The organism is Brevundimonas bacteroides DSM 4726, from assembly GCF_000701445.1.
Taxonomy (GTDB): domain Bacteria; phylum Pseudomonadota; class Alphaproteobacteria; order Caulobacterales; family Caulobacteraceae; genus Brevundimonas; species Brevundimonas bacteroides.
Genome location: NZ_JNIX01000010.1, coordinates 1 through 113,134, shown reverse-complemented (window position 1 = coordinate 113,134; position 113,134 = coordinate 1). Strand labels below are relative to the sequence as shown.

Genomic DNA, 113,134 nt, shown 5'->3' with positions numbered 1-113,134 from the left:
GCTCGCCCGTCACCCGCCAGGCCTCGATCAGGCCGAGCGCCGTCTGGCCCGTGTGCCAGTGCGGCTCGTACTCGACCCACTCTCCCGCCAGCAGATCATAGTCCGCGCGCCCCTTGCCGGTCTCGTCGATCAGGACGCGGGCGGCGTGGGCGCCGACGTCGCGGATCGCCGCCTCGATCTCGGCCAGGCGGGCCGATGTGGCCGACGCTGGGACCGGTAACAGCAAGAGGACGAGGGCTGCGAGCGTGGCGCGGATCACAGGTAGGCCCCCCGCTGCCACGGCACGAACTCGGCGTCGCCGATGCCGAGCGCCTCGGACGCCGACGGCTCTCCGGACGCCAGCGACAGCAGCCGGTCGAAGATGCGCTCGCCGACCGCGTCCAGGCTCTCGCCGTCCAGCACCGCGGACGCGTCGACGTCGACGTCCTCGGACATCCAGCCCGCCAGCCGCGCGTTCGACGCGATCTTCAGGCAGGGCGCGGGCTTGGATCCGAACACAGACCCCCGGCCAGTGGTAAAGGCGATCAGATTGGCCCCCGAGGCGATCTGGCCCGTTGCCGAACAAGGGTCGTATCCGGGGCTGTCCATGAAGGTCAGGCCGGGCTTTCGGAGAGGCTGGCCATAGCCGATGACGTCCTCCAGTGGTGCCGTTCCGGCCTTGGCGACGGCGCCCAGCGACTTCTCCAGAATGGTCGTCAGCCCGCCCTTGAGGTTGCCGGGCGAGGGGTTGTTGTTGAGCTCCATGCGGTTGACCTCGGCATGCTCGCGCCACCAGTTCAGACGGTCCATCAGGCGCTCTGCCGTCTCCGGGTCGGCGCGCCGCAGCAGCAGATGTTCAGCTCCCCAGATTTCCGGGGTCTCGGACAGCATGGCCGAGCCGCCATGCGCGATCAGCCGGTCCACCGCACGGCCCAGCGCCGGATTGGCGGTGACGCCGGACCAGCCGTCCGAGCCTCCGCACTGCAGTCCGACCACCAGACCCGACGCGGGGGCGGGCTCGCGTCGAGCCCTGGCCGCGAGCGCGATCAGCTCCTTGACGATCGCTCGTCCCGCCTCGATGGCCTTCAGGGTTCCGCCTGCCTCCTGGATCGACAGGGTGCGCAGCGCGGGGCCGGGTGACAGCCCCTCGTTGGCCAGCCAGGCCGGAATTTGATTGGCCTCGCAGCCCAGGCCGACGATCAGAACGCCAGCGACGTTGGGATGGCGCGCATAGCCCGCCAGCGTCCGTTGCAGCAGCCGGACGTCTTCGCCGTCCGAGGCCCCGCCGCAGCCCCCGGCGTGGGTGTAGGCCACCACATTGTCGACACCCTCAGGCAGGACGTCGGTCGGGAAGGCGTCGGCTACGCGGCGCGCGACAGTGGCCGAGCAGTTGACGCTGGTCAGGACGGCGATTGTGTTGCGCGTACCCCAGCGGCCGTCCACGCGGCGATAGCCGGACCAGGTGGCGGGCTGGGATGGGGCGGGAAGGGGGTGACGGTCGGCACCGATTTCGGCGGCGCGGTCGGCCTCGGTCATGGCCAGATTGTGGGTGTGGACCCACTCGCCGGGCGCGATGTCGGCAGAGGCCTCGCCGATGACTTGGCCATAGCGACGGATGGACAACCCCTTGGCGACGGCCCGGACGGCGACCTTGTGTCCTGCGGCGACGGCGGTGCCCATCGCCAAGCCGTCGACGAGGGTTCCCGCTGCGAAGTCGGTCAGGACCACAGCCACGTCGTCGTCACGATGCAGACGCAGCAGGCTCATGAGAGGCTTCCGACGAACGAGGCTGCGGCGCGGGCCCCGCTCTGAGACAGGCGGACATAGGCAGCGATCACCGGCACGGTGAACCGCGGGTCCGTGGCCAGTCGCCTCGGAAAGACCGCCTCCAAGGACAGCAGGGCGGCGGCGCGCTCCAGTGGATCGGGCGTGTGGGCGACCAGGCGAGCCGTCTCCGCCGCCAGGGGATCATCGACCACATGGGCCGCTCCGGTCTCGTCCACGCCGTCCTGCCAGCGCATCCAGGCGGCGACGGCCAGGGCCAGGGCCGCGATCGGTAGGCCGCGATCCAGCCGGGTCACCGCGCCCGCCAGCAGCCGCTGCGGCAGCTTCTGGGATCCGTCCATTGCGATCTGATGGGTGCGGTGCTCGAGGGCCGCGTTGGCGAAGCGCGCCTTGAGCGCGCGGCGATAGACGGACAGGTCCAGCCCCGCCGGCGGGTCGAGGGTCGCCGCCGCCTCGTCCCAAAGCCGCTCGACGAAAACAGAGAACACCGGATCAGCCGCGACCTGATGCACGAATCCCAGACCGGCCAGACCACCCAGATAGGCCATGGCCGAATGGGCCCCGTTCAGGAGCCGCAACTTGGCGTCCTCATACGGACCGACAGCCGAGGTAATCTGGACGCCCAGGCCCTCGAAATCTGGGCGAGGACCAGCAAAGCGATCCTCGATCACCCACTGGGTAAAAGGCTCGGTCTTGATCACGCCGTGATCGTCGACGCCGAGCCGCGCCGCGAGCTCGCGACGATCCTGTGGCGTCGTGGCGGGGACGATGCGGTCGATCATGGTCTGGGGAAAGGCGCACGTCCCCTCGATCCAGTCGGCCAGGTCCGGATCGTGACGGCGGGCGACGGCCAGGACGGCGTCCCGCACCCGCGCCCCGTTGTGCGGAAGGTTATCGCAGCTGATGACCGTCAGGGGGCCAAGCCCGCGCGCGCGACGCTGGGCGAGACCGGCCGCCAGGAACCCCGGTGCCGTGCGCGGGGCCGCCAGCGAGGAGAGGTCGGCGGCCACCTCCGGATCGCTCTCGATCAGGGCACCGGAGGCCGGGTCCAGTCGATACCCCTTCTCCGTGACGGTCAGGGTGACGAGGTGCGTCTCAGGGGCGGCCAGGGCCGCGACCACGGCGGACGGACGCTCCGGCGCGACCAGGACCTGGCGGACGGCACCGACGATGCGGGTCTCGAGGCGCTCCCCGTCGCGCACCACCAAGCTGTAGAGTCCCCCCTGTGGTACCAGCTGGTCGCGCACCCCTGGCGACCGCAGTGACGCGCCCAGAACGCCCCAACGCGGGTCTCCGGCCGCGAGGGCGCGATCAAAGACATCGGCCTGATGCGCGCGGTGGAAGGCACCAATGCCGAGATGAACGACGCCGGTTCGGATCGTGGTGCGGTCATAGGCGGGCCGCGTCACCTCTGCGGGCAGCCGGTCCAGCGTCTCAGGCGACAGGCGGATCATCCGGCCAGCCCCGGCAGGGTCAGGGTGAGGGCCGGTACGAAGGTGATGGCCATGAGGGCGACGAAGAGCGCGAGGTAAAAGGGCCAGATGGTCCGGACCGCCTCCTCGACCTTGATCTTGCCGACCGCGCAGCCGACGAACAGCACCGATCCCACGGGCGGCGTGACCAGGCCGATGCCGAGGTTCAGCATCAGCATGATCCCGAACTGGACCGGGTCCATGCCGGTGGCCATGGCGACGGGCAGGAATATCGGGCTGGTGATGACGATCAGGGGCGCCATGTCCATGAAGGTGCCCAGAACCAGCAGGATCAGGTTGATCAGCAAGAGGATCAGGATCGGATTTTCGGTCAGGGTCTGAAGCAAGGTCGCCAGCTGCTCGGGAGCCTCCAGCAGGGCCAGCAGCCAGCCGAAGGCGGCGGCCGAGCCGATGATCAGCATGACCATGGCTGTGGTCTTCACCGCGTTCTGGGCCGCCGTAGCGAATCCCCGGAAGCCCAGGGTGCGATATACGATCAGGGCGATGACGAGGGTGTAGATCACCGCCACGGCCGAGCTCTCAGTCGGGGTGAAGACCCCGCCCAGCACGCCGCCGAAGATGATGACGGCGGTCAGCAGGCCGGGAATGGCTGCGGCGAAGGCGCGGGCAAAGGCGGGCCAGCCCGGGAACTCGCCCTTGGGATACCCGCGCCTAAGCGCCACGAACCATGCGACGAGCGCTAGCAGAACGCCGGTCACGATGCCGGGCACGACCCCCGCCAGGAACAGGTCCGCGACCGAAACCGACACACCCGCGGCTGCCGCATAGATGATCATGTTGTGCGACGGCGGAATCAGGATGCCGAGGATGGCCGAAGTCGAGGTTACGTTGACCGCGTAGTCCGCGTCGTAGCCCTTGGACTTCATCATCGGGATTAGCGTCGACCCCAGCGCCGACACCGAGGCCACGGCGGAGCCGGATACGCCGCCGAACATCATGGAAGCCCCGACGTCGACGACGCCCAGGCCGCCGCGCATCCGACCCATGGCGGCGTCGGCGACCCGCACCAGACGCTCGGCGATGCCGGCCTGCTGCATAAGGTCGCCGGCGAAGACGAAGAACGGAATGGCCATCAGGGCGAAGACATTGACGCCCGTCGCGATCCTCTGGAATGCCACGACCGGGGCGATGTCCATGAAGATGAAGGTTGCCAGCGACGACAGGCCGAGCGCAAAGGCCACCGGCACGCCGAGGATGAGCAACAGGGCGAGCAGCCCGAGGAGAAGGATCAGCTCCACAGCGGCTCCACTTTCCGGCCGCGGGCCTCGGTGATCAGGTGCTCGGCCGCGAACAGGACGCTGAGCCACCCGGCGATGGGCAGGGGCAGATAGGCTGCCCCGCGCGGCACGCCCAGCGTCGGGATGTCGAAGGCCCAGGTGCGGGCCACCAGCTCTCCGCCCCAGACCCCCATAGCCGCGCCGAAGCCTGCGATGCACAGCAGCGCCACGATCCGGCTGACCCGTCGCAGCGCCTTAGGCATGGCATCGGTCGCGGCGGTCATGCCCAGGTGGAACTGCTCGCGCACGCCCACAGCAGCCGCCAGGAGCACGAACCATACCATGAGCAGCAGGGCTGCCTGCTCTCCCCAGGCGGGCGCGTCGCTGAGCACATAGCGGGCGAAAACCGACCAGCCGATGATGCCGGTCATGACGATCAGGCCCAGGGCGGCAAAGGCGAGCGTGCCGCGGCTGATCCAGCGGGAGACGAAGGCGAGACCGGCCAGCATCATGCCATGCCCTGGATCTGCTCGACCAGAGTGCGCTGGGTGTCGGAGGTAACGAAGCGGTCCCAGACCGGCCGCATCGCCGCCTCGAAGGCCGAGCGGTCCAGGTCGTCGACAATCTGGACGCCCGCCTCGACCACGACCTGTCGTGCTGTCTGCTCTCGCGTCTCCCACAGGTCGCGCATGAAGGGCACGCTCTCGGTCGCGGCGGCGCGAATGATGTCGCGATCGATCGAGGTCAGTTTGGCCCAGGTCCGCCCCGACGCGACCAGAACCTCGGGTGCCATGACGTGCCGCGTCAGGCTGTAGTAGCGGGCGACCTCGAAATGGCGGCTGTCCTGAAAGGAGGGCCAGTTGTTCTCGGCGCCGTCCACGACGCCCTGAACCAGCCCCTGGAACACCTCGCCATAGGACATGGGGATGGGGCTGGCCCCCAGCGCCTGGACCAGGGCCACATAGAGGTCCGAGGTCTGGACCCTCAGCTTGAGGCCCCGCATGTCCGCCGGCGTCCGGATTGGGCCGCGGGTGTTGTAGAAGCTGCGCTCGCCGGAATCGTAGAAGGCGAGGCCGATCAGACCGTGGCGCTCCAGCGCTCCGAGGATCGTCCGGCCCGGGGCTCCGTCCAGCGACCGGCGCATGTGATCCGTCGACTGGAACAGGAAAGGCAGGGACGGCACGAGCGTCATGGGTTCGATCGGATTAAGCGGCGCCAGATTGACCCGATTGATGTCCAGCCCGCCGAAGACGGTGATCTCCAGCGTGTCCTTTTCCTCGCCCAGCTGGCCCCCGGCGTAGTTGCGTAGCCGCAGCCGCCCGTCGGTGCGCTCAGAGATCAAACGCCCGAAGTGATCGACCGCCGCGACGGTCGGATAGCCCACCGGATGGGTGTCCGCGACGCGCAGAGGCCGCTCTCCGATCTCCTGCACACACCCGACCGCGGGGACGGACAGGGCGGCAGCGATCAGGGCGCGGCGGGTGGCGGTCACAGTCGGTAGGCCGCCTTCACCAGGTCGTAGGTCAGGGCGCGGGCGACCTCATGCGCTTCGTCTTCCTCAAGGCGATGTTCGACGACCAGCCTGGCCAGAAATCCCGCGTCCATGCGCCGGGCGACGTCGTGACGTGCCGGGATCGACAGGAAGGCGCGGGTGTCGTCGTTGAAGCCGACGGTGTTGTAGAAGCCCGCCGTCTCCGTCGCTTGCTCCCGGAACCGCCGCATGCCCTCGGGCGCGTCGTGGAACCACCAGGGCGGGCCGAGCCTGAGCGCCGGATAGTGGCCCGCCAGCGGGGCCAGTTCGCGGCTGTAGGACGTCTCGTCCAGCGTGAAGAGGATGATGGTCAGGCCGGGCTCTGACCCCACGGCGTCCAGCAACGGCTTCAGGGCCGACACGTAGTCGGTGCGGGTCGGAATATCGGCACCCTTGTCCCGCCCGAAGCGGGCGAACACCGTGCCGTTGTGATTGCGGAAGCTGCCCGGGTGGATCTGCATGACCAGCCCGTCGTCCAGGCTCATCCGCGCCATTTCGGTCAGCATCTGGCCCCGGAACAGCTCGGCGTCGGCGGCCGAGACGGGGCTGGTGGCGACGCGCTCGTACAGGGCGGCCGCCTCGGCTTGCGGCAGGTCGGCGGTGAAGGCGGTCGGATGGCCGTGGTCGGTCGAGGTCGCGCCGTGCGCGGCGAAGAAGGCGCGACGCTTGCGGTGCGCGGCCAGATAGCCCTGCCAGCTGCCGACGTCCTCGCCGGTCAGGGCGCCGAAGCGAACGAGGTTGTCATGGAAGCCCTCGAAGTCCGGGTCCATCACCGGGTCCGGGCGGTAGGCGGTGACGACCTTGCCCGTCCAGCCGCTGTCGCGGATCGCACGGTGATGCCCGAGGTCGTCCAGCGGCCCCTCGGTCGTGGCGATGACCTCTATGCCGTAGTGTTCGAACAGGGCGCGCGGCCGGAAGGCCTCGGTCTTCAGAGCCGCGTCGATGACGTCGTAATAGTGGTCCGCCGTCTCGGCCGATAGTCGCACACCCAGGCCGAAGACCTCGGCATGGACCCAGTCGTGCCAGATGCGCGACGGCGTGCCCCGGAACAGGTGGTACCGCTCGGCGAAGCGGCGCCAGATCGCGCGCGGATCGGTCTCGACCGGCCCGCCGTCGGCGCGGGGGACCCCCAGATCTTCCAGCGGCACGCCCTGACTGTAGAGCATCCGAAAGACGTAATGGTCGGGCGTGATCAGCAGCTCGGCGGGGTTCTTCCACGGCTCGTTCAGCGCGAACCAGGAGGGATCGGTGTGGCCGTGCGGACTGACGATCGGCAGGTGCTTGATCTCGGCGTAGAGGCGACGCGCCACCGCGCGGGTATCGGGATCGGCCGGGAACAGTCGGTCGGGGTGCAGGGTAAGCGGCTGAGGCATCAGTGGGTCGTCGCCGCGTAGCGCTGGCGCTGTTCGGCGATGCGGGCGCGCGCCTCTTCCATCGCCTCGGTCTCGGTGGCCTCCAGCAGGGACTCGATCACCCGGGTCAGGTGGTCGCGCATGGCGGCGCGGGCGGCGGCCGGATCGCGCATGTTCAGCGCCTCGACGATGGCGGCGTGCTCATTGATGCGCGGTTTCACCCCGGCTGCGCGGACCTTCTGCGACAGGAACTGGTGCTGGGGCGAGCGGCTGCGCGCGTCCCACAGGCCACGCACGGCCTGGATCATGGCGCTGTTCTGAGTCGCCTCGACGATGACCATGTGAAAGCGTCGGTCGGCGTCTTCGCTCATGACCACGTCGCGGGCGTTCTCATCCTCCATCTCGTCGACCAGGGCGCGTAGCTGGGCGATGGTCTCGGAGGTCATGCGAAGCGCCGCCATCGCGCAGGCCTCGCCCTCGACGGCGCGCCGCGCTTCCAGCAGTTCAAACGGCCCGATGTCGGTCTCTCCGGCCTTGCCGCCGGTTGGTCGTTTGGCGCGGACGTAGACGCCGGAGCCCATCTTGACCTCGACCAGGCCGTCGAGTTCCAGCGCGATCACGGCCTCGCGCACCGTGGGACGCGACACGCCGAAGGTCTGTGCCAGATCGCGTTCGGAGGGCAGGCGCTCGCCGACCTTGGGCTCGCCGGCCGCGATGCGCGCCGCCAGGGCTTCGGCGACCTGTTCGTAAAGCCTTTTGCTCTCTGACTTGGCGGACATGACCACCCTTCTATCTGGCCTGACCAATCTGGACAATCCAAAATCAGCCACCTAGGTTGTCCGAAGTTCTAGCACAGGATTTTCGCATGCCCGCCGCCGATGGAGACGCCCGCAACCTGGGGGCCGACAGGTCCGGTCGGGTCGGTGTTGCATCGCCCCTGGTCATCACCGCGGCCCGGGTCCTTGTGACCTCGCCTGGCCGCAACTTCGTTACCCTGAAAATCGAGACGGATCAGGGGGTCTATGGCATCGGCGACGCCACCCTGAACGGGCGCGAGTTGGCGGTCGTCGCCTATCTGAACGAGCATGTCTGTCCTCTGCTGATCGGGCGGGATGCGCGCCGGATCGAGGATACCTGGCAGCTATTGTATCGGGGCTCCTACTGGCGGCGGGGGCCGGTGACGATGCGGGCCATCGCGGCCGTAGACGTCGCCCTGTGGGACATCAAGGGCAAGGCCCTGGGCGCGCCGCTGCACGAATTGTTGGGCGGCAAGTCGCGCGACCGGGTCATGGTCTATGGCCACGCCAACGGGGCCGACATCGAGGAAACGGTGGATGCCGTCGGCCGCTACATCGACCTGGGTTATCAGGCTATCCGCGCCCAGGCCGGGGTCCCCGGCCTGACCAACGCTTATGGTGTTGGACGCGGCGAGATGCACTACGAGCCGGCCGACGCCTCCCTGCCGACCGAGACGGTGTGGGACACGCGGCGCTACCTGACCCATGTGCCTAAGCTGTTCGAGCGGCTGCGCCACTCTTACGGGCCCGAGCCGCGCCTGCTCCACGACGGCCATCACCGGATGACGCCGCAGGAGGCCGCGCGGCTGGGCAAGTCGCTAGAGCCCTACGACCTGTTCTGGCTGGAGGACGCCACTCCGGCCGAGAACCAGGAGGCGTTCCGCCTGATCCGGCAGCACACGACGACACCTCTGGCTGTCGGTGAGGTATTCAACACGATCTGGGACTGCAAGGACCTGATCCAGGAGCAGCTGATCGACTACATCCGCGCCACCATTGTCGGGGCGGGCGGCCTGACCCATCTGCGCCGGATCGCGGACTTCGCGGGCGTCTGGGGCGTGCGGACGGGGTGTCATGGAGCGACCGACCTGTCTCCGGTTACCATGGGCACGGCGCTGCATTTCGACGCCTGGGTGCCCAACTTCGGCATTCAGGAATATATGCGCCACACTGAAGCGACCGAAGCGGTCTTCCCGCACGACTATCGCTTCGAGGCCGGCTTCCTGATCCCCGGCGACCGGCCCGGCCACGGCGTCGATATCGACGAGGATCTGGCGGCCAAATACCCTTACGAGCCGCGCCAGTTGCCCATTGCGCGCCTGACCGACGGCTCCATGTGGAACTGGTAGGGTGATCCGGCCGCAACGGAACTCCTTTCGCGATTTCATCGACCTGAGCGGCATCTGGCGCATCCGGTTCGATCCGGACGATGTCGGCGAGGCCGAGGGTTGGTGCGCCGGATCGATCCCCGCCGACACCCATCCGATCGCCGTGCCGGGCTCCTGGAATGAGCAGCTCGCCGAGGCGGGGTTCATGGACTACCTGGGCGCGGCCTGGCTCCAGACCGACGTCTTCGTGCCGCCGTCGTTCGAGGGGCGGCGCATCCGGCTGAGGTGCGACAGCGCTGATTTCGCCGCGCGTGTGTTCGTCGACGGCGAGTTCGCGGGCGAAAGCGGTCCCGCCTTCCTGCCGTTCGAGGTCGAGAGCGAACGGCTGGTCGCCTGCCGGACGGTCCGGATCGTCGCCCGCGTCGACAACCGGCTGGCGCTGGAAGGACCGACCCCCGGCGTCGGCATGGAGCAGTATGTCGCCGAGGGGCGGCTGCGTGACGAGTACCGCCCGGCCGTGCGGTTCGACTTCTTTCCCTATGGCGGGCTGAATCGTCCGGTCTGGCTGACGGCGACGCCGGTCGGCGGCATTGAGGCGGTCAAGCTGCGGGCCTCGGCCGACGGCAGGCTGACCGCCACCGTCGAGGCCCCGGCCGGATCGCACATCCGCATCTCCGTCGCGGGACAGGAGGCCGAGGGCTTCGCGGGCGAGCCGGTGATCCTGCGTGTCCCCGACGTCCGCCCCTGGTCGCCCGCCGACCCGGCCCTCTACGACGTCGCCGTCGAGCGGCTGGATGCGCTGGGCGTCGTCGCCGATCGGGTCGAGCTTCGCACCGGCTTCCGCGACGTCGAGGTGTGTGGCCATGAGCTGCTTCTGAACGGCCAACCCGTCACCCTGAAGGGCTTTGGCAAACACGAGGATGGGCCTATCCGCGGGCGCGGGCTCGACCTGCCTCAACTGGTCAAGGACTTCGGCCTGCTCGACTGGATTGGGGCGAATTCGGTCCGCACCTCCCACTATCCCTACAGCGAGGCGTTCCTCGATTTCGCCGACGCGCGGGGCGTGCTGGTCATCGACGAGGTCTTCTCGGTAAACCTCGACTTCCGCCGGGTAACGGACGCCACGCTGGTCCAGCATCAGGCAGCGGTCCGGGCTTTGATCGATCGGGACGGCCACCGCCCCAGCGTTATCGCCTGGTCGCTCGCCAATGAGCCGGGCTATCTCAACGAGCCGGAGTACCGTAGCCGGTCCGGCCCCTACTGGAAGGTCCTGTTCGAAGACGCCCGCGCGCTCGACCCGACCCGGCCCCTCACCCACGCCAATGTCGGCTATGCCGGGCTGGACGACCCGGCCTTCGACCAGGCCGACGTCGTCTCGATCAACCGCTACTTCGGCTGGTACCAGGCTCCGGGCCAGATCGAGCGGGCCGTCGAACTGCTGCGCGCCGACCTTGACGCCGTCACCCGGCACGGCAAGCCGGTGTTTGTGGCCGAGTTCGGTGCCGACGCGCTGGCCGGCCAGCATTCGACCTCGCCCCAGCTGTTCACCGAGGAATACCAGGCTGACCTGATCACCGCCTTCTGGGCCGAGCTGGAGCGCCATCCCGCCTGCATCGGCGGCCATGTCTGGAACTTCGCCGACTTCCGAACGGCCCAACATTTCCGCCGCGTCGTGTTGAACCTGAAGGGCGTCTTTACCCGCGACCGTCAGCCCAAACGCGCGGCCTTCGTCCTGCGCGATCTCTGGAAGGGCCGGCCGTGACCGTCGCGCCCCTGCCACTTCGCCGTAAGCTCGGCTGGGCTGTCGGCGACTTCGGCTTCAATCTGTACTGGCAGACGCTGAACCTTCTGCTCATGCCGTTCTACACGGACGTGCTGGGTCTGGACGCGCGGCTGGCCGGCACCGTCTTCCTGGTCGCCAGCCTGTGGGACGGGTTCGCCGATTCCGTCATCGGGGCCATCGCCGACCGGACACGCACGCGATGGGGGAGCTATCGGCCCTATCTGGTGTTCGCCAGCCCGGCGGTGGCCGTCGCCTTCGCCTTCTGCTTCCTCGTCCCATCCGGCGGTCTGTTCGCCGAACAGTCGGGTCTGTTCCTCTATGCCCTGCTCAGCCAGGTGCTGATGCGCACCGCCTATTCGGTGGTGTCGATCCCCTATTCGTCGCTTTCGGCGCGAATCTCGGGCGACGCCGACGAGCGTGCTAGCCTGGCGGGCTGGCGCATGTTCTTCGCCTTCTCGGGCGGGGCGGCGGTGACCTATCTGATGCCGACGCTGGTGGCCCGCGCGGGCGGAGAGGGCAATCCCTTCGCCTATGTCGCCGCCGCAGGCACGGTGGGGCTGTTGTCCCTGCCGATCTTCTGGCTGTGCTTCGCCGAGACCCGCGAACCGCCGCGCGAGGTCGAGTCCAACCCTAAAGGCTTTTCCCTGTCAGGCGCGGCCGACGACGCGCGAACCGTGGGACGGATGCTGGTGCTGAACGGGCCGCTGATGCGGGTCTTCGCCTGCATCATCGTCTCGTCGCTCGCTTTCACCATGACGAACAAGGCCCTGACCTATTACGTCAATCACACGCTGGAGAGGCCCGATCTGAAGGCCGTGCTGGTGCCGCTGGCCCTGGTCGCGCAGCTGGCCTTCAGCCCCTTTTGGGCCTGGGTGGCGCGCAGGCGGTCCAAGCGCGACGCCTGGCTGTTCGCCAACCTGTGGAGCGCGGCCGCATACGCCGCCTTCTGGCTGATCCCGTCACGCGATCCGGTGATCGCGGCCGGCCTGCTGACCGCCGTCTCGGCCGCCAACGTCGGCTATCAGGTCCTGTTCTGGGCCATGCTGCCCGACACGGTCGAGTACAACGCCTATGTTACCGGCCAGCGCCACGACGCCAAGGTGTTTGGCCTGGCCAGCTTCGCCAAGCAGTTGGCGCTGGGAGTCAACGGCTTTCTGTTCGGCTGGCTGCTGTTCGCCATCGGCTATGTTGACGGCACCGAGGTAACGCCCGCCACCGCCGACGGCATCAAGGCCATCATGACGGTGGTGCCTCTGATCGGTGTCGCGGTCTCGGCCTTGGTCATGTGGGGCTATCGTCTGGACCAGGCCGAGCACGCTCGGGTGAGCGCGGCGGCGGAACAGCGGCTGGAGCCAGGGTTCGAACAGACATAGCCGTTGGTTCCAAACTCGGCTTGGACAGTCTCCAGGATCGTCGGATGACCGTTGCCGAATTCCCCGCTCAGCGAGGCGCGCTGAAATCCCCGTCGGCGGTCAGGCCTGTGCTGCCACGCGCGACCAGCACAGGCCGCCGATCCGCCTCCGTAGCGCCCATGATGGTGACGTCTCGCACCGCCGCGCCGACCGTGTTCCCCAGCACAATGTGACCGACTTCGCCTGAAAAGTCCGCCGCGCCCGTCCGCTGCGCCTGCAGCCGGTTGCCCCTCGGCTTCCCGGCGGTGGCCGCCAGATCGACCGCGTCCGCCACTGTCATGCGGATGTTCGACAGGGTGACGCCCGTGACCGGCGCGGCCTCCTGCCCGCCGATCAGGATGTTGCCGCGGGTGCGGATGTCCAGGCCGTCGAAGGTGATGTTGTGAATCGTCCCGAACGCCCCGTCGCCGAACCGCGTGTCGATGTCGACATAGATCGGATACTCGCGTCGATGTCGCCCGCCGGTCTCGATGATCATGTCGGTGAAGCGGGCATTCTCATAAGTTCCGCCGTCCTGCATGAACAGGGCGACGCCGTAGCGACTACCGGTCACCACCACGTTGGACACGGTCACATCGCGTGTGACGGTCTCCGACCCCGTGCCGAACTTGAACGCCGCGTCGTCCGACGTGATGCGACAGTTGGTGACGGTCACCCGCTCCACGTTTCGCTCATGCGCCTTCAGCACGATGGCGTCGTCGCCGGTCGAGATCTGGCAGTTCGAGATCCGCACATCGGCCGAGTCGCGGATCTGGATGCCGTCGGAGTTGGGCGACAGCATCGGCGCGTTCACCGTCACACCGTCCACGACGACGTTGTCGCAGTTGTTGAAACGGATGTTGTACTTGGCCGGATCGATCACGGTGACATCGCGCATCCGCACATTGCGGCAGTCCGCGAAGCCGACGGCGAAGTCGGGCCGATTGACCAGATCGCTCCAGAAGGCCGCGCCGGTCCCATCGATCACGCCAGTGCCGGACAGTGTGACGTTTTCCACGCCCACGGCCGAGAGCACGCCTCGGTTGGTGTCGCCCTCCGTACGCTCCAGCTCCGCTCCGCCCAGGCCCAGCAAGGGGGTGTAGTCGGACAAGTCGCTCGACCCCTTCAACACCGCCCCGCCATTCAAGTGGAAGGTGATGTTGGACGCCAGCTGGACGCCGCCAGTCAGGAATACGCCTCGCGGCAGGATCACCGTGCCGCCGGACGGCGCGCAGGCGGCGATGGCGGCGGCGATGCCCGCGTCGTCGAGCGTCTCGTCGTCCGCGACCGCGCCATAGGCCGTCACGTCGCAGATCGCGGGCCGCGCCTCCTGGGCCTCGACCGATCCGGCGGCCAGCATCAGGGCGACGGCGCAGACGCCGCCGGACAACAGGGTGAGATGCATCACATTCGCTCCGCGGAAGGCCACAGGTCAGGGTCGAAGGTCACGCCGAAACCCTGACCCTCGGGCAGGTGGATGACGCCGTTGCGGGGCACCAGCCGGGGCGCATGGGCGAAATCCAGGTCGCGGCCCTCGCCGCGATATTCCTGGAGCCCATGGAGGTTCGGCGCATAGGCGGCGAAGTGCAGCAGTTCGACCGTCTCCGAACCGCTGCGCGGATAGTGAGGGGCGACGCCGATCCCGGCGGCGGCCGCCATACGCTGCACCTCCAGCGTCCGCACCATACCGCCGTTGTACATGAAGTCTGGCTGAAGCACGTCTAGCGCCTGGTTCTCGATCAGCCAGCGCCAGCGTTCCATCGAGTTGTCCTGCTCGCCACCGGCGATGGGGATGGTGGTGCGCTCGACGACTTGGCGCGTCATCTCCACGTCCTCGAAGGGGCAGGGCTCTTCCAGTATGGCCACGCCTTGGTCTTCCAGCATTCGGCAAAGTTCGATCGCGGCCGGGGCGTCATAGCTGCCGTTGGCGTCGGCATAGATGGTGAAGTCGTCGCCGAAGGCCTGTCGCACGGCTCGCACCACGCCCTCCGATCGACCTGGGCTGGCGTCTTCGTTGCGGCTCATGCGACCGCCGACCTTGATCTTGACGCCACGTGCACCGGTGGTCTCGACCTCTTCGGCCAGCCAGGCGACCTCTTCTTCGGGCGTGGTGTTTCGACGGAGCGAAGATATGTAGATCGGGATCTCCGTCCTCTGCACTGGCCCCATGAAGTCGACGCAGCGCACGCCCGCCGTCTTTCCCATCATGTCCCAGATCGCAAGTTCCAGATGGCCGACGGCGGTCCAGAAGGGCAGGGAGGCGAACTTGTATTCGCGGGTGTAGAGTTCGCGGATCAGCCGCTCGATGTCGCGCATGTCCTGGCCCAGCAGGCGCGGCTTGACCACCAGGTGGAACAGGCTGGAGACCTCGGCCATGCGGCTGTTGGCCTTGACCACGCCCTCGACGCCGTCTTCGGACACGACACGCACGAACTCGTGGCGGCCGTCGACCTTCAGCATTTCGGCCGACCGCAGGACGACCGGTCGGTCCAGCCAGCGACGGAAGTCGACCTGATCGGCAGGGTAGTCGGGGAAGGCCAGCAGGCCGTCCGGTCGGCGGACGGCGACCTGGGCACCGGCCGATCCGGCGAGCGCCGTGGCTCCCAGCCCGGCCATCATCGCGCGTCGATCCAGTCTCATTGTGGCAGGATCCTTGTGGCGGTGGACCAGATCGACGGGTCGTAATCGATGCCGAAACCCGGCGCGTCCGACACCGGCAGCATCCCTCCGCGCGGTGCCATCTGGGGCGAATGGGCGAAGTCGAGCGTGTCGGGGCGCGACCGATATTCCTGAAAGCCGTACAGGTTGGGCGCGACCGCGCAGAGGTGTAGCAGGGGCGCGGTGTCGGCGTTGTTCCGGGGGAAATGCGGATTGTAGAGCAGGCCCGCCGCCTCGCTCATCTGCTGCACGGCCACGCAGCGCATCATGCCGCCGTTGTACATCGGGTCGGGCTGCAGCACGTCATAGGCCCGGTTGTCACAGTACCAGGCCCACTTCTCGAAGGCGCAGTCGTTCTCACCGCCCGCGATCAGCAGGTCGGTGCGTTCGGTGACCTGCTTGACCATCTCGAACGCCTCGAAGGGGCAGGGCTCCTCGAACATGGCCACGCCATAGCTCTGTAGCATCCGGCACATCTCCAGCGCCGTCGGGGCGTCGTAGGCACCGTTGGCGTCCGCATAGATCGTCATGCCGTCGCCGAACGCCTCGCGCGCGGCCCGGACCATCGCCTCGGACCGGCCCTCGTACATGTCGGTGTTGCGCCCCATGCGGCGGCCGACCTTGATCTTGATGGCCTGACACCCGGTCTCTTCAACGCGGCGGCGCAGGTGATCGACCTCTTCCTCGGGCCGGGTTCCGCGTTGGTTGGACGACAGATAGACCGCGATCTCGTTCCTGAGCTTGGGGCCCATAAGGGCGTGGCACGGCTTGCCGACCGTCTTGCCGATCAGGTCCCAAACGGCGACCTCCGCCTGACCCATGGCGCTCCACCACGGCACCGAGGCATACTCATAGTCGTCCCGATAGCCTCGCTCGAGAATGCGATAGAGGTCGCGCATGTCCTCGCCGATGAACTTGGGCATGACGAAAAGGCGAAAAAAATCGAGCGTCTCCTCCGCCTTGGTCGAGGCGCGGACGACGCCCTCGACCCCGTCGGCCGAGACCGCGCGGACCAGAAGGGTGCCCTCCTGCGGCGTCCGCCACAACTCAAGGGCGCGAAGGGTGATCGGTTCAGCCGCGACTTCGCCGAGATCGATCGGCGGCCGGGGATCGGCGGGAAAACGGAGGAGCCCCTCGGCGTCAGGGCGGGGCGGGTGAACGCTGCGCGCGGCGGCCGGTCCGGCCGCGCCGAACAGGCCCAGCGCGCCGGCCATCAGAGCGTTTCGACGGCTGGTGATCATCAGCATACTCCCTCAGAAACCCTAAACCGGTCTGACCAATCTGCGCAACCCGCTATGGCCGGTCAGGCGTACGGGGATAATTGGTCAGGACGATTTTGACATCCGGACAGTCCGCATGTAACGGTGTTGTCAAGCCGATCCAGAAGCGGCGTCAACGTCAATGGGAGGACGGCCATGCGCCGAGGGGTCTCAGCACTCGCAATCATCACCGCCGTGTCTGGCTTGGCCGGAGGAGCATGGGCCCAGGAGGCTGCCCAGCAAGTCGAGGACATCATCGTCACCGGACAGCGCGGGGCCATCGCCTCGGCTCGCGCCGACGAACGGCGCGCCGACAATCTGACCAATGTGGTCTCGGCCGACTCGGTCGGACAGTTCGGCGACCAGAACACCGCCGAAGCCCTGCAGCGCCTGCCGGGCGTCAACATCGAGCGCAACGAGGGCGAGGGCCGCACGGTTTCGATCCGGGGCCTCCCATCGTCCTTCACCCAGGTGACGGTCAACGGCGTGCGCGTCGGCACCTCCGAAGCCGGCTCCAGCACGGTGGCGCTGGATGTGATCCCGTCCGACCTGCTGGGCCGGATCGTGGTGTCCAAGACCTACACGCCCGATATGGATGGCGACACCATCGGCGGCGCGGTCGAGTTGCAGAGCCAGTCCGCCTTCGATCAGCCCGGCGACTTCTACACCTTCCGAGCCGAGGGCAACTATCAGGAGTACGCCGACGAGTGGGGCCCAGAGGTCGCCGGCAGCGTTGCGCGGCGCCTGATGGACGGCGACCTGGGTCTGGCCATTGCGGGCAATTATTCCAACCGTTTCATCAACGGCACGGACCTGCGCAACGAGCAGGGCCTTCGTCTGATCAATCGCGGCGGCACGGATTTCCTCTACCCTGACGAGCTGAACCAGCGTTTCGAGATCGGCGAGCGCGAACGCTTCGGCGGCACCTTCAATCTGGAATACCGGCCGCGTGACGGCATGGAGCTGTATCTGCGCGGTCAGTTCACCCAGCTGAACGACGACGACACCCGTGTGCAGCAACTCTGGCAGACGGAACGGTCGACGGGCAACGAGGTGCTGACGATCACCGACAGCTCCGGCAGCTTCAATGATGTTCGCAACCGCTATCAGGTCTTCTTCCAGCCGACCGAGGACCGGCTGTTCTCGATTTCCGGTGGGGGTGAGCACCGTTTCGAGAACGACTGGGAGCTCGACTATCAGATCGACCTCTCCCGCTCACGCTGGTCCCAGGAAGACGGCCTGCGTCCCCGTTTCGAGATCGACGACATCCGGGCGGTCGCCACCTACGGCCGCGAAGACCTGACCGTGGACATCGAACGGGAGTCGGGCACGCGCCCCGATCCGACGAACCCGGCCGCCTACACCTTCGTCAACCTGCTCTTCATCGAGGAAGAACGCACCGACGAGATCACCTCGGGCCGGTTCAACATCCGTGCGCCATTCGCGGCCTTCGGCGAAGACGGCTATCTGCAGTTCGGGGCCAAGTTCCGCTCCCGCGACAAGGAGGCCGACAAGTCAGAGTTCAACGGTGATCCGCGCACGGCGGGTGTGACAGGCAGCTACGCCACCCTGCCGACGTTCACGCCGGACTCCAACTTCAGGAACGACTTCGGCCCGTTCGTCGAACTCAACACCCTGCGCGACCTGGCCGTGCGTGCCCGTGACGCCCTGCTGCTGAACCCGCGTTTTCAGCGTCAGGACAATACGGTCGCCTCCGACTATCGTCTCGGCGAGGATGTGACGGCCGCCTACGTCATGGGCAACTGGAGCCTGTCGCCCAGCCTGACCCTGATTGGCGGCGTCCGCGTTGAGCAGACCGAGTTCTCGAGCCAGGGCTTCTTCTTCGAGAGCGACGACAACGGCCTGAACGCCGCAGGCCAACCGCTGACGGCGGTCAATCTCGGGACCTACGAGAAGGACTACACCGACTGGCTGCCCAGCGCCCTGATCCGGTGGGAGCCGCGTGACGACATGGTGGTGCGTGCATCCTATGGCCGCGGTCTCAAGCGGCCGGATTTTGAGGACGCCCGCAACAGCCAGGCCATCCGCTTCGATCCGACCAATGCGGCCAACACCCGGCGGCTGGAGGCGGGCAATCCGTTCCTGGACGCCCTGATCGCCGACCAGTTCGACGCCTCTGTGGCCTTCTACCCGTCCAGTCAGGCCGTGTTCCAGGTCGCGGTGTTCCACAAGGAGATCAGCGACTTCTTTCTGGAACTGACCACCCGCGACATCACCCAGACGCCAATCGTGCTGCCGACCGGCACCTCGACCAACTTTGCGGGCATCGAGACCGTCATCAATGGCGGTGACGCGACCGTCACCGGGGTCGAGTTTTCCTATTCCCAGTCCTTCGTGCAGCTTCCGGGCGTTCTCTCGGGACTGTTCGTCGAGGGCAACCTGACGCTGGCCGATAGCGAGGCCGAGACCAGCGTTCGCCCCGGCGAGACCTTCGCCTTCCCCGGCCAGGCCGATATCACGGCCAACCTGTCGCTGGGCTGGGAGAACGACATCTTCTCCATGCGCGTGGCCGGGAACCACCGCGGCGAAGTGCTCCAGGGCATCGGCGACAGCGTGATCGAGGACCGCTACCGAGCCCCCTTCACACAGATCGACATCAATCTGCGCTGGAACGTCACCGAACAAGTCCAGCTCTATGTCGACGGCGTGAACCTGACGGGCGAGAAGGATACGCGCTATTATGTCGGCGGTCGTCAGAGCCTGTTCGAGCGCGTGCAGGATTTCGGCTCCACCTATCAGGTGGGGGTGCGCGCGACCTTCTGACCATCCGGCACGGGAGGCCTTCAGCCCGGCCTCCCGACCTCTCCTGAGCCGGAGTGACTGGGAGGCGGCGGTTGGACGATCCTGAAGGTTTCCTGCGGTCGTTGTTTTCAGCGGCCATCGCCGCCGCCTCCGATTTTTCCATGATCCCCGGCTTGATCCCCAGAACCGAGGGGCGGATTCGCGTGTTGGCGGCGGGCAAGGCGGCGGCCAGCATGGCGTCCGCGATCGAAGACGCGCCTCCCTGGTGGCTGAAACCGGGTCAGATGGATGGTCTCGTCGTCACGCCGCCGGGTCACGATCTGCCGCTTTCGACTTTCCAGTCCCTCATCGCCGCCCATCCCGTGCCGGACGCCTCGTCTCTGGCCGCTGGAGAGCGCATGCTGGCGATGGCGGACGCTCTGGCGGCCAATGACCTGCTGGTCGCCCTGGTCTCGGGCGGGGCGTCGGCGCTGCTCGCCGCGCCAGTGTCTGGCCTCACGCTCGACGACGAGATCGCATTGAACCGGAGCCTGTTGAAGGTCGGGGTTCCCATCGACCAGATGAACGCCGCCAGGGTGCGCCTGTCGCGCCTCAAGGGCGGGGGGCTTGCCCGCGCGGCGACCCCGGCCCGAGTCGTCACGGTCGTCGTGTCCGATGTTCCCGGCGACGACCCGCGCCGGGTCGGCAGCGGCCCGACATTGGCGCCTCCGGATGTGCTGCTGTCTCCAGGGATCCTGGACCTGTTGCCTGAGGGATCCCGCGTGGTGAGGGACGCCACCCCGGAAGGGCCGGTCCATGTGGTGGTCACGGCGTCGCAGGCCCTCGGCGTCGCCAGAGCCATGGCGGAGGAAGCGGGCCTGAACGTCATCGACCTTGGAGCGTCGGTCGAGGGCGAGGCGCGCGATGTCGGCCGTGACCACGCCAGGATGGCCTTCGAGCTCCCTGGCGACCATCGACCAGCCCTTGTCCTTTCCGGCGGCGAAACGACCGTCACCGTGCGCGGCTCGGGGCGCGGGGGCCGCAACACCGAGTTCCTCGCCGCCGCGATGGAGTGTGCGGGGGGCGGTTCTGGACTGTGGGGCATAGCCGCCGATACCGACGGCATCGACGGATCCGGTCCCGCAGCGGGGGCCATTTTGCGACCCGACAGTTTCGAACGAGCGCGACGGCTGGGGCTCGACCTCGCGCGGACACTTCAGAACAACGACGCCCTGACGCTGTTCGAGGCCTTGGGCGATCAGATCGTCACCGGGCCAACCCGCACCAACGTCAACGATTTTCGCGCGCTGCTAATTCTATAGGGCTTGACCGCCGCCTTGGATCAAGGGCATCGCGCCGGGTGCTCTTCGTCCAGCGTTAGGGTCAGGACTCATAGCCAGAAGAGCACGGTAGCGGCGAGGGTTGCGGCGGAGAGGAAGACGGTCGGTCATCGGTCGTACCGTGTTGCCACGCGTCGCCAGTCTTTGAACCGCCCGAACATGATCTCTATCCGGTTATGGCGTTTGTAGCGGCGCTCGTCGTAGCGGACGGGACCGGTTCTGGATTTGCGGCCAGTGATGCGGGGTGTGATGCCCTTGGCCCGCAGGGCCTCCCTGAACCAGTCCGCATCATAGCCCCGGTCGCCCCGCAACCATTGTGCCTTGGGCAGGCTGTCCAGCAGGGCGGCGGCACTGATATAGTCGCTGACCTGGCCTACCGTCATGAACAGGCTGATCGGCCGTCCGTTGGCGTCGGTTACGGCGTGCAGCTTTGTGTTCATGCCGCCTTTGGTACGTCCGATCAGCCGCCGGAGACCCCCTTTATTGCCCGCAGGCTCGAAGCCGTGCGGTGTACCTTCAGCTAGGTCGCGTCGATCATCACGGTGCGCTGTTCGGCGTTGCCACCTGCCAGGCCCTCCATCATTCGAAAGAAGACGCCCGCGTCGCTCCACCGCTTCCAGCGATTGTAGAGCGTCTTGGGGGGACCTCAGGCCGCCGGCGCGTCCCGCCAACGCAGGCCATTACGATTGACGAAGATGATCCCGCTCAAGACGCGGCGATCATCGACCGTGGGCCTGCCGTGGCTATTCGGGAAATAGGGTTCCAGCCGAGCCATCTGCTCGGCTGTCAGCCAAAACAAGCCACCCATGATCCAGACTCTTCAGGGGCCTGAAATAGATCCTGCACCTCACATCAATGGGTCATGACCCTAGGCCGAGGCCTCGCGCGCCACCGCGTCGATGGCCTCGACCGCCCGATCAATCTGATCGTCCGTGATGGTCGGATGGACAAGAAGGGCGATCGATGTCTCGCCCAGAGCCTTGGCCACAGGCAGGCGCTCGGCGGGACGCGACGCCGTGCCGTCAAAGGCCCGCTCCAGATAGATCTCTGGGGCCGAGCCGTGGAAGCACGGCACCCCGCGCGCAACGATCGCCTCGATGATCCGCTCGCGCGTCCAGCCGGGGGCCAGCCGCTCCGGCCGCACGAAGGCGTAGAAGCGGTACCAGGCGTGGACCAGGTCGTTCGGGATACTGGGCAGGCGGAACAGGTCGTGGTCTGCGAAGGCCTCCGTCAGACGAGCGGCCAGGGTCGTCCGCCGCGCGGTCCAGTCGGCCATGCGCTCCAGCTGGATCAGCCCGACGGCAGCTTGCATCTCGATCATGCGACCGTTCAGTCCGAAGGTGTCGTGCACCAGCCCGGGCCACGGCAGATGAGCGCGCTCATAGACCCCCTCCCAGCTCTTGCCGTGATCCTTCCAGGACCACATGGCCGACCACAGGGCCGGGTCCGAGGTGGTGACCATTCCACCTTCGCCCCCCGTCGTCATGATCTTGTCCTGACAGAAGGACCACGCCCCGACGTGGCCGATCGAGCCGACGCTTCGACCCTTGTAGCGGGCACCGTGCGCCTGGGCGCAGTCTTCGATGACCTTGAGACCGTGCCGGTCGGCCAGCGCCATGATCGGGTCCATGTCGCAGGGCGCGCCGCCCAGGTGGACCGGGATGACCGCCTTGGTCCGGTGCGTCAGGACCGCGGCTATGGTCTCAGCCGACAGCCCTTGCGTGTCCGGATCCACGTCGGCGAAGACCGGCGTCGCCCCGGCCATGGCCACGCAGGACGCCGAGGCCATGAAGGTGCGCGGAGTGACGATCACCTCGTCTCCCGGGCCGACGCCGAGCGCGAACAAGGCGGCGTCGAGCGCCACGGTGCCGTTCATGAGCGCGATGGCGTGGGTCGTTCCGGCCCACTCCGCGAAGCGCCGCTCAAAGGTGCGGCAGAGGTCGCCGGTCCAGTAGTTGACCCGGTTCGACGCCAGCACCTCGGAGACGGCCTTGACCTCCTCGGGGCTATAGCTCGGCCAGGGGGCGAAGGGAGTGTTCAGCACGGCTCAGCGCTCCAGCGGACGAGCGGGGTTTCCGACGACGGTGATGCCGTCGGGCACGTCGGCGACGACCACGGCCCCGGCACCGACGACCGCGTCGCGGCCGATGGTGATGCCCTGGCGGACGACCGCACCGATGCCGATCCAGCTGCACTCGCCGACCCGGACGCCCCCGGCGAGATGGGCGCCCGGCGAAACATGAACGCCGTCGCCCAGCACGCAGTCGTGATCCACGGTCGCGCCCGTATTGAGGATCACCGCCTCTCCGATCGTGGTGCCGACACCGGCCCAAGCACCCGCCAGAACGACTGAGCCGGCACCGAGGCGGGCGCGGGGGCTGGTGCCGGCCCGGGGGTGCAGGAGCCGAGGCGTCGACCAGGCCTCGCGGGCCAGACAGCGATGGATCCCGAGCCGGGTGGAATTGTCGCCGATCCCGACGAGGCAGGCATCGGCCTCCACAACGCCGTGCAAAAGTTCATTGAGCGAGCCGGCACATGGCCAGGGTGCGGGGTCTTCCGGGGTGTCGCCGATCAGGACGATGGCCGCCCATCCCGCCCCTTCCGCCGCATCGGCAAGGACCCGGGCGTGGCCGCCCTGGCCGATGATCGCCAGCGTCTTCATTCCTTTGTCTCCGGCTCGCGGCGCATCCTGGGGCGATTCCCGGCAACAAGTGCCAGATCAGCACATCAGATCGTCGGCCTCGTGCCCAGTCCGCGCCAGTGCGGTTCCGCGTGTTCGCCGGAGCGGACTGCGAATGCGGCGCGGGACCTGGCACGACCTGGGGCCGAACGGCTCCGGTCTATCAACCGTCGTGTCTTGCCGACCGGCGTCGATGAGCCGCCACTGCATTGTCCGACGGCAGCTTGGCCAGAATAGCCTCTGCCTTGGCTAGCGCGCGAGCCAGGGCGTTGGGATCGCCGTCGCGGCAGGCCGCCACCAAAGCTCGAAGCGCCGCCTCGATCTCGCCGACGGATCGTCGTGCGGGATGATCGAGGGGCGGCACCGTCCCCATGACCGCGCGCCAGAGATCGGCCTTGGTCGCGAACTGGTGAAACAGGGCCCCACTCGTTACGCCTGCGGCCGCCGCAACCCGGCGCACGGTCACCTGTTCGTAGGGCTCCTGGCTGAACAGCGCCATGGCCGCAGCCTCGACGACCTGGCGGGTCCGGGCCTTCTGGGCGAGCCTCTTATTCTGGCCGGGGATCCTTTGAGGGCGACGCGTACGGCCCGTCCCATCCTGTGAGGCCAGGATTGCCTCAGCTGTCGGCGGACGGCCCGACCCCGGCTCGATTACGGGGATCGTTTCAGAGACCAGATCTTCGCGTCTGCCGGACATAACCCCGCCTCGCGTCGTGAGTGCACTGCGCCTTACTCCGGGGCACGGGCCCCACGCAAGCCGTCGACGCGGCCGGGGTCGGTCATGGATTGAATGCAACTTTGGCGTTACACTGGCGCCATGTCGCCTGTGCGCCCGGGTCCTTGGTCCAAGATGCGCTCCCGCTCCGCCGGGACCTTCGGCGTCCTCGTTGCGGCCGTTTTCGCCGTCGCCTTTGCCACCACGCTGGCGTGGCCGGTTTTGACCGATCGCCCTGGCCCGACTCTTGAGGCCATCGAACCAGCGGCGAGGGAGACCGGCTCACGTCCTACCGAGCCTTCTGCCAGGTCCGGTGGGAGCCCGACCGAGGTTTTTCTTTGTCCCGTCGCCGCGGTGACAGACGGCGACAGCCTGCGGTGCCGGGATGGGACCAGGGTCCGGCTGCACGCCATAGCGGCGCGCGAACGCGACGGCGGGTGTTCGCTGGGGCATCCATGCCCGGCAGCCAGCGCCGAACAGGCCGCTTTGGCGCTACAAAGGCTGGCGACAGGCGCGACCTTACAGTGCGAGCGAACGGGCTCCAGCTTCGACCGGGTCACCGCAATCTGCTGGACGGCCACCGGTGTAGAGGTGAACTGCGCCCTGGTCCGCCAAGGCGTGGTTGCCCTTTGGGACCGCTACGACCGCCAACGTCGCCTCTGTCGCTCGTGACGGACCCGCCCGGCAGCGCTCAAGGTACATCGCTCCAGGGCGGTATGGTGCTTCAGGAACAGTCGGGGCAATCTGTCGGCGGGCCATAGAGGGAGGTGGGGCCATGAGAACGGGCGACCGTGTCGAATGCGTGCTGATAGCCCTGGCGTTCGCGGCGGTGGCGGCTCAGGCGATCCTCCTTGGCGTTTGGGCTTGGAGCCAGTCTTGAAGACGCTCTGGACCATCCTCCTGCGCTTCTGGACCTCGACGCCGCCGCGCGACGAGACAGAACGGCGTCAGGATCGCAAGGCCCTGGCCATCATGCTGCTGCTAAGCGATGCCTGCCTTATGGTCGCGATCGTGATCTGGATGACCTGGATCGAGCCGCTCTAGCGCCCGACGGGAACAATCCGGAACGCGCACGGGCACCACAGGGCCGAGTCGACCGCACATAGTGTCCTCGGGCTCGTCGTTAGCCGGCTGAGTAGGACTCGCTGTTCTCACGCCTGAACCGTCTGATCTCTCGCCGGGCAATGAGAGAGTGATGCCAGCCTGGTTCGGACCGTCGACCGGCCATCGAGGCCGGACCCGGATGCGACTCGAGGCCGACGGCCTCTCTTCCAGAATGTCCGCTCCTGGCTCTGAGCGGCCGTCGACGACGTCCGCTCTTGGGCAACGAAGCACAAAATCTCACGCCGAGGTGCAGGGTGCTCATGGGGGTGTGCCCTCCGACAGCAGCTCCGTCACCTTCGTGAGGAGCGCTGCGCGAAGAATGGGCTTGGGCATGCTGGCGTTAGCGCCGAATACCTCGGCGGGTCTCAACAATGTAGAGCGGTCCATCTTGCCGCCGCTGGAGACGGCGAGGATCGGAATCGTGTTGCCGGAGCGTCGCAGCTGCAGGATGGTTTCCAAGCCATCCTTGTTGGGCATGAGCATATCGAGGATCAACAGATCCACGGTCTGATCCAGCTTGGACAGCGCCTGGTCTCCGTCGGCGGCCTCGATCACGGCATGTCCGGCCTGGCCCAGGTATTCGGAAAGCGTCGCCCGGACGATCGGATCGTCGTCGGCGATGAGAATGACTGCCATAAACGCTACGCGGCCTTTGCAAGTGAGGCTTGGAGGTCGGCGAGGGGAACCGGCCGGTGAAAGTGATAACCCTGCATGAGATGTGCGCCGGCGACGCGCAGGAACTCCGCCTGAGCGGCTGTTTCCACGCCTTCGCAGACGACGGTCATTCCGAGCGCCCGGCCAACGCCGATGACGGCGTGGAGAATGGCCGCAGAGGCGGTGTCGGAGCAGCAGCGCTCGATGAAGCTCTGGTCGATCTTCAGGGTATTGAACGGGAGCTCGCGCAAGGCGTGGAGACTGGTGAACCCGGAGCCGAAGTCATCGAGCGCGACTGAGACGCCCCGCCCCTGCAGTTCCGAAAGCGTGCGCGAGGCCGCCGCGACGTCCAAGAGAGCGGTCTCGGTGACTTCGATCTCCAGTTGATCCGGTCGAACGGCTGTGGCCTTCAGGGCCCGTTCCACACGATCAGCAAAGCCCGCACGCTGGAATTCCGACGCCGATACGTTGACCGCCACACGGAGGTCCATCTCGGCGGTGTCTTGGAGCGCCTTGGTCAGAACCCAATCGGTGAGCCGCTCGATCCCTCCTTCCGCCTCAAGCCGCGGAATGAACTCCGCGGGAGATCGACCGCCGTCAGCTCCGGTCCAGCGGACGAGCGCTTCTGCCTTCCCAGTCGAGAGGCCCGTCCGATCGACAAGTCTCTGATAAGCCAGAGTCAGCTCCCCATCGCCGATCGCCTGTTCCAACTCTTCTGCAATCGTTCTCGGCGGCGTCGCAGGCGCGATCTCTTGATCGAACAGCTGCAGCGTCTTCGGCACCAGAACCGCCAGTTTTTCGACCAGCGACGGCGCCAAATCTCCGCCTTGGGCCGCCAGCTCGACCGCCTGGGCGGCCACTGCCACTGCGGAAGCGCCTAGGCTGAGGCTCATGGACCGCAGGGCGTGGGCTGCGCGAGCGGCCGCTGAGAGGTCCCGCTCGCGGCTGGCCGTCTCGACTTCGGCGAGCCGGGCCGGCGCATTTTCCGCATACAGGTGGTGAATGCGCTGAACGAACTCCGTCCGGCCCGAGGCCATCATCGCCGTCAGTTCGCCTCGGACAACCGGATCTAGCAGACCGGCGTCAAGCGTGGCGACGGATGACCCGGACACAGGTGTCGGGGCGCTCGTGCCGAACGTGCTGCAGTGCCTCGCTAACTCGCGCGTCAGATCCCGCAATGTGAACGGTTTGTGGATCACCCCGTCCATGTCGCAATCGCGCCAGGCCTGGGCTCCAGCCCCGACCACGTGCGCCGTCAGGGCGACAATCGGAGTTCGAGCGCGTCCGGTCTCGCGTTCCTCGGTCCGAACGCGTCGTGTCGCCTCAAAGCCGTCGAGCTCCGGCATGGATCCGTCCATGAGAACCATGTCGTAGGTCTTGGCCCGCAGGCGTTCGATAGCCCTGAAGCCGTCCTCGGCTGTGTCCACGGCGACGCCCAGCCGTGATAGCGCCTCCGTCGCAACCTCACGATTGACCTCCGAGTCGTCCACCACCAGAACTCGCGCTCCGGGGAAGGTCTGCAACGACGCATCGACCGCTGTCGTGTCCTCGAGACGGGGCGCTTCGCCACGGCCCATCTGTTCGAGGACCAAGAAGACCTCCGCTCGGCGCAGCGGCTTGACTAGGACACAAAGGTCGCTCGTCGAGCGACGCATGTCCGCAGCTTCGTCCTCATCGCCACAGACGATCACTGAGAGGGCAGGCTGGGCTGAGTTCGGCCGCGTAAAGCCCGCCGTCGCCGCGTCGTCGACCACCGTCCCCGTCGCCTCAACGTACCGGCGCAGCGCTTCGCCGGTCTGGCCCACCAGATCACGGATGCAGAGCGACGCAGGTCCGGCCGGCAGGCCGACGGCGTCTCCGACCGGCTGAAGCGGAGCCCGAAAGGCGAAGGTCGATCCGGCACCGACTGTACTCTCCAGCTCCCACCGTCCGCCCATGGACCGCACCAACCGGTCGCAGATGGCCAGGCCCAGCCCGGTGCCCCCATGCTTGCGCGTGGTGGTCTGGTCCGCCTGAGTGAAAGCGTCGAACAGCGCGGGCAATCGGTCGGCCGGAATGCCGGGGCCGGTGTCGCGGACGGCTATTCGCACGTCGCCCCGATGCGCTTCCACTTCGATGCTCACCCCGCCGATCTCGGTGAACTTGATGGCGTTGTTCACGAGATTGCCGATGATCTGACGCAGGCGGACCGGATCGCCCAGCACCTTCCAAAGGGTCGGATCGACATAAACGGCGAGGTCCAGACGCTTCTCGCGCGCCTTCGCGGCGAACAGGCTGGCGACGTCCTCAGCGACCTCCAGAAGGTCCACCTCGACGGCCTCCAGGTCCATCTTGCCGGCCTCGACTTTAGAGAAGTCGAGGATGTCGTTGATGATGCTGAGAAGCGACTGTCCGGACTTTGCGATCACTCCAGCGTAGCGCTGCTGTCGCTGCGGAAGGTCCGAATGGGCGAGCATCTCGCTGAGCGCCAGGATGCCGTTCAGCGGTGTTCGGATCTCGTGACTCATGACAGCCAGAAAGTCCGACTTCGCCGCATTGGCCTGCTCGGCTGCGTCGCGCGCGATGACCAGATCCTCCGTGCGCGCCGCGACCTCGGATTCAAGACCCTCCACCTGCTGCGCGATGACGGCGTCCCGCTGGCGGATGGAGGTCAACAGCGTATCGAACCCCGTGATGAGTTCCGCCACCTCTCCGTCAGCCCGCACGTCGACAGTCCGATGGAAGTTTCCCGTCTCGTGGACTTCGCGGACGACGCCCGCGAGCGCCAGCACGGGACGGATCGTCCGGCCTGCCAGGCGCAAGGCGAGAACCAGACCGACGGCCCCGGCTGCAAGCGCGCCGAGCAGAGCGATCCAAACCGTGGAGAGCACGCGCCCCCCCAGGTCAGGCGCGCGGCTGTAGAGCGTGACCGACCCGACCCGACGACCTTCGTGGATTACCGGCGCCGAAGCCTGAATCGAGCCGCTTCGCAGCACGCGCCATAGAGACGGCTGGCCGACATCCCCGATCACTTGCGCATCAGAGAGCAGCCGCGTTCCGCTGCCGGTCTCCGCGAGCAGGCCGTGAATCGATTCAACGCGGGCGTAATGCACGTCCGTCATCTGACCGATCGACCTGATGGCGACGAAGGCCTCTGCTCGGTCTTGTCGGGCCACAGCGTCCGCCGCCAGAGAAGCCACAACCTTCGTTGTCTGTGAAAGCCCTTCGGTTTGCAGCCGCGCTTGCCGGCGAAGGTCGAGCCAAGCCGTAAGCCCGGAGGTCACCACTGTCGAAATCGACAACGCGATTATCAGGGCGACCGCCAGTTTTCGAGCCAGCCCCGTCCCGTTGTGTCGAGTATAGTACACAAGCTTAGCCGTAACGTTGATATGATATTCCTTATACCTCGCGTTAATGACCAGCGACTTAAGCAAAGACGTCAGTCGGGGGACTGAGGAGGCGGGCTGGCCTCCGGAGGAAGAGTATGTCGACTTTCTTCTATGTCCTCACGGAGCATGCGCGCCTGCTGTTCGTGGACGACGACCCAATCCTGCGCGAGTTTGCGCAAGTTAATCTGTCTACTTCCACGGTTGAGGTCGACGTTGCGGCTGACGGCGTGAACGCGCTCGAAGCCCTGCACCGTCAGACCTATGACCTGGTTCTGACCGATCTGCTCATGCCTCGGATGGATGGTTTTGAGCTGCTTGGCTGCATCCGATCCGACCATAGTTTCGCCCATCTGCCTGTCATCGTCGAAACTGGCCGGGAAGACGTGAGCGCGATCGATCGCGCGTTTGATGCAGGCGCGACGGGCTTCGTGACCAAACCTTTGAACTGGCGCCTGCTCGGCTACCAGATCAAGTTCACCCTCCGGGCCGCGCGCGCTGAGGCTTCGCTGCGGCTAGGTCGGGCGTCGGCAACCAAGACGGCTGCCTAATCATGCAGGTCCTGGATTTCGTGCGACGGTGCTGGACCGACGAGCGCGGCCACGTCGCCCTTATCACCGCGCTGGCCTTGCCCACCCTGACCGTCCTTGTCGCCGGGGCGGTGGACTTGCAGCGCGTGGTGTCCGACCGTGAGCGCGTTCAGGATATCGCCGATGCCGCCGCCCTTGCGGGTGCGTCTCACCTTGCTTTGGCCATCAGCGACGATGTCGCGATCTCCCGGGTCGAGGCAATGATCGACGCTCACTTGGAGGAGTGGACGAAAAAGCCCTCGGTCACTCCGGTCGTGCAGATCGTCCAACAGGGTTCTCAAAGAGTCATGCAGGTCAGCATGGACGTCGTCGCCCCGTCCTTCTTCGTCAACCTGCTGCCGCCCGGCGGCTGGAAGTTCGGGGCCGTATCGCGCGCCGTATCGGTCGGCATGACACCGCTTTGCGTGCTTGCCACATCGAAGCAGGCAGACAAGGTTATCAACGTCAAAGATAGCAGTCGGCTGCGTGCGCCAGCCTGCATGGTTCATTCCAATCGGGACGTTCTTGTGGAGGGGGGGCGCATCGAAGCTGCGATGGTGCAGGCGGTGACCTCCGCGCGAGGACAGATCAGCCCTTCACCCGGGACCGGGGCGGCGGATATTCCCGACCCCTTCGCCGACCTCGCGCTGGACGAGCGCAGGAGCTGTTCTGGATCGTCCCAAAGTCTTTCTGCGTCATCGGGCGTCATACGCCTCCCGGCTGGCGTACATTGCGGCGGAATTCAAATTTCCGGCAGCGCCGAACTGACTTTGGCGCCCGGCGAACATTGGTTCCGAGATGGGCACCTTCAGGTCAAAGAAGACGCCCGATTAACGGGTGTCGATGTCGTTCTCTTCTTCGATAAAGCATCAAAGTTCGACTTCCAGGATAGGGCGCTCGTGAACCTGGATGGAAGGAAAACGGGTCCTTACGCGGGCTTGGTGATGGCCGCGACGAGAGACAATACACAGGACTTCATCATCACCAGTGAAAACGTCGACCGCCTTCTGGGCGTGATCTACGTGCCCCAGGCGCTTCTGCTTGTGGACGGCAAGGCGGACGTGGCCCGCGAGAGCGCCTGGACGGTGATTGTGGCCCGTTCCATCCAGCTCAAGGGGTCTCCCTCGCTGATCATCAACGCCAACTACGGGGCCAGCGACGTGCCGGTGCCTGACGGTGTTGGACCAAGGTCGGGCGGCGCCCGCCTCATTCAATAGGATAGACCCATGGCGCTGGAGGCCCAACTCATGGCCGATAACGACCCTCACGCACCAGCAACGATCACTCCTCCGGAGCGGCGCCGAGGCCGCGATCGCCGAAGGCCCGGAAGCCGGGTCAACTCGACCGCCCCTCGGCGATCGATGCTGCAAAAGGGCGGGGCGATCGCGACCGGCATGACCCTGGGCATCTTGATCGTGACGGTGGTCGCCGCAGAGCTGCTGGTTGACGATACTCCCTGGGTCGCGGTGGCGACCATGGCTGCTGGCCTGGCTGTCGCGGTCTTCGCCTTCATGATCGGTTGTGTCGAACAGCGGCTGATCGAAATCCGGCTTGAGCTCATGATGCTTAACGGCGGAGGCCGTCAGGGCGACCGTAGATCCGTCGGCGGCCCCGAGATGCGACGCAACTAGGCTGCGTGGCTCACAAGCTAGCGGAGATAGGGGTGAACACTGCGTTGGCGCCAATGTCCGATGGTTGGCGGCTAACGAATGATCGATGTCGGCGCACTGTCGCCCCGATGGGTGTAGCTTTGGCGTGGGGTCTCGATCGTAGGAGGTGGCCATGGGCCAGCCCGATCTATTCCGCACGCCCCGTAAACCCTGGAACGCTGGTCGCATGACCGGTGCTAAAGCACCGCTGAAGCCGAAGCATATCTGGGCCATCCGGCAGCATTTGAAATCGGTCGGAGCGGTACGTGACCTGGCGATGTTCAATGTGGCCTTGGACGCGAAGCTCAGGGGCTGTGATCTCGTCAAACTGAGGATCGCTGACGTCGCCCAAGCTGGCGTGGTTCGGCAGCGTTCAACGGTCGTCCAACAGAAGACAGGGCGACCGGTGCCATTTGAGATCACGGAGCCGGCGCGAGATGCGCTCGCGCACTGGCTCGAGGTACGAGGAGGACTGTCGAACGACTGGCTGTTCCCAAGCCGCAGCCGCGCCGGCCAGCACATTGGCACGAGGCAATACGCCCGTCTTGTCGATCGATGGGTCCGCACCATCGACCTCAACCCAAGCGCCTACGGCACTCACAGCCTCAGACGAACCAAGGTGGCTTTGATCTACAAGAAGACGGGCAATCTACGCGCCTGCCAGCTGCTTCTCGGCCACGGAAAACTGGAGAGCACGGTCAGGTACCTCGGCATCGAGGTCGACGACGCGCTAGAGATCTCCGAACAGATCGACCTTTGACGCTAGGTGGGTCTGCGCAAAGCGGACCCACCGAAGGTCTCTCAGGGGTGGATTTCAGACTTCGAACCATTTTTCGCTGAGCGCGTCAGGTTCATTGTGTAATGCCATGTTCAAGCGACTATTCGGGGATCCAACGGCATTGCAGAAAGCTGTTCCGCTAGCCGAGGCTGTTAGGCGACGCTACCCATCGCTCGTCATCGCCATGCCGGCACCGGATGTTGAAAGGGCATTGGCGACCTGGGAATGGCTTGCACCGCCACAGGCAAGCGTCGCCTTCGTAGGTGCATTTGGCGACCTGTTCTTCGAGACGTCGGATGGGATCGTGATGTTGGATATGCTTGAGGGCACTGTCCGGGTCGTCGCTCGGGACCAAACGGCCTTTTTGCAGGCCATAGAAGACGACGACTATCGAGATGAGCTCCTCGGCGATGTGTGGGTTCAGGCAGCTATAAGGCGCGGGCTGATCCTAGGATCAGGAGAATGCTTTGATTGGGCTGTTTCGCCAGCCATTGGGGGGAAGTTTGCAGCGAAGAATCTCGCCAAGACCCTCGCTGTGGCGAAGATTAGTATCGCCGGTCAATTGCATCAGCAGATTGAGGACCTGCCCCCGGGAACCCCGATTACGGGCTTCACGGTCAGCGACTAGGCCTGCGAGCAGACTCCCATTGTCCGCAATGGGTCGACAACGGCTATCGGTTTCCGGCCTGCAAGCAGACCTTGGGACCCCGTCCAAATGCCGCCTTTTCGGCAGCCAGCGAAAGACCGCTTCTGGCGCGGAACAGACTGACTTTGTGAAGACCAAGCTCGCGACGCCGAAGTGACCCTTAGCGACCGGAAGGAAACGTCGCGTCTAGCAAGCGGTGCAATTCCCAAGCGGCCTCGCTCCAACATGAAAGTTCAGACGGCGCCGCGTTTGTAGCCCGCCCGTTGTTGAGGACCAGCACATGGAGTCCTCCATTGCTGATCACGACATCGCTTGGCCGCCGACCGCTTTGGCAGGCGTTGAGGCCCTGCTCGCTCGCTCGGTCAAACGATTGTCGGAGCGGGCCGATCTGAGAGGCCGATAACCGTCCTTCCACCACAGGTCGTTCAAGGCGTGGGTTCTGACAAACGGTGCGTGGCGCCGGCGCTGTGAACGCGTAGTCCCCCGTCTCCAGGTCCACCGTCACGTTTCCGGCAGGGCACCACTCCGACTGACCGACCGTGGCGAATACAAACGCTGTGCGTTGCTGGTCTCTCACCAGCGGCGGAGCTGCGCTCGCGCACGCCGACATGGTGGCAGCGACGACCAACGCCGCCAATCCCCTCGCCATCATCATCGCTCTCATGTCCATCACTCCGCTTGAAGTTGAATTCCCTAATCAGCTTTCGGCGTATCAGCCGGAAGACGGCGCTTTCCCGGCTCGTCTGCCCCTCTTCGCAGAAGGGTGATCGTCTGCAGCTCAAAGCTCGCAGGATCCATCGCGGCGTGTCGAAGCGTGTTTTCGTCCAACGACATCGCGACCCTGCCATCGGCCAGCATCAGTCCGGCGTCGCACGACGACACCAGGACGGAGAGGTCATGGAGAGCCGTGACCAACGTCAGTCCAGCTTCAACGCGCGCTCTCAGCGCACAGCGATGCATCGGTGACAGGGGATCTGGGGTCATCGACGGGGAAGCAACGCTCTCTACAGGGGCATGACGAGGAATTGTTCATGGGCGCGCAAGGCCGCAGCCGGTGAAAGCTAAAGCGGCCAGGACAAAGAGGATGCGAGCCGCCATTAGTCCGCCTTAAGGGCGGCGAGCTCGTTGCCGCTCGGATCCCGAAAATGAAAGCGGCGGCCCCCAGGAAAGGCGAAGATGGGTTTGGTCACGACCCCGCCCGCCTTGCCGACCGCGTCTAGGGCGGCCTCTAGATCATCGACCGTGATGACGGCCAAGGGCGTGGAGGTGGCTTCACTGGCGTCGGCCTGCAGGCCCAGGTCCACATCGCCCGTCAGGGTGCACGAATAGCTCGGGCCGAAGTCGGTGAAGGCCATTCCGAATGCGTCGGCGTAGAAGGAGCGGGTCGACGACAGGTCGGAGGTGGGCAGTTCGACGAAGCTGATGCGAGACATCCTCAGTCCTTTGCGGCTTTCTTGCGGGGCTTCCGGGTCGAGGGTTTGAGACCTGCGGCGCTGCGCGCGATCCATGGGCGGAGGTCATCGGCGTCGGACAGCATCGCGTCCGGCACCAAAAGGTAGCTCTTGCTCGGAGGATCGTCCGGTTCATACCGGAGCGGCGCGACGCCCGGCACCACGCTTAGAGCCACGTGATCCGCGCCGCTCATCTTGAGCGCGAGACCCCGGTTCGAGAGAGACGCGAAGGCTTTTCCGGCGGCATAGCCGATGATCCCGCCGAACATCGGGCGAAACATGAGGTCAAGATCGGGCGGGCTCGCCGCCTCGAGGACGCGCTGCAACGCTCTTGGATCGTGCTCCACTGCCAGCCTCGCCCTCGGTTGATCAACACTAGCCATACACAGCCTCTCCTGACATCGTGATGTCAGGATGACACGCCGCGCCGATCGCCTGCTCGCCTTGCTCGAACTGCTGAGGGCGCGTCCGATCAACACGGCCGAGACGCTGGCGGAGACGCTGGAAGTCTCCGTGCGGACCATCTACCGGGACATCGACGCCCTGGCCGCGACCGGCGTTCCGGTGCGCGGTGAGGCTGGCGTGGGTTACATGCTGGAGGCCGGCTATCATCTTCCCCCACTCAACCTGACGGCCGAGGAAGCCGAGGCGCTGGCGCTCGGTGCCCGGGTTCTGGCGACCTGGAGCGACGCGGCCCTGGCGGGACAGGCGGCCTCGGCGCTGGCGAAGATACGCGCCGTTCTGTCGGACGCAGGTCAGGCCGGGGTCGATCAGGATGTCCTATGGGCGCCGAAATGGGTGGAGCGCCAATCGCCCAGGGTGGATTTGCTCGAGCTCAAGCGCGCCGCCCAGCGCCGGCGCGTTCTGGTGATCGACTATGAGGCGCTCAGCGGCGCGCGTACGACCCGCACCATACGTCCGCTGTCTGTCAACTTCTTCGGCCCGGTCTGGCTCCTGGCAGCCTGGTGCGAGCTGGCGAATAACTTCCGCTGTTTCCGGCTCGATCGCATCACCTCCATGGCGCCGACCGGAGCAACTTTTCGCGACGAAGACGGGAAACGGCTGGCAGATTTCAAACAGCTCAAGACGGCGGAGGCGAACGGCGGGGTCTCGCCACACCGACCGTCTCATGTCGGCCCGGCTTGAGACGCTCCAGTCCTCGTCAGACCGACGAGGATGTCTGCCCACTCCTGGTTGACCCATGCCCCAGGCTTTGAGCGGGCCGCTCGATGAAGCGGTGGGTGAGTGCAGCTCCGGCGAGGGTGACGACCAGGAACACGAGCGCGAATGTCCACGCGGCCTGAGGGGTTTGGAAGCGGAGCCCCGAGGCGGGTGCGCCGAACCAAAACAGCATGAACACCAGCCCGTGGACGAGGTAGATCGAATAGGAGATGCGTCCGAGGTAGTGCGGGACAGCCGAGGCGAGCGCACGGTTGAGCCGTCCCCTCGCGCTCGCGCCGACGAACACCAGCAGCGCGAAGAGCGGCACGACCAGCAGGTCGTTGGCGTCCAGGTGCATCACCATGAGGATGCCGGCCAGAGCCGACAACGCGAAACCGTCGGCGACGGCGGGTGACAGCCGGGGGAGGGACCGCCAGAGACGATACAACCCCAGACCGATGAGGAAGCCGCCGAGGCATCGGACCACGCCGTAGTCGAAGGTGATGTCGAGCGTCTGGCGGCCGACGGCGAGATAGAGACTGATCAGCACCAGGCCGCCGGCGGCGATGCAAATCGCGCTGGCGACAAGGCCTCGGGACGCGATGATCGGGATCAGCAGGGGGGCGACGGCGTAGACCCACCACTCCGCCGCGATCGACCAGGACACGATGTTCCACGTCAGGCCGGCGCCCGGCGCCATCGCATGGAGCATCAGGAGGTTGGCCGGCAGCGCCGCGGGCTTGAAGAAGGCGTCCCAGCTTCCGTCCCGAAGGCTCGGCCAAGCCGCGCCCGCCGCGACGGCGCCTGCGACAAGCAGCAGGGTCAGGACGAGATGCAGCGGATAGATGCGGAAGAACCGGGCGCGGTAGTAGCGCGCCGCCGTCCGCCAGCGGAACCCCGCTCCAAGGCGCTCCGCATAGGCGTGATGGATCACGAACCCGCTGAGGATGAAGAAGAAGTCGACCCAGAGATAGCCGTTGGCGATCAGGCCGCTCGACACCTTGGGCAGCAGGGTCCCCATATCGCGATAGAACAGGCAGACATCGATGTGGAACACCACCACGCCCAGTGCCGCGATCCCCCGCAGGGATGTGAGGGGCACCATCTCTCCATTCGCCAGACTGACATCTTTTGCAGTTTTTTGCATCAATTCCTGCACGGTAACTCCGAGGCGAATTCAGCGTTTGCTGGACTTATCCAGCCTCGCGGTCGAGCATAGGCCGGTGTGTTGCGATGTTTTGCAACCCGTGCGACGGTCCTCCGGGGAGGGGCCGGATGAAGATCGTTCAGACTTTCGCCCTGGTCGCGGCGTTGGCGACGGCGGGGTGGGCGACCGGAGCGTCGGCGGCGACGACGACGCCCTTCTGGCGCAACGCCACCGTGTACTTTCTGATGACCGATCGGTTCGCCAACGGCGACCCAGGCAACGATACGGCCTATGGGCGGGTGCGAGACGGGGACCCGCTACGATCGTTCGAAGGCGGGGACCTGAGGGGCGTCATCCAGAAGCTGGACGACGGCTATTTCCGCGACTTGGGCGTCGATGCGATCTGGACCACGCCGGTCATCCGCCAGGTGCGGCAGCCCTTTCAGGAGTACGGGAGGTCCTACGCCTTTCACGGCTATTGGCCCCGGGACTGGACGGCGGTCGACGAAGCCTTCGGCACCGAGGCCGACTTCGCCGAACTGGTGCGGAAGGCCCATGCCCAGAACATCCGCGTCATCGTCGATGTGATCATCAACCACGCGGGTCCGCCGATTGGCGAAGACGACCCGGCCTGGCCGCGAGATTGGGTGCGGACCGAGCCCGCGTGCGACTATGCCTCATATGCCGGCACGGCGACGTGCTTGATCGTGCCGGCGCTTCAGGACATCCGCACCGAGAGCGACGCTACGGTCGAGCTGCCGCCGTTTCTGATCGAGACCTGGCGGCGCGAGGGTCGGCTGGAGCGCGAGCTGGCTGAGCTGGACGCCTTCTTCGCGCGTACCGGACACCCCCGCGCGCCGCGCTACTACCTCATCAAGTGGCTGACCGACTGGGTGCGCGAGTACGGCGTCGACGGCTTTCGGGTAGACACGGCCAAGCACGTCGATCCCGAGGTTTGGGCTGAGCTGAAAGCCGAGGCCGAGCGCGCCCACGCCGAATGGAAGGCTGCCAACCCCGGCGCGCTCGCCGACGACCAGCCCTTCTACATGGTCGGAGAGGTGTTCAACTTCGGTCTGAACAACTTTCAAAAGTCCGTTGGCGCGGCCTACGACTACGGCGACCGCAGGGTCGACTTCTTCAACTACGGTTTCGACGGGCTAATCAACATGGGCTTTCCCACCCATGCCCGCGCCACTATGCCCGAGCTGTTCGACCAGTACGCCCGCGCGTTCGAAGGTGACTTCGCGGGCCGATCGATGCTGAACTACATCTCCTCGCACGACGATATGGAGCCCTTGGACCCCGAGCGGACCGATCCGTTCGAGAACGCGATCAAGCTGATGCTCGCCCCCGGCGCCGTCCAGATCTACTACGGAGACGAGCTCAGCCGACCGCTGGTCGCGCCCGAAACGACCGGCGACGCTAGACTCAGGACGCCGGTGGACTGGTCAGTCATCGAGACGGGCGAGGGTGCCGCCATCTTGGAGCACTGGCGCAGACTAGGGCGTTTTCGCAACCGACATCCCGCGATCGGCGCAGGCAAGCACGTAGAGCTCTCGCGGGCCCCGTTTGTCTTCGCCCGGACGCTCGAAGAAGAGGGAATCGCGGATCGCGTATTGGTGGCCCACTCCGCAGATGCGGACTTTGCGAACGTGCCGGCGGGCGGGATGTTCGCAGACGGCTCCATCGTGCGTGACGCCTACACCGGCGATCTCTGCGATGTGCATGCTGATAGGGTCGTTTGCCGCACGCCAAGGCAACTCGCCCTCTTCGAGGCGACAGGTCTGCCCTAGCGACTTTGAAGGTTCGGCCGCCGGTTTACGGTGAGGAGTGTCGGCTTTTCAGCAGAAGGCCAATGTCTGCTGGTGGCGCGAAGCGGACGGTCCAGGGCTGAAAGCCGTGCGCACATCCCTCCGTCAACGGGGCGTCCGGCTAAGACGCATCTGCCCTCTGCGCACGCCCACGATGACCGAACCATCGGAAGCAACGGTTTGCTGATTGCCCTGGTCGGTGAAGGCGTCCGAGGTTTCCAGCGGGATATCGAGACGCAAATCGCCGGTGTCGATGTCGAGCCCGCGATACGCCAGCTGGCACCCGTTGGCTCGTCCGGAACCATAGACCAGCTTGGTCGCTGACGACGCCGTTGGGATCCCGTTGAAGTGAACGCTGGCGTTCGCCCAGACCAGCTCGAACGCTCTGGCAGTTGGGTTCCAGTCGACGCGCTGGACGCCCTTGGGCGGACTGCAGTCAGGGTTGAACCCCGCCCACTGCGCGATGAAGATGCTGTTTCCGAGCGCCGCAGGCGAGTTCTCTGCCGTGAAACCCTCACCCTCCGGCGTCGACAGCGGCAGTGCGATGCGGCCCGCCAGCCTGCGATCCTGATCGGCGAGGCCTCGCCAGTCATCGGGAGGATCGTCCCGCCAGAAGCCGACGAGGTTGTTGTTGGGCGCGTGACCGTCGGTCATGACCACCAGACCGTCCTCCCGCGTTCCGATCAGGGTCGGGGTGGTGCCGGTGCCGGTGCAGATCATGCCGCGAATGGTGCGCAGACGCTCGCGCAGCCGGGATTGCCGGCGAGGCTCTCGGCAACCCGGACCACGGAAGTCATATGCCGCCTCCCAAGCCGTCGAGAAGCGGACCCCGTCCCAATCAAGCGCCGTCACGCCCTGCTGGTTGGAGATATAAATGCGGCCCGTCTCATCCAAGGCGAAGGCATTGTGGTAGCCGTAGCCGCCTGCATCGCGGCGCGTCCCGATCGGGGCGGTCGCGACGACGCGGCCGCTCGCCGGCGAGATTGCCGCGATGCGGTTGTCCTCCATGAGAATGAGGATGTGACCGTCGTAGCTGATCGAAAAGTGGATGGTCAGGCGGCCGGCCTCGCGCGGCACCTCGATGACTCGGTCGATCACAAGAGGGCAGCGGGGACAGTCGGGGCGGGCGTCGCGGAGGACATAGAGACTGTTGCGGCTGATGCTCGTGGTGATGATGTCGCCGTTCGCGAGCGGCGCGACATACCAGTCGAAGTCAAACCGCCCCCGCGGGATCGGGACGTAGCTGACCTGTTCGAAGCGGTCGCCGTCGAGCAGCCATTTGACGACACCGGTCTGGACGCTGCCCAGCGCCATTTGGGAGCCGTTGCTGTAGGGTTCGTCCAGCACCGTCCAGGGCGAGGTCCCGCCCTCCGGGTTGTCCAGACGCTGGATCCGGATGGCGTCGCCCGGCGCGATGGCGTCGAGCGCGCCAGCCGCCTGGGCATAGCCGTTTCGGTGAAACAGTGGCCAGGTCGAGTCCGCCAGGGCCGGGTTGCGCGGCGGCTCCATATCCTGAACCGGTGGCCCCGCAGCGGTCACCAATCCCAGACTGAGCGCCAGGCCGCGGAACAGCGCGTCGATGGTGATCATGGCAGGCTCCTGCGCAGCGATCAGCGGCAGCGGGCATAACGATCGGGTGATCGTCCCGGCCCGCCCCGGACGCCTGGAGGATTCTCCCAGTTGGTTCCTGGACCGCCGACGGGTCCGGGCGGATTGCCGTCCGGATCGGCCCAGCAGCGCGCGCGGGTCCACCATCCATAGGTCGGGTGATACCAGCCCAGCTGGGGATTGAAGAGGTAGGCGCCGCGCGGAGTGAAGACGTAGCGCTGACCGTGATAGACGAAGACGCGATCCGGGAGGCGCCCGGGCCGCCAAGAGCGCCCGGCGGGTTCTCCCAGTTCGTTCCCCGGCCCCCCCGATATCCAGGCGGATTGAAATCGCGATCCTGACCGGCAGGTCCGGAGAGCGCGAGCGCGGCGGTAATGGCGATGGCAGAGATCATGGTGAAGTGTCCTCGGGTTAGGGTCAGGGGCGATCGAGGAGATTGCGCAGGGCCTGGGCTTCCGCTGGATCAAGCCAGCCGTCGCCATTGAGGTCGGCCTGACCAAAGCGATCGCCTCCCAGACTGCGGAACTCGGCCGCGTCGAGGGCGCGATCGCCGTCACGATCGGCCACTCGAAGTCGTGCCAGAGCTTGGCGAGGATCTCTGCGCTCACCCGGCGATCGTTGGGCGGTTGCGGCCAGGGCCCGGAGTTCACCGACGACGATCCGTCCATCGCTATTGCCGTCCAGCCGCTGGAACAGGGCATCGCGCCCCGCATCGACCTCTCGCCGCGACAGGCGTTGGTCGCCGTCCAGATCGAGCCTGCCGAAGACATCAGCCACCTGGGCCACGACCGGTGTGACAACAGCCAGGCTGACCAGGATCAGGGAAAGAGACAAATGGCGCATTTCAACTCCAATGAGGATGGACGCCCCGACCAACGGGGGGGGGCAGTGGGTGGTCGGGGCGTCCTCGGACGAGCCTCAGGAGGCGGCTCGTCGAACCGGTTCAGTAGGGACGGACGGTGCTCGAGGACCGGGTCTCGCCCCCGTTGGTCGTGAGCTCGCGGGTCACCACCACGCTGTCGCCGGTGTCCAGGGCGGTGACCTCGCGGCCGTAGCCGCGGCCGGTCGAGCTCTGCCCGGATGCCGAGCGATTGTAGTAGCCGTCGTCGACGGACACATCCCGTGACCAGGATTGCGTCACGCCGGACCGGCCCGTGCGCGACGTGCTGGAGACATAACCGTCATCGGTGCGGGCGCTGGAACGGTACCGGCTGCTCGCCCACGGCTGGCCATTGATCTGGCCCGACCGTTCAATCGAGGCCGACCCGCGGCTGCGAAAGATGTCGGCCTGGCGATCCGCGGTGACCCGGGGGCCCTGGAAGGTCGAGAAGCGCTGCCGCTCGCGGGACTGGGCCTCGGCCGTGGCGGGAAGCAACGCCGCGCCGAGCGCGGCGGCGGAGGCGACGACCGTCAGGGTCGCGAGCAGACGGCGGCTGGGGGAGTGGGTCATGATGTTGGCTCCTTGAGCGATCGGTGAAACCCCGACGACAGAACCCTCCCACGGCCACGTCCCAGGGGGATTTCGGGCGGGCGCCGTCGTGTAACAGAAGGTATCCGGGGCTTTGCCGTGACCGAGCGGGGTGTCATTCCAGTCGCATGGCCGCTGCTTCGCGCATCATCATCGTGGAAGACGATCCGGAAATCCGGTCGCTGGTCCGCGCCCTTCTGGTTCAGGAGGGGTACGTCTGTGAGGCGGCGGAGGACGCCGAACGGTTCTGGCGGATCGCGGCGATCGATGCGCCAGACCTCGTCATTCTCGACATCATGATGCCGGGCGAGGACGGTCTGAGCCTCTGCCGCCGGCTCCGGGCGCAGAGCGACGTCCCGGTCCTGATCACCTCGGCGCGGGCAGAGCCGCTCGACCGGGTCATCGGCCTGGAGATCGGAGCCGACGACTATCTCAGCAAACCCTTCGAACCCCGGGAGCTGATCGCTCGCACTCGCGCGCTGCTGCGTCGGACGCGCTCCGCTCCGCGCCAGCGTGGGGCCTCCTTCGGCGGCTGGCGTGTAGACTATGGTGCTCGATCGCTGACCTCGCCCGAAGGCGAGATCGTCGAACTGACCTCGGGCGAGTTTGATCTTCTGGCGGTCCTGACCCGCCATCCCCTGCGCGTGCTGAGCCGGGATGACATCATGGACGCCCTGCACGGTCGCTCCGCCGACGCCTTCGACCGGTCTATCGACATTCAGGTGTCCCGGCTTCGCCGCAAGCTGCGCGACGACCCACGCAGTCCCCAGCTCATCCGCACCGTCCGCAACGCGGGCTATCTCTTTGCCGTCCAGCCGGAAGCGTCATGATGCGCATCGGGCTTGGCGCGCGTCTGACGGTCGGCATCGTGGGCGGTCTGGTCGTGATCCAGGGCCTCGGTCTGGCCGCCGTGCTCTGGATGCGAGAGCCGGAAAGCGGGGCGTGGCGTCCCCCCATGCCGTCACGCGTCGCCGCTGCGGCCGAGGCGCTCGATGCGTCCCCGCCCGCGATCCGTGACGCCTATCTCATTGGACTGAACGGCGATCAGACCCGCTTCTTCATCAGCGACGGTATTCCGGCCGGTTACCGGGTGCACGAAGGGCTGGCTCCAGCCCTGTATCGAGGCTACCGGCAGGCGCTCGCCGACCGCGAGTTCCTGGTCCTACGGCCCGAGGTCGCCCGGGAGTGGCGACCGCGCGGCGCCGTCCTCAGCCAGCACGCGTTTTCCGTCGAACTCGCCGACGGGCGCCGTCTCAATGTCACGCCGGGGGTGTCCCAGCGCAGGCGCGGCCTGACCACTGTCTTCCTTGTCGTCGCCTTCGGCATGGCGGCGCTGTCGGCCATCTTCGTCGCCCGCCTGATCCGCCTCGCGACCGCGCAGCTGGAGTCCCTGTCAGAGGCGGCGGATTCTTTCGCCGCCGATCTGAGCGCTCCAGCGATGGCGGAACGCGGGCCCGAAGAGGTTCGGCGCGTCGCCGTGGCCTTCAACCGCATGCAGGCCGAGCTGCGCCGGCTCATGGCCGAACGTCTGAACATGCTCGCTGCGGCCGCCCATGATCTCAAGACCCTGCTCACGCGGCTTCGTCTCAGGGTCGCGGGGCTCGAGGACGAGGCGCAGCGGGCCAAGGCGGACGCCGACATCGCGGAGATGGCCGGATTGATCGAGGACGTCCTTCTGGTCGCCCAAGGGGAAGCGCGACAGCCGCGGCGCGAAGTCGTCAACCTCCACCGCTTCGTCGAGGACCTGGTCACCATGCGCCAGGAACTCGGCCAGGCGGTCGGCGCGGATCGGCTGGAGATCGCCTACGGCCTGGCCGAGCCGGCGGCGCTCAGGCGCATCCTCGATAACCTGATCGACAATGCGCTGAAGTACGCAGGCGGCGTGTCTCTTGGCGTCGGATCCGCAGCCGACGACCGGATCGAAATACGGGTGATCGATCACGGTCCGGGTCTGCCCGCGGACTTCGCCGCTCGCGCCTTTGAACCCTTTGCCCGGCACGAGCCGTCCAGGAACCGCGCAACCGGGGGAGCGGGTCTGGGGCTGTCCATCGCGCAGACTCTGGCCCGGCAGATGAACGGCGACATTGTGCTGACGCCGACGCCGGGCGGCGGGCTGACGGCCACGGTTCTGCTGGAACGGCGCTAACGGTCCCATTTCCCTGAGGGGCTGCGCGAGCCGGGATACGAGCGGCGGTCAGCGAACGCGGATCATGCGGGTGCGGCCGGAGTAGACGATGGAGCCGTCGGCGGCGACCGAGTGGTTGTTACCCTGGTCGAGAACCGCGTCCGAAGCGCCCAGCGCGACCCGGCCCGTCTCGGCGCCCGTCGCCAGATCCAGAGAGGTGTAGGCGTAGCGATCACCATAGCGGCCCATCCCATAGGTCTGACAGGGCGTTGTCAGTTCGCAGGCGATGGTCGGGACACCATTGAAGAGGATGCTGGGGTTGGCCCACACCAGTTCGAAGCGGCGCTGTTCGGGCCTCCAGTCGACCCGTTGCACGCCCTTCAACGCATCGGCCCTGGGGTTGAAGCCCGCCCACTGGGCCACGACGATGGCGTTGCCCAGCGCCGCAGGCGAGTTCTGCGCCGTGAAGCCCAGCCCGTCCGGTGTCGAGTACGGCAAGGCGAAGACGCCGGCCACGCGCCGGTCCAGGAAACGGCCCGGGCGGTTGGGGTCCGGCAAGGGCCGCCAGTCCGCCGGCGGCTCACCGCGCCAGAAGGCCACGAGATTGTTCCTGGGCGAATGACCATCGACGATCACCATGATGCCGGAGACTGGATCGCCCAGCAGGGTCGGCGTCGTGCCGGTGCCGGTGCAGGTCTCGCCATTGGTAACGGCACGGATCTCCTCCAGCCTCGAACGATCCAGCGGCACGTCCTCGCAGCCGGGGCCGCGCATGTCGTAGGTCGCCGACCACGCCAGGCTGAAACGGCCGTTGCGCCAATCGACGGCCACGGTCTTGTTCTGAGCGGCGACGAAGAGGCGGCCCGTCTCGTCGATCGGGAAGGAGTTCTGGAAGCTGGCTCCGCTGTCCGTGGGCAGATCGAAACTCGCCAGAACGGTCCCCGTCTGCAGGTTCACGGCAATCAGGCGATCGGCGTCGGTCAGGGCGATGAGAACGCCGTCGGGCGCGAGGGAGAAGTGCGACAGCAGCGATCCATAGACGGTCCGATTGACGTCGATGCGCCGCTTGATCTCGAGCCGGGATCGAGGATCGCCGGCGACTGCGTCGCCGAACACGATGAAGCGGTTGGTCCTGCGTTCGGCGACCACCCCGGTCCCGCCGCGCAGCATCAGAATGCCCCAGTCGGTGTCCGCCACGTTCCGGTCCAGCGGCAGAAAGCTGATCGCCTCGAACGTGTCATCCCTGATCAGATACTTGGCGACCCCATCGTTGGGCGTCGTCAAAACGGGCTGAGAACCATCCGCATAGACTTCGCCGAACACCGTCCAGGGCGAGACATAGGGCGAACCGCCAGGGCTGGCCGTCTGGGACGCGATACTCTGGGACCGGTCCGCGACGCCCGGACCGACCGTGGCGGCGGTCGCGGTCGCGTAGGTGTTGGCGTGGTAGATCGGCCAGGTCGAGGCCGCCAGGAACGGGTTGAGGAACGCCAGCGGCGATGAGGTTGGCGGCGGAGATGGAACCGACGGGTTCGGTGCCGGAGACGGTGCTCCGATCAGGGCGCCTTCTGGTTCGGCACCGTCCCCACCACAGCTGGAGAGGAGGGCCGCGACAACAATCACGGTAGCTGCATGTCGAGCTCTCATCGGCGCCTCATCAGATTGCAGAGCCAGCGCGGGTCACTGTCTGGGGAGCATGCCCGAGGCTCCTGCGGCTGATGGGGCTCTAACCCTTGGACGGCCGGCTTCGATGTCTGACCGGTTTCGACGCGTAACGGTGCGTAACAAGAAACAGGCTGCCGGTTGGACAGGGGCGACAGAGCCCACCCATTTGAATGGCCGGTTCTGGCCACCGTGAGAATGTCCGCTGTTGGCGCGAATCGGACATTCGTATCCAATCGCCGATTCTGGCTGAGTGGCAGTTCGGAATGTCCGCCGTTGGGAAGCTGGTCGGATGTTGTTGTGAGGTCTGCACCTGGCTCCACGTAGACAGCCGCCTTAGTGCGTTGGCTGCCAACGGCACTCGGATGTGTAAATCCAGCGGGCACCATCGGTGTCGATCCAATCGCCGTCCGGCTCTCCGGTAGCGTCCGAGCCAAACCTGATCACGTTACCCTCGGTGTCCTCAACATGCAGCTCGCGGGCACCCCACGGGTAGTTTGCTGGACCGGTCCGGACAATCGCGCCCTTGGGCGCAATCTCGTCATGCAATGCATCGACGTCATCCACCCCCAGATAGAGCCAAGCTTCGCCTTGACCCTGATCGCCTGTTGCTAGCATGATCGTCGCCTCTCCACGGCGCACCGAGGAAGAGTATTCATCTCCCCATTCGCGGCTAAACCCGAGAATGTCCGTGTAATAAGCCAGAGCCCGCGCTTGGTCAGCGACGCGCAGGATCGGCGTGGTCCTGCCGAATGTCACGCTCATGCGAGCTTCCCCGCTTCTTGCGTTAGGTACCCTATCATCAGACAGCGTTCCGACCAATCATGAGCGTCGGAGCCACGGCCTCTGAAGCGGCGAGCCGTCGCATTTGGACTCGAATGTTCGCTGCTAACCCCTCAGGCCTGACGTCTGCTCATCAGTCATCTTCCAGACGCCGATCGTGACTGGTAGGTCCGCTAAGGGTCGAAGGCGGTCCATGGCGGCAGGCCGGAGAGCAGCTGCTGGCATCCGTCTGAATGTCGTATTTTCGGAGGTCATTGAAAGACAGCTTCTGGCGCAGAGACGATGCAGACTGTCGTGTGGCGCCGTCGTGAGACCGAGGCAGCGAATGGCGCCGATCGACCCGCTTTTTCGGTTTCCTGAAGAGGCGAAGCATGCCCGACGTCGGTGGGAGCGGGTGATGGCTGGGGTCCCTGTGACCCGTTCCGGCGGCCGCCTGAATCAACTCGGTTCGCCGTCTTGGAGGCGACCGTTTGGTCCGCGACGGCGCCGGCTGGCTGAACGCCGCCCGGTCCCGTGACGCTTGCCTCAACCGGCGCGAGATGGCTTTCTCTGGCCGGTGTCGACGCAGAGGCAGCCTCGACGGGCGGTTGCGCATGGCGAGCGCCCCAAGCGGCGCACCCGCAGGGCGCATCCGGCCAGGTCGATCCAGGAGTGGGGACGGGCTCATGAGCGGCGACAAGGCCCGCATGGAGGCAGCGGAACGCGAAGCGGCCCAGTGGCACCAGACACTGTCCGCTCCGTCTGTGAGCGAGGAGGCGCTCGAGCGCTTCTTCGCCTGGCGCGCCGACCCCGTGAACGCCGACGCCTATCGCCGCGTCGAGACCGTCTGGGCCGCGACCGGGGCGCTCGCGGGCGACGCCGATATCCAGCAGGCCGTCAGCGAGGCGCTGAACCGCAAGCGCCGCGAACGCGCCATCGCTTTCGGCTGGACCGGACCGGGGACGCTCGCCGTCGGGCTCGGCGTGGCTGTCGTTCTGGCCTGGTCGGGCTGGAGCTGGTGGAGCGGGCGCGGACTGTACGAGACCCGGATCGGCGAGCAGCGGCTGGTGCAGCTCGCCGACGGGTCCTCGGTGCGGCTCGACACGGCCTCGGTCGTGCGCGTGCGCTATGCCGCCGATGGCCGACACGTCGAGCTTGTGTCCGGCCGCGCCTTCTTTGACGTCGCGCCGGACAGGCAGCGGCCTTTCGAGGTCCGGGCGGGTGAAGCTTCGGTCACGGCCGTCGGCACCGCCTTCGAGGTCTGGCGGGGGTTGGAGGACGTCGAGGTTGTCCTCGTCTCGGGCGTCGTCGATGTCCGGGGCGGGGGATCCGGACCCGTCGAACGGCTTGAGGCGGGGGAGGGGGCCCGCCTGGCGGGTTCGACGATCGAGACCGCCATGGCCGACATAGAGGCCGAGACGAGCTGGACCGAAGGCCGGCTGGTGTTTCGCGACACGCCGCTCGCTGCGGCGGTGGTCGAGGTCAACCGCTATCTGCCACGCGGTGTCGTGCTGGAGGCCGCGGGGCTCGCCCGGACGCCGGTGACCGGCGTTTTCCGGGCCGGCGACCGGGCGGCCTTCACCGCCGCCGTGGCCGAGGCCTATGGGCTTCAGGCCCGCGAGCGCGGCGACGGCGTCATCGTCCTGTCGTCGCCCTGAAACTTTTTTGCGTCGGAGCTCCGGGGTTACCGGGGGTCCCGACCGTCTCTTGTTCGTCGCCACGGGGGCGGCGGAGGAGAGACACGCCTATGTATCGTTCGAGTCTGCTGGCCGGATCGGCCCTGGCGATGGGGATCGCCGGCATCAGTGTATCGGCCTGCGCCCAGGACGGGCGAGACTTCGCCATCGCGCCCGGATCCCTGGGCGAGGCCCTGACGGCCTATGCCGCCCAGGCCGACCGCCAGATGCTGGTCCCCGGCGACCTCGTCGCAGGACGGACCACGGCGGGGCTTTCGGGCCGAATGGATGCCGACACCGCGCTCGATCGCCTCCTGGCCGGGACGGGGCTCGCCTGGTCCCAGACCCGTCCGGGCGTGATCGTGATCGGCCGGGACGATCCTGCCGAGGCGCTCGATGTCGGCGAGACGGTGGAGCTGGAGGCCGTGGTCGTCACCGGGACCCTGTTGCGGGCCTCGGGCGAGCTGGCCTCGCCGGTGCTCGCGCTGGATCGCGATGCGCTCGACCGGAGCGGATACGCCACCGTCGCCGAGACCCTGGCCGCCCTGCCGCAGAACTACGCCGGATCGGCCACCCCCGTCGTCCAGCTTGCCGCCTCCGACCGCCAGGGCTCCAACGCGACCGTGGCGACCGGCGTCAACCTGCGCGGCCTGGGACCGGCCTCGACCCTGCTTCTGGTCAACGGCCGACGCGTCGCAGGGACCGGCTTCCGCGGTGAGTTCGGCGATGTCTCGGCCCTGCCGTCCGCGGCCGTCGAGCGGGTCGACGTGCTTCTTGACGGTGCCAGCGCGCTTTACGGAAGCGATGCCGTGGCGGGCGTGGTCAACGTCATCCTCAAGCCCTCGATCGACGGCCAGGAGAGCCGCCTGCGCCTGGGGGCCGCTGAGGGCGGGGTCGAGGATGTCCTTGTCTCCCACCTGTTCGGGCAGCGCTGGTCGGGCGGAGCGGCCTATGCGGCGCTGGAGTATCAGAGCGTCGACGGCCTGAGTTCTCTCGACCGGCCCTATACGGCCGACGGCGACCTGCGGCCCTTCGGCGGCTCGGACCGGCGCAACCTGTTCGCTGCGCCGGGCAATCTGATCGCCTTTGACGCCGCGACCTCGACCTATCGACCGCTGTTCGCCATCAGGCCAGGCGCTTCGGGCGTGGCGGCCACGCCGGCGGACTTTGCGGCAGGCGTCGCCAATCTCCAGTCCGCCACCCTCGGGCAGGACCTCCTGCCCGAGATCGAGCGCTACAGCCTCTATGGCCGGGTGCGCCAGGCGGTCGGCGAGCGTCTCGACCTGTCGGCCGACGTGCGGGTCAACCGCCGCGACTACAGCCTCACGGGAGCGCCGGCGATCGGGGTGTTCGCGGTCACCCGCGCCAATCCCTTCTTCGTGTCCCCGACCGGGGCGGCCAGCCATATCGTCGGCTATGCGTTCGATCGCGACCTCGGCAACACCCGCCAGAGCGGCCGTTCGGAGAGCCTGGGTCTCACCGCCGGGTTTGACTGGGCCCTGAGTGACGCCTGGGCGCTCGACGGCTATCTCGCCTTTGCGCAAGAAGAGGGCCAGAGCCGCGTCGCCGGTCGGGTGCACAGCCGCTTCCTCAACGAAGCGCTCGGCACAACGCCGGACGATCCGGCGACCACCTATCGCGCGGCTGTGGATGGCTTCTTCAATCCCTTCGGCGCGGGCGGTGCCAACGGGCGGGCGGTGCTGGATTTCATCGGCCAGGGCTTCAGCGGGGCGCAGGACCGAAGCACCGCCCGTTCGGCCAACCTGCTTCTGACCGGCCCGCTCCTGAACCTTCCATCCGGGACCGTCGATCTGGCCATCGGCCTGCAGTGGCGCGAGGAGACTTTCGAGACGGCGACCGTCGCCTTCGCCTCGACGCCCGCGCCGGTCGAGACCCGCACCCCGGAGGTCGGCCGCTCGATCGCGGCTGTGTTCGCCGAGGCCCGCATTCCGCTGGTCGCGGGAGGGCCGGGAAGGCCGGGACTGCGCCGCCTGGAGGTCTCGCTCGCCGGGCGGGTGGAAGACTACGACGACTTCGGCTCGACGGCCAATCCCAAGCTGGGCGTGGTGTGGGAACCGGTCGAGACCCTGACCGTGCGGGGTTCCTGGGGAACCTCCTTCCGGGCGCCCTCCCTGCCGCAGATCGGCGACGCGGAGGTGGCCTCGGTGACCTTCCTGCCGCGCACAGACGGGGCCCGGGTTCTGGCCCTCTACGTCTACGGCGGCAACGCGGACCTCGAGCCAGAGACCGCCGAGACCTGGACGCTCGGGCTGGACTGGCGCGGGCCCGCGGGCCTGGAGATCGGCCTGGGGGCCTTTGAGACCACCTTCAGCGACCGTAACGCCCAACCCGCGACCGAAAACCTCACCGGTGTCCTGACCGACCCGACGCTCGCCCCCTTCGTGCGCCTCGTCAGCCCGGGGACCAGCCCCGCGGACCTGGCGCTCGTCCGGTCCTATGTCGGGCGTCCGGACTTCCCCTTCGCCGGCCTCTATCCGGAGACGACCTATGGCGCGATCGTCGATGGGCGCTGGGTCAACACCGGCGAGGTGCGCGTTCGCGGCCTCGACCTGACCGCGCGCCGCACCCTGACGCTCGGCGGCGGGGACCTGGCGCTTGACGGCTCGGCTTCCCTCATCCTCGACTACGACACCCGACCGACTCCGGCCGCGCCGGTCCGCGACGTGGTCGACCTCGTCGGCTACCCAGTGAGCCTTCGGGCTCGCGCCGGCGGGGTCTGGTCGCGCGAGGCGCTCAGCCTGGGGCTCTTCTGGAACCATGTTTCGGACTACCGTGACCGCCTGGGAGCGCGCATCGACGCCTGGAACACCTGGGACGCCCAGCTGCGCTGGTCGCCGGCGACGGGACGCTTCCAGGGCCTGACCGCGGCCCTGTCCGTGACCAATCTGTTCGATGCCGATCCGCCCTTCTACGACGCCCCCAGCGGCTTCGGTTTCGATCCTGGCCAGGCCAGTCTGGTCGGACGGACGGTGGCGCTGCAGCTGATCCGGCGCTGGTGAGCCCGGACCATGACCGGTTTCATCATCCGCCTCCTGGCGGCGCTGGCGCTTGCCTGGCCCACCCCGGTCCTCGCCGCCGAAGGCCAGGCCGGGCTCCCCGGCTCACAGGCCCGACCGCTCCGGGTCGAGGATATCGTCTCGACCGAGGCCATCGTTCGGGCCTCGATCTCGCCCGACGGACGCTGGGCCGTCTATGAGCGGCGCGCCGCCTATGACCAGGCCCCCCGCTATGACCTGGGGCCGCGCTCCCTCTGGGCCATCACCCGGCTGTGGCGGATCGACCTGCGCGACGGCGGTCCTCCGCAGCTTCTGGTGGCGGATCCCGCCGGAGGCATGGTGCTGGGCCCCTGGAGTCCGGACGGTCGTCACCTGGCGGTGTTTCATCTGACCGGCGCGCGGCTGGAGATCGGCGTGGTCGAGGTCCAGACGGGCGCGGCCTGGTGGACGGGGGCGACGCCGGACCTGCCGCTGCTCGGACAGGCAGCGCAGTGGGTCGATGCGGACCGGCTGGCGGCGACGGTCCGGCCGGATGGCAGCCCGCCCTTCCTCCTGCGCTACGCCTCCCCCGGCCCGGCCGCCCTGCCCGATCGCTGGGCCCGGACCGCCGAGGGGCGGGCCGCGTCCCGCACGGTGATCGAGGCGCGGGACGGCGTGGCGATCGGGCCACCCGAGCCCGACCGGGCGCTGGTGATGTTCGATGTCGGCTCACGGGATATCCGGACACTGATCCAGGGCTCCGTGGCGGACTTCGCCGTCTCGCCGGACCAGCGCACCATCGCCGCGCTCCAGGCCGATCGACCCGTGCCCCAGCGACTGGACCAGGTGGAGCAGATGGGCCTGGAACGAACCCACCGTCTGACGATGGTCGACCTCGCGACCGGGGTTCGCCTCGAGACCCTCCCGGGCCTGGACGTTGCGCCCCACCTCCTCGCCTGGTCGAGCGACGGCGCCGAGGTCCTGATATGGACCACCGCCGAAACCGGCGAGGGGCGGCTGGTCGCCGTGGCTCCCGACGGCGCCACCCGGGTGTTCCGGCAGGATGGTCTCCTGGCCTTGCCGCCTGGACGACGGCCCGATCGCCTCGGTGGCGTCCGGGCCGGCTGGCTCGGGCGGGACCCCGTCCTCCGGGCGTCGGACGCGGCGACGGGGCGCGCGGACTGGCGCAAGCTGGACCCTGACCGGTCTCCCGTCGCCCTGAGCGGAAGCCTCTCGGCCGCCGCGGGTCGGATTTCCGCCGTCGCGGACGACGGCCCGCGGCTGGTCGCCGAGGGTCGGCTGTGGCGGTTGACGCCGGAGGGGGCGCGGCCGGTCGGGTCGATGACCGGCCTCGCCGAGCCCGTGATCGCCGATCTCGAACGGCCCTGGCGGCTGCGCGTCAACGCTCCGCCGAGGCAGGACTGGACCGCAGCCGTGGCCGCCGATGGAAACGGGTTCGTGCTGGGTGCGGACGGGACGCCGCGGCTTCGAACGCCCGCGACGTCGCGCGATGTGCGCTGGCTCGCCTTTGGAGCGGACGCCATCCTCTGGCTCGAACGCGACGGCCTGTCCGAGCGCCTCAGGCTGACCGACGCGCGGGGGTCGCGCGAGATCGACCGGGTGAACGCTGGTCTCAGCGGGGTGGTCCTGGCGGCCCCGGACCGTCTGGAACACCCCGACGCAGGCGGTCGGCCGACGGTGAGCCTCGTGTATCGGCCGCCGGAGGGGACGCCGGTCCGCGGGGTGGTCGTCGAAGTCTATCCCGGACCGGCCGCCCCCGAACCCTGGTCCGGCCCCGCGACCCTGACCTATGGGCTGCGGCCCCAGGTGCTCGCCGGCGCGGGCTACGTCGTGCTCGTGCCGGCCCTGCCGCTCGATCTGCCCGACGCCCAGTCCGGCGAGCGGCTCTCCGCCGGAGTCGATCGCGCGCTGGACGCCCTCGCGGCCGAACATCCGGATCTGCCGGTCGATCGCTCGGTCGTGGTCGGACACAGCTGGGGCGGATACGCGGCGGCCGCGATCGCCACCCGCGCGCGGCGTCATCGTGGTTACGTCGTCTGGGCGGGTCTCACCGACCTCGCCGGATACTGGGGTGAAGCCTCGCCGACCGGGCGCTACAGCCCCGCCGACGGGCTTAGCCTGCGCCAGCAGGCCGGCTGGGTGGAAACGCGTCAAGGCCTGTCCGTCGGTCCGCCTTGGCGCGACCCGACCGCCTGGGCCGCCGCCAGCCCGTTTCTTCAGGCCAACCGGATCACCGAGCCGGTGCTCCTCATCACCGCCGACCAGGATTTCGTGCCTATGTCCCAGGCCGAGCGGCTGTTCGCCGCCCTCGCCCGGATGGGACGGAGAGCGCGCCTTGTGACCTACTGGGGCGAGGAGCACCTGTTGTGGAGCCCGGCCAATATCCGGGATCTCTACGCCCAGATTTTCGCTTGGCTGGAGGAGACGCTGAACCCGCCGTCTACCGGCCCGGATCCAGGCGCGCCTCCCACGTCCGAACCCAGGCTTCCACAGTCGCCGCCGTCATGATCTCCGCGTAGCCGCCGCGCCACATCAGCGCCTCTCGGGTCAGCCGATCTTCCAGGCACTCGCGATCCAGCAGGCCCAGGGCGACAAGCCGACCCTCCAGAAGCCACGATCGGAGAAAGCCGAGGCCGCCCAGCACCATCCCCCCGTAGAGCCGGGTGAGATCGCCCTTGGAGCGACGGGCGAGGATGGCCGGCGGAAGGCGATCGGTGAAGGCCAGTCGCGCCAGTCCCCGGTCGCGGCCGCCATGGATCAGCTGATCGGTAGGGATCTCCAGGCAGGCTTCGACGACGGGAAGGGCGCAAAGAGGATGGCGGGGGTCGATCCGCGCGGACTGTCGCGACGGGCCATGACGCCCGATGTTGTTGAGGATGCCGGCGATCTGCATCGCCTTGCCCGGCCCGAGGCGTCCTGCGCCCTCGAGCCAGGCGGGCAGGGGCGGCAGCGGCAGGTCCGGATTGACCAGGCCACGGTCGCCGAGAGGGTGGGGATCCGGCAGAGCCGTTCTTCGGCGGGCCTCGAGCGCCAGGCTCCAGACCGAGCGCTCCGTCGTCCGGGCCAGCCCCGGAAGATCGGACCAGAACAGGGCGCGCGGGCCGAGGCGGGTCCACCGGTCGGCGAGTGGCTCGGGACCCAGCCCCTGGACCAGGACGGAATCGCCGCCCTTGCCCGTCAGAACCGCCCCGGCTCCCGCCTCGACGATCCGCGCGGCCCAGGCCTCGTCCTGACGCAGGTCCATGGCATTCAGGCCCGGTCGCAGCCCCTGGGAGATCGATCGCAGGCCGGCCTCGTCCGGCGGTCCGCTCGCCAGGGACTGGCTGACCGGAGCGATCCCCAGCCGCGCCGCGAGCTCGGCGACGAACGCGCGCTCGTCGGATTCCGCCGAGGAGCCGTGGGCGTTGAGCCAGACACGCGGGGACTGGCCCTGGGCGACAAGGCTGGCGGCGACGAGGCTGGAATCGAGGCCGCCTGACACCTCCGCCGCGATCGGTCCGCCGGCCCCCGCCAGCCCCCGAACGGCTTCGTCGATCGCCGAGACCAGATGTCGTGCGGTGGCGTCGATCGGACGGTCAGGGCGGCGATCCGCGATCCGGACCGGACGCCACAGGGGGACCACACGGCCGGGCAGGGGCAGTTCCAGCAGGTCCCCTGGACCGACGCTGACCGGTCCGGCCAGGGCGAGCGGACCGACCGCTGCCAGCGGATCGACCAGGAGGTGGCCGAGGCGGGCGACATCGATCCGCCAGGCGGGTTTGAGGGTGCGGTGAAGCCAGTCGGGCCAGGTCGAACACACCAGCGTCAGCCCGTCCTGGCTCCAGACCAGGGCTTCCAGGGCACCGGAGGGGTCGCGCAGCACCGCGCCCAGCTCGCCCCCCGGCGTCAGTCGCACGCCGACGAACCGGCCCCAGATGCGGGCGAGCAGCTTCTTCTCATAGGCTGCGGAATCGTCCGCGCCGATCCCGTCGAACACCGGGTGGTCTCGATCGAAGGCGTCCCCGATCAGCCGCCAGGGACCGACGCCAAGCACTCGCGGCGGATGCGGTCCGCAGGTGAACACCTCCGCCTTGGGGGACAGGGATCGAGGCCGCCATCCGTCCTCGCGGGCGGCCTGGCTCAGCGCCGCACGGACCGGATCGCCCGGGACTGGGGGATGTGGGCCGACGACGAGAACGAAGTCTCCCATATCAGGCGACGAGGATCGGTGTGTAGCGGCTCACCCGCTCCAGGCGATCGCCCACGACGCCGTCGCCGATCTGGAGCCAGCAGTGGGCGGCGAAGGGCCAGGTCCGGACACCGAACACCCAGGCCGGATCGTGACCGCAGGCGCGCAGCCAGTGGCGCAGCTGATAGGCGGTCTGCAGGCATTCGCCCTCGAACGGGATCCAGGGGCGGACGGCACGATGGGCCGACAGCGCGTCGACGAGCCGCGCGCTTCGGTGCCGGGGAGGAGCAGACGGGGCGAGCAGGCCCGAAAGGGTCCAGCTGCGAAAGGTCAGCGTGCTCGCCATGAGCCGAGACGCGCAGAGCATCACCAGGAGGGGGCGCGTCGGCGCCTCTGGCGCGATGGCCCGGGTGGCCGGCGTCCACGTCCGGCGGCCCGGAGACGGGCCGGGGGCGGCGAGACCGGCGTCCACCAGGGCCGCGGCATACTCGGGGGACGCGACGGTCAGGCTCTGGTCCGGTTCGATACGGAGCCAGGCGCCGCCATCGACGAGGCAGCTGTAGGCGTCCGTTCGCAGGTCCAGGACGACGATGTCGCTCCGGACTTGGGCGAAATGAACCTTGGGCGCGGGCCAGAGCATGAGGGGAACAGACGCGGGGGCGTGCGATCGGACGGCCGCGCGCGACCGTCCGATCTCCGGTCAGCCTTCGACCGTGCGGCTCGGGAAGATGCCCATCTCCAGATACGGGCCCGGCAGGGCGTCGCGAGTGAGGGCACGGGCGTCGCCCAGACGGACAAGGCGGATCAGCGTGGTCATGGCAGTCTCCTTCTCTTGATCGCCACGGGTGTGGCCCGATCAGAAGACGTCTCGTCCAGGGATGTGTGAAGCTATATCTCAAATATATTTCAGGAACTTAGTGAGGTCCCGGGATTGGCCGGGGCAGGTCTTCAGCGCCGTCCTGGTCCGGGTCGACCGGCGTCCAGAGCCTCAAGACCCTCGCGCAGCCACCGCCCGGCCGGATCGTCTGGCCCGCCCTGGGCCACCAGGCGATCCGTCATCGCGGTGACCGCCGACACCAGGGTGCGGACCTCGAGATCGGCGAGCCGGTCCCCGAGCGCGGCGTCAAGGTATCGAAGCCCGATCATCAGGATCGACCCAAACCGATTGTCCGCCGCCCGGGCGGCGAAGGCGGGGGATCCGATGAGCACGGCGAACAGCACGGCGTGAGGATCGCAGTCCAGGGCCCGCGCGAAGCGGTGCAGGTAATCCATGTTGAGCCGGGTCTCTCCCGCCTCGAAGCGCTCATAGGTGCGGGTGGGCAGATTCATGCGCCGCGCGACCTCGGACGTGGTCAGCCGACGCCGGGCGCGGGCGGCCTTGATCGCCTTCGAAAGAAGGGCGCCGTCTGGCAAGCCGGAGCGGACCGTCTCGGACACGTCGCAACCTCCCGTTTTAATCCTCGGGGTCCAGGGATGGACTCCGGTGACTGCCGTCGCCAGGCCCGCGTCAAGCCGGTAGCGGCTGAACCCGTCAAAAAGCGTCGGTGACACCGCCGGTTCCCGGCGGACACTGCGACGAAGAGTGGCGGGTCTGGCCCCGGCCATCCGACAACCCATTGGCGAACCGTCGTCCCTGGGTGAGAGAGCCGGGCTTCGGAGGACGCCGTGACCCGACGACACGACCCGTTTTCTTCAGCGCTCGCGAGCCTGCGCGCCCGGATCGAAGCCGGGCGCGACGCCCCGGGCCAGCCCATCGTCATCCAGGACGAAGCCCGGCGCCTGCGCCTTTCGACGACACCCGTGCGCGAGGCCCTGGGCTGGCTCTGCGGTTATGGCCTGGTCGAACGGGGCCCGACCGGAGGCTTTTTCGCGCCCCGCATGGAGGCGGCGGACCTCGCAGACGCCTATCGCTTTCGTCTCACCTGCCTCTCGGCCGCGGCCGAACTGGGCGACCCGCAGGTGGCGGCGACCGCTGACAGCTCCGGCCCGGTTTGCGCGAGCGTCGAGGGCGTCATGGAGGACGCCGTTCGCGCCACGGGCAGTTCCGCCCTGCTAAGCGCCTATCAGCGGATCGCCAGTCGTCTGGCCCCCTTCCGGGCGGCCGAGCGCGCGGTTCTCGGCGAGGACGACATCGACCGGTCCTTGCTTCTTCGGCATCCGCCGGAAGGCGCAGGACCCCGATGGCTGGAGGGCCTGCAGGCCTGGCATCAGCGGCGGATCACGGCTGCCCCTCGCCTGGTCATGGTCGCCGGACGCCTGCGCGACGACGTCGACAGGGGAGGGGAGGCGACGCCATGAGGCCGTCCGCGCGCTGGATCGGGCTTGCGATGGGGCTCGCCCTCGGCTGTCAGGCGGCGGTCCAGGTGGTCGCCTGGCGGTATCACCATGCGCCCGCCCTGGGATCCCATCTGAGAGTCTTCGAAGACACGGTCCTTTATCCCCCTTGGGCCCTTTGGACCTGGAAGGCCCGCTTCGGGGCCGAGATCGACCCCGTCCTCTCATCGACCGCCCCCCTCGTGCTTCTCGCCGTCGTCGCCGGTCTCGGGGCGGGGACCGCGCTGGACGGCGCGGGCCGAAGCCGGCGGGTGCGCGGCTGGGGCGGTCTCGCCGAGGCCCGAAGGGCTGGCCTGCTTGAGGACGGCGGGGCCGTGCTGGGCCTGATGGAGGGGCGACTGCTGGCGACATGCGACCTGCGCCCGAGCCTGGTCGTCGGCGGAACGCGCAGCGGCAAGGGACGGGGCCACGTCGTGCCAACCCTTCTGTCCTGGACCAACAGCGTGCTCGTCCATGACCCCAAACGGGAGTTGTGGGAGGTCTCCGCGGGCTGGCGCTCGCGATTCTCCCACGCCCTCTACCTCGATCCCCGCAGACCCGCCTCCGCGCGCTGGAACCCCCTGGCCGAAATCCAGCCGGGACCGGGCGAGTTGGCCCAGATCCAGCGCCTGGTCGCCATCCTCTCCGATCCGGGGGGACGGCGGGACGACGAGGCGATCTGGGACAAGGCCGCCTCCGAGATCCTCGCGGCCGTCATCCTGCACGTCCTCCACGTCGCCGAGGACGAGGCCAAGACGCTGCTGACGGTGCGCACCCTGCTGGCCGACCTCGATGCCTCGGCCGACCTCATGCTCAAGACACTACATCGGACCGGCCCGGACGGCGCGCCCGAGGTCCATCCCTTCATACGCACCGCCGTCACCGGCTATGCAGCCATGCACGACCGTTTCCGGACCTCCGTCCAGGGCACGGCGCGGTCCTATCTGGCTTGGATGGCCGGCGACGAGCTCGAGCGGGTCCTGTCCGCCTCGGACTTCACGCTTGGGGACCTGATGTGTGCCGAGGCGCCCCTGTCCCTCTACGTCCAGGCCGCGCCCGGCGACGCCGCCGCGCTCCGCCCCTTCCTGCGGCTGTTCTTCTATGCGGCGGCCCAGGCCCTGACCGTCGACGCCCGCCACGACGTCACCGGACGCGCCAAGCGTCATCGGCTCCTGATGGTCATGGATGAGTTTCCGCTGCTCGGACGCCTCTCCTTCTTCGAGAAGTCCCTGAGGCTGATGAGCGGCTACGGGGTCAAGCCGATGCTCGTCGCCCAGTCGTTCAACGACATCGTCGAAACCTACGGGGCCAACAACACCATCCTGGACAACTGCCATGTCGTGACGGCCTTCGCGGCGCTGGATCCGCTCACCCAGGACAAGGTCTCCCGTCTCAGCGGCAGCGTGATCGAACACCGCCGCAGCGCGAGCGGCCCCGCGGGCCTCGGACCCGGCCGGACGTCGGTGTCGCGCGCCGAGACCGACCGGCCCCTGCTCGAACCGGGCGACATCCGGGGCCTGGCCGACGACCGCCAGGTCATGTTCGTGGCCGGGCGAAAGCCCCTGCTGGCCAGGAAGCTCCAGTACGACCGACGCGCACCGTTCCGGGGGCGGGCGGGGCTGGCCGCGCCGGATCAGGCCCAGGGCCTGGACGGGCCTCTGGCGCCGATCCATCCCTGGACGGGCCGAAGGGCCCTGGGACAGGACGCCGAGGCCACCCTGCCGCTGTTCAAGGAGGTGACGGCGGCCATGACCGACAAGGCGACGGCCCGCAGGGTCGCCGCGATCTTTGGGAGGGTCACCGAAGAGATGGCCGCACAGGAAGCGGCCCTCGATCATCTGCAAGGAGCGCGTGATGCCCCGGACACCCGTCAAGGCACATAGGGTCCAGGTCTATCTGACCGACGCCAAGATTGCCGCCGCCCTCGCCCGCGAAGCCCGGGCCGGCCGCATGCCCGTGAGCCAGGCGGCCGGCCAGGCCATCGCCCGCGGACTACGCGGCGCGCCACGTGCGGACCCCGAGGACCGCCTGCTCCGGCTCGAACTGGGCCTGCGCGACCACATGCGCGCCATGGGGCGCGACATGCAGATCGTGCAGGAATTGGTGGTCGAGCTCGCCCGGGCCTTCTTCCTGCGCCTGCCCGATGTGGCGGCGGATGACGATCCCCTTCTGCGGGCTTCGGTGGAGGCGCGCATCGAGCGCCTGCTCGACGCCACGGCAGCGCGCATCGTCTCCGGCCGGTCGCGGGACGCCGTGCACAGCGCCGAGGCGACCCTGGACGCGCAGAGGACGGTGCCATGACCCGCCATCCGGTCGCGGCGGAGCGCCGGCTGGAGGCGCTTCGTCATGCCCTCGGTCCGGCCGTGCTCGCCGCCCTCGAGAGCGATGCGGTCGTGGAGATCCTCGCCAACCCCGACGGACGGCTGGTGCTGGACCACCAGGGCATCGGGCGGGAGGACACCGGCGTGATCCTCGCTGCCGAGGCGCGCGACCGGGCCATCCGCCTGATCGCCGACCACATCGGCGAGCCGGTGACGGAGGGTCAGCCCCGCCTGGCAGGCGTCCTTCCGACAGGGGAACGGTTTCAAGGCATGCTGCCCCCGGTCGCGGCGGCCCCGACCTTTTCCATCCGCAAGCGACCGGCCCGCATCTGGAGCCTGGACGATTATGTCGGCCAGGGCGTGATGACGCGGGCGCAGGCCCAAGCGCTGCAGACTGCCGCCGAGGGCCGCATGAACATCCTCGTCTCTGGCGGCACCGGATCAGGAAAGACCACCCTGGCCAATGCGATCCTCGCCGACCCGGCCTACGCCAGAGACCGGGTCTTCCTGATCGAGGACACGCCGGAACTCCAGGTGAGCGCCTGGGACCAGGTCGCGGTCATGACCCGACGGTCGCCGCCCATCGGCATCGCTGATCTGGTACGCGACGCCCTGCGCATGCGGCCCGACCGCATCGTCGTGGGGGAACTGAGGGACGGGGCCGCCGTGCTTGAGACGCTCAAGAGCTGGAACACCGGCCACCCGGGCGGCATGTCCACCGTGCACGCCAACACCGCCCACGACGTCCCACGCCGACTGCTCGACCTGTTGGGGGAGGTCGTGGCCACACCCGGGGCCCGATTCATTGAACAGGCCGTGGACCGGATCGTCCATATCGCGCGAACCCCGACCGGGAGACGCGTCCAAGGCGTGTTCGCCGTGCGCAACGGCGCCGGGTCGACCCTTGCTCTGGAGGCCCTGACCTGATCCGTCCAGACAGGCGGGTGACCGCGCGCCCCGCCGGTCAGCGGGAGCCGTCGAGCTCGCGGGCGATCCGCATCAGAAGCGACTGGCGGTCTCCATCCAGGCGATCGAAGATCGTCGTCAGCTCGACCGAGGCGCGGCTGCGCAGGGGGACCGGGCGATCCGAGGGCTCGGCCTGACCAAAGAGCAGCTCCGGAGTGAGGCCGAGTTCGCGAAACAGGATCGGGTAGGCCGACGCCGGAAGGCGATTGGTCCCAGTTTCATACTTCTGGACCTGCTGGAAGGTGACGCCAAGCAATCGCCCGAGATCGGACTGGGTCAGGTGGGCGCGCACGCGCGCTTCGCGGACAACCGCGGCAATCCTCTGGTCATAGTCGCCGGCCCGGCGTTTGGTCCGTTCCATCGATGCTGCGAGACTCATGGGATCAAGCTTAGCCATAAACTGTCACCTGTCATCCCCTCCGCATGCGGAAGGATAGCGGCCAGCCGCCCGCGGGCTCGCCGGCCAGCCAGCGCTCCAGGGCACCGGCGAGCAGGGCGTAGAGCCCGATCACCCCGAACACCCACCGCGACGCTACATACACCCGCATGTCCAGCGATGGATCGCTCAGCACGCTGATGTGAACCACGATCAGAAGCAGATGGGCTGCGGCGGCGGCCAGGATCCACCAGCGGTCGAAGCGGAACGCCATCCACAGCAGGACGGCGACGCAGGCAAGGTCGTTCAGCGGCAGGGTCCACCACAGCCGCAGGGGATCGAGCAATCCACCCAGCGTGTAGTTGGCGATCAGCAGAAGGACGCCCAGCCGCTCCGGCTTGGCGCCCTTCCACCAGACGATCGCCCACACGGCGAAGGTCGAGACGAGATAGAATAGCTGGAACATGCCCGTCTCGACAGAGGGCCCTGGATCAGGCCACCGCCTCAAGGTGTCGGCCGGTAGGGCGCGGAACCGGCTGGTCTTCGTCTGGCTTGTCCTCGAACGGACCGCCGAGGCGCCACTGGATGCCCAGACGCCGGGCATCGGCTTTCATCGCGCGGTGAGCCTTGAGCAGTCGCGCCCGCGCCTTGACGACCGGACCCTGGGCCTCGGTGATGGCCGCAAGGGCGTCTTGGCCGATCACCGCGGTGATTTCCTGGTCGATCCGTCCGCTGGTGAGATGGGCCGAGAGCCCGTTGATGGCGGCCAGGGCGAGGTCGAGCTTGGCCTCGGCATCGTGAAGCCGCCGCGCGGCCTCACGGCCGTATTCCGTTCTGTCCATTGCGTGTCTTTCTCCGCGGTTGCGGTACAGGAGGGTCATTGCGCAAGACGGGCGCGATCCAGGGCCTGCTGGGTTTGCTGACCGTCATTGACCAGATCGACCACGGCCTTGGTGGACAGCGCCATCACGAATGCCAGGGCGGCGATGATGACGATGCGGACCAGTCCCGCGGGAGGGGGACGGTAGCCGAAGCGGCGGCCTGGGCCATCAGCCAGCCCAGACAAAGAACCTCGTGCAGGAGATCCTCCCGGGACAGGTGCCTCTGGTCGGCCATTGCCTGATGGAGCAAGGTCTCCAGAACCTTGTCCGTCGCAGATGTGGGCGACAGGCGCTGGAGCGCGAGCTCCAGTTCCTCCCACGTCCACTGTGGCAGCTCCGCCGTCCGGTTCGCCATCCGTCTCCTCCGTCTTGCGACCCAAACGGGGCATGGCCGGGCCCAGGTCCGCCATGGGGTCGTTCGGGGGGGAGGGTACGTTTCGTTCCAGAAGCGCCAGGGCGGCCTTGCGGCGATTGACCCCGAGGCGCTGGCAGGCCTCGAAGATGTGCTTCTTCACGACGCTTTCGGAGATGCCGAGAGCCCATGCGATCTCCTTGTCGGTCTTGAACGCGGTCAGCCTCAGGCATTCTTCCTGACGCGGCGTGAGTGGAGATGGCATCCCGGGCCCTCTGTGACGACGGTGAAGCTAGTCGGCGACAGGGCGATGCGTCCAGACAAGTGCGGCAGGGAGGTCCGCAGCGGCTCGCGCGGCCCGGGCCGGCGAAAGCCGGAGGAAGGGACAGAGGCGGGCGAACCCCCCGTCTGGAAGGACCCTGCCCATGACCCCGCGTCTCTCCCCCCATAGCGATCGATCCGCACTGGACGCGACACCGGACGACATGACGGCACCGCCGGGCGGCTGGATCGAGCTGTCGGATGAGGCGCTGCTGACCCGGATGCTTCTCCGCGGGCTCCGACCCGAGACGGCGGCGTGCGCATCGGCCGCCCTCATGGCGCGGTTCGGTGGCCTTGGCCCCGCGCTCGCTGCCGACGCCGGAGAGATCGAGCGGGCTACGGGACTGGATCCGGGTCTGGTCGGGGAACTCCATCTGCTGAGAGAGATCAGCGTCCGGATCAGTCGCGCCCGCGCCAGCGGACGCTCGCTGCTCGCCTCATCGAGCGCGGTTCACGCCTATGTCCGGGCCGCCCTCGCCCACCGTCCCCGCGAGCAGTTCCGAACGCTCTATCTCGATCGACGTAACGCCCTCCTGCAGGACGAATGGGTCGCTGATGGCTCTGTCGATCATGCGCCCGTCTACCCCCGCGAGGTGATCCGGCGCGCGCTCGAGCTGTCGGCCTCGGCCCTCATCCTCGTGCACAACCATCCCTCCGGCGATCCCGAGCCGTCCCAGGCGGATGTCGTCATGACCCGCAAGATCGTCGATGCGGCCAAGGTCTTCGATATCCGGGTCCATGACCATCTCATCGTCGGCCGGGAGGACACGGCCAGCCTGCGGGCCCTGGGGCACCTCTCATGAGCCTGCGCGCGATCGTGGCCGCGCTCGGCGGCGATCTCTACCACGGCGGCGAGCGCGCCAATGTCCCCGCGCCCGGCCACGGCCCGGCCGACCGGTCGGTCTCGCTCCTCCTGAGCGAAGGGCGGGTCGTCATTCATTCTTTCGGCTCGGCCACCTGGCAGGCCGTGCGCGACGATCTTCAACGCCGCCAGCTGATCGGACAGGACGGGCGGGTGACGTCAGGAGCGTCGTCGACCCCGAGGCTCGAAGGGCCTGGCCGCATCGCCATCGCAAGATCCTTGTGGGCCGAGGGCCTGCGCCCATCGCCTTCGAGCGTCGTGGTCCGACACCTGGCCCGGCGTGGCCTGGTCCTTCCGTCCACGACGGAGAACCTCCTGGAGCATCCGCGCGCGCCCTACTCGGCCTATGCCCGCGGGGGGCGCTCCGGTTGTGCCATGATGGCCGGGATCCGGGATCCGGCCGGCGCGATCACGGCGATCGAGCTCACCTATCTGTCGTCCAATGGTCAGAAGATGACCGGCCTGAGGGTGTCGCGAAAGACGGTCGGCCGCGTCCCGCCGGGATCCGCGGTCCGCCTGCGCCCGGCGAGCTCGCGTATGCTGGTGGCGGAAGGCGTGGTCACCACCCTGTCGGCCATGGCGCGTTTCGGGCTGCCGGGCTGGGCGTTGATGTCGGCGGGCAACCTCTCGCAATGGACGCCTTCGGCCAATGTCACCCAGGTGCTCATCGCCGGAGATTGAGGCGCGGCGGGTGAAAGGGCCGCCCGGCGCCTGGCGTCGCGTCTTCGTGCGGCGGGGGTGGACGCCGCCGTGGCCTTGCCGCCCATGCCGTGGGGTGACTGGAATGAGGCGGCTGAGGCGACCGATGGGGAGGGAAAGGAAGGGGGACGGCGGGCGCCGGAAGGGTGGGGATGGGCCTCGCCGCCGGCCGGAGACCTGCCATGAGCCGTTCCACCGCCGTCGCCGTCGTTGCGACCCCCTTCCAGATCGCCGCCTCGCGCAAGAGCGCCCGGGCACCTTTGCGCGATCTGGACATCGCTCCGGAGAATCTCCGCTTCGGCGAACCGCCGGACGAAGACATTCCGCTGCTGGCCGAAACGCTTTATGCCGCCGGCCAGCTCCAGCCGCTGACCGTGCGGCCGGGACGCCGGTCCGAGGCCTCCCATATGGCGCTCGACGGTCGACGCCGTCTTCTCGCCCTGCGGCTCCTGCTCGAACAGGGCCGGATCGATGACGCCTTTCTCGTGGATGTGCTTTTCGAGACCGACCCTGCCCGTCAGGCGGCCGCCGTTCTCCTCACCAACACCGCCGTGCCCGTGCACATCGCCGACGTCATCGCCGCCATCGGCAGGATGCTGAAGGGCAGACTCGGCGTGCCAGCCATCGCTAAGGCGCTCGGCCATGCTGAGATCGACGTCAAGCGAATGGCCGCCCTCGCGGCCCTGCCCGACGTTGCCCTGGAGGCCCTGAGGCGCGGGCGTCTCAACCTGCGTCAGGTCAGACTTCTCGCGCGCATGCCCGACAGAGAGGAGCAGGCTGAGCTGGCCCAGATGACACTCGACGGCCACAGCTTCCCGGAATGGCGGGTGACCGAGCGGCTCGAGCGGCATCATGTCAACGCGCGAGACCCGCGGTTCGCGCTCGTCGGGGCCGAGCGGTATGCGGCCGCCGGCGGGCGGACCGAGACGGATCTTTTTGGCGAGCGTCCACCAATGCTCCTGGATCCCTCTATTCTCACGGAGGTCTGGACGAAGCGCGCCCGCGAAATCGCCCGGATGTTCGAAGCCGAGGGCCTTGTGGTCCACGTCGCGGCCGGTCCCGACCACGAGCTTTGCGACGATCTCGAACCGCTGGCGTACGTCTATGGCGGGGATCTGCCGGCGGACCAGATGGCGACCTACCGGGAACTCAAGGGGGACTTCAACGACGCCGCCGACGCGCTCGAAGACCTGCTGGGGGAGACGACCGACACGGACGTCGTCGACCCAGCCTTAGCCACCATGGTGCGGGCCCGCCTGACGGCAGATCAGGCGGGATGGCCCGGGCGGCGGGTGACGACGCTCGTGCTGCGCCCTTCGGCGCGAACCGGGATCGAGGTGACCTGTCTGGCTCCGGTAGAGCCGGAGCTGGACCAGCAAGAGGTCGTCGGCGACGGCGCGGCCCCACCGGCAGCGTCGACGCTTTCAACCTATCGGGCGCCCGAGGCCGGTGCGCCCAAGCCGGAACTCGAGGGCGTAAACCACGCGCTGCACGCGGTGCGCACGGATGTGGCCACGCGCGGCCTGATCCGCGCCCTGGCCGACGATCCGGGTGCCGCCTTCACCGCTCTGATCGCCCGTCTGTTCGGTCAGGTCGCGATCCGAACTTCCGGACAACGGTGCGAAGCGGCGCTCGCCTTGACGGCGACGCCCTTCAGGCCGGCCGGCGGTCGGGTGATCGAAAGCCTCGACGGCGACGTCTGGCACAGGATCGAGGACCGGCGGGCAACCTGGGAGGCTTCGGGTCAGACGGTGATCGGCTGGGTCCACGCCCTGGCCCACGGCGACAAGATGGCTCTGCTCGCCGAGCTGACCGCCCTGACCCTGGATCTCCGCGAAGAGCGCACCACCCTGGTGCGTCGCACGGCCCGGGCCGAGGCTGCCGAGCTCGCCGAACTGTGCGGCGCCGACATCGCCCTGCACTGGACCCCGGACGCGGAATTCCTGAAGGCGCACTCCAAGCCCCTGCTGCTGAAGATGCTGGAGGCGATGGGCCGGGGCGACGTCCGCGCCGGTCTGCTCAAGAAGTCAGACCTGATCCCCTGGGTCCAGGAGACCGCCGCCGAGACAGGATGGGCTCCGGCAAGCCTCTCCTGGACCGTCGGCGCCGGAGACCCTGGCTCCGGGATGGACGATGACGCCGCCCCGGACGACCCCGGTGACGACGGGGAGGGACGCGGGGCGTTCGAGGTGACCCCGGAAGGTCAGGCCGAGCTGGAGAACGCCGCCTGAACGACAGGGCGGACGACAGGGCCCGTCGCGACACCGTCGCGGCGGGCCTTCGTCATGGGAGACGGAGGAAGGGCGATGGAGGCGAGCCTGAAGGACCGGAGGGATGAGCCCGCCGCTTCGGGTGACCGGAACCCGTGCCATGACCGCCGCCACGCCCGCCACCCCGTCCCTGTTTGGAGCTCCCCGGCCAGGGGATCGAGCCGCGAACATCCTGGCGGCTGCCCGGGCCCTGGCGACCCACCTCGCGCGGTCCCGACCGCTAGACCGCAGGCTCGTCTCCAGCACGATGACCCTGGGGTTCGGCGGGTCGGACGCGGAGGGGGTCTGGTCATGGCACGACGCTTATGAGGCCATCGAGGCGGCGACCGTGCTGCAGATCCGCCGGCTCGCGCCCCAGGTCGCCCGGCTGGAGGATGCGCCGGCCGATATCGCCGCCCTGCTGGCGATGGTCGGTGGGCTGGGTCTCACCCACTCCCGTCGCAGCGAGGCCCAGGTGGCGCTCGATCAGTTCTCCACCCCGCCCGAGCTTGCCGCTCTCGTGGTGCTGGCCGCCCAGGTGAGGCCCGGCGACCGGGTGCTGGAGCCCTCCGCCGGCACGGGCCTGATGGCCGTTGTGGCCGAGGCCTGCGGCGGGGTTGTGACCCTCAACGAACGGGCCGAGGGCCGCGCCAGTCTGATCGATGGCCTGTTCGTCTCGGCCGCGCGGACACGCCTCGACGGCCGCCGCGTCCACGACCTTCTGCCTGGAGCGGGCGCATTCGACGCCATCGTCTGCAACCCGCCCTTCAGCGATCTGGAGGCGCATCTATCCGCCGCCTTCAAGGCCCTTGCCGATGGCGGTCGGCTGGCTGCGGTCGTCCCGATGACCGCCCTGACCGATGACGCGATGATGCGTCGCCTGGGCGCGCAGGGCCGCATCCTCGCCCGTATCGGCTTTCCGCCCCGGGCCTTCGCTAGACATGGCACCAGCGTCGAGACGGGTCTGCTGGTGATGGACCGGCTTGAGCCCCGGTCCGGGATCGCGCCCCTCGCCCATGGGGACGATCTGGCGGGCTGCGCGGCCTTGGCCTCCGCCATCGATGAGCGCGTCACCGCCCGGCCCCGGGTCCGGCTCGAGGTCGCCGCCCACGCCCTGCTGGCCCCGCGCGACCGGTCCCTGGCCCTGCCCTCGGGCCGTCTCGGCTTCCTCACCGGCGCGTCCCCCGTCGCCTATCGGACCCTCCCCTGGGCAGGCGAGGGCCGAGACGTCGGCCTGTATCAGGCCTACCGGCTGGCGCGGATCGCCCTTGACGGGGAGAGGCTGCATCCCTCTCCCCTGGTCGAATCCGGGCCGATGGCGTCGGTCGCGCCGCCCGCGCCGACCTATCGGCCGGTGCTGCCCGGCTCTCTGCGGGAAGAGGGTCGCATCTCGGACCCGCAGCTGGAGACGGTCATCTATGCCGGAGAGGCTCATGCCGGCCGGCTCCCCGCCTGGTGGACGCCTGGTGAAGCGGCCCACCAGTTGCATCTATCGCGGGAGGGGACCGAGGGCGCCGTCCAGCTCCGCCGGGGTTTCTTCCTCGGAGATGGCACAGGTTGTGGCAAGGGCCGCCAGATCGCTGCCATCATCGCCGACAACATGGCCCAGGGACGGCTGAAGGCCCTGTGGCTGTCAAAGAGCGAGGCCCTGCTCGAAGACGCCCGGCGCGACTGGATCGCAATCGGTGGCTCGGCCCATGATATCGTGCCGCTTAACAGCTGGAAGCTGGGCGAAGGCGTCCGGCTCGACCGAGGGATCGTCTTTACCACCTACGCCACCCTGCGCCAGCCCGCCCGGGCCCGGAAGGCGAGCCGGCTCGATCAGATCGTCGCCTGGCTGGGTGAGGGGTTCGACGGGCTCATCGTCTTCGACGAGGCGCATGCGATGGCCAACGCCGCCGGCGGCGGGAAGAGCGCGCGCGGAACGAAGAAGGCCTCCCTGCAGGGGCAGGCCGGGCTGGCCTTGCAGAACCGCCTGCCCGACGCGCGGGTGCTCTACGTTTCAGCGACCGGGGCGACGACGGCGGAGAACCTCGCCTACGCCGCGCGCCTGGGTCTGTGGGGCGGGCCCGAGGCACCCTTTGTCAGCCGCGACGACTTCCTGGAGGCCATGGACAGGGGCGGGGTCGCGGCGATGGAGCTGGTGGCGCGCGAACTCAAGGCGCTCGGCCTCTATGTGGCCCGCTCCCTGTCGTTTGAGGGCGTCGAATACGAGCCGCTGTTCCACGCCCTGACCGAGGACGACATCGCCATCTGGGACGCTTGGGCCGATGCCTTCCAGCTGATCCACGCCAATCTCGGGGAAGCGCTGAAGGCGACGGGGATTCACGACGAGGACGGGAGGGCCAGGAGCGGTCTGGCCGCCTCGGCGGTCCGCTCAGCGTTCGAGGGTGCCAAGCTGCGCTTCTTTGGCCATCTGCTGGCAGGCCTGAAGGCGCCGACCCTCGGGGCCTCGATCCGCAGGGACCTGGCCGAGGGCCGCTCCGCCGTCGTCCAGATCGTCTCGACCAACGAGGCGGTCATGGAGCGCCGACTGGCTTCGATCCCGCCAGACGAGTGGACCAATCTCTCCATCGACCTGACCCCGCGCGAGTACGTCCTGGACTATCTCCGCGAGGCCTTCCCCGTCACCCTGATGGAGGCGCTTGAGGGCGAAGACGGCACCGTGACCCTGGTTCCGGTGATGGTCGATGGCCATCCCGCTGTCAGCCAGGAGGCCTTGCGGCGGCGCGAGGAACTGATCCTGCGCATGGCGCTTCTGCCCGCGGTTCCTGGCGTGCTCGAGGCCCTGCTCGACGCGTTTGGAACGGACGCCGTCGCCGAAATCACCGGCCGATCGCGCCGCGTGGTGCTACGCGAGGGTCGTCGCCAGGTCGAGCGTCGCGGCGCCTCGGCGGCGCGCACGGAGACCGACGCCTTCCTGTCAGGCCGCAAGAGGGTCCTGGTCTTCTCGGACGCGGGCGGGACGGGGCGCAGCTACCACGCCGATCTGTCGGCTCCGAACCAGCAGCGCCGGTCCCACTATCTGGTCGAGCCCGGCTGGCGGGCCGATGCGGCCATCCAGGGCCTCGGCCGCACTCATCGCACCCATCAGGCCTGTGCCCCGCTGTTCAGGCCCGTCACTTCCGACATTCACGGCGAGAAGCGATTCACCTCGACCATCGCCCGTCGCCTGGATTCGCTTGGGGCCCTGACCCGCGGCGAGCGCCGCACTGCGGGGGCCGGCCTGTTCCGGGCCGAGGACAATCTGGAAAGCCCATGGGCACGCCGGGCGCTTCTGGTCTTCTATGGCGCGCTCGGCTTCGGCGAACTGTCATCGATGACCCTGGAGGGCTTCGAGGCTCGGACAGGGCTGAAGCTCAGGGACGCCGACGGGGCCCTCAAGCCGTCCGACGACCTGCCGCCGATCCACACCTTTCTGAACCGGTTGCTGGCGCTGCGCATCGCCGACCAGAACGCCCTGTTCGCCGACTTCGACCGGATTCTCTCCGGCCTCCTCGAGCGCGCAGCCGCTTCCGGCGATCTGGACCGGGGCCTGGAGGATATCGACGCCGACGAACTGGCGGTGGTCGAGGCGCAGACCATCCGTACCGATGTCGCCACAGGGGCCGAGACGGCCCTGGTCACCTTCGAGCTGAAGGTGCGGCGCGACATCCTCGCCGCGGACGCGGCTCTGGAGGTCGCACGGGGCTCGACCTGCCGACTGGTGGTCAATGAGCGCTCCGGGCGCGCCGCCCTGGCCCAGCTCGGCCTGACGACCACGACCGACGAGGACCGACTGGTGCCGGCCGTGCGGCTGATCCGCCCCGACCAGCAGCAGGTTACGCCGGAAAGGGCGTTCGCGGAAACGGCCTGGATAGAGGCCGATGAGGCAGGTTGGCGCGCGGTCTGGGAGGCCGAGGTCGCGCGGACCGACCCCTGGCGAACGCGGCGGCTGACGCTGGCGACCGGACTGTTGCTGCCGATCTGGGGGAGGCTGCCGGCCAAGGCGTGTTCGGTCCGGCGCGTTCGGTCACCTGACGGACGGCGATGGCTGGGACGGGTGCTCGACGCGGTCCAGGCCGCGAGCCTGAAGACCGCCCTGGGCCTGAGTGAGGTCGGGGACGTCTGGGCCGATGGCGATCGCACGGCCGCGGCGGTGCTGAACCGGAATGCGCAGCTCGCCCTGGCGGGTGGCGTCTGGCTCAAGCGTTCGCGTGTGATGGACCGCTGGCGGCTGGAGCTGGTCGGAGGACGCACCGACCGCGATGCCCTCGTCGCGCTGGGCTGCTTCGTCGAGATCATCGCCCATGCGGCCCGCGTCTTCGTGCCAGTGGACCGGCCAGACGTGGTGGAGGCGGTCCTGCGCCGTCATCCCGTTCAGTCCGTCCTGGACGGGGTCGCGGCCTGAATCCGGCGAGCGGGGATGGAGGGGCCCGGCGCTGGCAGAGGCCCCCGCCGGAGGGAGGACGGAGGAAGGGAGGTCCGGGATGAGGCGGGATCGGGGAGACGGCTCCCCGGCCGCTTCGGATCAACAGGAGACTGACATGCAGACCATGGTGTTCACTGGCCGACTGGCGGCCCACCCCCAGATCAGCGACGACTTCGGCAAGGCGATCTTCCGCCTGCTCGAACAGCGCGGGACCGACGCGGCCGGCAAGGCCCGGCTGGTCGGCGTCAACTGCGTCAGCTGGTCCCGTGGCCTCAACGAGAAGGTCATCGCCCCGGGTTTGGCCCAGGGGTGCGAGGTCGTGGTGACCGGTGCCTTCATCGACACCGCCTACACCGCCCGCGACGGATCGGAGCGGACCGCCAAGGAACTGGTGGTCGCCCGCCTGACCGTTCTCGACTGGGCCGCCGATCGCGCAGATGCGGCGCAGTCTACCGACCGGCCCGAAGCGCTCGCCGCCTGACCGCCCACAATCCCATTAAGGAGAATGACCATGCAGACCCTGACCCTCGAAGGCTATCTCGCCGCCGATCCGTCGATCCTGTCGGCCCAGGGCTCCGGCAGGAAGCGCGCGAGCTTTCGCGTGCTGGAAACCACCCGCTTCCGGCGCGCCGACGGTGCCCCGGGCGAACGTACGACCGGCTTCAACTGCGTCTGTTTCAACGAGAGCACGACCGAGAAGTATATCCAGCCCTTCGCTCGAAAGGGCACGCGGGTGGTCCTTGTCGGCCATGTCGAGAATGATGTCTGGCGCGGCAAGGACGGCGTCGAGCACTACGACCTGAGCGTCGTGGTCAGCGATATCCGGCTCAAGAATCGCCACGAAGCCGCCCCCGGGGCGGCGGAAGCGACAGAGGTCGGTGAGACGGACGGGAGGTATGATCCGGAGATCGACCTGCCGTTCTGATCTCCGGCTGCTATGACCTTTATTCGCCCGGAGCCCGAGAGGGCTTCGGGCTTTTTTTCATGGTGCCGGGAAAGGGCGGGTCGCGCCGGCGGGCCCCGCCGGCGAAGTCCAGACAGGCCACTGGCCTTTCGACGGCCTCGGCGCAGCGGCGCCGAACGGTGTGCTCGCCCCAAGCGGGGCGAGCACTGCCCCCACACAACGCCCTCCGATCTTGTCACATCACCCTGAAAGTCAACGGCTGCGCCGTTGCCCTGCGCAGCCCGCAAGGGGCGGGCCGCTCCGGTGACTTTCCGGGGCCCAATGTGCCTGCGGTCGGGGTCGTTGCGCTTGGGGCGCTCGATATCTTTTTCAAGGATGAACCGATGCAAACCCTGTCCACTCCCACGGTTTCGAAGACCGACTCCGCCTTTGACGACCTGACCGCCTCGCTGGGAGATCCCCGGCCCCACCCGACCGAGGCGGCACTCGCCCAGCTCGGATCCGCCCTCATGAGCGAGCTGCTGGACGTCCTGGCCGGCACCGCGCTCGAGGATTTCCAGACCTTGCTCGCCGAAGCCCTGATCGGAGCCTTCCATTCGGCGGCCCAGCGGATCGAGCGCGATGCCGACCGAGCGCGCGACGCCATGCGGTCGCTGGACCGAGACTTCGACGGCTCCGAGGCCGCCGATACCGAGCTGCAGGAGGCCACGCTCCGAGCCCGCGCCGCCGACGTCGCGACGGAGGCCGCCGAACGCATCCGTGACGCGGCGAGCGAGGCCTACACGGTCTCAACCGGCGAGGTCTGGACCGCCTGGCGGGGGAGCCGGCGCGGCGCTTACCTGACGGCGGCCCAACTGGAGGCCAAGGCGGTGATCCGGGCGATCCACGTCCGCAAGTCTGATGCCGCCGATCCGTGCGGCCGGGTCGTCGCCTTTCGAGGGGCACCTATGGCCGACACCGCCGAGGACGCGCGTCGCATCTTCGACGCCCTGAACTGGGCCAAGGCGGAGTGGCCGGACATGGCGCTCGCGACGACGGGAGCCAAGGGCGCCGAAAAGCTCGCGATCAAATGGGCGGCCCAGAAAGGGGTCAAGCTTGTCCTGGCCCGCGCCGACTTCAACGCAAACGGCAAGGCCGCTCCGTTTCGGGCCAACGACGACCTCTTGGCCCTGGAGCCGGTCTGCTGCCTCACGCTCAGCCTGTCCCTGGATGCCGCCCGATCGGTGGCTCAAAGGAGCTTCGGCCCCGCCCTAAACCTGGGCCAGAAAGCCGAACAGAGCGGCAGGCGCCATGTTTCCATCCGCCGACGCACCCACTGATCCCAATCGTTCGCCTCTCGCCCGCTCGGCTTTTGCCGGGCGGGCTTTTTTTCACGTGTGTGAGGACGCCGATCCAACCGTCAGGGGGCGGCATAGGAAGCGACCCAGGGGGTCAAAACAACCCCGTGGTCGTGGTTTCGCGTCTGTGAGGGGGAGGGAGGGCAAGATAAAAGAAGAGATCACGGGGTCCTGATTTTTCCCTGTCTTTTCCGTCCTGTATCATCAGTGCTTGGCGGTCGTGGCGACGTGCTGTGACGTGCCGGTCCGATGTTGTCGGAAGAGGAGAAGGGATAGGCCCATGCAGGTCCAGGCGGCGATCGCGGCGCGGCTTGAACACCGCGAGAAGGAGTGGCCGGAGGCGGGCACCGCGCGGCTGCCGTCGTCCGTTGCCGCGCGCGATGCGCCCGTTCGCACGGCGATGCTTCAGCGACTGTCGGCGTCACGGCTGTTCGCGCGGGGAGACCGATCCGGAGGCCTGCGCCGGGCACAGGCGCGGTCCGGGCGCGCCTTTCGTCTGGACGTCCGCCAAAGGGTGATCGTGAAGGCCTTAGTGTGTCGCCATCGGGGTAGGGGCCGGGACCGTACGGCCGCGCTCGGGCGACATCTTGCCTACCTCGGTCGACCTGGCGCAGGGCTCGAGGGTGCCACGCCGGTGGTCTTCGACCGCGAGGGCGATCTGGCGTCTCCCGGGGGGATCGCCACCGCCTGGCGTTCGGATCGGCATCATTTCCGTTTCATCGTGTCGCCCGAACACGGCGACCGTCTCTCGGATCTGCGCGGCTATACCCGGGAGCTGATGCGACGTGTCGCCGACGACCTCGAGGAGCCTGCCCTCGCTTGGATCGCGGTCTGTCATTTCGACACCCATCAGCCCCATGCCCATGTGCTGATCCGCGGGCGGCGCAGTGACGCTCGGGACCTGGTCATTCCGAGGGACTATGTCGCCTACGGCTTTCGGGCGCGGGCCCAGGAACTGGCGCAGGAACGCCTGGGCGACCTGTCTAGGACCGACGCCGAGCGCAGGATCTGGCGTGAGACCCAAGCGGGCCGGTTCACGGGTTTCGACCGGCGCCTGCTCCATGCCGCCGATCAGGACTTCCGGGTCGACGACGCTCAGGGCCGCAGCGACGCCTGGGGCGCGCTTCAGCGCGGGCGCCTAGTTTACCTTGAGGCGCTCGGACTGGCCACGCGGTGCGGCCGCCAGTTTCGGCTCGCGCCGGATCTGGAGAGGCGGCTGCGCCGGCTGCAGATCGATCGGGATCTCATCCGCAGTTTCTCGGCGCGACGACTGGCCGGGGCGCGCGAGGTGCAGGCGCTGGGACAGGGACGGGTTCGAGGATGGGTGGCGTCCTCGGGCCACCACGACGAGATGGGGGCGTCTCCTTACGTCTTCGTTCGGGACGCGGCAGGGACCGAACATTACGCGCGCCTCGCGCTCGGCGCTGCGACACCGCGGGTCGGGGAAGAGGTCGAGGTTTCGCGAACGTCCAGGGGACTCGGCGCGATCGTGACTCGGGGTCGAGATCTCGATGCGTCACTCTAGCAAGGCGAGCCTCGCGCAGAGGAACGCTGTGAAACGCGCTGGGGACCGCACTCAAGCGCAGATTTTTTGGAGGGTGCGATGGTGGGTAAAAGCCAAAACCCAACAAAAGCTCAATGTTTTCAGTAGTTCTGGCGGAGACGGAGGGATTCGAACCCTCGGTACCGGTTACCCGGTACGACGATTTAGCAAACCGTTGCCTTCAGCCACTCGGCCACGTCTCCGGCAGGAGGCGTCGATAGCGGAGGCCGCGCGGCGGCGCAATCGGGCAAGCGCCAACTTTCCCCGACGTGATCTTGTGGGAGTTGGCGGGGAGGGCTACCCCTTCGCCTCCACCGCTTGCAGGGAGAGCGACATGGCCGATCTGAACCAGGTCACCGAACACATCCGCGGCGCCGTCGGCGACAACTCCGGTCTGGGCAAGACCGTGAAGCTCGACCTCGGAGACGCCGGAAAGATCTACATTGATGGCGCCTCGGTGCCGAACACCGTCACCAACGAGGACAAGCCCGCCGACGCCACGGTGTCGATGAACTGGGATGACTTCATGGCCCTGTCCGAGGGCAAGCTCGACCCGATGATGGCCTTCATGCAGGGCAAGCTGAAGATCGCCGGCGACATGATGATCGCCCAGAAGCTGGCGCCGCTGCTGAAGCGCTGAGCTTGAGCTGAGCCAAGACATCAAGCGGCGCGAGGTCGGGTTCGACCTCGCGCCGTTCTGCTTTCAGACCCAAGGATCGACCTCATGCATTTCCAGCACTCCGATCGTGGCCTGCACTGGCAGGAGCGGGTGACGAGGTTCCTCGAGGACAAGGTCCTGCCGCGCGCGGCGGACTATCACGCCGAGGTCCACGCCGATCCGAACCGCCAGCCCCCGACCATGGAGGCGATGAAGGCAGAGGCGCGCGAAGCGGGGCTGTGGAACATGTTCCTGCCGGGCGAGCACGGCGCGGGCCTGACGAACCTGGAATATGCGCCTCTGGCCGAGGCCATGGGCAAGGCGGGGCTCTGGACGCCCGAGGTGTTCAACTGCAACGCGCCAGACACCGGCAATATGGAAGTGCTCCATATGTACGGGGACGCCGAGCAGCAGGAACGCTGGCTGAAGCGCCTGATGGCCGGCGAGATCCGCTCGGCCTTCCTGATGACCGAGCCCGAGGTGGCTTCGTCCGACGCCACCAACATCCAGACCCGCATCGAGCGCGACGGCGATCACTACGTCATCAACGGGCGCAAGTGGTGGTCGACGAACATGGCGCACCCGAACGTCGCCGTGACCATCGTCATGGGCAAGACCGACACCGGCGCGGCCGCTCACGCCCAGCAGTCCCAGATCATCGTGCCTGTCGACACGCCCGGCTTCCGCGTCGAGCGGATGCTCAGCGTCTTCGGCTATGACGAGAAGCCGATCGGCCATGCCGAGGTGGTGTTGGAGAACGTCCGTGTCCCGGTCGAGAACCTGATCGCCGGCGAGGGGCAGGGCTTCGAGATCGCGCAAGGGCGGCTGGGGCCCGGCCGCATCCACCACTGCATGCGCGTGATCGGGTGCGCCGAGCGGGCTCTGGAGCTGATGTGCCAGAGGCTGCTGAGCCGGACGGCGTTCAGGAAGCAGATCGCCGAGCACTCGGTGTGGGAGCAGCGGGTCGCGGAGGCGCGCACCAACATCGAGATGTGCCGCCTGATGGTGCTGAAGGCCGCCTGGATGATCGATCAGGCCGGGGCCAAGAACGCCAAGTCCGAGATCGCCCAGATCAAGGTGGCGGCGCCGCGCATGGCGCTGAAGGTCATCGACGACGCCATCCAGGCGTTTGGCGGGGCGGGCGTTTCGGGCGACACGCCGCTGGCCGAGCTTTACGCCACGGTGCGGACGCTACGCATCGCCGACGGCCCCGACGAGGTCCACAATCGCACCATCGCGCGGCTGGAATACGCAAATCACGGCGGCAAGCCGGTCCGCTGACCGGCTGCTGCCAGGGCGTGTCAGCAGTCGCGCGCGAAGGTCGCATCCGGGCAACGAAACCTTGACCGGCGTGTTAGCGTAGTCCGGCTCGCAGCCAAGCTGGACGTCTTCACGGAGCCGCCGACCATGAACGCGACCGCGCGAACCCCGGCGGCTGACGCCGACCTTCTGGCCCGCTATCGGGCGGTGCGCGCCGCCATGCCCGCGCTCGCGGCCGGGCTGTCGGCCGAGGACCTCGCCGCCCAGGCCATGCCGGACGCCAGCCCGGGCAAGTGGCATCTGGCGCATACGAGCTGGTTTTTCGAGGCGATGATCCTGGCGGCCGAGGACGGCTATCAGTCGGTCGATCCGCGCCTGCAGACCCTGTTCAACTCCTACTATGAGAGCCTGGGCCAGCGGGTGGAGCGGCATGAGCGGGGGCTGATGACGCGGCCGTCGCTGGAAGAGGTCCTAGCCTATCGCGCCGAGATCGACCGGCGCATGGAAGCGCGGATCGGGCAGGGGTTCGGCTCCGATTTGGAGCGCTACCTGTTCGTGCTCGGCCTGCATCACGACCAGCAGCATCAGGAGCTGTTCCTGATGGATCTGCTGGCGCTGATGGCCCGCTCGCCGCTGGACCCCGCCGCCTATGCCGAGGAGCCGCGTCCGGCCGGGCCGCGCCAGCCGGCGAGGGGAGGGGCGACCCGCTTCGAGGGCGGTTTGGTCGAGATCGGTTACGGCGCAGACGGCTTCGCCTTCGACAACGAGGGGCGGCGCCACAAGGTCTGGCTGGAGCCCTTCCACCTCGACCACGACCTGGTCACCAACGGCCAGTGGATCGAATTCATCGCCGACGGCGGCTATCGGCGGCCCGAGCTATGGCTGGCCGACGGCTGGGCGACGGTGAAGGCCGAGGGCTGGACCGCGCCGCTCCATTGGCGCGAGGACGAAGACGGCTGGACGACCATGAGCCTGACGGGCCGCGTCCCCGTCGATCCGGATGCCCCGGTTCGCCACATCAGCGCCTGGGAGGCCGAGGCCTTCGCCGCCTGGGCCGGCAAGCGCCTGCCGACCGAGGCCGAGTGGGAGAGCGCGGTCGCCACCGCGCCGGCCGTCTTCTCCAACCTGTTCAACGAGGTGTGGCAGCATACCTCGTCGGCCTATGCGCCCTATCCCGGCTTCAAGCCGACTGAAGGGACGGCGTCGGAGTACAACGGCAAGTTCATGGCCAGTCAGAGGGTCATGCGCGGCGGGTCGTTCGCCACGCCTTCTGGTCACGCGCGCCGGACCTATCGCAACTTCTTCTATCCGCACCAGCGTTGGGCGTTCCTCGGCCTCCGCCTCGCCTCCGACGCTCCCGCCATGTCGAAACCGCGTATCGAATCCGTCGAGACCGCCCGCTTCCGCGCCGAGCTGATCGCGGGCCTGTCGCGCCCGCAGAAGGCGGTGTCGCCCAAGTGGTTCTATGACTCGGCGGGGTCGGAGCTGTTCGAGGACATCACCCGGCTGCCGGAATACTATCCGACCCGGCAGGAGGCGGCGCTGCTGCGCGAGCTGGCAGGAGATCTGACCGCCCGCTTCGGCGACGACGCGGTGCTGGTCGAGTTCGGGTCGGGGGCCAGCGAGAAGACGCGCATCCTGCTGGACGCCGCGCCGACGCTGGGCGCCTATATCCCCATCGACATCAGCCCCGACGCGCTGAACGCCGCCGCCGCCTCGATCGCCGAGGCCTATCCGACCCTACAGGTCGCGCCGATGGTGGGGGATTTCCTGAACCTGGCGCCCCTGCCCGAGCTGGGTCGCGGTCGCCGGATCGGCTTCTTCCCCGGCTCGACCATCGGCAATCTGGAGCCGGATCAGGCGGTCGCCTTCCTGGCCAACGCGCGCGAGCGGTTGGGGTCGAACGCCCTGTTCATCCTCGGCATCGATCTGGTGAAGGAAGAAGCCACGTTGGTGGCCGCCTATGATGACGCCGAGGGCGTGACGGCGGCGTTCAACAAGAACCTGCTGGTCCGGGCCAACCGTGAGCTTGGAGCGGATTTCGACCTGGATGCCTTCGCCCATGAGGCGCGCTGGAACGCCGAGGCCTCACGCATCGAGATGCACCTGCGCGCCGAACGCGACATGACCGTGCGGATCGGGGGCGAGACCTTCGACTTCGCAGTGGGCGAGACGATCCATACCGAGAGCTCGCGCAAGTTCACCCAAGGCTCCGTGGCGGCGATGGCCGAGGCGGCGGGCTGGCGGATCGGCGAGTTCAGGGCGGGACCCGCCCCGTCGGTGGCGCTGGCGATCCTCGCCTAAGTTCAGGCGGACAGGCACGAAAAAGGGCGGTCGACGCTTTCGCCGACCGCCTTTTGCTTCCAACCTTATCGCGGTCTATTCGGCCTGGCCGGCGACGTCTCCGGGCTTGCGGGTGCCGTGAGAGGCTTCGCCGCCCTTGCGGCCGGCCTGGGCGGCCAGGCCGCGGTCCTGGGAGAAGCTGCGTTTTTCGCTGGGGACGCTGGCGCCGCCCTTGCGGGCGATCTCGCGCTGGCGAGCGGGGTCCATGGAGGCGAAGCCGCGCTTGGAGACTCCGGAGGGACGGGGTGATTGTCCTTCAGCCATCTGATGATCCCTTTACTGAACTGGTGCTGGCGGTTGGATGTCAAACCCCGCCGCCCCGCCAAGGTTCCGGAGGCCTGCGTTTTCAACAGGCTGCCAATCAACCATAGCCTTACTGGACGCCGGGAACGCTGACCTCACCGTCGTTTTCACCGGGCTGGGGCGGGACTTCGTCGGGGGTGCCCGCCGGATCGATCTCGGGCTGGGGTGGGACGGGGTTCAGCGGCGGGATTTCCGGTTGCGGCGTGGGCTGGATAGGGTCGGTCATGGGAGCCTCGTGTGAGAACGGTGATCCCTTCGGAACCGCCCGCGGGGCGTCGGGTTCAATCGGGCAGGACCCACGCCCCACCCGAGGAGCTTTCCATGACCGATGCGAACCCAACCCTGAACGCCGAAGACATCGTCGACGACGGCGACATGACCCGCACGCTGGATGCCGAGGGCGACCGGCTGCTGGTCGAAGGCGAGCCGCGCGCGTTCGCCCGCGAGCAGGGCCTGCGTCAGGCGCTGCGCAGCGACATCGAGACCGGCCGCTACTGGGCGCGTGACCGGGCGACCCGCGCTCGCACCGCGATCGAGGATCAGCCGATGAAGGCGACGCTCTATGCCCTGGGCGTCGGCGTGCTGATCGGCATCCTGCTGCGCCGCTAGGGCCTCAAGACGGACCGGACGCCGCCCGCGTCGGGGGCGTTCCGGCGACCGCCCGATCCGACACGAAGGGATTGGTCCGACGTTCCTCGCCGAAGGTCGAGTGCGGGCCGTGCCCCGGCACAAAGGTCACGTCTTCGCCGAGCGGCCAGAGCTTGTCGATCACCGACCGGATCAGGGCGTCGGGGTCGCCGCGCGGGAAGTCGGTCCGGCCGACGGAGCCCTTGAACAGGACGTCGCCAACCTGGGCGAAGCGCGCCTGTTCGTTGAAGAAGATCACATGGCCGGGCGTGTGGCCGGGGCAGTGGCGGACGGCCCATCGGGTTTCGCCCAGCGTCAGCTCGTCGCCTTCATCGAGCCAGCGGGTCGGCACGAAGCCGCGCGCTTCGGGCAGGCCGTACATCTGGCCCTGGGCTTCGATGCCGTCGATCCAGAACTGGTCGTCCGGGTGCGGGCCGATGATCGGCGCGCCGGACTTTTCCGCCATCTCGGCCGCGCCACCTGCGTGATCGAGGTGCCCGTGGGTGATCCAGATCTGGTCCAGCGTCAGGCCGCGCCGGGCGACCTCGCCCAGGATCGCGTCGACCGATCCGCCGGGATCGATCACTGCGGCCTTCATGGTCTTCGTGCACCAGACGGTCGTGCAGTTCTGCTGGAGCGGAGTGACCGGCGTCACGAACACGCCGATGGGGGAGGGGGAGGAGGTCATGGTAAGCACATAGCGACGCATCGCCTGCGGCGAAACCGCCCCGCGTTGACCTTTGGGCCCTGTCTCGACATAAGGGCGGGCTTCGAGACGCCGCTCCGGATGGGGCGGCCTCTTTTCGTTTATCCCTCCCGCCGCGCGCGCCTGATCCGGCGCCGCCCCAGAGCGTCAGATCCGTCCATGCAAGTCGTCCAGAAATCCACCGAAGGCCTGAGCCGCGTCATCGCCGTGACCATCCCGGCCGCCGACCTGACCGCCCGCCTGGACGCCAAGGCCGCCGAGATCGCACCCAAGATGAAGCTGAAGGGCTTCCGCCCCGGCAAGGTGCCGGTGTCGCACGTCAAGAAGTCCTTCGGCCGCGACATGATGGGCGAGATCGTCAACGACGCCATCAACGAGTCGAGTCAGAAGGCGCTGGACGAGGCAAAGGTCCGTCCCGCCGCCCCCGCCGAGATGAAGCTGACCTCGGACATGGACGAGGTGCTCGCCGGGTCCCACGATCTCGCCTACGAGATGGCCCTGGAGGTCATGCCGGACTTCGAGCCCGTCGATCCCAAGACGCTGAAGCTCGAGCGTCCCGTTTATGAAGCCTCCGACGCCGACATCGACGAGGCGCTGAAGGAGCTGGCCGGTCAGGCCAGGTCCTACGAGGACAAGAAGGGCAAGACGGTCAAGGCCGCCGAGGGCGACCAGCTGACCATCGACTTCCTGGGCAAGCTGGACGGCGAGCCCTTCGAGGGCGGCGCGGCCGAGGACGCCGATCTGGTGATCGGCTCGGGCCGCTTCATCCCCGGCTTCGAAGAGCAGCTTAAGGGCGCCAAGGTCGGCGAGGAAAAGACCATCGAGGTCACCTTCCCCGAGGACTATCAGGCCAAGAACCTGGCCGGAAAGCTGGCCACCTTCGACATCAAGGTGAAGGCCATCAAGGCCGAGGCCGAGACCCAGATCGACGACGAGTTCGCCAAGCGCATCGGGCTGGAGAGCCTGGACAAGCTCAAGGACCTGCTGCGCCAGAACCTGAACCAGCAGTACGCGGGCGCCGCCCGCTTCAAGCTGAAGCGCGCCCTCCTGGACGCGCTGGACGCCGCCCACAGCTTCGACCTGCCGCCCAAGATGGTCGAGGCCGAGTTCGACGGCATCTGGAAGCAGGTCGAGGCCGACAAGGAAGCCGGCCGCCTGACGCCCGAGGACGCCAAGAAGTCCGACAAGAAACTAAAGGACGAGTACCAGAAGATCGCCGAGCGCCGCGTGCGCCTGGGCCTGGTGCTGGCCGAGATCGGCCGGGCCAACAACGTCGGCGTCTCGGATCAGGAACTGAACAACGCCATCATGCAGGAAGCCCGCAACTATCCGGGTCAGGAGCGGGCGGTGCTGGACTTCTACCGCCAGAACCCCGGCGCCGCCGCCCAGATGCGCGCCCCGATCTATGAGGAGAAGGTCTGCGACCTGATCTTCACCCTGGCCGAGGTCAAGGACACGCCGATCAACAAGGAAGAGCTGCTGAAGGACGGAGACGAGGCGTAAGCCTCGTCGGCGCTTGCTCCGGGTCTCGCGACCCCGGGCATCTGTCCCCAGTTCGCGGGCCGCTCATGCGCGTGGGGTCAGCCGGCGCGTGTTAGGGTGGCGACTCGCCCGCCACGCGCGTTCGTGATCGCGGATCGGGCGGCGTCGGAGCCTTTCGCATGACTGATCCACACAGGGGTTTCGTCCACCTCCGGGTCCGCTCGGCCTATTCGCTGCTGGAAGGCGCGATCAAGGCGGGGAAGGTGGGCAAGCTGGCGGCCGATCACGGCATGCCGGCCGTAGGCGTGGCCGACCGGGCCAATCTGTTCGGGGCACTGGAGTTCTCCCAGGCGGCCAAGGGGGCGGGGGTGCAGCCGCTGATCGGATGCGCCCTGCCAGTCACCGGCATCGGCGGGCGCCGCGCCGAGCGGTGGGCCAAGGTGGCGACGATCGTCCTGATCTGCCAGTCCGAGATCGGCTGGCGGAACCTGTCGGCCCTGTCGTCCATGGCCTATCTGGACGCGGCGAGGGATGAGGCGGTCGAAGGCGAGCCCTGCGTGGCCTGGGCCGAGGTGGCGGCGCGGTCCGAGGGCCTGATCCTGCTGTCCGGCGGGCCCGACGGGCCGGTCGATCCGCTGTTCGTCCAGTCCAAGGTGCGTGACGCCGAGGCGGCTCTGGCCGAGATGGCGCGGGTGTTCGGCGACCGCTTCTACGTCGAGCTGCAACGCCACGGCCTGTCCGATGAGGCGACCGCCGAGCGGGGGCTGGTCGAATGGGCCTATGCCAATGACGCGGCGCTGGTCGCCACCAATGACGTCCACTACGCCAAGCGCGAGCAAGCGAAGAGCCACGACGCGCTCCTGTGCATCGCCGACGGGGCCTTCACCGGTCAGGAGGAACGCCGGCGGATCACCGACCAACACTACTTCCGCACGGCGGAGGAGATGCGGACCCTGTTCGCCGACCTGCCCGAGGCCTGCGACAGCACCATCGAGATCGCCCGGCGCTGCGCCTTCCTGGTCAAGACCCATGCGCCGATCCTGCCGCGCTTCGATACCGGGGCGGGGCGCACCGAGCCCGAGGAGCTGGCGCACCAGGCGCGCGAGGGACTGAAGGAACGACTGAAGCAGGTCACCCCCGCCGCGCCGGAAGATGAGTACTGGAGGCGTCTGGACTGGGAGGTTCAGATCATCACGCAGATGGGCTTCCCCGGCTACTTCCTGATCGTGTCGGACTTCATCAAGTGGGCCAAGTCGCACGGGATTCCCGTGGGGCCGGGCCGGGGCTCGGGGGCGGGCTCGCTGGTGGCCTGGGCCCTGACCATCACCGATCTGGACCCCCTGCGGTTCGGTCTGCTGTTCGAGCGGTTCCTGAACCCCGAGCGAGTCTCCATGCCCGACTTCGATATCGACTTCTGCCAGGAGCGGCGCGAGGAGGTCATCGGCTACGTCCAGGACCGCTACGGCCGCGATCGGGTCGCCCAGATCATCACCTTCGGCACGCTACAGGCGCGGGCCGTGCTGCGAGACGTCGGACGGGTGCTTCAGATGCCGCTCGGCCAGGTCGACCGTCTGGCCAAGATGGTGCCGAACAACCCGGCCAACCCCACGACCCTCGCCCAGGCCATCGAGATCGAGCCCCGCCTGAAGGAGGCCCGCGACGCTGAGGCCTCGGTGCGGACGCTGCTGGAGACGGCGCTGGAGCTGGAGGGGCTATATCGCAACGCCTCGACGCATGCGGCCGGCATCGTCATCGGCGACCGGCCTCTGGTGGAGCTGACGCCGCTGTATCAGGACCCGCGCTCGGACATTCCGGCGACCCAGTTCAACATGAAGTGGGTCGAGCCGGCGGGTCTGGTGAAGTTCGACTTCCTGGGGCTGAAGACGCTGACCGTCCTGGACCGGGCGCACGGATACCTGTCGCGGCGGGGCTCGGCGGTCGATTTCAACCTGCTCGCGCTGGATGACACGCGCACCTACGAGCTCATGGCGTCGGGCCAGACGGTCGGGGTGTTCCAGCTGGAATCCCAGGGCATGCGCGACACCCTGCGCAAGATGCGCTGCGGCTCCATCGAGGAGATCACCGCGCTGATCTCGCTGTATCGGCCCGGGCCGATGGAGATGATCGACACCTACATCGACCGCAAGTTCGGCCGGGCCGAGGTCGACTATCTGCATCCCAGCCTGACCGAGGTGCTGACCGAGACCTATGGGGTCATCATCTACCAGGAGCAGGTGATGAAGATCGCCCAGGTCCTGGCGGGCTATTCGCTGGGCGACGCCGACTTGCTGCGGCGCGCCATGGGCAAGAAGAAGAAGGAGGAGATGGACCTCCAGCGCGCGCGCTTCATCAAGGGTGCGGCCGAGAAGGGGGTGCCGGAAGCCCAGTCCGGCGGCATCTTCGACCTGGTGGCCAAGTTCGCCGGCTACGGCTTCAACAAGTCCCACGCCGCCGCCTATGCCCTGATCAGCTATCAGACGGGCTGGCTGAAGGCGAACCATCCGGTGGAGTTCTTCGCCGCCTCGATGAGCCTCGACCTGTCGAACACCGACAAGCTGGCGGTCTTCTATCAGGATGCGCGGAAGTTCGGCGTGCCGGTGCGGGCGCCGGATGTGAACGCCTCGTCCGCCGACTTCGACGTGAGCTGGGAAGGCGAGACGGGCGCGGTGCTATATGCCCTGGGAGCCATCAGGAACGTCGGGCTGGAGGCCATGAAGCATGTGGTCGAGGTGCGTGAGCAGGGCGGGCGGTTCGCCGACATCTTCGATTTCCTGGAGCGCGTCGATCCGCGCGCGGTGAACAAGCGGGCGCTGGAGGGTCTGGCCAAGGCCGGGGCGTTCGACAGCATCCATCCGAACCGGCGCCAGCTGTTCGAACAGGCCGACGTGCTGATGGCCTATTGCCAGAGCGTGGCGGCCGAGCGGGCATCCTCGCAGGTGTCGCTGTTCGGGGCGGATCAGGCGAGCGCGGCGCGACCGCGGCTGAAGGCGGTCGAGCCGTGGGTGGGGCCCGAGCGGCTGGATCACGAACTGTCGGCGGTGGGCTTCTACCTGTCGGGCCACCCGCTGGAAGACATGGAAGGGGCGTTGCGCCGCAAGCGCGTGACCTTCGTCGCCGAGGCCGTGCAGCGGGCCGAACAGGGTCACGACGCCTTCCAGATGGCGGGCGTCCTGCGGCGGCGTCAGGAGCGGGCCAGCGCCAAGACCGGCGAGAAGTTCGCCTTCTGCGCCTTCTCCGATCCGACAGGCGAGTTCGAATGCCTGGTCGGGGCCGAGCTGCTGAGGGGCAGCCGCGACCTGCTGGAGGTGGGCGCGGCGCTGATGGTGCGGGTCCGGGCCAAGGCGGCGGACGGCGAGGTCCGTTTCTTCGCCGACGAGATCAAGCGGCTGGACACGGTCGTGGACGACGCGGTCGCGGGCCTGCGGGTCCATGTGTCCTCGCGCGGCACGGACGCGGCGGCGCTCCAGGCGCGGCTGTCACGGGCGGAGGCGAAAGGGAAGGGCGGGGAGATCACCCTGGTCGCCTCGCTGGACGGGCGGCGCGAGATCGAACTCAGGCTGCCGGGACGCTATCGGCTGGACGGGGCGCTGAGGGGCGCGCTGAAGTCGGCACCGGGGGTGCTGATGCTGGAGGATGCCTAGGCATCGTCCTTTTCCCGTGGGGAGAAGGTGGCCGCGAAGCGGACGGATGAGGGTTCGTCCGTGGGAATGGGCCGCGACCGGCCCCTCACCCTTTCGCGCAAGACCGATCGCCTGACGGCTCCCGGTCGCTCAAGCCCTCTCCCCATGGGAGAGGGTTGCTATTCCGGCCTTCTCCGTCTATCTGCCCCGCGCACTTCACACGCGTGGCGTGGCGCGTCCGGGGAGACATCCCGGGCGCTCCGTTCCGAGGGACCCAGCCGGGTTCTTTAAGCGCCCGCGGCGGATCAATCGGATAAAGGACTACACAGATGGCTCTGCCTGAATTCTCCATGCGCACCCTGCTCGAAGCCGGCGCGCACTTCGGCCACCAGACGCACCGGTGGAACCCGAAGATGGAGCGCTACATCTTCGGATCGCGCTCGAACATCCACATCATCGACCTGTCGCAGACCATGCCGCTGCTGCACCAGGCCCTGGTCGCCGTGCGCGACGTGGCCGCCAAGGGTGGTCGCGTGCTGTTCGTCGGCACCAAGCGCCAGGCCGCTGAGCCGGTCGCCGAGGCCGCCAAGCGCTGCGCCCAGTACTATATGAACAACCGCTGGCTGGGCGGCACGCTCACCAACTGGAAGACCGTGTCGGGCTCGATCGCCCGCCTGCGCGAGCTGGAAGGCATTCTGGAGCGCGGCGGCGAAGGCCGGGTCAAGAAGGAACTGGTCAACCTGGCGCGCGAGAAGGACAAGCTGGAGCTGTCGCTGGGCGGCATCCGCGACATGGGCTCGATCCCCGACATCATGTTCGTGATCGACACCAACAAGGAAGCGATCGCGATCCAGGAAGCGCGCAAGCTGAACATCCCGATCATCGCCATCCTGGACACCAACTGCGATCCGGACGGCATCACCTATCCGATCCCGGGCAACGATGACGCCGCGCGCGCCATCCAGACCTACTGCGACCTGATCGCCGACGCGGTGCTGGACGGCCTGGCCGCCGGGGCCTCGGCGCAGGGCATCGATCTGGGCGCTTCGGTGAACCCGGAAGAGCCGATGCTGCGCGAGGCCTCGGCACCGGTCGCCGCCGACGCCGCTCCGGAAGGCGCGGAAGACGTGGCCGACGAGCTGCTGGCCGCCTCGGGCGAAGAGGCTCCGGCCGCTTCGGAAGAGGCCCCGGCCGCCGAAGAAACGACCGACGCCTGATCGGATCGGTCCGGCGAACCGGACCGTCCGCAAACTGACATGCGGCCGGGGTAACTCCCCGGCCGTTCCCGCATACGATACCAGGAGAGCCGATATGGCCGAGATCACCGCCGCCCTCGTCATGGAACTGCGCGCCAAGTCCGGCGTGGGCATGATGGACTGCAAGAAGGCGCTGCAGGAAACCAACGGCGACATCAACGCCGCCATCGACTGGCTGCGCGCCAAGGGTCTGTCCAAGGCCGCCAAGAAGGCCGACCGCGTCGCCGCCGAGGGCCTGGTCGCCGTGGCGTCCAAGGAAGACGGCAAGGGAGAAGTCGGCGCCGCCATCGAGTTCAACGCCGAGACGGACTTCGTGGCCCGCAACGAGCTGTTCCAAAACGCGGCCAAGCAATTCGCCCAGCTGGGCCTGGATCACCACTCCATCGAGGCCCTGCACGGCGCCGAGCTGGAGAACGGCAAGACCGTCCAAGACGAAGTCACCCAGATGATCGCCACCATCGGCGAGAACATGCAGCTGCGCCGCGCCGCCCGCCTGTCGGTCGACGAGGGCGTGGTCGCCTCCTACGTCCACAACGCCGTGTCGCCGGGCGTCGGCCGCATCGGCGTGCTGGTCGCCCTGCATGGCGGTGGCGACAAGGAGAAGCTGCGCGAGCTGGGCCGCAAGATCGCCATGCACGTCGCCGCGACCGCCCCGCTGTCGCTGAACACCGACGACCTGGACCCCGCCGCCGTCGAGAAGGAGCGTCAGGTCCTGACCGAGAAGGCCAAGGAAGAAGGCCGTCCGGAAAACATGATCGCCAAGATCGTGGAAGGCCAGATCAACAAGTTCCAGAAGGACGTGGTGCTGACCAAGCAGCCGTTCGTCATGAACCCCGACGTGACCATCGAGCAGCTGGTCGCCGACACGGGCAAGGAACTGGGCGCGCCCGGCTTGCACCTGGCTGGCTTCGTCCGCCTGGCGCTGGGCGAGGGCGTGGAGAAGGTCGAAGGGCCGGACTTCGCCTCGGAAGTCGCCTCGATGATGCAACCGCAAGCCTGAAACACGGCTTGACGTGAGACCTGGGGCGCGGTCGGCTTGGACGCCGGTCGCGCCCTTCGTCTATGATGATCCGCCCGATTCCCGCCTGATGAGACGACCGATGACCGACGCCCCCACGCCTGCGCGCTACAATAAGGTGCTACTGAAGGTCTCGGGCGAGGTCCTGATGGGCGATCAGGGCTATGGCATCGACATGAACACGGTCGACACCGTGGCCGCCGCCATCGCGCGAGTGGTGCGGTCGGGGGTGCAGGTCTGTCTGGTGATCGGCGGCGGCAACATCTTCCGCGGCCTGTCGACGGCGGCGGCGGGGATGGAGCGGGCCAGCGCGGACTACATGGGCATGCTGGCGACCGTGATGAACGCGCTCGCCATGCAGAACGCGCTGGAGAAGATCGGCGTCGACACCCGGGTGCAAAGCGCCATCCCCATGGCCGCCATCGCCGAGCCCTATATCCGCAGGCGGGCCGTGCGGCATCTGGAGAAGGGCCGCGTGGTGATCTTCGCCGCCGGGACCGGCAACCCGTACTTCACCACCGATACGGCGGCCGCCCTGCGGGCCGCCGAGATGGGCTGCGACGCCCTGCTGAAGGGGACGTCGGTCGACGGCGTCTATTCGGCCGATCCGAAGAAGGACAAGGCGGCGACGCGGTATGACACCCTGACCTATCAGGACGTGCTGAGCCGCGACCTTCGGGTCATGGACGCCTCGGCCATCGCCCTGATGCGGGAATCGAAGATCCCGATCGTGGTCTTTTCGATCCGCGAGGAAGACAGTCTGCGCAAGGTGCTGAACGGCGAGGGGACTTTCACCGTGATCGCCGATGCGCCCAAGGCCGCTGCCTGATACAGCCATAAGAAACGTACGGAGAGCGACCCCATGGCCAAGCCCGATCTGAAGACCTACCGCGACCGCATGGACAAGTCGGTCGCCGCCCTGAAGGAAGAGTTCGGGGGCCTGCGGACCGGCCGCGCCAACGCCGGACTGCTGGATCCCGTGCGGGTGGAGGCCTATGGCTCGACCTCGCCGCTGAACGCGGTGGCGGCCATCAGCGTGCCGGAACCGCGCATGATTTCGGTCAGCGTCTGGGACAAGGGCATGGTCAGCGCGGTCGACAAGGCCATCCGCAACGCCAACCTGGGCCTGAACCCGATCGTGGACGGCACCACGCTGCGCATCCCGATCCCGCCGCTGACCGAGGAGCGCCGCAAGGACCTGGTCAAGCTGGCCGGCAAGTATTCCGAACAGCAGAAGATCGCCGTCCGCAACGTGCGCCGCGACGCCAACGACGACCTGAAGAAGGCCGAGAAGGCGGGCGACATCAGCCAGGACGAGCAAAAGAAGATGGAAGCCGAGGTCCAGAAGGACACCGATGCGGCCATCAAGCGTATCGACGAAGCCTTGAAGACCAAGGAAGCTGAGATCATGCAGGTCTGAGCGGGGGCTCAGGATCGCGAGAGGACTAGTTGAGCGGATGACGGCCCATCCCGGCGCCTTGGCGGACCCCGAAGCGGGGCCACGCCACGTCGCCCTGATCATGGACGGAAACGGGCGCTGGGCTGAGAGCCGGGGTCTGCCTCGGGCCATGGGTCATCGCGAGGGCGTGCAGGCGCTGAAGCGGACGGTCCAGGCGGCGCCGGATTTCGGCATCGAATGCCTGACGGTATTCGGATTTTCGACGGAGAACTGGCGTCGGCCGGCCGAAGAGGTTTCGGACCTGATGGGGCTGGTGCGGTCCTATGTGGCCAGCGACCTGAACCGGCTGGAGCGCGAGGGTGTGCGGGTGCGGGTGCTCGGTCGGCGCACGGGGCTGCCCGCAGACATCGCCGCGATCGTGGAACGGGCCGAAAGGACGACGGCGCACAACAGCCGCTTCTTGCTCCAGGTGGCGTTCAACTATGGCGGCCGGGCGGACATCGTCGACGCGGCCCAGAGATACGTCGATCAGCTGCTGGCCGGGCAGGCCACGGGGCCGCTGGACGAGGGCGCGCTCGGTGCCGGCCTGTCGACGGCGGGCGGGCCGCCAGTCGATCTGATCGTGCGGACCTCGGGCGAGCAGAGGCTGTCGAACTTTCTTCTGTGGGAAGCGGCCTACGCCGAGCTGGTCTATCAGAACGTGCTGTGGCCGGATTATGGGCCGGATGCGCTGGGCGACGCGGTCCGGCAGTTCCGCCAGAGGGACCGGCGGTTCGGCGCCATCGCGGCGCGTCCGGTGCTCGCGGCCGGCTGATGGTGTCGCTGAAGAACCTGGGCATTCGGGCGGCGTCGGCCCTCGTTCTGGCGCCGATGGCGGTGCTGGCCATCTGGGCGGGGAGCCTGTGGTTCCTGGCCATCATCCTCGCCGCGACCGTTCTGCTGGCGCGCGAATGGGCGGCGATGAGTGCGCCCGGGCGGCGGGGGCCGATCGCGGCGGGCGTGGCCCTGGCCATCGTGGCGGCGACGGTGACCGCGCACACCGGTGCGATGTCGGCGGCGCTGGTGGTGCTGGTGTTCGGCGCGGCGGCGGTGGCGATCTATGCCCGGCGGCTGGGCTATGAGGGCGTCGACGCGGCCTATGGGGTACTGTATCTCGGCTGGCCGGCGGTCCTGCTGGTCTGGCTGAGGGACGGCGGTTCCGGCGTCGGGCTGAGCTGGACCATCATGGTGTTCGTCGTGGCGTGGTCCGCCGACGTCATGGCCTTTCTGGTGGGCAGTCTGCTCGGTGGGCCCAAGCTCTGGCCGCGCTATTCACCCAACAAGACCTGGTCGGGCTTCGTCGGAGGACTGGTCGCCGGCTCCGCGGCCGGGTGGCTGGTGGCGAACTTTCTGCCAATGGGCCTGCCCGATCCGATCTGGGGGCTGGGCCTGGGCTTGGCCGGAGCTCTGGCGACCATGGCCGGGGATCTGTGGGAGTCGGCTTTGAAGCGGCGTTTCGGGGTCAAGGACGCCGGCGGGCTGATCCCCGGGCACGGCGGGTTGCTGGACCGGGTGGATGGGTTGATGTTCGCCGCCGTCGTGATGGCGGCGGGACGACTGGGGTCGATGATGCTGGATGGACGGCCATGATCGAGCGGCGCGTCACGGTTCTCGGATCGACGGGGTCAGTGGGTACATCGACGCTGGACCTGATGGAACACGCCGAGACGGCCGGCACGGGCCAGTTCGAGGTCGCTGCCCTGACGGGCGGGGCGAATATCGCCAAGCTGGCCGAGCAGGCGCGGCGTTGGCGGCCGGACGTGGCCGTGACGGCCGACGAGACGCGGCTGGAGGAACTGAAGGCGGCTCTGGCGGGCACCGGCGTCGAGGCGGCGGCGGGCGAGGCGGCGATCACGGAAGCGGCGACGCGGTCGACCGATCTGGTCATGGCGTCGATCGTGGGCGCGGCGGGGCTGAAGTCGGCTTGGGCGGCGGCCGCGACTGGCGCGACCCTGGCGCTCGCCAACAAGGAGAGCCTGGTCTGCTGCGGCTCAAGCCTGATCCAGCGGGTGACGGCGGCGGGCGGGCGGCTGATCCCCGTCGATTCCGAGCACTCGGCCATCTTTCAGGTGTTTCCGGCCGACGCGCCCGAGCAGGTGGCCAAGCTGGTCCTGACGGCGTCGGGCGGGCCGTTCCGCAAGACCTCGCGCGAGGCGATGGCGTCGATGACGCCCGAGCAGGCCGTGGCCCACCCCAACTGGAGCATGGGGGCCAAGATTAGCGTGGACAGCGCCACCATGGCCAACAAGGGCCTGGAAATGATCGAGGCGGCCTATCTGTTCGGCATGCCGGCGGCGAAGATCGATGTGGTGGTGCACCCGGAATCGATCATCCACAGCCTGGTCGAATACGTCGACGGCTCGACGCTGGCCCAGATGGGGCCGCCGGACATGAAGACGCCGATCGCTTGCGCCCTGGCCTGGCCCGACCGGATGGCGTGGCCGGCACCCAAGCTGGATCTGGCGGCGTTGGGGCGGCTGACGTTCGAGGCACCGGATCCGGTGCGGTTCCCCGCGCTGCGGCTGGCGCGCGAGGCGCTGGAGGCGGGGCGGGGGGCGCCCACCGTGTTCAACGCGGCCAATGAGGTGGCCGCGCTCGCGTTTCTTGACCGTCGTCTGGGCTTTCTCAATATTGCCACGGTCGTCGCCGAGACCTTGGATCGGATGACGGCGACGGGGGCGGTTTCTCAGGCTGGCGACGGCTGCGAGGGGGCTCTGGCGCTGGACGCCGAGGCTCGTCGCGTCGCGGCGGGCTTCGTCCAGGCTCTGGCTCTCGCCGCCTAGGCGGGGGTCGAACGGTAACGGAGACGCGGACACCGCATGCTGGACGCCCTGACCTCGGTCCTGATGTACGTCGTGCCCTTCCTCCTGGTGCTGACGGTCATCGTCACCATCCATGAGCTGGGCCATTTCTGGGTCGCGCGGGCCTTTGGCGTGAAGGTCGACCGCTTCGCCATCGGCTTCGGCAAGGCGATCTTCAGCCGGACCGACAGACATGGCATCGAATGGCGGGTCGGCTGGATGCCGCTGGGCGGCTACGTCAAGTTTTCGGGTGACATGGATGCGTCGAGCGTGCCCGACAGCCGGGGGCTGGACGCGCTGAAGGCCGACATCCAGCGCACGGAAGGGGCAGGCGCCGAGCGCGACTATTTCCATTTCAAGCCGGTCTGGCAGCGCATGCTGATCGTGGCGGCGGGGCCGTTCGCCAACTTCGTGCTGGCCATCACCATCTTCGCCATCCTGTTCTCGATCGTCGGCGTCGAGCTGCGCCCGGCGCGGGTGGCCCAGGTCACGCCGGGATCGCCGGCGGCCGAGGCCGGTTTCCTGCCGGGAGACCTGATCACCGGACTGGACGGTCGCGCCATCGAGGACGCGGGCGAGGTGACGCGCAAGGTCAGCCTGTCCAGCGGCGACGCCGTCCGGTTCACCGTCGAACGCCAGGGTCGCGAGATCGAACTGATCGCCACACCCGAGCGCGTGGTTCAGGACGACCCCATCGCCGGGCGCGTGGCGGTCGGACGGATTGGTCTGGCGTTGGCCTCCACGCGGGCCGAGGCGCGGCAGGTCCGCTACAATCCCATCGAAGCGGTGGGGCAGGGGTTCCGCGAGACCGGCGACATCCTGGGCACCACCCTTACCTATCTGGGTCGCATATTCACGGGTCGTGAGAGCGGCGACCAGCTGAGCGGACCGCTGGGCATCGCCAAGGCGTCGGGTGCTCTGACCAATGCAGCTGTGGCGGCCAATCCGGACCCGGTGGCGACCACCATCAACCTGCTCCTGACGCTGACAAGCTTCGCCGCCATACTTTCGATCGGAATCGGCTTTCTAAATCTGTTGCCCATCCCGGTTCTGGATGGCGGCCACCTGGTCTTCTACGCCTATGAGGCTGTGGCCAAGAAACCAGTCGCGGCCGCGGTTCAGGAGGCGGGGTACCGGGTCGGTCTTGCTTTGCTGGCGGGTTTGATGTTGTTCGCGACTTGGAACGACCTGCAGAAGCTGAACCTGTTCAACATCCTCGGCGGGCTCGTCAGTTGAGCCGACGCCAGCCCCCGATGGTTTCCCGAATGACCCTGACTGATCCCCGCGACGCGACCCCCCCGGCGGCCCGACCGCTTCGCCGGATCTGCGCCGCGACGGCCAGCGTGGTCGCCCTGATCGCGGCGTCGCCGGTGCTGGCCCAGACGGCTCCGGCCCCCGACGTGCAGCCGGCTCAGATCGCCCAGCCCGAGACCGGGGTGGTCAACCGCATTCTGGTGCGTGGCAACCAGCGGATCGACCAGACGACCGTGCTGTCCTATCTGCCGATCCAGCCGGGTGACACGATCGATCCGGTTCTGCTGGACGTCGCCATCCGCACCCTGACGCGCACCCAGTTGTTCGCCGATGTCCAGATCGGGTTGCAGGCCAACGGCGACCTGATCGTCGAGATCGTCGAGAACCCGATCATCAACCAGGTGGTGTTCGAGGGGAACGGCGCCATCGCCGAAGACAAGCTACGCGAGGAAGTGACCATCGCGCCGCGCGGGATCTACACCCGCGCCCGGGTGCAGGAAGACGTCGGCTCGATCATCGAACTGTACCGCCTGTCGGGCCGCATCTCCGCGACCGTGACGCCCAAGCTGGTGCAACTGGATCAGAACCGCGTCGACGTCGTGTTCGAGATTGACGAGGGCCCCGAGACGGGCGTCCAGTCGATCACCTTCCTTGGCAACCAGGCGTTCTCGGACAGCGAGCTGCGCGAGGTCATGGTGACCAAGCAGTCGCAGTGGTGGCGGCTGTTCACCAAGAACGACAACTACGACCCGAACCGACTGGATTACGACCGCGAACAGCTGCGCAGCTTCTACACGAACCGCGGCTATTACGATTTCCGCATCGTCTCGGCCGTGGCCGAACTGGCGCCGGATGACAGTGCGTTTGCCATCACACTGACGGTGGACGAGGGCGACCGCTACAACTTCGGCGAAATCAACGTCGTCACCGAGAACGACCGGCTGAACGTCGAACTGCTGGAGGCCCTGCTGCCGATCCGCACGGGCGATCTCTACGAAAGCGACAAGATCGAGAGCTCGGTCGATGCCCTGACGTTCGCGGCGGGCTCTGCGGGTTACGCCTTCGTCGACATCAATCCTACCTATAGGCCGAATCCCGAAACCGACACCATCGACGTCACCTTCAACATCGCCGAGGGTCAGCGGGTCTACGTCGAGCGGATCAACGTCGTCGGCAACACCCGCACCATCGACCCGGTCATCCGGCGCGAGCTGATGCTGACCGAAGGCGACGCCTTCAACCGGTCGCTGGTCGAGCGGTCACGCAACAATCTGCGGGCGCTGGGCTTCTTCAAGGAAGTCGAGATCGAGGAAACGCAAGGGTTGGCGCCGGACCGCTCCGTGGTCAACGTCACCGTCGAGGAGCAGCCGACGGGCGAACTGTCCGTCGGGGCCGGCTTCAGCTCGGTCGACAGCTTCGTCGTCAACCTGGGTATCTCGGAACGCAACTTCCGCGGCCGGGGCCAAAACCTTGTGGCGCGCGTCGAATGGGGATCGCTGCGCCAGCAGATCGACTTCCGGTTCACCGAACCGAGGTTCCTGGGCCGGGACGTAGGCGCGGGCTTTGACCTGTTCCACTCGCGTTACGACTTCCAGGACGAGTCGTCCTTCGACTATCGCTCGACCGGTGCCGGTCTGCGTCTGACCTATCCATTGAACGGCTACAGCCGCTTCTCGACGCGCTACTTCATCAAGGACGACGAGATCATCGTTCCGCAGGGGTATTGCGACGCCGGCGGCGGCGGCTCCCGCGCCCTGTGCGAACAGGTCGGAGCCAGCCTGAACTCCTCGGTCGGGTACACCCTGCTGGTCGATCGCCGCAACGAGCCGATCCGCCCGACGCGCGGCTGGACGGGCTCGCTGCGTCAGGACTTCGCCGGCCTGGGCGGTGACGTGAACTATATCAAGACCGAGGTGGACGCGACGGCCTACTACGGCATCACGCCGGACTGGATCGTCTCGGTGTCGGGGTCGGCGGGCTACGTCAGCGGCTGGAACGGCGACGCAGTTCGCATCAACGACCGCTTCTTCAAGGGCGGCAACTCGTTCCGCGGCTTCGAGAACGCGGGCATGGGGCCGCGCGACCTGACGACCAACGATGCGCTCGGCGGCAACTTCTATGCGGTCGGCAGCGTCGAGTTGACCTTGCCCAATGGTCTGCCGGAGGAGTACGGCATCCGCACCAGTCTGTTCGCCGACGTCGGCACCCTGGGTGTCCTCGACGACCGCTATACCATCGGCTCGAACGGCCTGCCGGACACATCCATCGCCGACGACCTGTCGCTGCGCGCCTCGGCGGGCCTGAGCGTTCACTGGCGCTCGCCGATGGGGCCGATCCGCTTCGATTTCAGCCAGATCCTCAGCGAAGAGGACTATGATCGCACCGAGACCTTCCGTTTCTCGACATCCACCCAGTTCTGATCAGGGGGCCGCTGTGGTCCCGTAAAGGTAAAGCATGAAACTTCTCGCCATCGGGGCCGTGGCCCTCGCTTCGCTCGTCGCCTCCACCGCCATCCCCTCGGGAGCCTGGGCCCAGACTCAAGGACCCGCCAACCCCGGGCCTGCCATCCCTGGTGTCTGCGTCTATTTCAACCAGCAGCTTCTCGCCCAATCGACGGTCGGCCAGTCGGTCCAGACCCGCATGGAACAGCTCGCGACCGAAGTGCAGGGCGAACTGGCCCCGTATGCACAGACGATCCAGTCCGAGCTGCAGCGTCTGCAGAACGGCGGGGCCACCATCACCGACGCTGACCGCCAGGCGTTGCAGACCCGCATTCAGGAAGCCCAGCAACTGGAGCAGACCCGTGAAAACGAGCTGCGCTACACCCTGTCGGAGCAGCGCCGCCTGATCTCTGAAGCGGTCGAGCCGATCCTGGTGGCCGTCTATCAGGAGCGCGGTTGCGGCATTCTGATCGACCGCGAAAGCGTGTTCATCATGAACCCGGCGATGGACATCACCGGGACCACGATCGAGCGTCTGAACGCGCAGCTGCCGTCGCTCAGCTTCAACCGCCTGGCGGTTCCGGTCCAAGCGGCGCAGTAAGCCGGATGGGCGTCCAGCCCGATCCCCGCTTCTTCGACACGTTGAGCTCGCTCAGCGTCGCCGACCTCGCGGCCCTGACGGGCGGCGAGGTCGTTCGCGATTGTGGCCAGGCGATCCGCCGCGTCGCGCCCCTCGGATCCGCGAGCGAGGACGCCGTCGGTTTTCTGGGCGACCGCAAGTTCACCGAGGCGCTCAGGGCCTCGTGGGCGGGGTGCCTGATCGTTCCAGCCGCGGCGGTCGACGCCGCCCCCAGCCGCGCCTCAGTCATTGTCTCTCGCACGCCCCAGGCCGCCTGGGCGGCGGCGTCGGAAGCGTTGCATCGGCCGGTGCGGTTCAGTGCGTCGACGCTGGAAGAGGCCAGCGAGGACGGCAGCGTCGCCTTCGAGCCCGGCGTGATCGTCGGCGTCGGCGCGCGCATCGGACGGGGGACGAGGATCGGGGCCAACACGGTCATCGGTCCCGGTGTGCAGATCGGGCGCGACTGCGACATCGGTCCCAACGTCAGCCTGCGCTTCGCCCTCGTCGGCGACCGGGTGAAGATCTATGCCGGGGCCAGCATCGGCGAGCCGGGCTTTGGCGCTGCGGGCGGCGCGACCGGGCCGGTCGATGTGCCCCAGCTGGGTCGGGTGATTCTGCAGGACGGCGTGACGGTCGGCGCGAACACCTGCATCGACCGAGGTGCCTTCGACGACACCGTGATCGGCGAGAACACCAAGATCGATAACCTGGTGATGATTGCCCACAACTGCGTGATTGGACGCAACTGCCTGATCGCGGGCCATGTCGGGATTTCCGGCTCGTGCGTGGTCGGGGATGGCGTGATCTTCGGCGGCAAGGCGGGGATCGGCGATCACATCACGATCGGCGAGGGGGCCCGTGTGGCGGCGGGTGCCGGCGTGCTGGCCGACATTCCTCCGGGCGAAACCTGGTCCGGCTATCCGGCGAAACCGATCCGCCAGTTCTTGCGCGAGACCGTCTGGGTCTCCAGACAGGCGGGACGCAAGGGAGCCCGGACGGATGACTGACGACGGCGGCAAGATCGATTACGCCGAGGTGATGCGGCGGCTGCCCCACCGCTATCCCTTCCTGCTGGTCGACAAGGCCGAGGACTTCGTGCCGGCGACGTCGATCACCGGCATCAAGAACGTCAGCCACAACGAGCCGTTCTTTCCGGGCCATTTCCCGATCGACCCGGTCATGCCGGGGGTGCTGATCGTTGAGGCGATGGCCCAGACCGGGGCGTTGCTGATGTCCAAGTCGCTGGATGTGAACGTGGCCGACAAGGTCATCATGTTCATGTCGATCGACGGCGTGCGCTTCCGCAAACCCGCGAGGCCGGGCGATCAGCTGCACATGAAGGTCGTGGTGACCCGCGCTCGCGGCGACGCCTACAAGTTCCGGGGCGAGACCTTCATCGACGGCAAGCTGGCCGCCGAGGCCGAGTTCATGGCCATGGCCGTCACGGTCGAGCAGCCGGTCGCATGAGCCATATCCATCCGACGGCGATCGTGGACGGTTCGGCCGTACTGGCCGACGATGTCGTGATTGGGCCGTGGTGCACCGTCGGACCGGGCGTCGTGCTGGCCGAGGGCGTCCATCTGGTCAGCCATGTGGTGGTCCAGCAGGACACGAGCGTGGGGGCGCGGACCGTGATCCATCCCTTCGCCGTCATCGGCGGGGACCCCCAGCACAATGGCTACAAGGGCGAGCCCGTGCGGCTGGAGATCGGGTCTGACAACTCCATCCGCGAACACGCCACCTTCAACCGGGGCACGCCGCAGGGCTCGGGCGTGACTCGGGTCGGCTCGAACGGCCTGTTCATGACGGGCGCGCATGTCGGGCATGACGCCGTCGTCGGGGACAATGTGGTCATGGCCAATCAGGCGACGCTGGGCGGGCATGCCCGGATCGGCGACCGGGTGTTCCTGGGCGGGCTTTGCGCCGTGCACCAGAACGGCCGGGTGGGGCAGGGGGCGATCGTCGGCGGCCTGGCGGCGGTGACGCGGGACGTGATTCCCTATGGCTCGGCCTGGGGCAACCATGCGCGGCTGCACGGGCTGAACCTGATCGGGCTGAAGCGGAAGGGCTACGGCAAGGACGCAGTGCGGCGGCTGCTGGCGGCGTTCCGCGACCTGTTCGAGGGAGAGGGCGTCTTCGCCGATCGGCTGAGGCGGGTCGAGGCCGGTTATGCCGATCTGCCCGAAATCATGGAGATCGTCGCCTTCATCCGCGAGGACGCCAAACGGCCGCTGTGCCTGCCGGAGGCCTGAGATGGCGGCGGGCAAGCTCGGCCTGATCGCGGGTGGCGGGGCCCTGCCGCTGGCCATCGCGGCGCGGTGCGAGGCCGAAGGGCGGCCCGTGTTCGTCGTGCGGCTGACGGGCTTCGCCGACGCCCATCTGGTCCGCTATCCGGGCGTCGAGGCGGGCATGGCCGAGATCGGCAAAGTGCTGTCGGCGCTGAAGAAGGCCGGGTGCGCGGCGGTGTGCTTCGCCGGCACGGTGAGCCGGCCCGACTTCAAGAGCCTGAAACCCGATCTAAAAGGCGCGACCGTGCTGCCCGGCATCATCGCGGCGGCGACGAAGGGCGACGACGCCCTGTTGCGCAAGATCCTGTCGGTGTTCGAGGCCGAGGGCTACGCCATCGAGGGGGCCGACGACATCCTGGGCGGAGAGACGCTGCGGGCCGGAGCGCTGGGGCGGGTCGCGCCGACGGAAGAGCAGCTTTCTGACCTGAGGAAGGCGCTGCACGTCGCGGAGAAGGCGGGGGAACTCGACATCGGCCAGGGGGCGGTCGTCTGCGACGGCCTGGTGCTGGCGGTGGAGGCGCAGGAGGGGACCGACGCCATGCTGGCCCGCGTCGCCGGCCTGCCGGCCGATCTGCGGGGCGCGGCGGGGGCGTTGAAGGGGGCGCTCGGCAAGGCGCCCAAGCCAATCCAGGACCTGAGGGTCGACATGCCGGTGATGGGGGCGCGCACGGTCGAGATGGCGGCGGCCGCCGGGCTGGCGGGGGTCGGTGGCGTCGCGGACCGGCTGATCCTGATCGACCGGGCGGCGATCATCGAAGCAGCGGACCGGTTGGGCCTGTTCGTCTGGGGCGAGAGCCGATGAAGATCATGCTGGTCGCGGCCGAGGCGTCAGGCGATGCGCTAGGGGCCGGGCTGGCGCGGGCGTTGCGCGCCCGTCGGCCGGACTTGGCTCTGGTCGGCGTCGGCGGGCCGAAGATGGCGGCGGAGGGCATCGTCAGCCCGTTCGACATCGCCGAGCTGTCGGTGCTGGGCTGGATCGAGGGCCTGCGCGCCTATGGCCGGGTCAAGGCACGGGTGGCCGATACGGTGGCCTTCGCGGTGCGCGAAAGGCCGGAGGCGGTCGTCCTGATCGACAGCTGGGGCTTCACCATCCGGGTGGCCAAGGCGATCCGGGCAGTGCTGCCCGACGTGCGGCTCATCAAGTATGTCGGACCGCAGGTCTGGGCCTCGCGGCCGGGACGAGCGAAGACGCTGGCGGGGGCGGTCGATCATCTGCTGGCCCTCTATGCCTTCGACGCGCCGTGGTTCGAGAAGGAGGGCCTGCCGACGACCGTCGTGGGGTCCCAGGCCCTGCATGTCGACATGAGCGGGGCCGATCCGGCGAGGTTCCGGGCCGCGCGGGGGGTCGCGGCGGACGCGCCCCTGCTGCTGGTTCTGCCCGGCAGCCGGCCGAGCGAGATCCGGCTGATGACGCCCGTCTACGAGGCCGCCGTCGCGCGGCTGAAGGCCGAGCGGCCGGGGCTGGCCGTGGCCGTCGTCGCCGCCGGCACGGTGGCCGAGGACGTCGCCGCCCGCGTCGCCGCCTGGCCGTTCCGGGCCCATCTGGTCAGCGAGGCCGACAAGTACTCGGCCATGAAGGCGGCGACGGTGGCGCTGGCGACATCGGGCACCGTCTCGACCGAACTGGCGCTGGCAGGCGCGCCGATGGTCATCGGCTACCGCTTCCAGCCGCTCAGCTATGCGATCATGAAGCCCTTCTTCACCGGCAAGTACGCGACCCTGTTCAACCACGCGGCCGACGCCGAGATCGCCCGCGAGCTGATCCAGAAGGACGCGACGCCGGAACGGTTCGCCGCCGAGGTCGGGCGGCTGCTGGACGATCCGGCCGCGAGGGCCGACCAGGCGGCGCGGCAGACGGCGGCGCTGGACCTCATGGGGCGAGAGGGGCGCGATCCGTCGGAGATCGCGGCGGAGGCGGTGCTGGCGGTCACGACGGCCGGTTCGCGCGCCTAGCGCAGGGGCGGCTTTCGACCCTTAGGAGACGTTCAGAGGGACCCAATCATCCGGAAGTCTGTGCCACGGCTGATCCGGGAAACGAGCGGCCATCTCCTGCTTGATGAGGCGCTCCCGCCGAACTGAGCCCCCTATATGCCATGGCGCTTCCTCTTCACCGAAGTCAGCAGCCAGGCGAGGCGGGACATGAGCCTCGGCATCCCACACAGCCATGATCTCCATGTCCTGAATAGCCGGGTCCTCAACCCGCGTGTTCCAGGTGCCATCGGCTGTCCAGACCGTGACGGTCAGTGTGCCTGCGGGCCACTGCACCGAAGGGCGAGGCTCGACCAAGGCTGGCACGACGCCGAAACGACCCAGCTTTCTCCAACGGCCGCTCCTCAGTGCGGAAGTGATGCTGGGGACGCCCACGGAAAGGACCGTCATTACGGGAGTGGCGAACACGTCCGCGACTTGGATGACCTTCCTGCTTCGGCAGCGGAAAAAGCCGATCCGCCTATCGGGTGTTACCTGACCATAGTAGAGCCAGCCGCCTTCTCCGCTCAAAGCGTAGACTGACCCGCCGATCATGTCGGCGCGCGCCTTGGGGGCTTCTTCAAACATACCCGTAACGTTGCACCGCGAACGGAGTGGGGCAACGTCCGCTTTCCACCCATACCGGCCACTCGGCGCGACCGCCTGTGGGTCAAGCCCTTGAAGGCCTCGCATTTCAGATAGGTGGACCTTGGCCCAAGCTCGGGCGGTAGACAGTCGGAAAGGGTTAATGTAACCCTGATCGAGCGGGTTTCCGACGTCCCTTCAGGGTTCGCCCGTCAGGGGAAAAATGAAGTCCCGCAAGGACTTGAGAGGGGAGCTGAAGAATGGATCCGATCACGTCGATCGTGGCCTCCATGCTGATCTCGGGCGCTGCGGCGTCGGACGGTCACGGATGCTCCGAACGTCCGCATGGCTCGCATGACGCCTGCGCCTGCACCCGCGTCGTCGACTTCTACGGACCTTGGACCGGCGGCGGATATACGCCGCCGGGCGGCTGGCCGCCGCCGATCCACGTTCCGGCCGGTCCGGCCATCCATGTGTCGTCGCCCGGCTATCGCGTGATTGGCCGTCCGGTGCATGTCGCCGGACCCGTGGTGCACATCCAGGGCCCGCCGGTCTATGTGGACGCGCCGCCGATCCGCATCGCGCCGGCCCAGATCTACGTCCAGCGTCCCGAGGTCCATGTGCGGCCGTCGGAGATCATGGTCGAGCCGCCGCAGGTCTATTTCTCGGACTGCGAGGACGGCACGGTCTGCACGCCGGTCGTGGGTCACGGTGGCGGCTCGGGCACTGGCGCGCACGCGTCGGCCCACGCGGCGCCTGCAGCGCCGACAGGGGACTCCGCCGTGCTGTCGTCGCGGATGTCCCCGCCTGCCCCGCCGCCTCCGCCGCCTGTCCCGGTCTATGCTCCCCGGCAGGACCGCAACTGACGGTGACGGCCGAGGTCCACGCATGGACGACCGCGCAGACGGGCAGGCGCGTGGGCGGTAGCCGAAAGTTTGGCCGAGGAATTGGTGCCGCCGGACTGGCACTAGGGCTCATCCTTGCGGTTTCATCCCCGGCGGTCGCGCGACAGCAAGAAACGCCGGGTCAGGCGGCCGGTGCCGACCAGGGGGCCTCGCCTACCGTTCAGCGGCTGAAGTCTTGGGTTCTTGAGACCGGCGACAATCAGGGCCTGCCCTTCGTCCTGATTGACAAGGTCAATGCCCAGGTCTTCGCCTTCGACCGCGACGGGCGGCTGCTGGGGGCCACGCCGGTGCTTCTCGGTCTGGCGCGCGGCGACATCGCGCCGCCCGACATCGGCGATCGCCCGCTGTCCGCCATCGGGCCTGAGGATCGCATCACGCCGGCGGGCCGGTATTTGGCCGCGACCGGGCAGAACCTGACCGGGGCGAGCGTCCTGTGGATCGACTACGACGGCGCGCTATCGCTGCATCCGGTTCGGGGCCGGCCGGCCGATCGGCGTCTGCAGCGCCTGGCCACGCCCACGCCTGAGGACAACCGGATCTCCTACGGCTGCGTGAACGTCCCGGTCGCGTTCTATGAGGACGTCATCGCCCCGACCTTCAGAGGCACGGCGGGGATCGTCTACGTCCTGCCCGAGTCCCGCTCGATGGCGGAGGTCTTCCCCGGGGTCTGAGGCAGCGAGCCAGCGGCGTGACGGAGCGCAGTGCCGCGATGGCGCACAGTGCCGGTTCGGGTTAGGCTGCGGGCATGAGCAAGGCGCGTTCCCCCAAAAAGAGCGAGACCCTGGAGGTCCGCCTGCCGCTGGAGGCCAAGGCGGCGTTCATGGCGCGCTGTCGCGACGCCGGGCTGACCGCGAGCGAAGTCGTGCGCGATCTAATCGAGCGAGAACCCCTGAGCCGCCCCGCGCGGCTGAAGGGATGGCAGGCGGGACTGCTGGCGGCGGCGGGCATCGCCGTCGGGGCGGTGGCCGCGCCGTCGATCGCCCAGGCGCTGCCGGGGTCCCGCGCGGCCTTCGACCAGATGGACAGCAACCGCGACGGGGTCGTCACCTTCGCCGAGTTTCGGGGTCGCTAGTCGATCGGCTGCAGGAATCGGCCGGGGCGCAGTCTCGGCCAGGTCCACGGTTTCCACAGCGCGGCACCCGGCTGCCACGACGCAACCACAAGCTCCGCCTCGCCGATCAGATGGTCGACGGGCAGCATGCCGACGCCCACCTCTGGGCCCCAGCGGCTGTCCAGCGAATTGTCCCGATGATCGCCCATCACGAACAGCCGCCCAGCGGGCACGGTGACCGGCGGGCGGTCATCACCGGCCAGGTCCGGGCCGCCCTCGAAGGTGACGTAGCGGCGTCCGTCCGCCTGCCGTTCCTCTACCCGCATCACCGCTCGCGTCGGTTGATCGACGTCGAGACCCGGACCGAGAGGGCGTCGCGCCAAGGGGCGGTCATTGACCCGGATCACGCCGTCCACGAGCTCGACCCGATCCCCCGGAAGGCCGATGACGCGCTTGATCCAAGTTTCCTGGGGCCGGGTCGGATGCCGGAAGACCACCACGTCGCCGCGCTCCGGCAGGCGACCGAACAGGCGACCCGGCGGCAGGGGCGGATGGAACGGCAGGGACGCCCGGCTCCAGCCGTAGGCGGACTTTGAGACCACCAGATAGTCGCCGACCAGCAGGCCCGGCTCCATCGAGGCCGAGGGGATGGTGTAGGGCTGGAACACCGCTGTCTGAAAAACGACAGCGAGAACCAAGCTGACGCCGATGGTCCTGAGAAGGTCCAGCAGTTCAGCGATGGCAGAGGTCGGGCCGGGGACGGATGCGTCGGCTTGAGTGGTTTGGCTCATGCGGCCCAGTCAGCCCGAGACGGGGCGAACGACAAACGAACGCTTGTCCGGACGCTCCGAAATCGTGTCCGGACAAGGAAAAGGCGTCGGGGCGGGCCCGACGCCTGGTCATTCCCCCGCGAGGATCACCCCCGCGACTGGATCGGCACGTAATCCCGCTCGGTCGGGCCGGTGTACAGCTGCCTCGGACGGCCGATCTTCTGCGACGGGTCGGCCATCATTTCCTGCCACTGGGCGATCCAGCCGACGGTGCGGGCCAGCGAGAACAGCACGGTGAACATCGAGGTCGGGAAGCCCATCGCCGACAGGGTGATGCCCGAATAGAAGTCCACGTTCGGGAACAGCTTGCGCTCGATGAAGTACTCGTCGTTCAGCGCGATCTTCTCCAGCTCCTTGGCGACCTGGAACAGCGGATCGTTGGGGTCGCCGACGGCGGCCAGCACCTCGTCGGCGCTCTCCTTCATCACCTTGGCGCGGGGGTCGTAGTTCTTGTAGACCCGGTGGCCGAAGCCCATGAGCTTATATTTCTTGGCCTTCACGCCCTCGATGAACTCCGGAATCTTGTCCGGGGTGCCGATCTCTTTGAGCATGTTCAGCGCCTCTTCGTTGGCGCCCCCGTGCGAGGGGCCCCACAGGCAGGCGATGCCGGCGGCGATGCAGGCGAACGGGTTGGCCCCCGACGAGCCGGCCAGACGCACCGTCGAGGTCGAGGCGTTCTGCTCGTGGTCGGCGTGCAGGATGAAGATGCGGTCCATGGCCTTGGCCAGGATCGGATTGACCACATAGTCCTCGGCCGGGACGGCGAAGCACATGCGCAGGAAGTTTTCGGCGTAGGTCAGCTCGTTGCGCGGCGACACGAAGGGCTGGCCGATGTGGTATTTGTAGGCGCGGGCCGCGATGGTCGGCATCTTGGCGATCAGGCGGATGGCCGAGATCTCGCGCTGGCGGGCGTCGTGGATGTCCAGGCTGTCGTGGTAAAAGGCCGAGAGGGCCCCGACCGCGCCGACCATGATGGCCATGGGGTGCGCGTCACGACGAAAGCCGTCGAAGAAGCGGTCGAACTGGGCATGCAGCATGGTGTGGCGCGTGACCACGGTCTCGAACGCCTCATACTCCGAAGCGTTGGGGAGCTCGCCGTTCAGCAGCAGGTAGCAGACCTCGATGAAGTTCGACTTCGAGGCCAGCTGGTCGATGGGATAGCCGCGGTGCAGCAGGGTGCCGGCGTCGCCGTCGATGAAGGTGAGGCCGCTTTCGCAGGCCGCCGTCGAGGTGAAGCCCGGGTCGAAGGTGAAGGCGTCGGTCGCGCCGTAGAGCTTTCGGATATCGATGACGTTGGGGCCGGTCGACCCTGCCAGAACCGGCATTTCGACGGTCTTGCCTTCGTAGGTCAGGGTCGCCGTACCGGCGGGTTTGGACACGTCGCTCATCAGCGGCCCCTTTGTACTGGAGTGTCGCGGCCGGTCCGGCCGGCCGCCTCGGAAAAGTTATGGACGTTCACTTAGTCTGTTGCAGCGCATCATCCAAGCGCCCCAGAGCCTCTTCGCGGCCGAGCGCAGAAAGGATGCGGGCGATGTCGGGCGAGACGAGGCCGCCGGTCAGGACGGCGCGCATCGGCGGTCCGATCTTGCCGAAGCCGACGCCCTCTTCCTCGGCGAAGGCCTTGAGCTCGGCCTCCAGGGCGAAGACGTCCCACGACTGGAAGAGCGCCAGCCGGTCGCGCAGCCGGGCGATGCGGTCGGCGCTCTCCCCCGACAGCAGGGCGCGCGCCTTGTCGTCGAGCGACAGCGGGCGGCGCGCCAGGACGAATGCGGTCTGGTCGGCCAGTTCGATAAGGGTCTTCGCCCGGTCCTTCACGAATGGCAGGGCGGCTTGCAGGCGGGCCTCGTCGCCTTCGTGCAGGGCGCGGCCGGCGGCGAGGTGGGCGTCCAGAGTCAGCTTCGCCAGACGATCATCGGCGGCGAGGCGCAGCCAGTGGGCGTTGACGTGGGCCAGCTTGTCGAAGTCCAGCCGCGCCGGCGCCTTGCCGATGGCGTCGAGGTCGAACCAGCTCTGCGCCTGTTCGTCGGAGAACAGCTCGTCGTCGCCGTGGGCCCAGCCGAGGCGGGCCAGGTAGTTGCGCATGGCCTCGGGCAGGTAGCCCATTTCGGCGTATTCGTGGACGGCCTGGGCGCCGTGGCGCTTGGACAGCTTGGCCCCGTCCGGACCGTGAATCAGCGGGATGTGGGCAAACGTCGGGCGCGGCCAGCCCAGCGCGTCGTAGATCAGGCTCTGGCGCGCGGCGTTGTTCAGGTGATCGTCGCCTCGGATGACGTGGGTCACGCCCATGTCGTGGTCGTCAACGACGACGGCGAGGTTGTAGGTCGGGGCCCCGTCCGAGCGCAGGATGACGAGGTCGTCGAGCGCCGAGGTCTCCCAACGCACGGTCCCCTGAACCGCGTCCTCGACGACGACGGCGGTGTCGAGCGGGCGGCGGAAGCGGACGGTGTGGGGCTTGGCCAAGTCGTCGACCGTGGGCTGGCGGTCGCGCCAGGGGGAGACGAAGTCGCGGCCTTCGGCCTTGGCGGCGTCTCGCAGAGCGCCGGTGTCTTCGGCCGAGAGGAAGTCGCGGTAGGCGTGGCCGGTCTCCAGCAGCTGGTCGACGACCTCGCGGTGGCGGTCGGCGCGGGCGAACTGGAAGATGGGCTCCTCGTCGGCGAACAGCTCCAGCCAGGACAGGCCGTCGAATATCGCCTTGACCGCCTCGTCGGTGGAGCGTTCGCGGTCGGTGTCCTCCACGCGGATCAGGAACTTGCCGCCCCGACCCTTCGCGTAGAGGTAGTTGAACAACGCCGTTCTTGCGCCTCCTATGTGGAGGGAGCCTGTGGGCGAGGGGGCGAAGCGGGTGACGACGGGGGTGGAGGAGGCTGAAGGCATGGGGGAGGGGTCCGGTCGGGCCGCCCTTATAGCGCCTGATCCTCTGAATCCCAGCGCCACCAAGGCGGGCATTTCGGAGCGTGCGGTGGCGTGGCTGCGCGATCAGGCGGCGGCGCAGAGCCTGCGCTGGCGGCTGTGGGCACCGGTGGCGTTCGGCGGCGGGGCGGCGATCTATTTCGCCCTGAAGACCGAGCCGCCGCTTTGGCCGTTGGCGCTGGCGGCGGTGGTTGCAGCGGGCGCATGGTTGGTGGCGCGGCGAGTAGGGGCGGGACGGGCGGTGACGCTGCCGTTGATGCTGCTGGCGTTTCTGGCGCTGGGGCTGGCGGTGGCAAAGGTCCGCACTGAGCGGGTGGCGGCACCGATCGCTGCGGCGCTGGCCGAGCCGACAGTGGTCGAGGGCTGGGTGCTGGACGTCGACAGTCCGGGCGATCGGGGGCACCGGGTGGTGCTGGCGCCGGTGCGGATCCGGGGGTTGGCCCGCGAGGAGACGCCGATCCGGCTCAGGGCCACGGTGCGGGGCGAGCCGCCGCGTCCGGGGGAGGCGATCCGGCTGTTCGCCATTCTCAATCCGCCGCCGCCTCCGGCCAGTCCGGGAGCCTATGACTTTGGGCGGAACGCCTTCTTTCTCGGCATGGGCGGGACGGCGTTCGGTCTGGGCGAGACGCGGGCGGCGGCGCTGCCCGAGCCGCCGGACGGGCTGAAGCGGACCATGGCGATCAATGCGGCGCGGTTTGCGCTGGCGGAACGGATCGTGGCGCGGCTGGGGGAGCGGACGGGCGGGATCGCGGCGGCGATGGTCACAGGGCACGAGACCTGGATCGCGCGGGAGGACCTGGACGCCATGCGCGACAGCGGCCTGGCGCACATCCTGTCGATCTCGGGCCTGCATATGGCGATCGTGGGCGGGTTCGTCTTCTTCGGCGTCCGGCTGGGGGTGGCGGCGTGGCCGTGGCTGGCGCTGAGGGTCAACGGCAAGAAGATCGCGGCGATCGCGGGGCTGATCGCCGTTTGGAGCTATCTCGTGGTGTCCGGCGGGCCGCCGCCCGCGCAGAGGGCGGCGATCACGGCGTCGGTGGCGTTTGCGGCGATCCTGCTGGATCGGCCCGCGATCACCATGCATGCGCTGGCGGTGGCGGCCATGATCGTGCTGCTGATCCAGCCCGAGGCCATCGTGACGCCGGGGTTCCAGATGTCGTTCGCAGCGACGGCGGCGCTGGTGGCCCTGTCCGAGAGCTGGCCGCCTCGGCCCAGGGACATGGGCGTGCCGTGGCCGATCGCGGCGGTGCAGAACGTGCGCCACTGGCTGGTCGTGGCGGTGGTGGCCAGTCTGGTGGCGGGGCTGGCGACCGGGCCGTTCGCGATCCAGCATTTCAATCGGGCGGCGGTGTTCGGGCTGGTGGCCAATCTGGCGACCTCGCCCATCGCCGACTTCGTGATGATGCCGATGCTGGCGCTGGGGGCCGCGCTGGAGCCGCTGGGGCTGGGCGCGCCGTTCCTGTGGGTGGCGGGCAGGGGCGTGGATGCCATGCTGGCCGTCGGCCGCTGGACGGCGGGGTTGCCCGGCGCGGTGGTGACGGTGGCGAGCGCGCCGGATTTCGTGCTGCCGATCGCGTTCCTGGGCGTGCTGTTCCTGTGCCTGTGGAAGGGGCGGCTACGGTGGCTGGGCCTGCCGTTCGCATGCGCGGTCCTGGTCTGGCCGAGGGCGGAGACGCCCACGCTGTGGATCGGGGACGCGGGCACGAACGCGGCGTGGAGCGAGGACGGGCGGGCGGTGGTGGTGCGGCCCGGAGTGCGGGAGTTCGCGGTCGATCTGTGGTCGCGACGGCGCGGGCTGCAGCTGACGCCGAGACCGGCGGAGGGGTGGGCCTGTCAGCGGACGGCGTGCGCGCCGACGGATGGGGCAGCGCCGGTGGCGCTGTGGTGGGGGAAGCGGGAACCTGACGCGGTTCAGCTGGATGGACTGTGTCGAGCGGCGGAGGTGGTGAGCGTGCGGGCGGTCGTCAACGCCTTGCCGCCGTCCTGCGCGGATCGGCTGGTGCTGGACGGCGTCGACTTCGCGGGGGGCGGGGCGGTCGAGCTGTGGCGCGGCGGGGACGGCTGGCGGGCGCTGTGGACGGCGGACGTACGGGGCGACCGGCCGTGGAGCCGGATCGGCGATCCGGACGTCAGTGATACCGGCGGATGAGGCCCACCAGCTTGCCTTGCACCTCGACCTGGTCGGGGCCGAAGATGCGGGTTTCGTAGTTGCGGTTGGCGGGCTCCAGAGCGATGGAGCCGCCCTTCTTGCGCAGGCGCTTCAGCGTCGCTTCCTCGCCTTCGACGAGGGCGACGACGATCTCGCCGGACGTGGCGGTGTCCGACTTCTTGATGACGACCAGATCGCCGTCGAGGATGCCGGCCTCGATCATCGAATCGCCCTCGATCTCGAGCATGTAGTGCTCGCCCGCGCCCAGCATGGCCTCGGGCACTGAGTAGCGGCCGTTGTCGCCCTGGAGCGCGGCGATGGGGGCGCCGGCGGCGATCTTGCCGACCAGGACCAGTTCGCGGGTGTCGTTGGCGGCCTCGACCGGCTGGCTGCGTCCGCCGCCCTCGATGACCGCGGGCGTGAAGCCGGCGCGGCCGCGGGGCGCTCCGGCCGTGGCCTGTTCCGGCAGCTTCATGACCTCCAGCGCCCGGGCGCGGTGGGCGAGGCGGCGGATGAAGCCGCGTTCCTCCAGCGCCGTGATCAGGCGGTGGATGCCCGACTTGGACGCCAGATCCAGCGCCTCCTTCATTTCGTCGAAGGAGGGCGAGACGCCCGTCTCCTTGATGCGTTCGTGGATGAACATCAGGAGTTCGTGCTGTTTGCGCGTGAGCATCGGACGTCGCCTTCAGAACAAGTCGTGAACCGTTGGCGATGTTCTGTAAGTGTTCTTGGTGAATGTCAACTTAACGGGAGTTGGTCGGGGTGACGTCGATTGGCGGGGTGAAATCACAGGTGAGCAGGTCGAGGTCGCCGCAGCCATCGAGGTAGCTGTACGCCTCGATCATTTTCGCAAAGCCGTCCTCGACGTAGAGCAGGAATTGCAATGGATATCGTTGGGGGCCGACGAGACTTTCAGCCCATCCGGCGGGGCTTCCCGACACGTCCGCTTTCGGCTGCGAGCGGTCCACGTCGAAGTAGGTGAAGAAGCCATAGCCCGTGAATTCTCGAGAGGTCACTCGTGCCGTCGCAAGCTGAGCCAGCAGAGAGTCGCCGCCGTCAGAGCTGATCTGGCGCGCGATCAGCGATGCGGCGGCGTATTCCAGTGGCGAAAGATCCGTCACGAGCTTCCAGCGCCCAGTAGCTCCCGCGTCGCCTCTTCGACATCGGCCTGACGCATCAGGCTTTCTCCGACCAGAATGGCGCCGGCACCGGCCTCGGCGACTGCGGCGACGTCGGCGGGAGTGAAGATGCCGCTTTCGGCGACCAGCAGGGCGTTGGGCGGAGCGAGGTGCGCCATGCGGGCGGTGGTGGCGAGGTCGACCTCGAAGGTGCGCAGCGACCGGTTGTTGACGCCGATCAGCTCTCCGCCCAGCGAGGCGGCGCGGGCCATCTCGGCCTCGTCGTGGGTCTCGATCAGGGCGTCCATGCCGAATCGGCGGGCTTCGGACAGCAGCTCGGCGGCGAGCGAATCATCGACCATCGACAGGATGATCAGGATGCAGTCGGCACCCAGCGTGCGGCTCTCGGCCACCTGCCAGGGGTCGACCAGGAAGTCCTTGCGCAGGCAGGGCAGGGCGACGGCGGCGCGGGCGGCAACCAGATAGGCGTCGTCGCCCTGGAAGCTCGGCCCGTCGGTCAGGATCGACAGGCAGGCGGCGCCGCCTGCCTCATAGGCGCGGGCCAGGGCTGGCGGGTCGAAGTCGGCACGGATCAGGCCCTTGGAGGGGCTGGCCTTCTTGACCTCGGCGATCAGGGCGGGGCGGCCGGGCTCGGCGCGCTTGCGCAGGGCGGCGGTGAAGCCGCGCGGCATGCCGGCGACCAAGGCGAGCGATTCGATCTCGGCGAAGGGGCGCTCGCATTTGCGGGCGGCGACGTCCTCGCGCTTGTAGGCGGCGATGTGCTCAAGAATGTCGGTCATGCCTCGAGCGCCTCGGCGGGGGCGGAGGTAATGCGGGCCAGCGTCTCCAGCGACCGGGCGGCCGAGCCGTCGTCGATGGCGCGGGCGGCCTGCGCCACGCCGTCCTTGAGGTCGACGGCACGGTCGGCGACGACCAGGGCGGCGGCGGCGTTCAGCAGGACGACGTCGCGATAGGGGCCGGGGGCCCCGGCGAGCAGGGCGCGCAGGGCCGCAGCGTTCTCCTCGGCGTCGCCGCCGCGCAGCTCGGCGAGGGTCGCGCGGGGCAGGCCGGCGTCCTCGGGCGTGATCTGGAAGCGGCGGACGGCGCCGTCCTTCCATTCGGCGACGTCGGTCGGGCCGGTGGTGGTGAGCTCGTCCAGACCCTGGCCGTGGACGGTCCAGGCGCGGACAGCGCCCAGCCGGCCCAGCACCTCGACGAGAGGCTCCAGCAGGCGGGGGTCGTAGACGCCCATAACCTGTCGGCGGGCGCCGGCGGGGTTGGACAGAGGGCCCAGCAGGTTGAAGACGGTGCGGAAGCCGATCTCGGCCCGGATCGGCGTCACATGGCGCATGGCCCCGTGATAGGCGGGGGCGAAGAGGAAGCAGATGCCGGCTTCGTCCAGCGCCTGCTTCTGGCGCTCGGCCGGGGCCATGAGGTCGACGCCGAGCGCGGCCAGCACATCGGACGATCCGGATTTGGAGCTGAGCGCGCGGTTGCCGTGCTTGGCGACCTTGAGGCCGGCGCCCGCCAGCACCAGGGCGGCGGCGGTGGAGATGTTGAAGGTGTGGGCGCCGTCGCCGCCAGTGCCGCAGGTGTCGATGACGTCGAAGGGGGTCTCGAACGGGGCGGCAGCCGAGCGCATGGCGCGGGCGAAGGCGGCGATCTCGGGCACGGTCTCGCCCCGAATGCGGAGCGCCGTGACGGCGGCGGCGACCTGGGCTGGGGTCGGCTCGCCGCGCAGGCAGGCGGCGAAGAAGTCGCCGGCTTCCGCCTCGGTCAGGACCTGGCCGTCGACCAGCTTGGCCAGCAGAGGCTTGATGGTGTCGGACATCAGACGACCGCGAGGCGCCGGACGTTGGCGAGGTCCAGGAAGTTGGCGATCAGGTCGTGGCCGTGCTCGGTGGCGATGGATTCCGGGTGGAACTGGACGCCGTGGATGGGCCGCTCGTGGTGCTGGACGCCCATGATCTCGCCGTCCTCGGTCCAGGCGGTGACGTCCAGCGTATTGGGCAGGGTGGCGCGGCTGACGGCGAGGCTGTGATAACGGGTGGCGGTAAAGGGGCTGGGCAGGCCCTTGAACAGGCCCCGGCCGTCGTGGGTGATCCGCGAGGTCTTGCCGTGCATCAGGGTCTTGGCGCGGATGACGTCGCCGCCGAAGGCCTGGCCGATGGCCTGATGGCCGAGGCAGACGCCCAGGATCGGCATGTCGTCGGGCGCGGTCGTCAGGATGGGCAGGCAGATGCCGGCCTGGTCCGGGGCGCAGGGGCCGGGCGACAGCAGCACGGCCTCGGGCTTGAGAGCCCAAGCCTGTTCCACCGTCAGGTCGTCGTTGCGGATGACATGCGTCTCCGCGCCCAGCTCCGCGAGGTAGTGGACGAGGTTGTAGGTGAAGCTGTCGTAGTTATCGACGACGAGGATCATGGGCCGCTTCTAGGGGCTGGCTTTGCTGTCGCCAAGCGAGGAGACGCGGCAACCCTTGGTTAACCGAATGGGCGTGAGGTCGCAGATGAAGCGAGGGAGCGCCCGCTATGGCCGATGCGATGACCCAGATCCAAGCCGCGCGCGGCGTGTTGATCGCGCCCGAGACGAAGGCCGGGGCGCTGGGCCTGCTCGGCGCGACGGCGCTGGCGGCGACGGCGGCGGTGCTGCTGGCGGGCGTAATGGTGCTGGGGCCGGGCGTAGTGATCGAGGATCCGGCCGTCGCGGTCGCTGATCCCACGGGATAACAGACACGTCTCATCGCTCTTCCGCTGTGAACGGGATGGGGAAGCGACGGAGCCTGGGCGGTCGCCCGGAACCGATGTGGCCCCCTGCTTTCGCGTTGCGGGGACCGGAGATGTTTTTCGGCTCGCGCCGAGGCTCCGTCGCGATCGGTGCTCGTGAGCAGTCGGACGCGGGCTTCGTGCGACCTGTCGGGTTTGTGTCGTTGTCGACCCCGAACCTTTACGCCGCTTAGACCCTTTTCCAACCGAGGCCCACGGCGGGCGGAGGGTCTCAGGTCCCTCCGGGCTCCGCGGTTTCAGCCCCGCGGACAATCCCGCGCCGCCCCGACCCGATGTCCACAGTCCCAGCCTCCAGCCGGAAAAGGGAGCGTGGCC

The 113,134-nt window shown here is 68.1% G+C and carries 99 protein-coding genes, 1 tRNA gene and 1 pseudogene (1 of these 101 cut by a window edge); 56 read left to right on the top strand and 45 right to left on the bottom strand.

Annotation, left to right across the window (positions count from 1 at the left end):
- The 8 genes in view from Q333_RS0110095 to Q333_RS0110060 are tightly spaced (each overlapping or abutting the next) and all read right to left on the bottom strand, a layout consistent with a single transcriptional unit that may run on beyond the window.
- On the bottom strand, nucleotides 1-259 hold the start of the coding sequence (locus Q333_RS0110095; protein WP_051651245.1) for a glycoside hydrolase family 88 protein. It extends 1,001 nt beyond the left edge of the window; 259 of the gene's 1,260 nt are visible here — the first part of the coding sequence; it begins with the start codon at nucleotides 257-259; its stop codon lies off the left edge, out of view.
- A complete protein-coding gene (locus Q333_RS0110090) occupies nucleotides 256-1,746 on the bottom strand; it encodes a UxaA family hydrolase (RefSeq protein WP_029416702.1) in 1,491 nt (496 codons plus the stop codon). Before Q333_RS0110090 ends, Q333_RS0110095 begins: the two co-directional genes overlap by 4 nt.
- A complete protein-coding gene (locus tag Q333_RS0110085; RefSeq protein ID WP_029416700.1) occupies nucleotides 1,743-3,218 on the bottom strand; it encodes a mannitol dehydrogenase family protein in 1,476 nt (491 codons plus the stop codon). Before Q333_RS0110085 ends, Q333_RS0110090 begins: the two co-directional genes overlap by 4 nt.
- Nucleotides 3,215-4,495 carry a TRAP transporter large permease gene (locus Q333_RS0110080; protein WP_029416698.1) on the bottom strand — a complete coding sequence of 427 codons (1,281 nt, stop codon included), beginning with the start codon at nucleotides 4,493-4,495 and terminating at the stop codon, nucleotides 3,215-3,217. The genes Q333_RS0110085 and Q333_RS0110080 overlap by 4 nt, the downstream gene beginning before the upstream one ends.
- Entirely contained in the window at nucleotides 4,486-4,986 is a 501-nt protein-coding gene (locus Q333_RS0110075) for a TRAP transporter small permease (protein ID WP_029416696.1), read from the bottom strand. Before Q333_RS0110075 ends, Q333_RS0110080 begins: the two co-directional genes overlap by 10 nt.
- Nucleotides 4,983-5,966, bottom strand: a complete 984-nt coding sequence (locus tag Q333_RS0110070) for a TRAP transporter substrate-binding protein (protein ID WP_029416695.1) — start codon at nucleotides 5,964-5,966, stop codon at nucleotides 4,983-4,985. The genes Q333_RS0110075 and Q333_RS0110070 overlap by 4 nt, the downstream gene beginning before the upstream one ends.
- Nucleotides 5,963-7,378, bottom strand: coding sequence for a glucuronate isomerase (uxaC, locus tag Q333_RS0110065; protein WP_029416693.1), 1,416 nt, complete (start codon nucleotides 7,376-7,378; stop codon nucleotides 5,963-5,965). The genes Q333_RS0110070 and uxaC overlap by 4 nt, the downstream gene beginning before the upstream one ends.
- Nucleotides 7,378-8,136, bottom strand: coding sequence for a FadR/GntR family transcriptional regulator (locus Q333_RS0110060; RefSeq protein WP_029416691.1), 759 nt, complete (start codon nucleotides 8,134-8,136; stop codon nucleotides 7,378-7,380). Before Q333_RS0110060 ends, uxaC begins: the two co-directional genes overlap by 1 nt.
- Before the next feature lie 86 nt (nucleotides 8,137-8,222).
- Here Q333_RS0110060 and manD point away from each other — a divergent pair, with 86 nt between their 5' ends.
- The 3 genes from manD to Q333_RS0110045 are packed head-to-tail and all read left to right on the top strand — an operon-like array spanning nucleotide 8,223 to nucleotide 12,638.
- A complete protein-coding gene (gene manD, locus Q333_RS0110055) occupies nucleotides 8,223-9,503 on the top strand; it encodes a D-mannonate dehydratase ManD (RefSeq protein ID WP_281173719.1) in 1,281 nt (426 codons plus the stop codon).
- Between the two features lies 1 nt (nucleotide 9,504).
- Nucleotides 9,505-11,244, top strand: a complete 1,740-nt coding sequence (locus Q333_RS0110050) for a glycoside hydrolase family 2 (RefSeq protein WP_029416687.1) — start codon at nucleotides 9,505-9,507, stop codon at nucleotides 11,242-11,244.
- Entirely contained in the window at nucleotides 11,241-12,638 is a 1,398-nt protein-coding gene (locus Q333_RS0110045; protein ID WP_029416685.1) for an MFS transporter, read from the top strand. The genes Q333_RS0110050 and Q333_RS0110045 overlap by 4 nt, the downstream gene beginning before the upstream one ends.
- 67 nt (nucleotides 12,639-12,705) lie before the next feature.
- On the opposite strand, the gene Q333_RS0110040 is transcribed toward Q333_RS0110045, so the two are convergent.
- The 3 genes from Q333_RS0110040 to Q333_RS0110030 are packed head-to-tail and all read right to left on the bottom strand — an operon-like array spanning nucleotide 12,706 to nucleotide 16,555.
- Nucleotides 12,706-14,061, bottom strand: a complete 1,356-nt coding sequence (locus Q333_RS0110040) for a glycoside hydrolase family 28 protein (RefSeq protein WP_029416683.1) — start codon at nucleotides 14,059-14,061, stop codon at nucleotides 12,706-12,708.
- Nucleotides 14,061-15,296, bottom strand: a complete 1,236-nt coding sequence (locus Q333_RS0110035; protein WP_084175967.1) for a mandelate racemase/muconate lactonizing enzyme family protein — start codon at nucleotides 15,294-15,296, stop codon at nucleotides 14,061-14,063. Before Q333_RS0110035 ends, Q333_RS0110040 begins: the two co-directional genes overlap by 1 nt.
- Nucleotides 15,293-16,555: a mandelate racemase/muconate lactonizing enzyme family protein gene (locus tag Q333_RS0110030; RefSeq protein ID WP_162175585.1), complete on the bottom strand. Its 1,263-nt coding sequence runs from the start codon at nucleotides 16,553-16,555 to the stop codon at nucleotides 15,293-15,295. The genes Q333_RS0110035 and Q333_RS0110030 overlap by 4 nt, the downstream gene beginning before the upstream one ends.
- A gap of 174 nt (nucleotides 16,556-16,729) precedes the next feature.
- On the opposite strand from Q333_RS0110030, the gene Q333_RS0110025 reads away from it, so the two are divergent.
- Complete coding sequence (locus tag Q333_RS0110025) at nucleotides 16,730-19,357, top strand: TonB-dependent receptor (protein ID WP_029416678.1); 2,628 nt, start codon at nucleotides 16,730-16,732, stop codon at nucleotides 19,355-19,357.
- A 71-nt stretch (nucleotides 19,358-19,428) separates the two neighbouring features.
- Nucleotides 19,429-20,637, top strand: a complete 1,209-nt coding sequence (locus Q333_RS0110020) for a glycerate kinase type-2 family protein (RefSeq protein WP_029416676.1) — start codon at nucleotides 19,429-19,431, stop codon at nucleotides 20,635-20,637.
- 125 nt (nucleotides 20,638-20,762) lie between these two features.
- Here the strand turns inward: Q333_RS0110020 and Q333_RS17355 are convergent.
- The 4 genes and pseudogenes from Q333_RS17355 to Q333_RS17730 all read right to left on the bottom strand — a co-directional run bounded on the left by Q333_RS17355 (nucleotide 20,763) and on the right by Q333_RS17730 (nucleotide 23,834).
- Nucleotides 20,763-21,463: pseudogene (locus Q333_RS17355) on the bottom strand (IS5 family transposase).
- Between the two features lie 60 nt (nucleotides 21,464-21,523).
- Nucleotides 21,524-22,699, bottom strand: a complete 1,176-nt coding sequence (locus Q333_RS0110005) for a DegT/DnrJ/EryC1/StrS family aminotransferase (RefSeq protein WP_029416674.1) — start codon at nucleotides 22,697-22,699, stop codon at nucleotides 21,524-21,526.
- 3 nt (nucleotides 22,700-22,702) lie between these two features.
- Nucleotides 22,703-23,317: a NeuD/PglB/VioB family sugar acetyltransferase gene (locus Q333_RS0110000; protein WP_029416672.1), complete on the bottom strand. Its 615-nt coding sequence runs from the start codon at nucleotides 23,315-23,317 to the stop codon at nucleotides 22,703-22,705.
- 181 nt (nucleotides 23,318-23,498) lie between these two features.
- Nucleotides 23,499-23,834 carry a helix-turn-helix domain-containing protein gene (locus Q333_RS17730; RefSeq protein WP_029416670.1) on the bottom strand — a complete coding sequence of 112 codons (336 nt, stop codon included), beginning with the start codon at nucleotides 23,832-23,834 and terminating at the stop codon, nucleotides 23,499-23,501.
- A gap of 1,092 nt (nucleotides 23,835-24,926) precedes the next feature.
- Here Q333_RS17730 and Q333_RS17630 point away from each other — a divergent pair.
- Nucleotides 24,927-25,094, top strand: coding sequence for a hypothetical protein (locus Q333_RS17630; RefSeq protein WP_157072433.1), 168 nt, complete (start codon nucleotides 24,927-24,929; stop codon nucleotides 25,092-25,094).
- A gap of 318 nt (nucleotides 25,095-25,412) precedes the next feature.
- Here Q333_RS17630 and Q333_RS0109985 read toward each other — a convergent pair whose 3' ends face one another.
- Complete coding sequence (locus tag Q333_RS0109985; protein WP_029416668.1) at nucleotides 25,413-25,790, bottom strand: response regulator transcription factor; 378 nt, start codon at nucleotides 25,788-25,790, stop codon at nucleotides 25,413-25,415.
- A 5-nt stretch (nucleotides 25,791-25,795) separates the two neighbouring features.
- Nucleotides 25,796-29,221 carry an EAL domain-containing protein gene (locus Q333_RS16525; RefSeq protein WP_157072432.1) on the bottom strand — a complete coding sequence of 1,142 codons (3,426 nt, stop codon included), beginning with the start codon at nucleotides 29,219-29,221 and terminating at the stop codon, nucleotides 25,796-25,798.
- A gap of 50 nt (nucleotides 29,222-29,271) precedes the next feature.
- On the opposite strand from Q333_RS16525, the gene Q333_RS0109975 reads away from it, so the two are divergent.
- The 5 genes from Q333_RS0109975 to Q333_RS0109955 all read left to right on the top strand — a co-directional run bounded on the left by Q333_RS0109975 (nucleotide 29,272) and on the right by Q333_RS0109955 (nucleotide 32,797).
- Complete coding sequence (locus tag Q333_RS0109975; RefSeq protein ID WP_051651241.1) at nucleotides 29,272-29,724, top strand: response regulator; 453 nt, start codon at nucleotides 29,272-29,274, stop codon at nucleotides 29,722-29,724.
- A 2-nt stretch (nucleotides 29,725-29,726) separates the two neighbouring features.
- Nucleotides 29,727-30,959: a TadE/TadG family type IV pilus assembly protein gene (locus Q333_RS0109970; protein WP_029416665.1), complete on the top strand. Its 1,233-nt coding sequence runs from the start codon at nucleotides 29,727-29,729 to the stop codon at nucleotides 30,957-30,959.
- Between the two features lie 9 nt (nucleotides 30,960-30,968).
- Nucleotides 30,969-31,373, top strand: a complete 405-nt coding sequence (locus tag Q333_RS0109965) for a hypothetical protein (protein ID WP_157072431.1) — start codon at nucleotides 30,969-30,971, stop codon at nucleotides 31,371-31,373.
- A gap of 151 nt (nucleotides 31,374-31,524) precedes the next feature.
- Nucleotides 31,525-32,151: a tyrosine-type recombinase/integrase gene (locus tag Q333_RS0109960; RefSeq protein ID WP_029416663.1), complete on the top strand. Its 627-nt coding sequence runs from the start codon at nucleotides 31,525-31,527 to the stop codon at nucleotides 32,149-32,151.
- 106 nt (nucleotides 32,152-32,257) lie between these two features.
- Complete coding sequence (locus Q333_RS0109955; protein WP_157072430.1) at nucleotides 32,258-32,797, top strand: T6SS immunity protein Tdi1 domain-containing protein; 540 nt, start codon at nucleotides 32,258-32,260, stop codon at nucleotides 32,795-32,797.
- A 1,115-nt stretch (nucleotides 32,798-33,912) separates the two neighbouring features.
- On the opposite strand, the gene Q333_RS0109945 is transcribed toward Q333_RS0109955, so the two are convergent.
- Nucleotides 33,913-34,248, bottom strand: a complete 336-nt coding sequence (locus Q333_RS0109945) for a VOC family protein (protein ID WP_029416660.1) — start codon at nucleotides 34,246-34,248, stop codon at nucleotides 33,913-33,915.
- Between the two features lie 2 nt (nucleotides 34,249-34,250).
- A complete protein-coding gene (locus Q333_RS17725; protein WP_051651240.1) occupies nucleotides 34,251-34,592 on the bottom strand; it encodes a TfoX/Sxy family protein in 342 nt (113 codons plus the stop codon).
- 88 nt (nucleotides 34,593-34,680) lie between these two features.
- Here Q333_RS17725 and Q333_RS0109935 point away from each other — a divergent pair, with 88 nt between their 5' ends.
- Nucleotides 34,681-35,412 (top strand): helix-turn-helix transcriptional regulator, encoded by a 732-nt coding sequence (locus tag Q333_RS0109935; RefSeq protein ID WP_029416658.1) that lies wholly within the window; start codon nucleotides 34,681-34,683, stop codon nucleotides 35,410-35,412.
- A 16-nt stretch (nucleotides 35,413-35,428) separates the two neighbouring features.
- On the opposite strand, the gene Q333_RS0109930 is transcribed toward Q333_RS0109935, so the two are convergent.
- The gene (locus Q333_RS0109930; protein ID WP_162175584.1) at nucleotides 35,429-36,529 is read right to left on the bottom strand and encodes an acyltransferase family protein; all 1,101 of its coding nucleotides are present in this window, start codon (nucleotides 36,527-36,529) and stop codon (nucleotides 35,429-35,431) included.
- A gap of 173 nt (nucleotides 36,530-36,702) precedes the next feature.
- Between Q333_RS0109930 and Q333_RS0109925 the strand changes: the two genes are divergently transcribed.
- Entirely contained in the window at nucleotides 36,703-38,367 is a 1,665-nt protein-coding gene (locus Q333_RS0109925) for an alpha-amylase family glycosyl hydrolase (protein WP_029416656.1), read from the top strand.
- A 123-nt stretch (nucleotides 38,368-38,490) separates the two neighbouring features.
- On the opposite strand, the gene Q333_RS0109920 is transcribed toward Q333_RS0109925, so the two are convergent.
- The 3 genes from Q333_RS0109920 to Q333_RS0109910 all read right to left on the bottom strand — a co-directional run bounded on the left by Q333_RS0109920 (nucleotide 38,491) and on the right by Q333_RS0109910 (nucleotide 41,443).
- Nucleotides 38,491-39,975, bottom strand: a complete 1,485-nt coding sequence (locus Q333_RS0109920) for a hypothetical protein (protein WP_029416655.1) — start codon at nucleotides 39,973-39,975, stop codon at nucleotides 38,491-38,493.
- 435 nt (nucleotides 39,976-40,410) lie between these two features.
- Complete coding sequence (locus Q333_RS0109915) at nucleotides 40,411-40,836, bottom strand: EF-hand domain-containing protein (protein WP_157072428.1); 426 nt, start codon at nucleotides 40,834-40,836, stop codon at nucleotides 40,411-40,413.
- Between the two features lie 100 nt (nucleotides 40,837-40,936).
- Nucleotides 40,937-41,443, bottom strand: coding sequence for a hypothetical protein (locus Q333_RS0109910; protein ID WP_029416652.1), 507 nt, complete (start codon nucleotides 41,441-41,443; stop codon nucleotides 40,937-40,939).
- Between the two features lie 146 nt (nucleotides 41,444-41,589).
- On the opposite strand from Q333_RS0109910, the gene Q333_RS0109905 reads away from it, so the two are divergent.
- Both Q333_RS0109905 and Q333_RS16520 read left to right on the top strand, forming a co-directional pair.
- Nucleotides 41,590-42,291 carry a response regulator gene (locus Q333_RS0109905; protein ID WP_029416651.1) on the top strand — a complete coding sequence of 234 codons (702 nt, stop codon included), beginning with the start codon at nucleotides 41,590-41,592 and terminating at the stop codon, nucleotides 42,289-42,291.
- Nucleotides 42,291-43,607, top strand: a complete 1,317-nt coding sequence (locus Q333_RS16520; protein WP_051651238.1) for a sensor histidine kinase — start codon at nucleotides 42,291-42,293, stop codon at nucleotides 43,605-43,607. The genes Q333_RS0109905 and Q333_RS16520 overlap by 1 nt, the downstream gene beginning before the upstream one ends.
- A 48-nt stretch (nucleotides 43,608-43,655) precedes the next feature.
- On the opposite strand, the gene Q333_RS16515 is transcribed toward Q333_RS16520, so the two are convergent.
- Nucleotides 43,656-45,233 (bottom strand): hypothetical protein, encoded by a 1,578-nt coding sequence (locus tag Q333_RS16515; RefSeq protein ID WP_157072427.1) that lies wholly within the window; start codon nucleotides 45,231-45,233, stop codon nucleotides 43,656-43,658.
- Nucleotides 45,234-45,584: 351 nt separating this feature from the next.
- A complete protein-coding gene (locus Q333_RS0109890) occupies nucleotides 45,585-46,013 on the bottom strand; it encodes a glyoxalase superfamily protein (RefSeq protein WP_051651237.1) in 429 nt (142 codons plus the stop codon).
- Nucleotides 46,014-46,696: 683 nt separating this feature from the next.
- Between Q333_RS0109890 and Q333_RS0109885 the strand changes: the two genes are divergently transcribed.
- From Q333_RS0109885 to Q333_RS0109875, 3 genes are all read left to right on the top strand, one after another.
- Complete coding sequence (locus Q333_RS0109885) at nucleotides 46,697-47,668, top strand: FecR family protein (RefSeq protein ID WP_029416648.1); 972 nt, start codon at nucleotides 46,697-46,699, stop codon at nucleotides 47,666-47,668.
- An 89-nt stretch (nucleotides 47,669-47,757) separates the two neighbouring features.
- Nucleotides 47,758-50,706: a TonB-dependent receptor gene (locus Q333_RS0109880; RefSeq protein WP_029416647.1), complete on the top strand. Its 2,949-nt coding sequence runs from the start codon at nucleotides 47,758-47,760 to the stop codon at nucleotides 50,704-50,706.
- A 9-nt stretch (nucleotides 50,707-50,715) separates the two neighbouring features.
- Nucleotides 50,716-53,211: a S9 family peptidase gene (locus Q333_RS0109875; protein WP_029416645.1), complete on the top strand. Its 2,496-nt coding sequence runs from the start codon at nucleotides 50,716-50,718 to the stop codon at nucleotides 53,209-53,211.
- Here Q333_RS0109875 and Q333_RS0109870 read toward each other — a convergent pair.
- The 3 genes from Q333_RS0109870 to Q333_RS16505 all read right to left on the bottom strand — a co-directional run bounded on the left by Q333_RS0109870 (nucleotide 53,144) and on the right by Q333_RS16505 (nucleotide 56,308).
- Nucleotides 53,144-54,892 carry an asparagine synthase C-terminal domain-containing protein gene (locus Q333_RS0109870; RefSeq protein ID WP_029416644.1) on the bottom strand — a complete coding sequence of 583 codons (1,749 nt, stop codon included), beginning with the start codon at nucleotides 54,890-54,892 and terminating at the stop codon, nucleotides 53,144-53,146. The genes Q333_RS0109875 and Q333_RS0109870 overlap by 68 nt on opposite strands.
- A 1-nt stretch (nucleotide 54,893) precedes the next feature.
- A complete protein-coding gene (locus Q333_RS16995) occupies nucleotides 54,894-55,511 on the bottom strand; it encodes a lasso peptide biosynthesis B2 protein (RefSeq protein WP_029416643.1) in 618 nt (205 codons plus the stop codon).
- Nucleotides 55,512-55,819: 308 nt separating this feature from the next.
- Entirely contained in the window at nucleotides 55,820-56,308 is a 489-nt protein-coding gene (locus Q333_RS16505; protein ID WP_051651236.1) for a helix-turn-helix domain-containing protein, read from the bottom strand.
- A gap of 228 nt (nucleotides 56,309-56,536) precedes the next feature.
- Between Q333_RS16505 and Q333_RS0109850 the strand changes: the two genes are divergently transcribed.
- From Q333_RS0109850 to trbB, 4 genes are read left to right on the top strand one after another with little or no spacing between them, the layout of a single operon-like run.
- The gene (locus Q333_RS0109850; RefSeq protein ID WP_029416639.1) at nucleotides 56,537-57,169 is read left to right on the top strand and encodes a GntR family transcriptional regulator; all 633 of its coding nucleotides are present in this window, start codon (nucleotides 56,537-56,539) and stop codon (nucleotides 57,167-57,169) included.
- Nucleotides 57,166-59,067: a type IV secretory system conjugative DNA transfer family protein gene (locus Q333_RS17980; protein ID WP_029416638.1), complete on the top strand. Its 1,902-nt coding sequence runs from the start codon at nucleotides 57,166-57,168 to the stop codon at nucleotides 59,065-59,067. Before Q333_RS0109850 ends, Q333_RS17980 begins: the two co-directional genes overlap by 4 nt.
- The gene (locus tag Q333_RS0109840) at nucleotides 59,039-59,485 is read left to right on the top strand and encodes a hypothetical protein (protein ID WP_029416637.1); all 447 of its coding nucleotides are present in this window, start codon (nucleotides 59,039-59,041) and stop codon (nucleotides 59,483-59,485) included. Before Q333_RS17980 ends, Q333_RS0109840 begins: the two co-directional genes overlap by 29 nt.
- Entirely contained in the window at nucleotides 59,482-60,432 is a 951-nt protein-coding gene (gene trbB / locus Q333_RS0109835) for a P-type conjugative transfer ATPase TrbB (RefSeq protein ID WP_029416632.1), read from the top strand. Before Q333_RS0109840 ends, trbB begins: the two co-directional genes overlap by 4 nt.
- Nucleotides 60,433-60,469: 37 nt before the next feature.
- Here the strand turns inward: trbB and Q333_RS17330 are convergent, their stop codons facing one another.
- Genes Q333_RS17330 through Q333_RS17325 form a run of 4 tightly spaced genes read right to left on the bottom strand, consistent with a single transcriptional unit; the run spans nucleotide 60,470 to nucleotide 62,345 of the window.
- Nucleotides 60,470-60,850, bottom strand: coding sequence for a helix-turn-helix domain-containing protein (locus tag Q333_RS17330; RefSeq protein ID WP_245591530.1), 381 nt, complete (start codon nucleotides 60,848-60,850; stop codon nucleotides 60,470-60,472).
- Between the two features lie 31 nt (nucleotides 60,851-60,881).
- Nucleotides 60,882-61,313, bottom strand: a complete 432-nt coding sequence (locus Q333_RS0109825; RefSeq protein ID WP_029416630.1) for a hypothetical protein — start codon at nucleotides 61,311-61,313, stop codon at nucleotides 60,882-60,884.
- Nucleotides 61,314-61,338: 25 nt separating this feature from the next.
- A complete protein-coding gene (locus Q333_RS0109820) occupies nucleotides 61,339-61,689 on the bottom strand; it encodes a hypothetical protein (protein WP_029416628.1) in 351 nt (116 codons plus the stop codon).
- A gap of 35 nt (nucleotides 61,690-61,724) precedes the next feature.
- Nucleotides 61,725-62,345, bottom strand: a complete 621-nt coding sequence (locus Q333_RS17325; protein ID WP_084175949.1) for a helix-turn-helix domain-containing protein — start codon at nucleotides 62,343-62,345, stop codon at nucleotides 61,725-61,727.
- Nucleotides 62,346-62,505: 160 nt separating this feature from the next.
- Between Q333_RS17325 and radC the strand changes: the two genes are divergently transcribed.
- From radC to Q333_RS0109765, 8 genes are all read left to right on the top strand, one after another.
- A complete protein-coding gene (gene radC, locus Q333_RS0109800) occupies nucleotides 62,506-63,204 on the top strand; it encodes a RadC family protein (protein WP_245591529.1) in 699 nt (232 codons plus the stop codon).
- A complete protein-coding gene (locus tag Q333_RS16990) occupies nucleotides 63,201-63,944 on the top strand; it encodes a DUF7146 domain-containing protein (RefSeq protein ID WP_342667393.1) in 744 nt (247 codons plus the stop codon). Before radC ends, Q333_RS16990 begins: the two co-directional genes overlap by 4 nt.
- Before the next feature lie 200 nt (nucleotides 63,945-64,144).
- A complete protein-coding gene (locus Q333_RS0109790; protein ID WP_157072426.1) occupies nucleotides 64,145-66,193 on the top strand; it encodes a ParB/RepB/Spo0J family partition protein in 2,049 nt (682 codons plus the stop codon).
- 139 nt (nucleotides 66,194-66,332) lie between these two features.
- Nucleotides 66,333-70,601, top strand: coding sequence for a strawberry notch-like NTP hydrolase domain-containing protein (locus Q333_RS0109785; RefSeq protein ID WP_029416619.1), 4,269 nt, complete (start codon nucleotides 66,333-66,335; stop codon nucleotides 70,599-70,601).
- 136 nt (nucleotides 70,602-70,737) lie between these two features.
- Nucleotides 70,738-71,103: a hypothetical protein gene (locus Q333_RS0109780; RefSeq protein WP_029416617.1), complete on the top strand. Its 366-nt coding sequence runs from the start codon at nucleotides 70,738-70,740 to the stop codon at nucleotides 71,101-71,103.
- Nucleotides 71,104-71,133: 30 nt separating this feature from the next.
- Nucleotides 71,134-71,547 (top strand): single-stranded DNA-binding protein, encoded by a 414-nt coding sequence (locus tag Q333_RS0109775; protein WP_029416615.1) that lies wholly within the window; start codon nucleotides 71,134-71,136, stop codon nucleotides 71,545-71,547.
- Between the two features lie 362 nt (nucleotides 71,548-71,909).
- Nucleotides 71,910-72,845: a DUF2493 domain-containing protein gene (locus Q333_RS0109770; RefSeq protein ID WP_029416613.1), complete on the top strand. Its 936-nt coding sequence runs from the start codon at nucleotides 71,910-71,912 to the stop codon at nucleotides 72,843-72,845.
- Between the two features lie 298 nt (nucleotides 72,846-73,143).
- Complete coding sequence (locus tag Q333_RS0109765; protein WP_084175943.1) at nucleotides 73,144-74,388, top strand: relaxase/mobilization nuclease domain-containing protein; 1,245 nt, start codon at nucleotides 73,144-73,146, stop codon at nucleotides 74,386-74,388.
- A 129-nt stretch (nucleotides 74,389-74,517) separates the two neighbouring features.
- On the opposite strand, the gene Q333_RS0109760 is transcribed toward Q333_RS0109765, so the two are convergent.
- Nucleotides 74,518-74,609, bottom strand: a tRNA-Ser gene (locus Q333_RS0109760).
- A gap of 131 nt (nucleotides 74,610-74,740) precedes the next feature.
- Between Q333_RS0109760 and Q333_RS0109755 the strand changes: the two genes are divergently transcribed.
- From Q333_RS0109755 to egtB, 3 genes are all read left to right on the top strand, one after another.
- Entirely contained in the window at nucleotides 74,741-75,046 is a 306-nt protein-coding gene (locus Q333_RS0109755) for an SCP2 sterol-binding domain-containing protein (RefSeq protein WP_029416611.1), read from the top strand.
- 84 nt (nucleotides 75,047-75,130) lie between these two features.
- Nucleotides 75,131-76,345, top strand: a complete 1,215-nt coding sequence (locus tag Q333_RS0109750; protein ID WP_029416610.1) for an acyl-CoA dehydrogenase family protein — start codon at nucleotides 75,131-75,133, stop codon at nucleotides 76,343-76,345.
- A 126-nt stretch (nucleotides 76,346-76,471) separates the two neighbouring features.
- A complete protein-coding gene (gene egtB, locus Q333_RS0109745) occupies nucleotides 76,472-78,628 on the top strand; it encodes an ergothioneine biosynthesis protein EgtB (protein ID WP_029416609.1) in 2,157 nt (718 codons plus the stop codon).
- A gap of 75 nt (nucleotides 78,629-78,703) precedes the next feature.
- Here egtB and Q333_RS0109740 read toward each other — a convergent pair whose 3' ends face one another.
- A complete protein-coding gene (locus tag Q333_RS0109740) occupies nucleotides 78,704-78,931 on the bottom strand; it encodes a con-10 family general stress protein (RefSeq protein ID WP_029416607.1) in 228 nt (75 codons plus the stop codon).
- A 109-nt stretch (nucleotides 78,932-79,040) separates the two neighbouring features.
- Nucleotides 79,041-79,196: a hypothetical protein gene (locus tag Q333_RS17975; protein WP_157072425.1), complete on the bottom strand. Its 156-nt coding sequence runs from the start codon at nucleotides 79,194-79,196 to the stop codon at nucleotides 79,041-79,043.
- Between the two features lie 95 nt (nucleotides 79,197-79,291).
- On the opposite strand from Q333_RS17975, the gene Q333_RS0109730 reads away from it, so the two are divergent.
- Nucleotides 79,292-79,579, top strand: coding sequence for a hypothetical protein (locus Q333_RS0109730; protein WP_029416605.1), 288 nt, complete (start codon nucleotides 79,292-79,294; stop codon nucleotides 79,577-79,579).
- Nucleotides 79,580-79,583: 4 nt separating this feature from the next.
- Here Q333_RS0109730 and Q333_RS0109725 read toward each other — a convergent pair whose 3' ends face one another.
- Nucleotides 79,584-80,285, bottom strand: a complete 702-nt coding sequence (locus tag Q333_RS0109725) for an MBL fold metallo-hydrolase (protein WP_029416603.1) — start codon at nucleotides 80,283-80,285, stop codon at nucleotides 79,584-79,586.
- 177 nt (nucleotides 80,286-80,462) lie between these two features.
- Between Q333_RS0109725 and tig the strand changes: the two genes are divergently transcribed.
- The 17 genes from tig (at nucleotide 80,463) to lpxB (ending at nucleotide 100,473) form a co-directional block, all read left to right on the top strand.
- Nucleotides 80,463-81,806, top strand: coding sequence for a trigger factor (gene tig, locus Q333_RS0109720; RefSeq protein ID WP_029416602.1), 1,344 nt, complete (start codon nucleotides 80,463-80,465; stop codon nucleotides 81,804-81,806).
- A gap of 158 nt (nucleotides 81,807-81,964) precedes the next feature.
- Entirely contained in the window at nucleotides 81,965-85,426 is a 3,462-nt protein-coding gene (dnaE, locus tag Q333_RS0109715) for a DNA polymerase III subunit alpha (RefSeq protein ID WP_029416600.1), read from the top strand.
- Between the two features lie 308 nt (nucleotides 85,427-85,734).
- Nucleotides 85,735-86,622 (top strand): 30S ribosomal protein S2, encoded by an 888-nt coding sequence (gene rpsB / locus Q333_RS0109710; protein ID WP_029416599.1) that lies wholly within the window; start codon nucleotides 85,735-85,737, stop codon nucleotides 86,620-86,622.
- A 94-nt stretch (nucleotides 86,623-86,716) separates the two neighbouring features.
- Nucleotides 86,717-87,661 carry a translation elongation factor Ts gene (tsf, locus tag Q333_RS0109705; protein ID WP_029416597.1) on the top strand — a complete coding sequence of 315 codons (945 nt, stop codon included), beginning with the start codon at nucleotides 86,717-86,719 and terminating at the stop codon, nucleotides 87,659-87,661.
- A gap of 100 nt (nucleotides 87,662-87,761) precedes the next feature.
- Nucleotides 87,762-88,508, top strand: coding sequence for a UMP kinase (gene pyrH, locus Q333_RS0109700; RefSeq protein ID WP_029416595.1), 747 nt, complete (start codon nucleotides 87,762-87,764; stop codon nucleotides 88,506-88,508).
- A 33-nt stretch (nucleotides 88,509-88,541) separates the two neighbouring features.
- Complete coding sequence (gene frr / locus Q333_RS0109695) at nucleotides 88,542-89,099, top strand: ribosome recycling factor (protein WP_029416594.1); 558 nt, start codon at nucleotides 88,542-88,544, stop codon at nucleotides 89,097-89,099.
- Between the two features lie 37 nt (nucleotides 89,100-89,136).
- Nucleotides 89,137-89,892, top strand: a complete 756-nt coding sequence (uppS, locus tag Q333_RS0109690) for a polyprenyl diphosphate synthase (RefSeq protein ID WP_029416592.1) — start codon at nucleotides 89,137-89,139, stop codon at nucleotides 89,890-89,892.
- Nucleotides 89,892-90,707, top strand: a complete 816-nt coding sequence (locus Q333_RS0109685; RefSeq protein WP_029416589.1) for a phosphatidate cytidylyltransferase — start codon at nucleotides 89,892-89,894, stop codon at nucleotides 90,705-90,707. Before uppS ends, Q333_RS0109685 begins: the two co-directional genes overlap by 1 nt.
- Nucleotides 90,704-91,900 carry a 1-deoxy-D-xylulose-5-phosphate reductoisomerase gene (gene dxr / locus Q333_RS0109680; RefSeq protein ID WP_029416588.1) on the top strand — a complete coding sequence of 399 codons (1,197 nt, stop codon included), beginning with the start codon at nucleotides 90,704-90,706 and terminating at the stop codon, nucleotides 91,898-91,900. Before Q333_RS0109685 ends, dxr begins: the two co-directional genes overlap by 4 nt.
- A gap of 36 nt (nucleotides 91,901-91,936) precedes the next feature.
- On the top strand, nucleotides 91,937-93,154 hold the full coding sequence (locus Q333_RS0109675) for a M50 family metallopeptidase (RefSeq protein WP_029416586.1): 1,218 nt from the start codon (nucleotides 91,937-91,939) through the stop codon (nucleotides 93,152-93,154).
- Between the two features lie 29 nt (nucleotides 93,155-93,183).
- The gene (bamA, locus tag Q333_RS0109670; protein WP_051651234.1) at nucleotides 93,184-95,592 is read left to right on the top strand and encodes an outer membrane protein assembly factor BamA; all 2,409 of its coding nucleotides are present in this window, start codon (nucleotides 93,184-93,186) and stop codon (nucleotides 95,590-95,592) included.
- A 34-nt stretch (nucleotides 95,593-95,626) separates the two neighbouring features.
- Nucleotides 95,627-96,214 (top strand): OmpH family outer membrane protein, encoded by a 588-nt coding sequence (locus Q333_RS0109665; protein ID WP_029416582.1) that lies wholly within the window; start codon nucleotides 95,627-95,629, stop codon nucleotides 96,212-96,214.
- 5 nt (nucleotides 96,215-96,219) lie between these two features.
- A complete protein-coding gene (gene lpxD, locus Q333_RS0109660) occupies nucleotides 96,220-97,239 on the top strand; it encodes a UDP-3-O-(3-hydroxymyristoyl)glucosamine N-acyltransferase (protein WP_029416580.1) in 1,020 nt (339 codons plus the stop codon).
- Nucleotides 97,232-97,699 (top strand): 3-hydroxyacyl-ACP dehydratase FabZ, encoded by a 468-nt coding sequence (gene fabZ / locus Q333_RS0109655; protein WP_029416578.1) that lies wholly within the window; start codon nucleotides 97,232-97,234, stop codon nucleotides 97,697-97,699. The genes lpxD and fabZ overlap by 8 nt, the downstream gene beginning before the upstream one ends.
- Entirely contained in the window at nucleotides 97,696-98,484 is a 789-nt protein-coding gene (gene lpxA, locus Q333_RS0109650; protein ID WP_029416576.1) for an acyl-ACP--UDP-N-acetylglucosamine O-acyltransferase, read from the top strand. Before fabZ ends, lpxA begins: the two co-directional genes overlap by 4 nt.
- A 1-nt stretch (nucleotide 98,485) precedes the next feature.
- A complete protein-coding gene (gene lpxI / locus Q333_RS0109645) occupies nucleotides 98,486-99,322 on the top strand; it encodes a UDP-2,3-diacylglucosamine diphosphatase (RefSeq protein ID WP_029416574.1) in 837 nt (278 codons plus the stop codon).
- The gene (lpxB, locus tag Q333_RS0109640) at nucleotides 99,319-100,473 is read left to right on the top strand and encodes a lipid-A-disaccharide synthase (protein ID WP_029416573.1); all 1,155 of its coding nucleotides are present in this window, start codon (nucleotides 99,319-99,321) and stop codon (nucleotides 100,471-100,473) included. The genes lpxI and lpxB overlap by 4 nt, the downstream gene beginning before the upstream one ends.
- Before the next feature lie 21 nt (nucleotides 100,474-100,494).
- Here the strand turns inward: lpxB and Q333_RS0109635 are convergent, their stop codons facing one another.
- Entirely contained in the window at nucleotides 100,495-101,076 is a 582-nt protein-coding gene (locus tag Q333_RS0109635; protein WP_029416571.1) for a hypothetical protein, read from the bottom strand.
- Between the two features lie 257 nt (nucleotides 101,077-101,333).
- Between Q333_RS0109635 and Q333_RS16985 the strand changes: the two genes are divergently transcribed.
- From Q333_RS16985 to Q333_RS0109620, 3 genes are all read left to right on the top strand, one after another.
- Nucleotides 101,334-101,939, top strand: coding sequence for a hypothetical protein (locus Q333_RS16985; protein ID WP_051651233.1), 606 nt, complete (start codon nucleotides 101,334-101,336; stop codon nucleotides 101,937-101,939).
- Nucleotides 101,940-101,989: 50 nt separating this feature from the next.
- Nucleotides 101,990-102,649, top strand: coding sequence for a L,D-transpeptidase (locus tag Q333_RS0109625; protein ID WP_245591528.1), 660 nt, complete (start codon nucleotides 101,990-101,992; stop codon nucleotides 102,647-102,649).
- A gap of 74 nt (nucleotides 102,650-102,723) precedes the next feature.
- Nucleotides 102,724-103,050 carry an EF-hand domain-containing protein gene (locus Q333_RS0109620; protein ID WP_029416566.1) on the top strand — a complete coding sequence of 109 codons (327 nt, stop codon included), beginning with the start codon at nucleotides 102,724-102,726 and terminating at the stop codon, nucleotides 103,048-103,050.
- Here Q333_RS0109620 and lepB read toward each other — a convergent pair.
- From lepB to gltX, 3 genes are all read right to left on the bottom strand, one after another.
- Nucleotides 103,047-103,820, bottom strand: a complete 774-nt coding sequence (gene lepB / locus Q333_RS0109615; RefSeq protein ID WP_029416564.1) for a signal peptidase I — start codon at nucleotides 103,818-103,820, stop codon at nucleotides 103,047-103,049. The genes Q333_RS0109620 and lepB overlap by 4 nt on opposite strands.
- A 125-nt stretch (nucleotides 103,821-103,945) precedes the next feature.
- Nucleotides 103,946-105,247: a citrate synthase gene (gene gltA / locus Q333_RS0109610; protein ID WP_029416563.1), complete on the bottom strand. Its 1,302-nt coding sequence runs from the start codon at nucleotides 105,245-105,247 to the stop codon at nucleotides 103,946-103,948.
- 67 nt (nucleotides 105,248-105,314) lie between these two features.
- Entirely contained in the window at nucleotides 105,315-106,733 is a 1,419-nt protein-coding gene (gltX, locus tag Q333_RS0109605; protein ID WP_029416561.1) for a glutamate--tRNA ligase, read from the bottom strand.
- On the opposite strand from gltX, the gene Q333_RS0109600 reads away from it, so the two are divergent.
- Nucleotides 106,681-108,918: a ComEC/Rec2 family competence protein gene (locus tag Q333_RS0109600; RefSeq protein WP_245591527.1), complete on the top strand. Its 2,238-nt coding sequence runs from the start codon at nucleotides 106,681-106,683 to the stop codon at nucleotides 108,916-108,918. The two genes, gltX and Q333_RS0109600, sit on opposite strands and share 53 nt — an antisense overlap.
- On the opposite strand, the gene lexA is transcribed toward Q333_RS0109600, so the two are convergent.
- The 5 genes from lexA to Q333_RS0109575 form a co-directional block, all read right to left on the bottom strand.
- Nucleotides 108,899-109,591, bottom strand: a complete 693-nt coding sequence (gene lexA, locus Q333_RS0109595) for a transcriptional repressor LexA (RefSeq protein WP_029416559.1) — start codon at nucleotides 109,589-109,591, stop codon at nucleotides 108,899-108,901. The two genes, Q333_RS0109600 and lexA, sit on opposite strands and share 20 nt — an antisense overlap.
- A gap of 70 nt (nucleotides 109,592-109,661) precedes the next feature.
- Nucleotides 109,662-110,039 carry a hypothetical protein gene (locus Q333_RS0109590; protein WP_029416558.1) on the bottom strand — a complete coding sequence of 126 codons (378 nt, stop codon included), beginning with the start codon at nucleotides 110,037-110,039 and terminating at the stop codon, nucleotides 109,662-109,664.
- Nucleotides 110,036-110,836, bottom strand: a complete 801-nt coding sequence (gene trpC / locus Q333_RS0109585; RefSeq protein WP_029416557.1) for an indole-3-glycerol phosphate synthase TrpC — start codon at nucleotides 110,834-110,836, stop codon at nucleotides 110,036-110,038. The genes Q333_RS0109590 and trpC overlap by 4 nt, the downstream gene beginning before the upstream one ends.
- Nucleotides 110,833-111,867: an anthranilate phosphoribosyltransferase gene (gene trpD / locus Q333_RS0109580; RefSeq protein WP_029416556.1), complete on the bottom strand. Its 1,035-nt coding sequence runs from the start codon at nucleotides 111,865-111,867 to the stop codon at nucleotides 110,833-110,835. Before trpD ends, trpC begins: the two co-directional genes overlap by 4 nt.
- A complete protein-coding gene (locus tag Q333_RS0109575) occupies nucleotides 111,867-112,457 on the bottom strand; it encodes an anthranilate synthase component II (protein ID WP_029416555.1) in 591 nt (196 codons plus the stop codon). Before Q333_RS0109575 ends, trpD begins: the two co-directional genes overlap by 1 nt.
- 107 nt (nucleotides 112,458-112,564) lie before the next feature.
- On the opposite strand from Q333_RS0109575, the gene Q333_RS0109570 reads away from it, so the two are divergent.
- Entirely contained in the window at nucleotides 112,565-112,762 is a 198-nt protein-coding gene (locus tag Q333_RS0109570; RefSeq protein WP_029416553.1) for a hypothetical protein, read from the top strand.
- Nucleotides 112,763-113,134 lie beyond the last annotated feature (372 nt).

What these genes read in the sequence shown, in the direction of transcription:
- bamA (WP_051651234.1), top strand. Translation starts at nt 93,184, where the DNA reads ATGACCCTGACTGATCCCCGCGACGCGACCCCCCCGGCGGCCCGACCG.
- fabZ (WP_029416578.1), top strand. Translation starts at nt 97,232, where the DNA reads ATGACTGACGACGGCGGCAAGATCGATTACGCCGAGGTGATGCGGCGG.
- rpsB (WP_029416599.1), top strand. Translation starts at nt 85,735, where the DNA reads ATGGCTCTGCCTGAATTCTCCATGCGCACCCTGCTCGAAGCCGGCGCG.
- lexA (WP_029416559.1), bottom strand. Translation starts at nt 109,591, where the DNA reads ATGCTCACGCGCAAACAGCACGAACTCCTGATGTTCATCCACGAACGC.
- trpD (WP_029416556.1), bottom strand. Translation starts at nt 111,867, where the DNA reads ATGTCCGACACCATCAAGCCTCTGCTGGCCAAGCTGGTCGACGGCCAG.
- Q333_RS0109750 (WP_029416610.1), top strand. Translation starts at nt 75,131, where the DNA reads ATGCATTTCCAGCACTCCGATCGTGGCCTGCACTGGCAGGAGCGGGTG.
- Q333_RS17330 (WP_245591530.1), bottom strand. Translation starts at nt 60,850, where the DNA reads ATGAGTCTCGCAGCATCGATGGAACGGACCAAACGCCGGGCCGGCGAC.
- Q333_RS0109685 (WP_029416589.1), top strand. Translation starts at nt 89,892, where the DNA reads ATGGTGTCGCTGAAGAACCTGGGCATTCGGGCGGCGTCGGCCCTCGTT.
- Q333_RS0109965 (WP_157072431.1), top strand. Translation starts at nt 30,969, where the DNA reads ATGGCGCTGGAGGCCCAACTCATGGCCGATAACGACCCTCACGCACCA.
- Q333_RS0109960 (WP_029416663.1), top strand. Translation starts at nt 31,525, where the DNA reads ATGGGCCAGCCCGATCTATTCCGCACGCCCCGTAAACCCTGGAACGCT.
- Q333_RS0109905 (WP_029416651.1), top strand. Translation starts at nt 41,590, where the DNA reads ATGGCCGCTGCTTCGCGCATCATCATCGTGGAAGACGATCCGGAAATC.
- Q333_RS0110030 (WP_162175585.1), bottom strand. Translation starts at nt 16,555, where the DNA reads ATGATCACCAGCCGTCGAAACGCTCTGATGGCCGGCGCGCTGGGCCTG.
- Q333_RS0109620 (WP_029416566.1), top strand. Translation starts at nt 102,724, where the DNA reads ATGAGCAAGGCGCGTTCCCCCAAAAAGAGCGAGACCCTGGAGGTCCGC.
- Q333_RS0109820 (WP_029416628.1), bottom strand. Translation starts at nt 61,689, where the DNA reads ATGGACAGAACGGAATACGGCCGTGAGGCCGCGCGGCGGCTTCACGAT.
- tig (WP_029416602.1), top strand. Translation starts at nt 80,463, where the DNA reads ATGCAAGTCGTCCAGAAATCCACCGAAGGCCTGAGCCGCGTCATCGCC.
- Q333_RS0109875 (WP_029416645.1), top strand. Translation starts at nt 50,716, where the DNA reads ATGACCGGTTTCATCATCCGCCTCCTGGCGGCGCTGGCGCTTGCCTGG.
- Q333_RS0109770 (WP_029416613.1), top strand. Translation starts at nt 71,910, where the DNA reads ATGCAAACCCTGTCCACTCCCACGGTTTCGAAGACCGACTCCGCCTTT.
- Q333_RS0109755 (WP_029416611.1), top strand. Translation starts at nt 74,741, where the DNA reads ATGGCCGATCTGAACCAGGTCACCGAACACATCCGCGGCGCCGTCGGC.
- gltX (WP_029416561.1), bottom strand. Translation starts at nt 106,733, where the DNA reads ATGCCTTCAGCCTCCTCCACCCCCGTCGTCACCCGCTTCGCCCCCTCG.
- lpxD (WP_029416580.1), top strand. Translation starts at nt 96,220, where the DNA reads ATGGGCGTCCAGCCCGATCCCCGCTTCTTCGACACGTTGAGCTCGCTC.
- Q333_RS17325 (WP_084175949.1), bottom strand. Translation starts at nt 62,345, where the DNA reads ATGCCATCTCCACTCACGCCGCGTCAGGAAGAATGCCTGAGGCTGACC.
- Q333_RS0109575 (WP_029416555.1), bottom strand. Translation starts at nt 112,457, where the DNA reads ATGATCCTCGTCGTCGATAACTACGACAGCTTCACCTACAACCTCGTC.
- Q333_RS0110090 (WP_029416702.1), bottom strand. Translation starts at nt 1,746, where the DNA reads ATGAGCCTGCTGCGTCTGCATCGTGACGACGACGTGGCTGTGGTCCTG.
- Q333_RS0109740 (WP_029416607.1), bottom strand. Translation starts at nt 78,931, where the DNA reads ATGGCTGAAGGACAATCACCCCGTCCCTCCGGAGTCTCCAAGCGCGGC.
- Q333_RS0109785 (WP_029416619.1), top strand. Translation starts at nt 66,333, where the DNA reads ATGACCGCCGCCACGCCCGCCACCCCGTCCCTGTTTGGAGCTCCCCGG.
- Q333_RS0110085 (WP_029416700.1), bottom strand. Translation starts at nt 3,218, where the DNA reads ATGATCCGCCTGTCGCCTGAGACGCTGGACCGGCTGCCCGCAGAGGTG.
- pyrH (WP_029416595.1), top strand. Translation starts at nt 87,762, where the DNA reads ATGACCGACGCCCCCACGCCTGCGCGCTACAATAAGGTGCTACTGAAG.
- Q333_RS16985 (WP_051651233.1), top strand. Translation starts at nt 101,334, where the DNA reads ATGGATCCGATCACGTCGATCGTGGCCTCCATGCTGATCTCGGGCGCT.
- Q333_RS0110035 (WP_084175967.1), bottom strand. Translation starts at nt 15,296, where the DNA reads ATGAGACTGGATCGACGCGCGATGATGGCCGGGCTGGGAGCCACGGCG.
- Q333_RS0109920 (WP_029416655.1), bottom strand. Translation starts at nt 39,975, where the DNA reads ATGATCACCATCGACGCGCTGTTCCGCGGCCTGGCGCTCAGTCTGGGA.
- Q333_RS0109780 (WP_029416617.1), top strand. Translation starts at nt 70,738, where the DNA reads ATGCAGACCATGGTGTTCACTGGCCGACTGGCGGCCCACCCCCAGATC.
- Q333_RS0109675 (WP_029416586.1), top strand. Translation starts at nt 91,937, where the DNA reads ATGCTGGACGCCCTGACCTCGGTCCTGATGTACGTCGTGCCCTTCCTC.
- radC (WP_245591529.1), top strand. Translation starts at nt 62,506, where the DNA reads ATGACCCCGCGTCTCTCCCCCCATAGCGATCGATCCGCACTGGACGCG.
- Q333_RS0110000 (WP_029416672.1), bottom strand. Translation starts at nt 23,317, where the DNA reads ATGAAGACGCTGGCGATCATCGGCCAGGGCGGCCACGCCCGGGTCCTT.
- Q333_RS16990 (WP_342667393.1), top strand. Translation starts at nt 63,201, where the DNA reads ATGAGCCTGCGCGCGATCGTGGCCGCGCTCGGCGGCGATCTCTACCAC.
- Q333_RS0109910 (WP_029416652.1), bottom strand. Translation starts at nt 41,443, where the DNA reads ATGACCCACTCCCCCAGCCGCCGTCTGCTCGCGACCCTGACGGTCGTC.
- Q333_RS0109665 (WP_029416582.1), top strand. Translation starts at nt 95,627, where the DNA reads ATGAAACTTCTCGCCATCGGGGCCGTGGCCCTCGCTTCGCTCGTCGCC.
- Q333_RS0109970 (WP_029416665.1), top strand. Translation starts at nt 29,727, where the DNA reads ATGCAGGTCCTGGATTTCGTGCGACGGTGCTGGACCGACGAGCGCGGC.
- Q333_RS16995 (WP_029416643.1), bottom strand. Translation starts at nt 55,511, where the DNA reads ATGCTCTGGCCCGCGCCCAAGGTTCATTTCGCCCAAGTCCGGAGCGAC.
- Q333_RS0109870 (WP_029416644.1), bottom strand. Translation starts at nt 54,892, where the DNA reads ATGGGAGACTTCGTTCTCGTCGTCGGCCCACATCCCCCAGTCCCGGGC.
- frr (WP_029416594.1), top strand. Translation starts at nt 88,542, where the DNA reads ATGGCCAAGCCCGATCTGAAGACCTACCGCGACCGCATGGACAAGTCG.
- Q333_RS0109925 (WP_029416656.1), top strand. Translation starts at nt 36,703, where the DNA reads ATGAAGATCGTTCAGACTTTCGCCCTGGTCGCGGCGTTGGCGACGGCG.
- lpxI (WP_029416574.1), top strand. Translation starts at nt 98,486, where the DNA reads ATGGCGGCGGGCAAGCTCGGCCTGATCGCGGGTGGCGGGGCCCTGCCG.
- Q333_RS16520 (WP_051651238.1), top strand. Translation starts at nt 42,291, where the DNA reads ATGCGCATCGGGCTTGGCGCGCGTCTGACGGTCGGCATCGTGGGCGGT.
- Q333_RS0109955 (WP_157072430.1), top strand. Translation starts at nt 32,258, where the DNA reads ATGTTCAAGCGACTATTCGGGGATCCAACGGCATTGCAGAAAGCTGTT.
- Q333_RS0109790 (WP_157072426.1), top strand. Translation starts at nt 64,145, where the DNA reads ATGAGCCGTTCCACCGCCGTCGCCGTCGTTGCGACCCCCTTCCAGATC.
- Q333_RS17980 (WP_029416638.1), top strand. Translation starts at nt 57,166, where the DNA reads ATGAGGCCGTCCGCGCGCTGGATCGGGCTTGCGATGGGGCTCGCCCTC.
- Q333_RS17730 (WP_029416670.1), bottom strand. Translation starts at nt 23,834, where the DNA reads ATGGCGCTGTTCAGCCAGGAGCCCTACGAACAGGTGACCGTGCGCCGG.
- Q333_RS17975 (WP_157072425.1), bottom strand. Translation starts at nt 79,196, where the DNA reads ATGACCGACCCTATCCAGCCCACGCCGCAACCGGAAATCCCGCCGCTG.
- Q333_RS0109945 (WP_029416660.1), bottom strand. Translation starts at nt 34,248, where the DNA reads ATGTCTCGCATCAGCTTCGTCGAACTGCCCACCTCCGACCTGTCGTCG.
- trpC (WP_029416557.1), bottom strand. Translation starts at nt 110,836, where the DNA reads ATGACCGACATTCTTGAGCACATCGCCGCCTACAAGCGCGAGGACGTC.
- Q333_RS0110040 (WP_029416683.1), bottom strand. Translation starts at nt 14,061, where the DNA reads ATGCATCTCACCCTGTTGTCCGGCGGCGTCTGCGCCGTCGCCCTGATG.
- uppS (WP_029416592.1), top strand. Translation starts at nt 89,137, where the DNA reads ATGACGGCCCATCCCGGCGCCTTGGCGGACCCCGAAGCGGGGCCACGC.
- Q333_RS0109885 (WP_029416648.1), top strand. Translation starts at nt 46,697, where the DNA reads ATGAGCGGCGACAAGGCCCGCATGGAGGCAGCGGAACGCGAAGCGGCC.
- Q333_RS0109730 (WP_029416605.1), top strand. Translation starts at nt 79,292, where the DNA reads ATGACCGATGCGAACCCAACCCTGAACGCCGAAGACATCGTCGACGAC.
- uxaC (WP_029416693.1), bottom strand. Translation starts at nt 7,378, where the DNA reads ATGCCTCAGCCGCTTACCCTGCACCCCGACCGACTGTTCCCGGCCGAT.
- Q333_RS0109840 (WP_029416637.1), top strand. Translation starts at nt 59,039, where the DNA reads ATGCCCCGGACACCCGTCAAGGCACATAGGGTCCAGGTCTATCTGACC.
- dxr (WP_029416588.1), top strand. Translation starts at nt 90,704, where the DNA reads ATGATCGAGCGGCGCGTCACGGTTCTCGGATCGACGGGGTCAGTGGGT.
- Q333_RS0109570 (WP_029416553.1), top strand. Translation starts at nt 112,565, where the DNA reads ATGGCCGATGCGATGACCCAGATCCAAGCCGCGCGCGGCGTGTTGATC.
- Q333_RS0110060 (WP_029416691.1), bottom strand. Translation starts at nt 8,136, where the DNA reads ATGTCCGCCAAGTCAGAGAGCAAAAGGCTTTACGAACAGGTCGCCGAA.
- Q333_RS0110075 (WP_029416696.1), bottom strand. Translation starts at nt 4,986, where the DNA reads ATGATGCTGGCCGGTCTCGCCTTCGTCTCCCGCTGGATCAGCCGCGGC.
- Q333_RS16515 (WP_157072427.1), bottom strand. Translation starts at nt 45,233, where the DNA reads ATGAGAGCTCGACATGCAGCTACCGTGATTGTTGTCGCGGCCCTCCTC.
- Q333_RS0110025 (WP_029416678.1), top strand. Translation starts at nt 16,730, where the DNA reads ATGCGCCGAGGGGTCTCAGCACTCGCAATCATCACCGCCGTGTCTGGC.
- Q333_RS0109725 (WP_029416603.1), bottom strand. Translation starts at nt 80,285, where the DNA reads ATGACCTCCTCCCCCTCCCCCATCGGCGTGTTCGTGACGCCGGTCACT.
- lepB (WP_029416564.1), bottom strand. Translation starts at nt 103,820, where the DNA reads ATGAGCCAAACCACTCAAGCCGACGCATCCGTCCCCGGCCCGACCTCT.
- manD (WP_281173719.1), top strand. Translation starts at nt 8,223, where the DNA reads ATGCCCGCCGCCGATGGAGACGCCCGCAACCTGGGGGCCGACAGGTCC.
- lpxA (WP_029416576.1), top strand. Translation starts at nt 97,696, where the DNA reads ATGAGCCATATCCATCCGACGGCGATCGTGGACGGTTCGGCCGTACTG.
- Q333_RS0109985 (WP_029416668.1), bottom strand. Translation starts at nt 25,790, where the DNA reads ATGGCAGTCATTCTCATCGCCGACGACGATCCGATCGTCCGGGCGACG.
- Q333_RS0109880 (WP_029416647.1), top strand. Translation starts at nt 47,758, where the DNA reads ATGTATCGTTCGAGTCTGCTGGCCGGATCGGCCCTGGCGATGGGGATC.
- Q333_RS0109825 (WP_029416630.1), bottom strand. Translation starts at nt 61,313, where the DNA reads ATGTTCCAGCTATTCTATCTCGTCTCGACCTTCGCCGTGTGGGCGATC.
- tsf (WP_029416597.1), top strand. Translation starts at nt 86,717, where the DNA reads ATGGCCGAGATCACCGCCGCCCTCGTCATGGAACTGCGCGCCAAGTCC.
- Q333_RS0109775 (WP_029416615.1), top strand. Translation starts at nt 71,134, where the DNA reads ATGCAGACCCTGACCCTCGAAGGCTATCTCGCCGCCGATCCGTCGATC.
- Q333_RS0109765 (WP_084175943.1), top strand. Translation starts at nt 73,144, where the DNA reads ATGCAGGTCCAGGCGGCGATCGCGGCGCGGCTTGAACACCGCGAGAAG.
- egtB (WP_029416609.1), top strand. Translation starts at nt 76,472, where the DNA reads ATGAACGCGACCGCGCGAACCCCGGCGGCTGACGCCGACCTTCTGGCC.
- trbB (WP_029416632.1), top strand. Translation starts at nt 59,482, where the DNA reads ATGACCCGCCATCCGGTCGCGGCGGAGCGCCGGCTGGAGGCGCTTCGT.
- gltA (WP_029416563.1), bottom strand. Translation starts at nt 105,247, where the DNA reads ATGAGCGACGTGTCCAAACCCGCCGGTACGGCGACCCTGACCTACGAA.
- Q333_RS0109975 (WP_051651241.1), top strand. Translation starts at nt 29,272, where the DNA reads ATGTCGACTTTCTTCTATGTCCTCACGGAGCATGCGCGCCTGCTGTTC.
- lpxB (WP_029416573.1), top strand. Translation starts at nt 99,319, where the DNA reads ATGAAGATCATGCTGGTCGCGGCCGAGGCGTCAGGCGATGCGCTAGGG.
- Q333_RS0109890 (WP_051651237.1), bottom strand. Translation starts at nt 46,013, where the DNA reads ATGAGCGTGACATTCGGCAGGACCACGCCGATCCTGCGCGTCGCTGAC.
- Q333_RS0109915 (WP_157072428.1), bottom strand. Translation starts at nt 40,836, where the DNA reads ATGCGCCATTTGTCTCTTTCCCTGATCCTGGTCAGCCTGGCTGTTGTC.
- dnaE (WP_029416600.1), top strand. Translation starts at nt 81,965, where the DNA reads ATGACTGATCCACACAGGGGTTTCGTCCACCTCCGGGTCCGCTCGGCC.
- Q333_RS0109635 (WP_029416571.1), bottom strand. Translation starts at nt 101,076, where the DNA reads ATGTTTGAAGAAGCCCCCAAGGCGCGCGCCGACATGATCGGCGGGTCA.
- Q333_RS0109935 (WP_029416658.1), top strand. Translation starts at nt 34,681, where the DNA reads ATGACACGCCGCGCCGATCGCCTGCTCGCCTTGCTCGAACTGCTGAGG.